A 109,053-nucleotide genomic window follows, 5' to 3' on the forward strand; every position below is an offset into this window, starting at 1 on the left:
ACGGTGATGTAGTAGAAGACGTCCTGTTGCTCTTCGGTCATCTTCTTCATGCCGTCCTGAATGATCACCGCCAGCTCGTAGCCGTAGGTTGGATCGTAGGTGCGGCAGTTCGGGATGGTGGCAGCCAGCAGGTGGCTGTGACCGTCTTCGTGTTGCAGGCCTTCACCGTTCAGGGTGGTACGGCCGGCGGTGCCGCCGATCAGGAAGCCACGGGTACGGCTGTCGCCAGCGGCCCAGGCCAGGTCGCCGATACGCTGGAAGCCGAACATCGAGTAGAAGATGTAGAACGGCAGCATCGGCTGGTTGTGGTTGCTGTACGAGGTACCGGCAGCGATGAACGACGACATGGCGCCGGCTTCGTTGATGCCTTCCTCGAGGATCTGGCCCTTCTTGTCCTCGCGGTAGAACATCACCTGGTCCTTGTCGACTGGCTCGTAGAGCTGACCGACGGACGAGTAGATGCCCAGCTGGCGGAACATGCCTTCCATGCCGAAGGTACGGGCTTCGTCCGGGATGATCGGAACGATGCGCTGGCCGATTTCCTTGTCCTTGACCAGCTGCGCGAGGATGCGCACGAAAGCCATGGTGGTGGAGATTTCGCGGTCGCCCGAGCCGTCCAGGATCGCCTTCAGGGTTTCCAGTGGCGGGGTCGGGATGCTGAAGCTCTTGGCACGGCGCTGCGGCACGAAGCCACCCAGCGCGGCGCGGCGCTCGGCCAGGTAACGGGCCTCGGCGCTGCCTTCTTCAGGCTTGAAGAACGGCAGGTGCTCGAGGTCCGCGTCCTTGACCGGGATGTCGAAGCGGTCACGGAAGTGACGCAGGCTGTCGACGTCGACCTTCTTGGTGTTGTGCGCGGTGTTCTTCGCTTCGCCGGCACCGGTGCCATAACCCTTGATGGTCTTGGCCAGGATGACGGTCGGCTGCTCTTTGTGGTTGACCGCCTGGTGGTAGACCGCATAGACCTTGTACGGGTCGTGGCCGCCACGGTTGAGCTTCCAGATCTCGTCGTCGGACAGGTCGGCGACCATGGCCTTGAGTTCCGGGGTGTTGAAGAAGTGCTCACGGACGAACGCGCCGTCCTTGGCCTTGTAGTTCTGGTACTCGCCGTCGATGACTTCGTCCATGCGGCGCTGCAGGATGCCGTCGACGTCCTTGGCCAGCAGTGGGTCCCAGAAACGGCCCCAGACCACCTTGTTGACGTTCCAGCCACCGCCACGGAACACGCCTTCGAGTTCCTGGATGATCTTGCCGTTGCCGCGAACCGGGCCGTCGAGGCGCTGCAGGTTGCAGTTGATGACGAAGATCAGGTTGTCCAGCTTCTCGCGGCCTGCCAGGGAGATCGCGCCCAGGGATTCCGGCTCGTCGCACTCGCCGTCGCCCATGAAGCACCAGACCTTCTGCTTGCCGGCCGGGATGTAGCCGCGGGCTTCGAGGTACTTCATGAAGCGCGCCTGGTAGATCGCCTGGATCGGGCCAAGGCCCATCGAGACGGTCGGGAACTGCCAGAAGTCAGGCATCAGCCAAGGGTGCGGGTACGAGGACAGGCCGTTGCCGTCCACTTCCTGGCGGAAGTTGTTCATCTGGTCTTCGCTGATGCGGCCTTCCATGAAGGCGCGGGCGTAGACGCCAGGGGATGCGTGACCCTGGAAGAAGATCAGGTCGCCGCCGTGTTCGTCGGTCGGGGCCTGGAAGAAGTAGTTGAAGCCGATGTCGTACAGGGTGGCACTGGAGGCGAAGCTCGAAATGTGTCCGCCCAGGTCCGAGTCTTTCAGGTTGGTGCGCATGACCATGGCCAGGGCGTTCCAACGCACCATCGAGCGAATGCGGCGTTCCATGAACAGGTCGCCAGGCATGCGTGCTTCGTGGGTGACAGGGATGGTGTTGCGGTACGGCGTGGTGATCGCATACGGCAGCTGAGAGCCACTGCGGGTGGCCAGCTCGCCCATGCGGGTCATCAGGTAGTGAGCGCGGTCTTCGCCTTCTTTGTCGAGAACCGACTCCAGGGCGTCCAGCCATTCCTGGGTTTCGACGGGATCGAGGTCTTGCATGGCTTGCTCCAGGGCGGAAAGGCTTCCAGAATCGGTTGCCTGAGTTTGCGACTGGCCTTTTGGGCAGACGTCATGAATTCTTGGATTACCGGAGTGTGATCCGGCGCCGTGTAGTTTTACTACAAATGCACTCGCATTTCATGCTTTTGCATTTTGGGGGTAGTAGTAAAACTACAGGAAAGCGGCGTATTGCCGCTACCCGGGTTGTGGGGAAAAACGATACCGGTGGTGAAGAACGGCTTCTTGGCGGGTGATTATTGATGGTTGATGCCAGTAAATCGCTTTTTCCAGCTATTAATAACTTTTGTATGACAGTCCAACCGTGGTCCGGTCCCCCCGTGGCCGACTCTAACCCTCACCAACTCGCCGATCAAGGATAGACCATGCGCCTGCCTTTGCCGTCCGACCTGCCTGCCGCTCTCCAGCCTCTGCTCACGCGTAACGAGCAATCCTTGCGCGAGGCACTGGGCGCTCATCCGGAGCTCGACCTGGCCAGCGTGGGCGAGGTTCACCGCGCCCAGTTCGATCAGGTTGCCGCGGCCAGTGACTTTGTCCTCGACCAGGCCCTGCGTGAGCCCGGCGTGCTGTTCGAGCTGCTCGCAAGCGGCGAGATGGACCGCGCTTTCGCCCCCGGCCAATTGTGCGCCCAGGTGGCGGCAGCGGCCCAGGCAGCGCAGAGCGACGACGAGCTGGCGCGCAACCTGCGCCGCGAGCGCAATCGCCAGCAGGTGCGCATCATCTGGCGCGACCTGACCCGCCAGGCCGACCTGCGCGAGACCTGCCGCGACCTGTCGGACCTCGCCGACGCCGCCATCGACCAGGCTTATCAGTGGCTGTACCCACGCCATTGCCAGCAGTTCGGCACGCCGATCGGCCACCGCAGCGGCCAGCCGCAGCACCTGGTGGTGCTGGGCATGGGCAAGCTGGGGGCGGTCGAGCTGAACCTTTCGTCGGATATCGACCTGATCTTCGCGTTCCCGGAGGGTGGCGAGACCGAGGGGGTCAAGCGCTCGCTCGACAACCAGGAGTTTTTCACCCGGCTCGGCCAGCGGTTGATCAAGGCGCTGGACCCGGTCACCGTCGATGGCTTCGTGTTCCGCGTTGACATGCGTCTGCGCCCTTATGGCTCCGCGGGTGCCCTGGTGCTCAGCTTCAACGCGCTCGAGCAGTACTACCAGGACCAGGGCCGCGACTGGGAACGCTACGCCATGATCAAGGCCCGGGTGGTCGCCGGCGACCAGGCGGCCGGCGCGCAACTGCAAGACATGCTCAAGCCTTTTGTCTACCGGCGTTACCTGGACTTCTCGGCCATCGAGGCGCTGCGCACCATGAAGCAGCTGATCCAGCAGGAAGTGCGGCGCAAGGGCATGGCCGAGAACATCAAGCTCGGCGCGGGCGGCATCCGCGAGGTCGAGTTCATCGCCCAGGCCTTCCAGCTGATCCATGGCGGCCGCGACCTGAGCCTGCAGCAGCGCCCGCTGCTCAAGGTGCTGGCGACCCTCGAAGGCCAGGGCTACCTGCCGCCCGCGGTGGTGGCCGAACTGCGCGAGGGGTATGCGTTCCTGCGCTACACCGAGCATGCGATCCAGGCCATCGCCGACCGCCAGACGCAGATGCTGCCCGACGGCGACACCGACCGCGCGCGCATCGCCTACATGCTCGGCTTTGCCGACTGGGACAGTTTCCATGCCCAGCTCATGCATTGGCGTGGACGCATCGACTGGCATTTCCGCCAGGTCATCGCCGACCCGGATGAAGACGAAGGCGAGGACAGCGAGCTGGTGGTCGGTGGCGAGTGGTCGCCGCTGTGGGAGCAGGCGCAGGACGAGGAAGCCGCGTGCCGCCAGCTGCAGGAAGCCGGCTTCGCCGATGCCGCCAAGGCCCTGCGCCAGCTTGCCGGGCTGAGAGCGAGCCCGGCGCTGCGTTCGATGCAGCGCATTGGCCGCGAGCGGCTGGATGCGTTCATCCCACGGCTGCTGGCCCAGGCCGTCGAGCACGACGACCCGGACCTGGTGCTCGAGCGCGTCCTGCCGCTGGTCGAGGCCGTGGCTCGGCGCTCGGCCTACCTGGTGCTGCTGACCGAAAACCCGGGCGCGCTGCGCCGGCTCCTGACCCTGTGCGCGGCCAGTCCCTGGATTGCCGAACAGATCACCCGCTTCCCGCTGTTGCTCGACGAACTGCTCAACGAGGGCCGGCTGTTCAGCCCGCCGCTGGCGCCGGAGCTTGCCAGTGAGCTGCGCGAACGCCTGACACGCATTCCCGAGGACGACCTTGAGCAGCAGATGGAAGCCCTGCGTCACTTCAAGCTGGCCCACAGCCTGCGGGTGGCGGCCTCGGAGATCACCGGCAACCTGCCGTTGATGAAGGTCAGCGACTACCTGACCTGGCTGGCCGAGGCGATTCTCGACCAGGTGCTTGCACTCGCCTGGCGCCAGACCGTGGCGCGCCACGGCCAGCCCAGGCGCAGCGATGGCAGCCTGTGCGACCCTGGCTTCGTCATCGTCGGCTATGGCAAGGTTGGCGGCCTCGAGCTGGGCCATGGCTCGGACCTGGACCTTGTGTTCATCCACGACGGCGATCCGCAGGCCGACACAGATGGCGCCAAGCCAATCGACAGCGCGCAGTTCTATACACGCCTCGGGCAGCGCATCATCCACCTGCTGACCACCCAGACCAACTCTGGCCAGCTCTACGATGTGGACATGCGTTTGCGTCCCTCTGGTGCGGCCGGGCTGCTGGTCAGCTCGCTCGGCGCCTTCGAGCGTTACCAGCAGAGCGAGGCCTGGACCTGGGAGCACCAGGCGCTGGTGCGGGCGCGGGTGCTGGTGGGCTGCGCGCAGGTGGCCAGTGCCTTTGAAGGCGTGCGCGCCCGGGTGCTGGGCAAGGCCCGGGATCTGGCCACGTTGCAGGCCGAGGTGAGCGAGATGCGCGCCAAGATGCGCGGCAGCCTGGGCACCCGGATCACCGCTGCGGGCACGGCGGCCAATGCCTTCGACCCTGGCGTGCCGTTCGACATCAAGCAGGATGCCGGCGGCATTGTCGATATCGAGTTCATGGTGCAGTACGCGGCGCTGGCCTGGTCGCACGATCACCCGGCGTTGCTGCGCTGGACCGACAATATCCGCATCCTCGAAGAGCTTGAGCAGGCCGGGCTGATGCCGGCCAGCGATGCCGTGCTGTTGCGCGAGGTGTACAAGGCATTTCGCTCGGCCTCGCACCGCCAGGCCCTGCAGAAACAGGCGGGGGTGATCGATGCGGCGCAGTTTTCCGATGAGCGCAGGGAAGTGCGGCGGATCTGGGCGGAGATGGGGTTGAGCTGACCGGGTTGACTGGGTGGGCCTCTTCGCTGGCAAGCCAGCTCCCACAGATACAGCGCCGTTCTTGATGTCAGCGCTGTACCTGTGGGAGCTGGCTTGCCAGCGAAGAGGTCAGCCACGCCCCAACTGTCACTGCAGGACCCCGTGGTACACTGCCCGCCACATAGCCTGAATATAAAGAGGGGAGGCCAGGTCGTCCTGTCGCCTGCGCCTCCCCGACCGTTTCTGGATGAACCATGAGAATTCTGATCATTGGGCCTAGCTGGGTAGGCGACATGGTGATGGCGCAGACCCTGTTCCAGTGCCTGAAGCAACGTCACCCCGACTGCGTGATCGATGTGCTGGCGCCCGAGTGGAGCCGCCCGATCCTCGAGCGCATGCCCGAAGTGCGCCAGGCCTTGAGCTTTCCGCTCGGCCACGGCGCGCTCGAGCTGGGCACCCGCCGGCGCATCGGCAAGTCGCTGGTCGGCCAGTACGACCAGGCCATCCTGCTGCCCAACTCGCTGAAGTCGGCGCTGGTGCCGTTTTTCGCCGGCATCGCCCGGCGCACCGGCTGGCGCGGCGAAATGCGCTGGGGCCTGCTCAACGACGTGCGCAAGCTCGACAAGGCACGCTACCCGCTGATGATCGAGCGCTTCATGGCGCTGGCCTATCCGGACGGTACCGACCTGCCCACGCCTTACCCACGGCCGCGCCTGCGCATCGAGGGCGAGAGCCGTGATGCCGCCCTGGCCAAGTTCGGCCTGGCACTGGACCGTCCGGTGCTGGCGTTGTGCCCCGGGGCCGAGTTTGGCGAAGCCAAGCGCTGGCCTTCGGAGCACTACGCCCAGGTCGCCGAGGCGAAGATCCGCGAAGGCTGGCAGGTCTGGCTGTTCGGCTCGAAGAAGGATCACCCGGTGGGCGAGTCGATTCGCGAGCGCCTGATCCCGGGCCTGCGCGAGGAGTCGGTCAACCTCAGCGGCGAAACCTCCCTGGCCGAGGCCATCGACCTGATGTCCTGCGCCGCCGCGGTGGTGTCCAACGATTCGGGCCTGATGCACGTGGCCGCTGCCCTGGACCGCCCTCTGGTGGCGGTCTACGGCTCTACCTCGCCAGGCTTCACGCCACCGCTGGCCGACCAGGTCGAGGTGGTGCGCCTGGGCCTGGAATGCAGCCCCTGCTTCGACCGCACCTGCCGCTTCGGCCACTACAACTGCCTGCGCCTGCTCGAGCCCAACGCCGTGATCGCGGCCTTGCAACGCCTCGACGGCCCAGGCCTGATCGATGTCATGGCCGAGGTCGACTGAGTGCGGGTACTGATCATCAAGACCTCGTCCCTGGGCGATGTCATTCACACCCTGCCGGCCATCACCGACGCAGCCCATGCCATCCCTGGCATCCGCTTCGACTGGGTGGTGGAAGAGGGCTTCGCGGAAATCCCCAGCTGGCACCCGGCCGTCGACCAGGTGATCCCGGTGGCGATCCGCCGCTGGCGCAAGAACCTCTGGCAGACCTTCAAGAGCGGAGAGTGGCGCCAGTTCAAGCAGCGCCTGCGCGAGCGCCAGTACGACCTGGTGATCGACGCCCAGGGCCTGGTCAAGTCAGCCTGGCTGACCCGCTACGTGAAGGCGCCGGTGGCCGGCCTGGACCGCTATTCGGCCCGCGAGGGCTGGGCAAGCCGCTTCTACGACCGGCCGCTGTCGGTCGCGGTCGGGCAGCACGCGGTGGAGCGGGTGCGCACGCTGTTCGCCCTGGCGCTGGCCTATGACCTGCCCGAAGGGCTGGGCAACTACGGCCTCGACCTGGACCGCCTGCAACTGCCGCCCGCCGCGCCCTACGTGGTGTTCCTGCATGGCACCACCTGGGCCACCAAGCACTGGCCCGAGGCCTACTGGCGCGAGCTGGCCGAGCGCTTGGGCCGTAAAGGTCTGCAGGTGCGGCTGCCATGGGGCAACCCGGCCGAGCAGGCGCGCGCCGAGCGCATCGCCCACGGCCTGGAGCATTGCCAGGTGCTGCCCAAGCTGAACCTGGCCGGCGTTGCGCGCGTGCTGGCGGGCGCCAAGGCGTGCGTTGCCGTCGACACCGGCCTGGGCCACCTGGCCGCGGCACTGGATGTGCCGACCGTGTCGCTGTATGGCCCGACCAACCCGGGCCTGACCGGCGCCTATGGCAAGTCCCAGGTGCACCAGGCCAGCAGTTTCCCCTGCGCGCCCTGCATGCAGAAGAAATGCACCTACAAACCGAGCGCCGAGGACCTGCGCCGGTACGATCTCAAACGCGAGTGGCCACTGTGCTTCACTCGCCTGAATCCCGAGCATGTGGCGAGCCGCTTGAGCGCGTTGCTGCTGGCTGAGGATGTCCGTTGATGCAACTGGCTTTCGTGCTGTACAAATATTTCCCCTTCGGTGGCCTGCAACGCGATTTCATGCGCATTGCCCTGGAATGCCAGAAACGCGGCCATCGGATCCGCGTCTACACGCTGATCTGGGAAGGCGATATTCCGCCTGGCTTCGAGGTGCTGGTGGCGCCGGTCAAGGCGCTGTTCAACCATCGCCGCAACGAGAAGCTCAGCGCCTGGATGGAGGCCGACCTGGCCAAGCGCCCGGTCGACCGGCTGATCGGCTTCAACAAGATGCCCGGGCTGGACGTCTACTACGCCGCCGACGGCTGTTTCGAGGACAAGGCGCAGAACCTGCGCAACAGCCTGTACCGACGCTGGGGCCGCTACCGGCACTTCGCCGAGTACGAGCGCGCGGTGTTCGCCAAGGACGCCCGCACCGAGATCCTGATGATTTCCGAGGTGCAGCAGCCGCTGTTCATCAAGCACTACGACACGCCGGTCGAGCGTTTCCACCTGCTGCCGCCGGGTATTTCCCACGACCGTCGGGCACCGGCCAATGCCGCGCAGGTCCGCGCCGATTTCCGCAAGGAGTTCGGCCTGGGCGATGACGACCTGCTGCTGGTGCAGATCGGCTCGGGCTTCAAGACCAAGGGCCTCGACCGCAGCCTCAAGGCCTTGGCTGCCTTGCCCGCGGCGCTGCGCAAGCGCACGCGGCTGATGGTCATCGGCCAGGACGATCCCAAGGTGTTCCAGCTGCAAAGCGCGGCCCTGGGCCTGGGCGAGCAGGTGCAGTTTCTCAAGGGCCGCAGCGATATCCCGCGGTTCCTGCTCGGTGCCGACCTGCTGATCCACCCGGCCTACAACGAAAACACCGGCACCGTGCTGCTAGAAGCCCTGGTCGCCGGCCTGCCAGTGCTGGTCTCGGCCGTCTGCGGCTATGCCCATTACATCGCCCAGGCGGACAGCGGCCTGGTGCTCGACGACCCGTTCGAGCAGCAGCAGCTCAACGGCTATCTGCAGCGCATGCTCGAGGATGACCAGGCCCGCGCCGACTGGGGCCGCAATGGCTTGTCGTTCGCCGACAGCGCCGACCTGTACAGCATGCCGCAGCATGCCGCCGACGTTATCCTGGCTCCGGAGCGCGCATGAAACTGATACTGGCCGAACCCTTCAAGCGCCTGTGGGCCAAGCGCGATCCCTTCGAGGCCGTCGAGGCCCTGCAGGGCGAGGTGTACCGCGAGCTCGAAGGCCGCCGTACCCTGCGCACCGAAGTCGAGGGCAAGGGCTATTTCGTCAAGATCCACCGCGGCATCGGCTGGGGCGAGATCTTCAAGAACCTGTTCAGCGCCAAGCTGCCAGTGCTCGGCGCCGGCCAGGAATGGCGCGCCATCGAGCGCCTGCACCAGGCCGGCGTGCCGACCATGACCGCCGTGGCCTATGGCGAGCGCGGCAGCAATCCGGCCGCGCAGCATTCGTTCATCGTCACCGAGGAGCTGGCGCCCACCGTCAGCCTGGAAGACTTCAGCCTCGACTGGGTCCGCCAGCCACCCGAGTCACGGCTCAAGCGGGCCCTGATCGCCGAAGTGGCCAGGATGACCGGCACCATGCACCGCGCCGGCGTCAACCACCGCGACTGCTACATCTGCCACTTCCTGCTGCACACCGACCGTCCGGTGACGGCCGACGGCTTCAGGCTGTCGCTGATCGACCTGCACCGCGCCCAGACCCGCCCGAGCATCTCGCGGCGCTGGCGCGACAAGGACCTGGCGGCGCTGTACTTTTCGGCGCTCGACATCGGCCTCACCCGCCGCGACAAGCTGCGCTTCCTGCGTGGCTACTTCCAGCAGCCGCTGCGCCAGGTGCTGGCCGAGGAGGCCGCCTTGCTCAGCTGGCTCGAAGGCAAGGCGCAGAAGCTCTATGAGCGTAAACAACGCTATGGGGACGCGCTCTGATGGCGGGCTGGACACTGGCGCCTGGCTATGAGGCCCTGGCGACGGAATTCGGCAGCCTCGATGCGGTGTTTGCACTGGAGGGCGAACGCCTGACCCGCGACCTGCTCAGCGAGGTGATCCGGGTACAGCGCGAGGGCATCAACTTCTACGTCAAGCGCTACACCGGTGCCGGCAAAGGCCTGCGCCGATATGTGGGGCGGCCGCGCATCAAGGCCGAGTGGCAAAACCTCAGGCAGTTCGCCAAGTGGGGTATTCCCACCGCCGAGGTGGTCGCCCACGGGCTCGAGCGCAATGGCCTGGGCTTTGGCCGTGGCGCGATGATCACCCGCGAGCTGCCGCGCACCGAGGACCTGTCGGTGCTGGCCGAGCGCAACGATCCGCGCCTGGCCGATCGCCGCTGGGTCGATCACCTGAGCCGCCAGCTGGCCGCGCACACGCGGGTGATGCACGATCATCACTTTGCCCACAACGATCTCAAATGGCGCAACCTGCTGGTCGATGACCGGGGCACGCTATTTTTCATCGATTGCCCGACCGGCGACTTCTGGCGCGGCTTCATGCTGCGCCATCGGGTCATCAAGGACCTGGCCTGCCTGGACAAGGTCGCCAAATATCACCTGTCGGCAACCCAGCGCTTGCGTTTCTACCTGCAATACCGCAGGCAGGCGCGCCTGAACGCGGCGGACAAGACGCGCATCCGGCTCGTGGTGGGTTTCTTCGAGGGACGCGAATGAGCGATTTCCTGGCCAGCACCGATGTGGCGCTGCTGCAGCGTCATGGCCTTGCCGACTTCGATGCCTTGTGGAACGTGCAGCTCGACGCCGTGGACGAACCGAACACCGGCCGCGGCGGCTGGAGCAGCGTCTATCGCCTGGAGCTCGAGGGCAAGGGTTACTACCTCAAGCGCCAGAGCGACTACCTGACCCGCACCCTGCATCATCCGTTCGGCGAGCCGACCTTCGCCCGCGAGTTTCGTAACATCAGCCGCTACGAGCAGCTGCGCATTCCGGCCTTGCAGGCGGTGTTCTACGGTGAACGCAGGGTCGCTGGCGAGCGCCGCGCGATTCTCATGACCCGTGCCCTGGACGGCTGGAGCGACCTGGACAGCCTGCTCGCGCGGTGGCCGCAGCTCGACGCCGTGCAGCGGGTAGGCATCCTGCAGGCCTGCGGGCAGCTGGCGCGAACCCTGCACAGGGCCGGCCAGATGCACGGTTGTTTCTACCCCAAGCACATATTCCTGCGTAAGCGCAGCACCGGCTGGCAAGCGCAACTGATCGACCTGGAAAAGACCCGGCCGCTGCTGTTCGGCAAGCGTGACCGGCTCAAGGACCTGGAGCCGTTGTTGCGCCGGGCGGGTGCCTGGAGCGAGGGCGATGTACGTTGCTTGCTCGCCACCTACCTCCAACAGCCAGCGGACAGTGCCCTGGTCGACAACTGGCTGCAGCGCCTGGTGCAGCGCCGCCGTGAAAAAGAGGCCCACTGATGCGTTTGTCTGAACTCAAGAATGCCGGGCGTGCCCCGGTGTTGCCACTGTCGGTAACCCTGGCCGATGCGGCTGGTCCGGCCGAACTGCAGCTGCTCAGCCTGCTGCGCGTACTGCCGGGCCAGCGTTATGTCGGCGCCGGTATCTGGCGGGGCAGGACGGTGCTGGCCAAGTTGCTGGTCGGCAGCAGCGCACCGCGGCACTTCCAGCGCGAGCGCGATGGCGCCCGCCTGATGGCCGCCCAGGACCTGACCACCCCGCGGCTGCTGGCCGATGGCCTGGAGCAGGGTGAAGGCGGCTGGTTGCTGTTCGAGTTTCTTGAAGAGGCCCAGAGCCTGGGCGACGCCTGGGCCGAGGTCGAGGCCCTGCCGCCCTTGGCAGACGAGCAGCAGCTGGTGCTTGGTGAAGCCCTGACCGCCGTTGCGCAGATGCACGCCAAAGGCCTGTGGCAGGAAGACCTGCACCTGGACAACCTGCTGCGCTGCGATGGCCGCCTGTACCTGATCGACGGCGCAGGCATCAAGGCCGAGCAGCCGGGGCAGCACCTGTCGCGCCAGCGCGTGCTGGAAAACCTCGGGGTGTTCTTCGCCCAGTTGCCCAAGCGCCTGGAGCCCTTCATCGAAGAGCTGCTGGTGCACTACCTGCTGGCCAACGCCGAGCACGCCTTGCCGCTGGAGGCCTTGCAGAAGCAGGTCGACAAGGTCCGCGGCTGGCGCCTGAAGGATTACCTCGACAAGGCCGGGCGCGAGTGCACGCTGTTCAGCGTCGAACGTAGCCTGTCGGGCCTGCGCGCCGTGCGCCGCAAGGAAGCCGCGGCGATGCTGCCCGTGCTGGAACAGGCCGATGCGCTGATCGACCAGGGCCATCTGTACAAGACCGGCGGCGCCGCCAGCGTGGCGCGCGTGGAGGTGGACGGGCGTTCGCTCGTGCTCAAGCGCTACAACATCAAGAACACCGCCCATTGGTTCAAGCGCTTCTGGCGCCCAAGCCGGGCCTGGCATGCGTGGATCGAAGGGCATCGCCTGGAGTTTCTCGGCATTGCCACGCCCAGGCCGCTGGCGGTGCTGGAGCAGCGGGTCATGGGCCTGCGCAGCCGGGCGTACCTGGTGACCGAGTACGCCGATGGCCCCGACCTGGTCGCAAGCTTCGCGCCCTACGTCGACAGCGGCGAGGTGCCCCAGGCGCAGTTGCAGGCCCTGCAGGACTTGTTGCAACAACTGATCCGCGAGCGCATCAGCCATGGCGACATGAAGGGCCACAACCTGTTCTGGCAGGACGGCCAATGGGCGCTGATCGACCTGGATGCCATGACCCAGCATGCCACCGGGCTCAGTTTCGCCCCTGCCTTTGCCCGTGACCGGGCACGGCTGCTGCGCAACTGGCCCGCGGGCAGTGCCCTGCACCAGCGCCTCGATCAGCTGCTGCCGCGTATCACCGGGTAGAGCGCGGGCAGCGCCAGCCATTCGCTGGCGCGGCCGGCCTGGCGCAGGCGGATGCGCCACGTGTCATCCTGCCAGCGCAGCACCGCCCAGGCGGTGCGCTCGCCGCTGGCGGTGGCGGGAAGGCGCAGGTGGTAATGCCCCTCGAGCAAGTGGCGGCGCAGCGGCAGTTGCAGCGCCCCTGCCTGCAGGTACAGCTGGCCATCGGCCGAGTACAGGGCCTGGGGCCCAGGCACGGGATCACCCGCGAGCGGTTCAGCCAGCGCGCAATCGGCGAACAGTTGCTCCAGGTACGGCAGCCCGTCGTACCAGAGCAGCGGTGAATCCACCACCCAGTCGCCATTTTCCAAGCGTTTCACCGGCACCTTGAGGTAGGCATTGGGCTGGCGCGGGTCGACCGCCCGCCAGCGCTGGCCATCGTAGGCAACCTGATAATGCGTGCCGTGCTTGTCCTGGATGTAGTACTGGCGCAGGCCATGGCTCGACGCGCGGTGTTCGAAGATGCCTTCGCCCTGTTGTCCATGGCTGAAATCGCGCAGGTGCCGAAGCTCGGGCTTGGCGGTGTAATGCACCGGGATCGGCGCGGACGGTGGCTTGGGGACCCCGCGCATGGCCTGGCGCATGACGGTCGAGCCGGCAAAGCTGTTGATCGCATCGACCGTGTGGCTGAGCGCGTTGAACGCATGGTCCAGGGCTTCCTCACGGTCCTCTTGCTCCAGCGCCTCCAGGCCGTTGATCACCGAGATGGCCGCCCGCCCGAACGCCAGTGCCGACAGTGGCCGGCTGGGCAGCGCGATGCTCACCAGGTCGAGCAGCAGCCAGAGCGTGTTCAGCGCCGTCTCGCCGAGCAGCTCAAGGTTGCTGCGGGTGCTCTGGTCGACCACCGACATCAGCGCGCGGACCTCGGCCAGGTAGCAGGCCTTGAACAGGTTCCCGTCGATGACCGGGCGGGCCACGTGTGGGCCCAGGCCACCCTTGAGTAGCATGGTTTCGATGCGCGTGGCGTCTGCCAGTGGCATGCGCTGGGCCACATAGCCGCGCAAGGCGGCGCTGCCGCGCAGCGAACGCAGCATGTGCCGGGTATTGCGGTACTCGCGCCAGGGCCGGCGGTCGGGCGCGTCCGGTGCATAGACCACGAACGAGTTGATGCTTCGCACCTCGGCGTTGAGCAGTAGCACGCCCTGGACCGTATGACCCTGGATCACCAGCTGGCGCACGCTGATCCGGTGTTCTTCCACCGTGGCCCGCCAGTTGCTGTCGGGGTAATGCAGGATGGTCTTGACCCAGCGATAGCCCTGCTCGAGCGGGTCGGCCAGAAAGTGCCCGGCATACCTGGCCTTGACGGCCTCGGCCTGCATGCGCGCATGGCTGATACGGCCGTGAGCCTCCTGTCGCCACTGCCCGGCAGGGGAGTCCACAAGGTGCGTGTTCAGGTAACGGATATAGCCACTGCCAGCATCGAGCCCGCGGATCATCTGCCGTACGGCCGCAGGGGACACGCCCTCCACCTCGCTGCCATCTGCCCAGTGCACGCGGGCGGTCAGCCAGTAGTCGACGTCGAACCAGGCAATATTCAGCAGCGCCAGCTCGTCCAGGTTGTAGGTGACGTTGAGCAGCTCCACGGTATCGCCGACTTGCGGTCGGCTGACCGCTGGAATGTAGCCGGTGGGCATCAGCGGATTGATGACGGGCCCGATTTGCCGGGCCAGGGTGACGCTGACCTTGATTTCAGCCGGGTCCAGCGCTTGGCCGCAATCAATGCTCAGGCGTTCGCGCAGGCGCAGGCGGGTCCAGGCGAGCAGGGTATTGCGCTGGCGAAACTGCTCGACGGTGAGGATGCCGGGCGCGCCCGCCCGTTCCACAGCGATCACCAGTGCCTGCATGGCCTGCATGATATGGGTCAGCGTTTGCGGAGTACTGTTGCGCATCCAGCTGGGCAGGTGTTTTTCCAGCAGCAGGGCGTAGCGGGTGGAGAGGGAATGCTTGCTGTCGAGGTCTGGCAGCAGGTCCATCGACTTGGCCAGCACGGCGTCGAATTCCGCGAGACGCAAGCGGGTGTCCTGGTTCCAGGCCTTGATCCACGCCTCGCTCACCCGTGCGGCCTGGGTCTCGAGCAGGTGCGCCAGCTGCTCTTCCAGCAGGTTGTCGGCGAACCAGTCGAAGCGCAGGCGCTCGGCGAGCAAGATGTTGTCCCGGTCGCGCTGGCGCTTGCACAGGCGCAGCATGGGCTCGCGTTGCAGCGGATCGTCCAGGCGTTCGCACACTTCGGTGTGCAGCTCGGCGAGACTGGCGAAGGCTTCGATCCCGTGCGACAGCGTGCAGAGCACGGCGTGGCCGACGCTGGCGTGCTGGTCGAGCATCTGCCCGGTCGGGCCCGTGGCCACGATGACCAACGCGCCGGGCAGGTACGCGCGCCAGTGCGGTGAGCCGATGTCGAGCAGCGGCCGGTACACCTGTGGCCGCTGCGCGGCGGGCAGGTGCTGGCGCTGCCAGGCGTGGGGCAGCTCCAGGCAAAGGCGCAGCGACGTGGCATGCTCGAGGGGCAGGGTGACATCCGCCAGGCGCAGGGCGATCTCGTCGAGCAGCTGTTCGTGGCGAAGGTGCAACAGGCGGTCGCGGCGGCGGGTGCCCTGGGCATCCTGTTCGGACCAGTAGTCGGCCAGGCGGGCGTGGAACCGCGGGCGCAGCTGGCCGTCAGGCAGCAGATCGCGGACGTGTGAGTCGTCTTCCGGCCGCGGTCCGGGCAAGGTATCGTCGAGCACCTGTTTCAGGCTGGGCACTGGGTGCAGGAGTGCTTGCAGCTGTGTGTCACGCGACTTGAAACGTTGCAGGGGTGTCATGCCAGGGCTCCGGTAATAATGGGAGCCAGGCATGTTGGGGGCTTCTGACAAGCGCGGGCGGTAACCCGCTAGTTCATCCCCTGCGCCTTGGCCAGAGGCCGCGCAGGCCAAGCGCCGCGGGCAGGCCAAGGCCGAGCCAGGACAGCGCGTCCCAGGCGCCATCGCCCAGCAATGCCGCGAACAGGCCCACGCCGCCCAGCACGCCGATGGCCAGCGGCCAGGCGAAGATACGCGCGGTCGACTGGGACCTGTGACTCATGCCCGTGCCTCCCTTGTCTGTGGCCGGCGGTGCTTGCCCCACCACAGGTACAGGCCGCTGCCCAGCACGATGATGGTCAGCACATCGAGCACCGCCCAGAGGATCTGCATCGGGCGCCCGCCGTAGTCGCCAAAGTGCAGCGGCTGCGACAGGCCCATGGCGTCCATGTACCACGGCCGCTCGCCCACGGCGGTGACCGCCAGGGTACGGGCGTCGATCAGTACCGGGGTGAGCAGGTGGGAGGTGAGGTGGGTGCTGCCTTTCATGAAGACCGCGTAGTGGTGTTCGCTGGAAAAGCGCGTGCCGGGAAAGGCGATGAAGTCGGGTTGCATGCCGGGCGCGGCCCCGGCGGCGATCTGCAGCACGTGGCTGGCCGGCGCGCGAGCTGTCAGCGGTGGCGCATCGCGGTAGGGCGCGACCATGGCGGCGAGGCTCTCGTTGCGCCAGGCGGCGATGACCAGGTCGGCGCAGGCGCTGATTACCCCGGTGATGCCCACCACCAGGGCCCAGGTCAGGGTGACGATGCCGATCAGGTTGTGCAGGTCGAGCCAGCGCAGGCGCCGTGATTTTTCGTGGCGCACGGTGGCGAATGCCAGGCGGCGCATGAAGGGCGCGTAGAGCACGGTGCCCGAGATGACCGCGATGACGAACAGCAGGCCCATGAATGCCAGCAGCAGCTTGCCGGGCAGGCCGGCGAACATGTCCACGTGCAGGCGCAGCAGGGTCATCATCAGTCCGCTGTTGGCGGACGGCATGGCGACGGCCTCGCCGGTGCGAGCGTCGAGCATGAAAGTGTGCGACGAATTGGGCTCGGTGCCGGCGGTGGCGGCCATGATGGCGACCACGCCGTTGCGCTCGTCCTCGTCGTAGCCGAAGTACTGCATCACCTCGCCAGGGCGATGGGCCTGGGCCTTGAGCACCAGTTGCTCAAGGTCCAGGTGCGGAGTGTCGGCGGGCATTGCGCGCAGTGCTGGTGCGTCGCCGAGCAGGTGCTCCAGCTCGTGGTGGAAGATCAGCGGCAGGCCGGTCAGGGCGAGCAGCAGCAGGAACAGCGTGCAGATCAGGCTGGTCCAGGTGTGGATCGCGGACCAGCGGCGGATGGTTGGGCTTTTCATGGAGGCTCCAGGGGCCGGCGGCGCTGCCCCGATTCACATCAGAACTTGTAGTTCACGCTCGCCACCACGTTGCGTTCGTCGCCGTAGTAGCAGTAGTAGCCATCACACGTCGACAGGTAATCCTTGTTGAAGACATTTTTCGCATCCACGGCAATGGTCACGCCCTCGAGCGTGTTGTTCAGGCGGCCGAGGTCGTAGTGCACCGAGGCGTCGTAGACCGTGTACGAGCCCACATGTCCCCAGTCGGTGTTGGTGGTGTTGCCATAGGTATCACCGACGTAACGCACCCCGACACCCATGCCAAAGCCGTCCAGCACGCCGCTGCGCCATGTGTAGTCGGCCCATGCCGTGGCCTGGTTGCGTGGAACCTGGGCCATGCGCTTGCCTTCCTCGGCGCTGGTGCCTTTGGTGATCTCGCTGTCGTTGTAGGTATAGGAACCCACCAGTTTCAGGTTCTCGTTGACGTCGGAGACGGCTTCCAGCTCCAGGCCGCGCACACGGACTTCGCCGACCTGGCGGGTGACATTCGCCTCGGTCACCGACAGGTTTTCCTGGGTCAGGTCGAAGACCGCCGCCGTCAGCAAGGTGGTGCTGCCAGGTGGCTGGTATTTGATGCCGAGCTCGTATTGCTTGCCTTCGGTTGGCTTGAAGGCCTGGGTACTGTTGACGACCGAACCTGAGGCCGCCTGGAACGACTCGGCGTAGGAAATGTAAGGCGTCAGGCCGTTGTCGAAGACATAGCTCAGCGCAGCGTTGCCGCTGAATTTCTTGTCGCGCTGGGTGTTCGTCGCATCGCCCTGGTTGTGGAAGGTGGTCCCGGTATGGACCCAGTCCTCCCGTCCACCCAGAGTCAGGCGCCAGTTGTCCAGGGCCATCTGGTCCTGGAGGTAAAGACCGGTCTGCTGGGTCTTCTGTGTGTAGTCATACATGTCGAAGTAGCTGACGTTGGAGAAATCCTGGCCGTAGACCGGATTGCGGATGTTGCTGGCCGGCACGCCAGCCGACCCCCAGCGCCAGCGCGCGTCGCTGGTGGAGCGCTGGTGATCGAGGCCCAGCAGCAGCGTGTGACGGATGGCGCCAGTCTCGAGGTCGGCCTGGAAGTTGTTGTCCACGGCGAACTGGCCGATGTCCTCCTCGACGATGCCCGCTGTGCGCTGGACGGTGCCGTCGGCGCTGACGGCCTCGTCCGGGCCGGCAGGCCAGATCGAACCTCCTGCGGTAATGCCCTTGAAGTCGAGTTCGTTGCGGGTGTAACGCAGGTTCTGGCGGAACTGCCAGGTATCGTTCAGACGAGTCTCGAAGGCATAACCCAGCGCGTAGTAGGTGCGGTCATAGGACTCCCAGTCCGGGTCTCCGAGGTTCTTGTGATGCGAGATCTTGCCGGCCGGGCTGCTCAGCTTGGTGCCTTGCAGCGGCAGGAACTGTCCGGTGATGCCGGTATCATCGCGGGTGTACTGCGAAATGAAGGTCAGCCTGGTGTCGTCATTGATGTTCCAGGTCAGGCTGGGGGCGATGTTGTAGCGCTTGTCCGGAACATGATCGATGGGCGAGTTGCTGTCGCGCACGGTACCGCTGACGCGGTAGAGGAACTGGCCCTGGTCGTCGACCTTGCCGGTGCTGTCGAAGTTGATCTGCTTGTGTTCGTTGCTGCCGGCCTGCAGTTCCACTTCGTGGCTGCTTTCGTCCTGCGGGCGGCGCGTGGTCATGTCCAGCATGCCGCCCGGCGGGGTCTGGCCGTAGACGGAGGAGGCGGGGCCGCGCAACACGGCGATGCGTTCCAGGTTCCAGGGTTCGATCTTCGGTGTGGCGTAGTTGCCCTTGGGCAGGGGCAGGCCATCGAGGAACTGTGTCGGCACGAAGCCGCGCACCAGCAACCAGTCGCTGCGCGAGTCCGACCCATAGCCGCTGCTCTGCACGCCTGCGGTGTAGCGCAACGCGTCATTGAGGTTGAGGACGGGACGGTCCTCCATTTGCTGGCGGGTGATGACCGTGACCGAGCGAGGCAGCTCGGCGATGGCGGTATCCGTCTTGGTGCCCGCCGCCGTGCGCGTTGCCACATACCCATCGGCCGCGCCCCAGGCGCTCTCGATGCTGCTGCTGGCATCGATGCTGGTTTCCGGCAGTGCCAGGGTGCCTTCGGCGGCCGCGACCAGGCTGTAACTGCCAACGCTGCTCTGCTGCAATTGCAGGCCGGTGCCGCGCAAGGCGGCCTGCAGCGCGCCAAGGGCGTCATGCGGGCCACTGACTGGCGCCGAGGTGCGGCCACTGACCAGGCTCGGGTCCAGCGCCAGGGCGATGCCGGCCTGACTGGCGATCTGGTTCAGGGTGGTGGCCAGCGGGGCACCGCCAGGCAGGTTGTAATCGCGCATCGCCGACAGCTCGGCAGCCTGCGCGACGGGGCTCATCAGAGGGACGGCCAGGGTGATGGCCAGTGCCATCAGGCTGGGACGCAGAAAGGTTTCAACAGCACGGGACATGCAGCAGCTCCTGGACGGATAAGTGCGAACTGCTTCCTTGCCGGACGAGATTGAGAAAGTGACAGGGGGGGGGCTTACCTTTTTTTAACAGCCCGGGCCTGGTACTGCAGCTTTAGGGCCCATTCGAGCCGGACGGCACAAGTGTCACCCACCAAGGCGTATGCCGCTCGACCTTCACTGGCAACACCGGCAGCAACGAGGCCAGCGCCAGGTCCGTGTCGGTCAGAGGGAAGCTGCCAGTCACGCGCAGGTCGGCAACCTCGTCGGCAACGCTCAGGTGCCCGCTTCGGTACCGCGCCAGCGTGGCGACCAGGTCGGCCAGGCGTGCGTTGTCGACCACCAGCATGCCTTGGGTCCAGGCGTCTGCGCCGGCCGGCACCGGGGCAATGAGGCCGAGGCTGTCGGCGTTCATCAGCACCTGCTGGCCTTCACGCAGCACCCGCTCGTCGCCACTGTTGCGCGGCTGCGCGGCGACGGCGGACTGCAGCACTTCCAGGCGTGTGCCACGGTCTTCACGCTTGACCAGAAAACGCGTGCCCAGGGGGCGCAGGTTGCCATCCTCGGTGCGCACCACCAGCGGACGCGCATCGGCGTGCCCGGTCTCGACCGAGATCTCTCCCTGGTGCAGGACAATCAGCCGCTGCTCGGCATCGAACCGCAGGTCCACCGCCGAATGGGTATTGAGGCTGAGCAGCGTGCCGTCTTCAAGGCGCAGGCTGCGTACCTCGCCCGTCGCGGTGCGTTGGTCGGCGAGCCAGTAATCAGGCGACAGCGACGGGGCGCCGATCCAGGCCAGCATCGCGCCGACCAGCAGCACGCTGGCCAGGCCGCCGCCCAGCGTGCGGGCGCGCTGGCGAAGGGTTGCGCGCGATTGCAGCAGCGTCTTGCGCGCGGGACCGGCGGCGGCGCTGACACGCTGGTCGAGCATGCCCAGCTGTAGCCACGCCCGGGCATGTTCTTCGCTGGCGGCGTGCCAGCGCATGAAGCGTTTGCGCTCCTCGGCCGAGCTGCTGCCCTCCTCAAGGCACAGCTTCCAGGCGATCGCGGCATCCAGCGCCTGGGCCGACACCGGCGCAAAGCTCATGTTGGCTCACCATACAGGGCGATGTAGCACTGGCGCATGCCTTGGGCCAGGTATTGGCGAACGCGGGACACCGACACGCCGAGGCGCTCGGCGATCTCGGCCTGGGCCATGCCGTCGAGGCGGTAATGCAGGAACGCGGCGCGGGCCTTGCTCGACAGCTTGCCCAGGCGGCGGTCGATGGCCTTGAGGTCCTCGAGGACCAGGTGCTGGAGCTCGGGGCAGGGCTGATCGCCACTTGGCAGCAGGGCCAGTTCGGCGAGGTAGGCCTGCTCCAGCGCGGCGCGGCGGAAGTGGTCGAACAACAGGCCGCGGGCAACGGCGACAAGAAAGGCGCGAGGTTCACGCGGAGCGCTGAGCTGATCGCGGCCGAGCAGGCGCACGAAGGTGTCCTGGCTCAAGTCTTCGGCGCGCTGGTGGCAGGCAGTGTTACGCCGCAGCCAGGCCAGCAGCCAGCTGCGATGGTCGCGGTACAGCGCGCCGACCAGCTCGGCGTGTGGACTCTGCACAGACGACACGACGTCCCCCGGAAACAATACGTTAACTAACGATAATTATTCGCGATTGTTACAGAGACAGACCATCGGCTGCAATCGACGCTTATCGGATTGCCATCACAGCCCGTGGCCGTGTGGCCGGCGCCGGCGCCACTGCCGCAGGCGCTGGTCGAGCTGCAGCGGGCTGTCCAGCTGCTGGCGGCGCGCCTGGCTGAACAGGATCAGCGCCAGCTCGGCGGTGACCTGGGCATCTGCGCTGGCATGGTGGCGGGCGGGCACCTGCAGGCCGAAGCGGGCGATCCAGTCGTCCAGCCCGGCCTCGCGCAGTACCACGTCGGGGTTGAGCATCGGCGCCAGTTGCGCAACATCAAGAAACGAATGTTGCAGGCAATAGCCGAGGCTGTCCTTCATGGCGCGGCCCAGCATGTGCTGATCGAAAGCGGCATGGAATGCCAGCAGCGGGCTGTCGCCGATGAAATCGAGCAGGTCGAGCAAGGCTTCGGCCGGATCGCAGCCGGCGGCCAGGGCGCTGGGCCCCAGTCCATGGATCAGCACGCTGGGGTTGGTCTTCTGGGTGGGGCGGTAGAGGGTGCGCTCGAACTGCTGGGCAAAGTCGATCGCGCCGTCCTCGATGGCCACGGCGCCCATCGACAGGACCTGGTCGCGATTGAGGTTCAGGCCGCTGGTTTCCAGGTCCAGCACCACCCAACGCTGTTCGCGCAGGGTTTGCACGCCGAGGGGCTGTGGGGGCGGCAGCTGGGCCAGGCGCTGGCGCAAGGCCTCATTGAGTACAGGGGCGGCGGGCCGCAGCCAGGCAAGCAGGTTCATAGCTGGTACCGCAGGGCCAGGCTGGCTTGCAGGCGCTGGGCCTGGCGCAGCGACTCGCGCAGGATACGCCGGTCGAGCTGGTTGAGGGTGTCCGGGTCCAGGCGATTGGAGCAGGGCTGGTTCTGGCGGATCTGACGCTGGTGCTGCTGCATGCGTGTCTGCTGGATGAAATGATAGGCCTCTTCATAGGCGGCGCCGTCGAGCGGCTCGATGACGCCCTTGTCAACCAGCTGGCGCACGCGCTCGAGGGTGTTGCTGGCGCCGATGCCATTGGCCAGCGCCAGTAGCCGCGCCCCATCGACAAAGGGCGTAAGGCCTTGCACCTTGAGGTCAAGGGTGGCGGCCTTGTCGCTGCCCTGACGCGACAGCACGAACTCGCGCAGGCGTCCCACCGGTGGGCGATGGCGCAAAGCGTTTTCGGCCATCATGCGCTGGAACACGCGGTTGTCGGCCACCTGTTCGAGCAGGCCGCGGCGTAGCTGTTCGCAGGCTTGCTCATCGCCCCAGACCACGCGCAGGTCGAAGTAGATGCTCGAGGCCAGCAGATTCTCGGGCGACGCCTCGCGGACAAACCCGCCAAAGCGCCGTGCCCATTCGGCGCGTGACAGGCACAGCTCGGGGTTGCCGGCCATCACGTTGCCCTTGCACAGGGTGAAGCCGCACTGAGCCAGGCTCTGGTTGATGTGCTGGGCAAGGGGCAGCAGCTGCGCGCGAATCACTTCGGCGTGGGTGGCGTCGCGGGCCTCGAAGAGAATGCCGTTGTCCTGATCGGTGTGCAGCGTCTGCTCGCGGCGCCCTTCGCTGCCAAAGCACAGCCAGCTGAAGGGTATGCCCGGATCGCCCTTGTCCTGCAGCGCCAGCTCGATCACCCGGCACACCGTGTGGTCGTTGAGCAGGGTGATGATCTGGGTGAGCTGGGTGGAGGATGCGCCATGGGCCAGCATGCGCTCGACCAGCTGGCCGATCTCGCGGCGCAGTGACACCAGGGCGTCGAGCCGTGGTGCGTGGCGAATGGTGCGGGCCAGGTGCACCAGGTCGACCCGCTGCAGGGAAAACAGGTCGCGCTCGGACACCACTCCGCATAGCCGCTGGTTTTCCACCAGGCAGACGTGGGCGATGTGACGCTCGGTCATGGCTATCGCGGCATCGAATGCCGTAGCGTCGGGGCTCAGGCAAAAAGGCGTGGGGGTCATGTACAGGCTGATCGGGGCGGTGAACTCGGCGCTGGCATCGGCCACCAGCTGGCGCAAATCGCGCAGGGTGAAGATGCCCACCGCGCAGCGCTGGGCATCGACAACCACGATGCTGCCGACCTGCTGCTCGTGCATCCGCCGCACCGCCTCGCGCACGGGCGTGTGCGGATCGCACACCACGGGATGACGCATGGCCAGTTCGCCCAGGCGTGTGTTGAGCGAATACTGGCTGCCCAAGGTCTCGACGGCGCGGCGCTGCACCTGCTGGTTGACCTGCTCGAGCAGGCTGCTGACGCCGCGCAACGCAAAGTCGCGAAACACCTCGCACAGCGAGAACAGGCGAATGAACGCGGTCTTGTTCAGTTGCAGGCAGAAGCTGTCCTCGCCGGCCACGTGCTCGGTGCGCGTGGCCCGCTCGCCAAGCAGCGCCGCCAGCGGGAAACACTCCCCGGTGGCGATTTCGAAGGTGGTTTCGACTCCCGCGCGCGACACATGCTGGCGCTCGCCGACCACCCGGCCCTGCTTGACGATATAGAAATGCTCGACGGGACCGTCGGCGGGCCTGATGATGCTCTCGCCCGCGGCATAGAAGCGCAGCTGGCACTGCTCGACCAGAAATGCCAGGTGGTTGTGCGGCATCTGGTTGAAAGGCGCGAAGCGTTGCAGGAACTGCATCGTGCCTTGAATGTTCTGAAGGACTGCTGTCTTGCCAGCCCGGTTGTAGGCGTCCATTTTGTTCATGCAACTGACCGCAGTTGTGTCGGCGTGTGTACGCGGACAGTGTTGTTCCAGAGCGCCAATGGTCGGTGGACGGCGCCGCAGTGCCCATTGGACGTAAGTCTAGAGGGCGGGGTGTAGCGGCCGGGCGGGGGCGGGTGTCAAATAGCCGACGAAAACAGTTTGCAAGGTACGGGTTTGCGGTCTGAACTTGATTCAAGGGGTTTTTTCTTTGGGATGGCCATGGGTGAGCACGACGACATACTGACTGACGCTGAACGTGAGGCGTTGGCCATGGTGAATTCACCTGCTGGATCGACACAGCAGGTACTGATAGTGGATGACAACGCGGTGAACCGCGAAGCGCTGTGCCTTTATCTCAAAAGCAAGGGACTTGACTGCATCGGCGCCGATGGCGCCCAGGCGGCCTTGAACCTGCTGCGCCGTGAGCCCCGCATCGGCGTGATGATCACTGACCTGCGCATGGTGCCCAAGGACGGCATCGAGCTGATCCGGCAGATTCGCGAGTCCGAGCGGGCGGCGTTGTCGATCATCGTCGTGTCCGGGGACACCGATGTGAAGGAGGCCGTGAACGTGATGCACCTGGGGGTGGTGGATTTTCTGCTCAAGCCTGTGGATCTGGGGAAATTGCTGGGGCTGGTGAAGAAGGAGCTGGGATTGGCGTAAGGCGCCGCACCCGCGCTCCCACAGAGCCCGGCGATGCCGGGCTGGGAAGGCCCGGCACGCGCCATTGGCGATATCAGCCTTTATTACGTGCCTTGAACTCACGGCGACGACGGTGCAGGACCGGCTCGGTATAGCCGTTCGGCTGCCGGGCTCCTTCCACCACCAGCTCCACGGCCGCCTGGAAGGCGATGTTGCTGTCGAAGTCAGGGGCCAGTGGACGGTACAGCGGGTCGTTGGCGTTCTGCCGGTCGACCACCGCGGCCATGCGCTTCAAGCTCTCCAGCACCTGGTCCTCGCTGACCACGCCATGGCGCAGCCAGTTGGCCAGCAACTGGCTGGAAATCCGCAGGGTGGCGCGGTCTTCCATCAGGCCCACGTCGTTGATGTCCGGCACCTTCGAGCAACCCACGCCCTGGTCGATCCAGCGCACCACGTAGCCAAGAATGCCCTGGGCATTGTTGTCCAGCTCGTTGCGGATCTCTTCATCCGACCAATGGGGGTTGGCCGCCAGCGGAATGCTCAGGATATCGTCCACCGATGCCGGGGAGCGCTTGGCCAGTTCGGCCTGGCGCGCCTGCACATCGACCTTGTGGTAGTGCAGGGCATGCAGGGTCGCGGCGGTCGGCGAGGGGACCCAGGCGGTATTGGCGCCCGCCAGCGGGTGGGCGATCTTCTGTTCGAGCATCGCCGCCATCAGGTCAGGCATGGCCCACATGCCTTTGCCGATCTGCGCACGGCCTTGCAGGCCGGTGGCGAGACCAACGTCGACGTTGTTGTTCTCGTAGGCGCCGATCCACTTCTCGTTCTTCATGACGCCTTTGCGCACCACGGCGCCGGCTTCCATGGAGGTGTGGATCTCGTCGCCGGTACGGTCGAGGAAACCGGTGTTGATGAACACCACGCGCTCGGCGGCGGCCTTGATGCACGCCTTGAGGTTGACCGTGGTGCGGCGCTCCTCGTCCATGATGCCGACCTTCAGCGTGTTGCGCGGCAGCTTGAGCACTTCCTCGACGCGGCCGAACAGCTCGTTGGTGAAGGCCGCTTCTTCGGGGCCGTGCATCTTTGGCTTGACGATGTAGACCGAGCCGGTGCGGCTGTTGCTGCGGCTGTTATTGCCGTTGAGGTTGTGCACCGCGGCCAGGCTGGTCATCAGGGCGTCAAGAATGCCTTCCGGTACTTCGTTTCCGTCCTGGTCGAGGATGGCGTCGATGGTCATCAGGTGGCCGACGTTGCGCACGAACAGCAGCGAACGGCCGTGCAGGCTCACCTGGCTCCCGTTAGGCGTGGTGTATTCGCGATCCGGGTTCATGGTGCGGGTGAAGGTGGTGCCACCCTTGCTGACGCTTTCGGACAGGTCGCCCTTCATCAGGCCCAGCCAGTTGCGGTAGACCACGGTCTTGTCATCGGCATCGACCGCGGCGACCGAGTCTTCGCAGTCCATGATGGTGGTCAGGGCCGACTCCATCAGGATGTCCTTGACGCCAGCGGCATCGGTGCTGCCAACCGGGGTGCTGGCATCGATCTGGATCTCGAAGTGCAGGCCATTGTGCTTGAGCAGGATGGCGGTCGGCGCGCCTGCATCGCCCAGGAAACCGATCAGCTGGGCTTCATCGCGCAGGCCGGCCGCGCTGCCACCCTTGAGCTCGACCAGCAACTTGCCGCCTTCGATGCGATAGGCGCTGGCATCTACGTGGGACCCGTGTTCAAGCGGGGCGGCCTCGTCGAGGAAGGCGCGGGCGAAGGCGATGACCTTGTCCCCCCGCAGCTTGTTATAGCCCTTGCCCTTTTCGGCACCGCCTTCATCGCTGATGGCATCGGTGCCGTACAGGGCATCGTAGAGCGAACCCCAGCGGGCATTCGAGGCGTTGAGGGCGAAGCGGGCGTTCATCACCGGCACCACCAGCTGTGGGCCGGCCATGCGGGCGATTTCTTCGTCGACGTTCTGGGTGGTCACCTGGAAATCGTCGGCGGCTGGGAGCAGGTAGCCGATTTCGCCGAGGAAGCGCTTGTAGCCGGCAGCATCGAAGGCCTGGCCCTGGCCCTGGCGCTGCTGGTGCCATGCGTCGATCTGCGCTTGCAGGGCGTCGCGCTTGGCCAGCAGGGCTTTGTTCTTGGGAGCGAGGTCGTGGATGATCTTTTGCGCACCAGCCCAGAACTGCTCGGCGACGATGCCGGTTCCGGGAATGGCTTCGTCGTTGACGAAGTCGTACAGGACCTTGGCGACCTGAAGGCCACCGACTTGAACGTGTTCAGTCATTGCTTGCCTCACTCTGCTCAGCTATTTCGCTTCATCGTAAAGAGATCGAAACGACGTTTTTGTAGTCCGGCTGGAGGCATACTACATGATGCCCCGCGCTTGTGAATATCAGACCAAAAGCGTCGCGCTGCGACCGGTCGGCCGCTCGACGTCATGCTGGGAATAAGTATGTTCGCAAAAAAACTGTGAATTGTTCCAGATAAATCTTAAAACAGTACACGATTTGTCGAGTAGCCCTCCTGCGGCAGGATGCCGCGCCGTGCCTATACTTTCACAGCGCTTCGACAACCGTCACGACAAAGCCTGATTGAGAGGACCGGCCTGTGGATCATCTTGTACTCACCGTGATTGCCCCTGACAAGGCTGGCCAGGTAGAGCGGATTGCCGAGTGCATCGCCGAGCACAACGGCAACTGGCTGGAGAGCCGCATGTCGCGGATGGCCGGGCAATTCGCCGGGATCCTGCGCGTCGCGGTGCCGGCCGAGTCGTACGACGAACTGGTGGTCAGCCTGCAAGGCCTGCTGCGCTACGACATTCGAGTGCTGATCGCCGAGAGCGGCATCGAGCCGTCCTGTACCTGGAAGCCGATTGCCATGGAGCTGGTTGGCAACGACCGCCCGGGCATCGTGCGCGACATCACCCGGCTGCTGGCCGAGCAGGGCGTGAACCTGGAGCGCTTTACCACCGAGGTGCGTCCGGCGCCGATGAGCAGCGAGCCGTTGTTTCATGCCGATGCCTTGCTGGCGTTGCCGCTGACCTTGTCGCTGGATGACCTGCGGCAGCGGCTCGAGGCCTTGGCCGATGACCTGATGGTGGAATTGAAACTGCGTCCGGAGGAGTAGGAGTTATCCCCGGTTAGGCAGGGACTAGGGTGTGGATAACCTTGGGAGATCGTGCTGCAGGCCACGATTGCCGTGGCCTGCAAGGCTTTGTACGTTTTTTGATCAGCTTCGGCGGCGCAAGCTGAGCCAGGCGTCGACGCTGTAGATCGCCAGGCCTGCCCAGATGAACATGAAGGCGACCAGGGTGCTGGGCGACAGATGCTCGCCGAACAGCAACGTTGCCTGCAGCAGCACCAGGGTCGGCGCCAGGTATTGCAGGAACCCCAGTGTGGTGTAGGGGAGGTGGCGGGCGGCGGCGTTGAAGCACACCAACGGCACCAGCGTCACCGGGCCGGCGGCCATCAGCCACAAGGCCTGGCTGCTGGTATAGAAGTCTGCCTGGGCGCTGCCGACCTCAGGGTGCAGCAGCAGCCAGCCCGCCGCCAGCGGCACCAGCATCCAGGTCTCCACCACCAGCCCGGGCAGCGCGGCGACGGGCGCCTGCTTGCGAATCAGTCCGTAGAAACCAAAGCTCAGGGCCAGCGCCAGCGACACCCACGGCAAGCTGCCGACCTGCCACACCTGCTGGGCCACGCCCGCGGCCGCCAGGCCCACTGCCAGCCATTGCAGGCGGCGCAGGCGCTCGCCCAGAAGCATCATGCCCAGCAGCACATTGACCAGTGGGTTGATGTAGTAGCCCAGGCTCGCTTCGAGCATGCGGCCGTTGTTGACCGCCCACACGTAGGTCAGCCAGTTGCCGGCGATCAGCGCGCCGCTCAGGGCCAGGACCGCCAGGCGGCGCGGGTTGTCGCGCAGCTCGCGCCACCAGCCTGGGTGTTTCCAGAAAGCCAGTACGATCGAGCCGAACAGTGCGGACCAGAGCACCCGGTGGACGATGATCTCGACCGCCGGAACGCTTTGCAGGACCTTGAAGTAAAGGGGAAACAGACCCCAGATGATGTAGGCGCTCAGGCCCAGGATGTACCCGCGGCGCGGGTTTGCGGCGTGCATGCAGATTCCTTGCTTGGCTAGCTAGATACAACGGCGCGTATTGTAGACAGACCGGCCCGGGCGACTAGAACAATTTGAGCGGCGCCTCGTCCAGTGCGGCCATCTGTTCGCGCAGGGCCAGGATCTGGTCGCCCCAATAGCGCTCCTGGCCGAACCAGGGGAAGCTGCGTGGAAACGCCGGATCGTCCCAGCGCCGCGCCAGCCAGGCGCTGTAGTGCAGTTGGCGCAGGGCGCGCAGGGGCTCGATCAAGGCCAGCTGGCGGGGGTCGAAATCATGGAATTCGTTGTAGCCGTCCATCAGTTCCGCCAACTGCCCCAGGCGCTCTTCGCGGCTGCCGGCGAGCATCATCCACAGGTCCTGCACGGCCGGGCCCATGCGGCAGTCGTCGAGGTCGACCAGGTGATAGGCCTCGTCGCGGCACATCATGTTGCCCGGGTGGCAGTCGCCATGCAGGCGGATGTTCTGGTGCGGGGTGCGCGCATAGGCGTCCTCGACCCGCTTGAGCACGTCGCGCGCGACTGACTCGAAGGCGGGCAGCAGGCTGGCAGGGACGAAATTGCCGGCCAGCAGGGTATCCAGCGACGCGTGGCCGAAGTTGTCGATGCCCAGCGCCTCACGGTGCTCGAAGGGGCGCGTGGAACCGACGGCGTGCAGGCGGCCGAGCAACTGTCCCAGGCGATACAGCTGGTCGAGGTTGCCCGGCTCCGGGGCACGGCCGCCACGGCGAGGAAAGAGCGTGAAGCGAAAGCCCTGATGCTCGAACAGCGTCCGGCCCTCGTGCGCGATGGGCGCGACGACGGGCACGTCGCAGTCGGCGAGTTCCGCGGTGAAGCTGTGTTCCTCAAGAATGGCGGCATCGGTCCAGCGTCCTGGGCGGTAGAACTTGGCGATCAGCGGCTGCTCCCCTTCGATGCCGATCTGGTACACCCGGTTCTCATAGCTGTTGAGCGCCAGCACTCGCGCATCGCTGAGCAGGCCCAGGCTCTCCACGGCGTCCAGGACCAGGTCGGGGGTGAGGGTGTCGAAGGGGTGGGACATGGTGGTTCCTGGGTCGTGGGGGTTGGGCCATGGTATCCCAATCCCGGCTTTACGGTTGCCTGTACCGGCCTCTTCGCTGGCAAGCCAGCTCCCACGGATACGGAGCTGAACCTAGGAGCGGCGCTGTACCTGTGGGAGCTGGCTTGCCAGCGAAGAGGCCGACTCAGGCTACACCGGCGTCCCGATCAGTACACAGGACGGATGAAACTGCGCCCGCACTTCATCCCCCACGCCAACCCCGTCGGCAAACGCGCACAACGTCTGCCCGTTCTCCAGCCCCAGCCGCACTTCGCTCGGTCCATCTCCGTCGGCAAGTACTTCCTCGACCTTGGCATTCAGGCAATTGGACCCAGCCAGCGCCATGTCCCCAGGCCCGAGCACCTGCACCCACCCCGCCTTGAGCAACGCCACCACCCGCGCACCCGCCGCCAGCTCCAGCCGCTCGGTGCTGTCGCGGGTAATCAGCGCCTCGACCCGCAGCCCGTGTGGCAAGGCCAGGCGGATGCGGTCATGACGCCCTTCATGCACGACCTCGGTCACCTCTCCCTGCAACTGGTTGCGCGCGCTGGTGCGCAGCATCAACCGCCCGAGCAGGTCCAGGTCACTGTCGTCGATGGCCGCCTCCAGTACCTGCGCCTGCAACGCTTGCAGCCGCTGGTAAAGATGCAACACCCGCAGTCCTTCGGCGGACAGCCGCGCGCCGCCGCCGCCCCGGCCACCGGTGCTGCGCTCCACCAACGGCGTGGCGGCCAGGTTGTTGAGTTCGTCGATGGCATCCCAGGCGCCCTTGTAGCTGATACCCGCCGCCTTGGCGGCGCGGGTGATCGAGCCTTGTTCGGCGATGTGCTGCAACAAGGCGATGCGCTGCGGGCGGCGGGCAATGTGCTGGGTAAGCAGGAGTGGCAATGACATGATCTGCGAGGCTCGATCGGATACAGGATCGACGGTGCCGCCGGCCTGTGGGCAAGTCAAGCCTTGTCCGGCTTGGCGGTGCGCGCCAGGCAATACACGTCGACCCGCCGCGCACCTGCCTGGCGCAGCAGGCTGGCCAGGGCCTGGGCCGTGGCGCCGGTGGTCATAACGTCGTCGACCAGCGCCAGGTGCAGGCCGTCGAGCGGCTCGCCGTGGGCCAGTTCGAATGCCTCGCGCAGGTTGCGTTGCCGGGCCTTGGCGCCGAGCACCTGCTGCGCGGGCGTCTCACGCGGGCGCTGAAGCAACTGCTCGTCGCAGGGAATGCGCAGCTGAGCGCTCAGCCAGCGGGCCAGCATCGCCGCCTGGTTGAAACCGCGCTGGCGCAGTCGCCCGCAGGCCATGGGCACCGGCAATAGCCGGTCGGGGCGTGGCAGGCCCTGCTCGAAGCGGTGCTCCAGGCCGTTGCCTTGCAGTTCCGAGAGAAGGCGGCCCAGCGGCCACTGGCGGTTGTGCTTGAAGCGGGTGATTAGCGCATCGACCGGAAAACCATAGTGCCAGAGCGCCTCGACCCGCTTGAAGGCAGGGCGCCGGCGACGGCACTGGCCGCAGGTCAGGTCGCGCATCGGCAGCGGCAGGGCGCAGATCCGGCATTGTTCATCCAGCCAGGGCAGTTCCAGTTCGCAACAGGTACACAGCGGGTAGGGCTGGTCGGTTGGCGCATCACACAATAAACATGCCTGATTACTTTTCGTACACTTGTAAACCAGTGCTTTCAACCATGGTTGACAGTGCATGATGCTTCCTCGACTATGCGACCTATCCGTGATGCGCTGGCGGGCTTGTCCTTCCTTGCGCCCGACAGAGCCTAGACAAGGAAACGCCGATGAGCGCCAGCACAACTGCAACAACACGTCACGACTGGTCCCTGCACGAGGTCAAGGCGCTGTTCCAGCAGCCTTTCAACGACCTGCTGTTCCAGGCGCAATCCGTGCACCGCGCCCACTTCGATCCTAACCGCGTGCAAGTGTCGACCCTGCTGTCGATCAAGACCGGCGCCTGCCCCGAAGACTGCAAGTACTGTCCGCAGTCCGGCCACTACAACACCGGGCTGGAAAAACAGAAGCTGATGGAAGTGCAGAAGGTCCTCGAAGAAGCGGCCCGCGCCAAGGCGATCGGCTCGACGCGTTTCTGCATGGGCGCGGCCTGGAAGCATCCGTCGGCCAAGGACATGCCCTACGTGCTGCAGATGGTCCAGGGCGTGAAGGCCCTTGGGCTGGAAACCTGCATGACCCTGGGCAAGCTGGACCGCGAGCAGACCGAGGCCCTGGCCGAGGCCGGGCTGGACTACTACAACCACAACCTGGACACCTCGCCGGAGTTCTACGGCAGCATCATCACCACCCGCACCTACGGCGAGCGCCTGCAGACCCTGGCCTACGTGCGTGACGCCGGGATGAAGATCTGCTCGGGCGGGATCCTGGGCATGGGCGAGTCGCTGGACGACCGCGCCGGCCTGCTGATCCAGCTGGCGAACCTGCCAGAGCACCCGGAATCGGTGCCAATCAACATGCTGGTCAAGGTGGCCGGCACGCCGCTGGAAAACGCCGAGGAGGTCGACCCGTTCGACTTCATCCGCATGCTGGCGGTCGCCCGTATCCTGATGCCCATGTCGCACGTGCGCCTTTCGGCCGGCCGCGAGGCCATGAACGAGCAGATGCAGGCGCTGGCCTTCATGGCGGGCGCCAACTCGATCTTCTACGGCGAGAAACTGCTGACCACCGCCAACCCGCAGGCCGACAAGGACATGCAGCTGTTCAAGCGCCTGGGCATTCAGCCCGAAGCGGGCGAAGAGCATGCCGATGAGGTCCACCAGGCCGCCATCGAGCAGGCGGTGGTCGAACAACGCAGCAGCGAGCTGTTCTACAACGCCGCGTCGGCGTGAGCATGGCGTTCGACCTGACGGCCCGGCTGGCCGAGCGGCGCGCCGCTGACCTGTACCGGCAACGGCCACTGCTGCAGAGCCCGCAGGGACCTGAAGTGGTGGTCGACGGCCAGCCGCTGCTGGCATTTTGCAGCAACGATTACCTGGGCCTGGCCAATCACCCCGAGGTGATCGCGGCCTGGCGCGCCGGCGCCGAGCGCTGGGGTGTCGGTGGCGGCGCCTCGCACCTGGTGATCGGCCACAGCACGCCCCATCATCAACTCGAAGAGGCGCTCGCCGAGCTCACGGGGCGGCCGCGAGCCTTGCTGTTCTCCACCGGCTACATGGCCAACCTTGGCGCCCTGACGGCGCTGGTGGGGCAGGGTGACACGGTGCTGCAGGACCGCCTCAACCATGCCTCGCTGCTCGATGGCGGCCTGCTCAGCGGCGCGCGTTTCAGCCGCTACCTGCATAACGACGCCGAAAGCCTCGCAAGCCGCCTGGACAAGGCGGTGGGCAATACCCTGGTGGTCACCGACGGTGTGTTCAGCATGGACGGCGACCTGGCCGACCTGCCGGCGCTGGCCGCAACCGCCCAGGCGCGCGACGCCTGGCTGATGGTGGACGATGCCCATGGCCTGGGCACCCTGGGGCGCAATGGCGGCGGCATCGTCGAACATTTCGGCCTGGGCATCGATCAGGTGCCGGTGCTGATCGGCACGCTGGGCAAGGCTTGTGGCACCGCGGGCGCCTTCGTGGCGGGCAGCGACGAGCTGATCGAAACCCTGGTGCAGTTCGCCCGCCCGTACATCTACACCACCAGCCAGCCGCCGGCGCTGGCCTGTGCCACGCTCAAGAGCCTGGAACTGCTGCGCCGCGAACACTGGCGCCGCGAGCACCTGGCCGCGCTGATCCGTCAGTTCCGTGAGGGTGCGCTGGCGCTGGGCCTTGAGCTGATGGACAGCCAGACGCCGATCCAGCCGATCGTCATCGGCGACAGCGCACGGGCGATGCGCCTGTCGCAGATGCTGCGCGAACGTGGCCTGCTGGTCACCGCTATCCGCCCGCCCACCGTGCCTGCAGGCAGCGCGCGGCTGCGGGTGACCTTGAGCGCCGCGCACAGCGAGGCGCAGGTACAGCTATTGTTGAATGCATTGGCCGAGTGTCACCCACTGCTGGAGCCCGCTGATGCGTAACCGTCTTGTCCTGCTGCCTGGCTGGGGGCTTGGGACTGCTGCCCTGGAACCCCTGGCCGCCAGCCTGCGTGCCCAGGATCCGCGCCTGCAGATCGAACTCATGCCCTTGCCGGAGCTGGCCGAAGCGAACGTCGAGGCGTGGGTGGACCATCTCCATCGCACGCTGCCCACTGATACCTGGCTGGGGGGGTGGTCGCTGGGCGGCATGCTGGCGAGCCTGCTCGCCGAGCGCCGCGGCGATCATTGCTGCGGGCTGTTGACGCTTGCCAGCAACCCGAGCTTCGTGGCCCGGCCTGACTGGCCCCATGGCATGGCGCCCGACACCTTCGCGACATTCCTGGATGGTTGCCGCAGCCATCCCCAGGTCACCCTCAAGCGCTTTCGCAGCCTGTGCAGCGAGGGTGCGCAGATGCCGCGCAGCCTGATGCGCCTGCTTGGCGTCGGGCTGCCCGACACCGACCCGCTCTACCTGGCCAACGGCCTGCGGGTGCTGGAACAGCTGGACACCCGCGCCGCCCTCGAGCGCTACGCGGGGCCGCAACTGCACCTGTTCGCCGGCAGCGACGCCCTGGTGCCGGCCGAAGCGGCGCAGGCACTGAGCGAGCTGTTGCCTGACGTGGAGGTCGGACTGGTCGAAGACAGCGCCCACGCGTTCCTGCTGGAGTATCCCCAGGAGCTGGCCGCGGGTATCAAGGGTTTCTTGCATGAGAGTGGTGATGACTGATCTTTCCCGGCCGACGCTTCCCGGCGGCTTGCCCGACAAGCGCCAGGTGGCGGCCTCGTTTTCCCGTGCCGCCGCCAGCTATGACAGCGTCGCGGCCTTGCAGCGCGCGGTGGGCGAGACGCTGCTTGAGCAGCTGCCTGGCGACCTGCGCCCGGTCGACTGGCTCGACCTTGGCAGTGGCACCGGCTATTTCAGCCGCCAGCTGAACCAGCGCTATGCGCAGGCGACGGGCCTTGCGGTGGACATTGCCGAGGGCATGCTGCGTCACGCGCGCAGCGCTGGTGGTGCCCGCTACCACGTGGTCGGCGACGCCGAGCGCCTGCCGCTGCGTGATGCCAGCGTCGATCTGGTGTTCAGCAGTCTGGCGGTGCAGTGGTGCGAACAGTTTGGCGCGGTGCTCGATGAAGCGCATCGGGTGCTGCGCCCCGGGGGCGTGCTGGCCTTCACCAGTCTCTGCGTGGGGACGCTGCAGGAGCTGCGCGACAGCTGGCAGGCGGTGGACGGACTGGTGCATGTCAACCGGTTCCGGCGTTTCGAGGAGTACCAGCGTCTGTGCGCCGGCAGCGCCCTGCAGGTGCTCGACCTGACGCGCCTCGCCCAGGTGCTGCATTACCCGGACGTGCGCGGCCTGACCCATGAACTCAAGGCCCTCGGCGCCCACAACCTCAATCCCGGGCGTCCCACCGGCCTTACCGGGCGCGCGCGCATGCAGGCATTGCTGCAGGCCTATGAAGGCTTCCGCCAGCCCCACGGACTGCCGGCCACCTACCAGGTGGTCTATGGTGTCTTGCGCAAGCCATTGGCAGGAGGGAAATGAGATGAGCCGGGGTTACTTCATCGCAGGCACGGACACCGATGTAGGCAAGACCACGATCGCCGCGGGCCTGTTGCATGCCGCGCGGCTTGGCGGGCTGAGCACGCTCGGTGCCAAGCCGGTCGCCTCGGGCTGCACGCTGACCGGCAAGGGGCTGCGCAATGCCGATGCCCAGGCGCTGATCGCCGAGAGTTCGCTGAAACTGCCCTACGAACAGATCAACCCCTTTGCCTTCGAGCCCGCGATCGCCCCGCACCTGGCCGCGCGCGAAGCGGGGGTGCCCTTGAGCGTGCCGGCGCTGCTCGCACCGATGCGCGAGGTGCTCGCCCAAGGCGCCGACTTTACCTTGATCGAAGGCGCGGGCGGCTGGCGTGTGCCGCTGTCGGGGCAGGCCAACCTCTCGGACCTCGCCATCGCCCTGAGGTTGCCCGTGATCCTGGTGGTCGGGGTACGCCTGGGCTGCATCAGCCATGCCTTGCTCAGCGCCGAAGCCATTGCCCGTGATGGCCTGCAACTGGCCGGCTGGGTTGCCAATATCATCGAGCCGCGTACCTCGCGCCTGGAAGAAAACCTCGCCACCCTCGCCGAGCGCCTCCCCGCCCCATGCCTGGGGCGTGTGCCGAAGTTACGACCGGCAACTGCCGAAGCTGTAGCTGCGCACCTGCAGCTGGACTTGCTGGACTAGTGCCGGTCTATCGACTGGCACAACGCCATTAGTCTTTTCAACCGTCCCTGCGCTCCATCGCTGCTTTACTGAAGGCAGGCTTTCCTGTGGAAAGGAACAAGGACCTGGTGGCGTGATCGCCATTTTCTGTGGCGCAAACACCCTGCTGCCTGTGTTGACTTACCTCTGTCCAAAACGTAAGTTTCAAACAACTGTTTGACCCAGAACACATGGTCTTCCAAAACGGACTCATCAGCTGAGGTTCATCGCTATGCCTGATTACAAAGCCCCCTTGCGAGATATCCGCTTCGTGCGCGACGAGCTGCTCGGCTACGAAGCGCATTATCAGAGCTTGCCGGGTTGCGAGGACGCCACGCCCGACATGGTCGACGCGATCCTTGAAGAAGGTGCGAAATTCTGTGAGCAGGTGCTGGCCCCGCTGAACCGCGTGGGTGATCTCGAGGGCTGCACCTGGAGCGAGTCGGGGGTGAAGACGCCAACCGGTTTCAAACAGGCCTATCAGCAGTTCGTCGAGGGCGGCTGGCCGAGCCTGGCGCACGATGCAGGCCACGGCGGCCAGGGCCTGCCCGAGTCGCTGGGCCTGGCGATCAGCGAAATGGTGGGGGAGGCGAACTGGTCGTGGGGCATGTACCCAGGCTTGTCCCATGGCGCGATGAACACTCTGTCGGCCCATGGCACCGACGAGCAGCAGCACACCTACCTGAGCAAACTGGTGACCGGCGAATGGACCGGCACCATGTGCCTCACCGAGCCTCATTGCGGCACCGACCTGGGCATGCTGCGCACCCGGGCCGAACCTCAGGCGGACGGGTCCTACAAGGTCAGCGGCACGAAGATCTTCATCTCGGCCGGTGAGCACGACATGGCCGACAACATCGTGCATATCGTCCTGGCTCGCCTGCCCGACGCACCGGCCGGCACCAAGGGTATTTCGCTGTTCATCGTGCCCAAGTTCCTGCCCACCGCCGACGGCGGCGTGGGCGAGCGCAACGGCGTCAGCTGCGGCTCGCTCGAACACAAGATGGGCATCCACGGCAACGCCACCTGCGTGATGAACTTCGACGCTGCCACCGGTTACCTGATCGGCCCCGCCAACAAGGGCCTCAACTGCATGTTCACCTTCATGAACACCGCTCGCCTGGGCACCGCGCTGCAGGGCCTGGCCCACGCCGAGGTGGCCTTCCAGGGTGGCTTGAAATATGCCCGCGACCGCTTGCAGATGCGTTCGCTGACTGGCCCGAAAGCCCCGGACAAGGCCGCCGACCCGATCATCGTGCATCCGGATGTGCGGCGCATGCTGCTGACCATGAAGGCGTTCGCCGAAGGCAACCGCGCCATGGTCTATTTCACCGCCAAGCAGGTGGACATCCTCAAGTACAGCCAGGATGAGGACGCGCGCAAGAAAGCCGACGCCTTGCTGGCCTTCATGACCCCGATCGCCAAGGCATTCATGACCGAAGTCGGTTTCGAGTCCGCCAACCACGGTGTGCAGATCTACGGCGGCCACGGCTTCATCGCCGAGTGGGGCATGGAGCAGAACGTGCGCGACAGCCGGATCTCCATGCTGTACGAAGGCACCACCGGCATCCAGGCCCTCGACCTGCTCGGGCGCAAGGTATTGATGACCCAGGGCGAGGCGCTCAAGGGCTTTACCCGGATAGTGCACAAGTTCTGCCAGGCACAGGAAGGCAATGAAGCCGTTCGCGAGTTTGTCGAGCCGCTGGCCCAGCTGAACAAGGAATGGGGCGAGCTGACCATGAAGGTGGGCATGGCCGCCATGAAGGACCGCGAGGAGGTTGGGGCCGCGTCGGTGGACTACCTGATGTATTCCGGTTACGCGTGCCTTGCGTACTTCTGGGCCGACATTGCCCGCCTGGCCGCCGAAAAACTGGCTGCCGGCACCAGCGAGCAGGCGTTCTACACCGCCAAGCTGCAGACCGCGCGCTTCTACTTCCAGCGCATCCTGCCGCGCACCCGCACGCACGTGGCGACGATGTTGTCGGGCGCGGGAAATCTGATGGCGATGGATGAGGAGCATTTCGGGTTGTCTTACTGAGGCGTAAGCGCTGCCGGGAGCGCTTGTTTTCCCATTCATCATTTCCAACCCGCGGCCGACATATTATGGGCACAATGCCATCATTGGTCTGCCGGGTTGGAGATTCCCTTGTTCCGTTTATCCGCTGTACGCCCGAGCCACTTCCTGCCGTCGCTGCTGTTGCTGACGTCGGGCCTTGCGGCCGCGTATGTGAAAGACCTCAGTGTCTTCTTCACTTCCCTGTTCAACGTCCTGCCCACGCTGGTGCTGCTGCTTGGCGGCGCCTACTGCGCGGTGTACCGCCGTCAGCGCGAGTTGTTCCTGATGGTCACGGTGTACATCGCCTACTACCTGCTCGACACCCAGACCGACTTCTACCGGGACTACGGCCAGGTGCGCGCGGATGCCGCGGTGATCTTCCACCTCGTGTGCCTGCTGCTGCCTGCCCTGTTTGGCCTGTACGCCGCCTGGCAGGAGCGTACCCACCTGTTCCAGGACATGATCGCCCGCTTTGCCGTGCTGTTCGCCGTCGGCGGCGTGGCCGTGGCGCTGGAGCAGAGTTATCCACATGCCTTGCAGATGTGGCTGGCGGAGATTCGCTGGCCGATCCTGCATGGCCAGTGGATGAGCCTGATCCAGCTGGTCTACCCGCTGTTCCTCGGCGTTTTCATCCTGCTGCTGGTGCAGTACCTGCGAGCGCCTCGGCCTTTGCACGCGGCGCAGCTCATCGGGCTTGTCGGCATCTTCTGGATGCTGCCCCAGACGTTCATCCTGCCCTTTACCCTGAACATCATGTGCAGCCAGGTGATGCTGATGATCGCCGCGGCGGTGGCCCATGAGGCCTACCAGATGGCCTTCCGCGATGAACTGACCGGCCTGCCCGGGCGCCGAGCGCTGAACGAGCGCATGCAGCGCCTTGGCCGCAACTATGTGCTGGCGATGAGCGACGTCGATCACTTCAAGAAATTCAACGACACCCATGGCCATGACGTGGGTGACCAGGTGCTGCGGCTGGTGGCCGCCAAGTTGTCGAAGATCACCGGCGGGGGAAGGGCCTATCGTTACGGCGGCGAGGAATTCGCGGTGGTGTTCGCCGGCAAGACTGCCGAGCAATGTTTGCCTCACCTTGAGGCGGTGCGCGAGGTAATTGCCAACTACGCTATGCATCTGCGCAACCAGGATCGCCCGCTGGATGACCAGGCCGGTCGCCTGCGACGAGGAAGCGCTGCCGCGAGCACGGTGTCGGTGACCATCAGCATCGGCGTCGCCGAGCGGCAAGTTGAACATCGCAATCCCGAACAAGTGCTCAAGTCAGCGGACGAGGCGCTCTACAGGGCCAAGACCGCAGGACGAAATTGCGTGATGACATGGGGTCGGCAGGCGCGCAGAGGAGCAGTCCGAACGGTGTGACCATGGCTGACTATTTGGTCGCTTGATGACCCTATGTCTCGCAAAAGTTGTTCAGTTACACTCCCTGAACCAACAGTGCCGCGGTCCTCCACGACCGCTCCCGCCCTACTAGCGAGAGGTAGCCATGGCTGAATACAAAGCGCCCCTGCGCGATATGCGCTTCGTTCTCACGGAAGTCTTCGAGGTCGCCCGGCTATGGGCGCAGATGCCTGCCCTGGCCGAACAGGTCGATGAAGACACGGCCATGGCCGTGCTCGAGGAAGCTGGCAAGGTCACCGGCAAGAGCATCGCACCCTTGAGCCGGGCGGCTGACGAAGAAGGCTGCCATTGGGACAACGGCACGGTGCGCACGCCAGCGGGCTTCGTCGAGGCCTACAAGACTTACGCCGAAGGCGGCTGGGTCGGCGTGGGTGGCGATCCGTCCTACGGCGGCATGGGCATGCCCAAGGTGATTTCCGCCCAGGTGGAAGAGATGGTCAACGCTTCCAGCCTGTCATTCGGCCTGTACCCGATGCTCACTGCCGGCGCCTGCCTGTCAATCAACGCCCATGCCAGCGAGGCGCTCAAACAAGCGTACCTGCCCACCCTGTACGCGGGCACCTGGGCCGGCTCGATGTGCCTGACCGAACCCCACGCCGGGACCGACCTGGGCATCATCCGTACCCGTGCGGAGCCTCAGGCGGACGGCAGCTACAAGGTCACTGGCACCAAGATCTTCATCACCGGCGGGGAGCACGACCTGACCGAGAACATCATTCACCTGGTGCTCGCCAAGCTGCCCGATGCGCCGGCGGGGCCCAAAGGCATCTCGCTGTTGCTGGTGCCCAAGTTCCTGGTGAATGCCGATGGCAGCCTGGGTGAGCGCAACGCGGCCTACTGCGGTTCGATCGAACACAAGATGGGCATCCAGGCCTCGGCCACTTGCGTGATGAACTTCGACGGCGCGGTGGGCTACCTGGTCGGCGAGGCGAACAAGGGCCTGGCGGCCATGTTCACCATGATGAACTACGAGCGTCTGGGCGTGGGCATCCAGGGCCTGGCGTCGGGCGAGCGCTCGTACCAGAACGCTGTCGCCTACGCCCGCGACCGCCTGCAAAGCCGCGCGCCGACCGGCGCACAGGCAAAGGACAAGGCGGCCGACCCGATCATCGTCCACCCCGACGTACGCCGCATGCTGCTGACCATGAAGGCGCTGAACGAGGGCGGACGCGCGTTCTCAAGCTACGTGGCGCTGCAGCTGGACACCGCCAAATACAGCGAGGACCCGACCGAACGCAAGCGTGGTGAAGACCTGGTCGCCCTGCTGACGCCCGTGGCCAAGGCCTTCCTTACCGATGTCGGCCTGGAAGCCACGGTGCATGGCCAGCAGGTCTTCGGTGGGCACGGCTACATCCGCGAGTGGGGCCAGGAGCAACTGGTGCGTGATGTGCGCATCACCCAGATCTACGAAGGCACCAACGGTATCCAGGCCCTCGACCTGATGGGCCGCAAGGTGGTCGGCAGTGGCGGGGCGTTGTATCAGCTGTTCGCCGATGAGATCCGCCAGTTCATCGCCAGCAGTGATAGCGCCCTGGGCGAGTTCGTCCGCCCCCTGGGGGCCGCGCTCGACCAGCTTGACGACCTGACCGCCTGGGTCCTGGACCGCGCCAAGGCCAACCCCAACGAGATCGGCGCCGCTTCGGTGGAGTACCTGCATGCGTTCGGCTATACCGCCTATGCCTACATGTGGGCGCTGATGGCCCGGGCCGCGCTGCCGCGCCAAGGCACCGACGACTTCTACACCGCCAAGCTCGGCACTGCGCGCTTCTATTTCGCCCGCCTGCTGCCGCGCATTCATTCCCTGGCAGCTTCGGTGAAAGCCGGTAGCGAGTCGCTGTACCTGCTGGATGAGGGGCAGTTCTGAGTGGATTGGGTGCCGTGTAAGCTTTTTCCTACACGACGTGGTGACATTTCGCCCCTATCTTCAGATTGGATCCACAGGTAATCTTTCTCACATGGACGTAGCGCAGGACGCGCAAGGACAGGACAAGGATTGTAGGATTCCCACCAGGATGGTGGGCGATAAGGATGTCAGGGAAACAGTCTGGGAAACCCCGCTTCGGCGGGGTTTTCTGTTTGCGCGTGTTTTAGCTGCCCAGCGCGTCCAGCGGTAGGACGTTGAGAGAGCGGGTGTCGGACTCTTCCTCAAGCAGAGTGCGAAGCAATTCCACCGAGGTCTGCTGACGCTGTGCGTCACGAAACACCAGGCCCACCTTGAGCGGCACCCTTGGCTCGCTCAGCGGCTTCCACAGCAACTCCTGATCGTCCTCGGCCGCTTCCTTCGCGCGCCCAGGCAAGATCGTCGCCAGCGACGTGTGCGCCAGGCTGTCGAGAATCCCACCCATGTTGTTCATTTCCGCCTGCACCTGCGGCCGACGGCCCAGCGCGGCCAGCTGTGCCTGCCAGATCTGGCGGATCTGGAACTCCTCGCCGAGCATCAGCAAGGGCAGTTCGGCGGCTTGCCTGATCGAGACTTTCTTGAATTCCTTCAAGGGATGGGTGTTAGGAATGACCAGCTGCAACTCGTCCTCGTACAGCAGCAGCCCATGCAATCCAGGCTGGCGCGGCGGCAGGTAGCTGATGCCGATGTCCAGGCTGCCGTTGAGCAGGCGCCGCTCGATCTCGATACCCGAAAGCTCGTAGATCTGCACCACAAGGTGCGGCTGCGCCTTGCGCACCCGTTCGAGCAGCCTGGGCACTAGGCTTGGGCGAACGGTCTGCAGCACACCGATGGCCAAGGTCCGCAGCGACTGGCCCTTGAAGTTGCCCAGGGCTTCGCGGGCCCGCTGCAGGCCGTCGAGCAGGGGAAGGGCGTGGTTGTACAGCGTGTGCGCGGCCAGGGTCGGCAGCAGGCGTTTGTTGCTCCGCTCGAACAGGCTGACGTCCAGGCTATGCTCGAGCTGGCGGATCTGTTGCGACAGTGCTGGCTGGGACAACGAGAGGCGCTCGGCCGCCCGTCCCACATGCCCTTCTTCATACACCGCGACGAAATAACGCAGTTGGCGGAAATCCATAAGCAACACTTATCGAAAAAGCTGGAAAAACCGAATGGCCCCGAGGCCTGTCAGAGGCCTAGTCTATCCCGGTTTACGGCGCCTGACAGGACTCGCACAGACGATCCGGGCGTCGTCCAGCAATGGATTTTAGATAGGCAAGGCAAAAAACCGGTTTAGAGCCGGTTGGCTGTATTTCCTGGCGCATGACCAGGGCCTTGGCGCCTGATAGCGTGATTCGTTGGAGCCTGCATGAACCTGTTCAACCTGCGCCGGCAGACGCCTGCTGTTGCCGAGCGCAAGCCCGTGGCTGTCCCCGAGGCCTTGCCGCTGTCCAAGGATTGCCTGATGCCCGGCACCGAGCGCGCCGCGCAGGTGTTTGTGCGTGGCCAGGGTTCATGGTTGTGGGACAGCGAAGGCCAGGTCTACCTGGACTTCACCCAGGGCTGCGCGGTCAACAGCCTGGGGCATAGCCCCAGCGTTCTGGTCGAGGCGTTGAGCGGGCAGGCGCAGGCGCTGATCAACCCAGGCGCCGGGTTTCACAGCCGCGGCTTGCTGACGCTGGTCAACCGCTTGTGCCAGAGCACGGGCAGCGACCAGGCCTACCTGCTCAACAGCGGCGCCGAGGCCTGCGAAGGGGCAATCAAGCTGGCGCGCAAGTGGGGCCAGCTCCACCGTGGCGGTGCGTATCACATCATCACCGCCAGCCAGGGCTGCCATGGGCGTAGCCTGGGCGCCTTGTCGGCGTCGGACCCCTTGCCCTGCAACCGCTGCGAACCCGGCCTGCCAGGCTTCAGCAAGGTGCCGTTCAACGACCTCGAAGCGCTGCACGCGGCGGTCGACTCGCGCACCGTGGCGATCATGCTCGAGCCTGTCCAGGGCGAGGCCGGCGTCATTCCGGCCACGCGGGACTACCTGCTGGGGGTCGAGCGGCTGTGCCGTGAGCTGGGCATCCTGCTGATCCTCGACGAGGTGCAGACGGGTGTGGGCCGGTGTGGCGCACTGCTGGCCGAGCAGACCTATGGCGTGCGCGCCGACATCATCACCCTAGGCAAGGGCCTCGGTGGCGGCGTGCCACTGGCGGCGCTGCTGGCGCGTGGCACCGCCTGCTGCGCCGGGCCCGGCGAGCTCGAAGGCAGCCACCATGGCAATGCGCTGATGAGTGTTGCGGGCCTTGCCGTGCTGGAGGCCGTGCTCGAGCCCGGTTTCCTTGAGCAGGTTCAGGACAGCGGCCGCCATATGCGCGATGGCCTGGCCCGCCTGGCGGCCCGTTATGGCCAGGGCGAAGTGCGCGGGAAGGGGTTGCTCTGGGGCATGCAGATGCGTGACGACATCGCCCAGGCGCTGGTCCAGGCCGCGCTCGAGGAAGGATTGCTGCTTAACGCCCCGCAGCCTGACGTGGTGCGCTTGTCGCCCGCGCTGACCGTCAGCAGGGGCGTGATCGACGAGATGCTGCTGCGCTTGGCGCGGGCGTTTGCCCGGCTGCATGGCCAGCAGCAGAAACGCCGGGTGGTGCCGGCGTGAGATAAGGCACTCCAGATTTCTACAGAACCGTCTCGCGTTTCTGCGCATCGCCCCTGGCCTGTAGTGTTTGGCCCGGGGCGTTTTTTTTGGGGGATGGGGTTGAGCATTGGATCTGGCTAGCTTGAGGGCTGCAGCGCCGCACAAACCGAGCGCCGCCCGCGCGGCGCATCGCGGGCGGTCCGGCGCCCCGGCTAGCCCGCTTCCACAGGGCCCGACCACACTCTAGCCTCCGTGCCGGGGGAGCGGCGGCGTGCAAACATCCCTCCCGCCCCCTCGGGGAACCTCTCATCTCCCTTGGCAGTCATTATCACTACTCATCTTCAGGAGCCTTTGTCATGGACTTCATCCGCATCATCATCGCCATCCTCCTGCCCCCATTGGGCGTGTTTCTGCAGGTGGGCTTCGCGGGCGCCTTCTGGCTGAACATCCTCCTGACCTTGCTCGGCTACATCCCAGGCATCGTGCACGCGGTCTATATCATCGCCAAACGCTAGGTCAGCCGGCCAACACCCGGCAATAGAACCGCCACTCTTCTTCCAGCGCATGGGCCAGGTTTTCAGCCTTCCTGAACCCATGCCGTTCGCCAGCGTAGAAATGCCCCTCGGCCTCGATGCCATTGGCCTTCAGCGCTTCGAGCATGCTCCGGGTCTGCTCGGGCACCACGACGGCGTCGAGCTCCCCCTGGAAGAAGATCACCGGCGCCGTGATGCGGGCGGCATGCAGCAGGGGCGTACGCTGGCGGTAACGCTCGGCGTCACGCGCGGGATCGCCGATCAGCCAGTCGAGGTAGTCCCCTTCGAACTTGTGCGTGGCGCGGGCCAGGGCCACTGGGTCGCTGACCCCGTAGAGACTGGCGCCTGCACGGAACACATCCTGGAAGGCCAGGGCACAGAGCGTGGTATAGCCACCCGCGCTGCCGCCCCGGATAAACGCCTTGCCAGGATCGATCAGGCCTTGTCCGGCAAGGTAATCCACCACCGCGCATGCATCCTCGACGTCGACCTCGCCCCAGCGCAGGTGCAGGGCCTGACGGTAGGCGCGGCCATAGCCGGTGCTGCCGCGGTAGTTGAGGTCGGCCACCGCGAAGCCGCGCTGGGTCCAGTACTGGATGCGCGGATCCAGAACCGGATAGCAAGCCGAGGTGGGGCCCCCGTGAATGAACACCACCAGGGGTGAGGGTATTTCACCTTTCTTCGACAGGTAAAAGAAACCATGGGCAATGCCGTCGCCACTGGGATAGCGGATTGGCAGCGGGCGGCTGATGCGTTCGGTGGGCAAGACCAGACTGCCGCCGGCGAGCACGGTTACCTTGTGACTTGTATGCGCGATGGCGATGACAGCCGGCGGCCGCACGGGCGAGGCGGCGATCGCATAGTAATGCTCATCGTCCTCCGCCAGGCTGCGAAAGCGCGTGTAGTCGACCGCGTAACGTTGCACGCTGCCGTCTGCGTGGTGCAAGCCGAGCAGGCCAAGACCGTCTTCGAACCAGCTGGCCATGTACTCACGGCTGCTGTAGGGCATCCAGGTGCTGGCGCCCAGCTGCCAGGGCGCGGCGGCATGGTCAGCCTTGGCAGCTGGCAGGGCTCGCCACTGCCCGTCGATTTCGCCCCAGGGCTGCCAGAAGCCATTGCGGTCCGACAGGCAGTACAGCCTGCCCTCGCTGTCGAAACGTGGCTGTTGCAAGGATTGCTCCTTGTCGCCGTCCCCAGCGATGCAGCGCACCGGTCCCCAGCCGCCGTCTGCGCCGCGTTCGCGGCACAGCAGCCGGGTGACGGTCCAAGGCTGCGCTGGCCGGTCCCACTCGATCCAGGCCAGACGGCGGCCGTCGTCGCTGAGCGTCGGCGAGGCATAGAAATCGGCGCCTTCGGCCAGCACCACGCGCGTGTCGGCGCCGACGGCCACAAGACGGTGTTCCACACCATGTTCGGCGTGGGTTTCCTCGACTGCCAGGACCTGGCCTTCATGCCACAGCAAGTCGCCGTAGCGCGCCTCGCCCTGGGTCAGCGGACGTGGCAGGCTGCCGTGGAGGTCCTGGGTATAGAGCTGCTGGTCAGCTTCGTTGACGAAGACCACGCCGTCACCGCCCAGGCAGAAGCTGCCGCCGCCGTATTCGTACACACGGCTGCGCACGCTGAAACCATCGGGAGTCAGGCAGCGCGGCTGTTGCCGATGCCAGTGCCAGATACGGCAGGCGCCGTCGGCAGGACGGAATTCGTTCCAGAACACGCCGGTTTCCCCGACCTTGAGTTCGGCGAAGTCGGTACTGGCCGCGACGGCCTGGGCGGCGCTGAAGGTTTCAGCCGCGGACGATGACGCGTGAGTTTCGGTCATTTCGGAAGGTCAGCTCTTCGATGGCGAGGTGGGCATGCTCGGCCTCCTCGCGCGCCTTGAGAATGATGCCGTGGTCGGCTGACTTGGCGCACACCGGGTCCGCCTTGCTGGCGTCGCCTGTGAGCATGAAGGCCTGGCAGCGGCAGCCGCCGAAGTCCTTTTCCTTTTCGTCGCACGAGCGGCAGGGCTCGGGCATCCAGTCGTAGCCACGGAAACGGTTGAAGCCGAACGAGTCGTACCAGATGTGCTGCATGCTGTGCTCGCGCACGTTGGGAAACTCCACCGGCAGCTGGCGGGCACCGTGGCACGGCAGGGCGGTGCCGTCGGGCGTGACGGTGAGAAACACGCTGCCCCAGCCATTCATGCAGCCCTTGGGGCGTTCTTCGTAGTAGTCCGGGGTGACGAAGATCAGCTTGCACGGGTTGCCCGCGGCCTTGAGCTTTTCACGGTACTCGTTGGTGATGCGCTCGGCGCGCTCCAGTTGCGCGCGGGTTGGCAGCAGGCCGGCGCGGTTCAGGTGCGCCCAGCCATAGAACTGGCAGGTGGCGAGCTCGACGAAATCCGCCTCGAGGGCAACACACAGCTCGATGATGCGGTCGATCTTGTCGATGTTGTGCCGGTGGGTGACGAAGTTGAGCACCATCGGATAGCCGTGGGCCTTGACCGCGCGGGCCATCTCCAGCTTCTGCGCGAAGGCCTTCTTCGAGCCGGCCAGCAGGTTGTTGACCTGCTCGTCGCTGGCCTGGAAGCTGATCTGGATATGGTCCAGCCCGGCTTTTTTGAACGCGGCGATCTTCTGCTCGGTGAGGCCGATGCCGGAGGTGATCAGGTTGGTGTAGTAGCCCAGCCGGCGGCCCTCACCGATCAGTTCGGCGAGGTCCTGGCGCACCAGCGGCTCGCCGCCGGAAAAGCCCAGCTGCGCCGCGCCCATCTCGCGTGCCTCGGCCATGACCTTGAACCATTGCTCGGTCGTCAGCTCCTTGCCCTGGGCAGCGAAATCCAGAGGGTTGGAGCAGTACGGGCACTGCAGCGGGCAGCGGTAGGTCAGCTCGGCCAGCAGCCACAGCGGCAAGCCGACCGGCGGCTTGGCGGGCACCTCAGGCGAGGACGATCCAGTGTTCGGCACGGGCCACCTCCATGAACTGCTCGATGTCGCCGCCGATCTCGGGCACGTCGGAAAACTGCTGCGCGAGCTCGGCGATGATGGCCGCGACACTGCGCTGCCCATCGATGAGGCCGCCGATCAAGGCTGCGCTTTCATTGAGCTTGATCATGCCCTCGGGGTACAGCAGCACATGGCCTTTCTGCGCCGGTTCGTACTGGAAACGGTAGCCAGGGCGCCAGCTCGGCACCTGTTGACGGTCGAAACTCATAAGGCAATCCCCTTGTGCCAGACCCGCTCGGGCGTGACGCTGTGGTAGGGCGGACGGTTCAGCTCGTAGGCCATGCTCATGGCATCGAGCATGCTCCAGAGGATATCCAGCTTGAACTGCAGGATCTCGAGCATGCGCTCCTGGCCGTCACGCGTGGTGTAGTGCTGCAGGGTGATCGCCAGGCCGTGCTCGACATCACGCCGCGCCTGGCCCAGACGGGTGCGGAAGTACTCGTAGCCGGCCGGGTCGATCCAGGGGTAGTGCTGCGGCCAGCTGTCCAGGCGCGACTGGTGGATCTGCGGGGCGAACAGCTCGGTCAGCGAGCTGCTGGCCGCCTCCTGCCAGCTGGCGCGGCGGGCGAAGTTGACGTAGGCGTCGACGGCGAAGCGCACGCCGGGCAGCACCAGCTCTTGCGAGCGTAGCTGATCCGGGTCGAGGCCCACGGCCTGGCCCAGGCGCAGCCAGGCCTCGATGCCACCGTCCTCGCCCGGGGCGCCGTCATGGTCGAGCAGGCGCTGGATCCACTCGCGGCGCACTTCGCGGTCGGGACAGTTGGCCAGGATCGCCGCATCCTTCATCGGGATGTTGACCTGGTAGTAGAAGCGGTTGGCCACCCAACCCTGGATCTGCTCGCGGGTGGCACGGCCCTGGTACATCGCCACATGGTAGGGGTGATGGATGTGGTAGTACGCGCCCTTGGCGCGCAAGGCCTGCTCGAACTCGGCAGGGGACATCGGAGTGGCGTCGCTCATCAGGTCTCCTACAGCTCGATGCTCATGCCGTCGAAGGCGACTTCGACGCCCCGGCGGTTGACCTCGGCCCGTTCGGGCGAGTCTTCATCGAGAATCGGGTTGGTGTTGTTGATGTGGATAAGCACCTTGCGCTGGCGCTCGAAGCCGTCCAGCACCTCGAGCATGCCGCCCGGGCCGTTCTGTGCCAGGTGGCCCATCTCGCGGCCGGTGCGGGTACCGACGCCACGCTGCTGCATTTCATCATCCTCCCAGAGCGTGCCGTCGACCAGCAGGCAATCGGCGTCGTGCATCTTCTGCAACAGCGCGTCGTCGAACTGGCCCAGGCCTGGGGCGTAGAACAGCTTGCCGCCGGTGCGCAGGTCCTCGACCATCAAACCCAGGTTGTCGCCCGGGTGCGGGTCGAAGCGGTGCGGCGAATAGGGCGGCGCGGCGCTGCGCAGCGGGAAGGGGCTGAACCGCAGGTTCGGGCAGGCGTCGATGACGAAGCTGCCTTCCAGTTCGATGCGGTTCCAGTCCAGCCCGCCGTTCCAGTGGCTGAGCATGGTGAACAGCGGAAAGCCGGTGGACAGGTCCTGGTGGACCATGTCGGTGCACCACACCTGGTGCGGGCAGCCTTCGCGCAGGCTGAGCAGGCCGGTGGTGTGGTCGATCTGGCTGTCGAGCAGGATGATCGCGTTGATGCCGGTATCGCGCAGGGCCCGGGCCGGCTGCATCGGCGCGAAGGCCTGCAGCTGGGCGCGGATGTCGGGCGATGCGTTGCACAGGATCCAGTGCTCGCCGTCATCGGACAGGGCAATCGATGACTGGGTGCGCGCGGTGGCCCGCAGGCTGCCGTCGCGATAGCCCTTGCAGTTGACGCAGTTGCAGTTCCACTGGGGGAAGCCACCGCCGGCGGCCGAGCCGAGAATCTGGATGTACATGACCACTCCGTATCCAAAAATGAAAACGCCCCGGCAAGCCGAGGCGTCGTACCGCAAGCAGGCTTAGCGGCTTGCGAAGTACATGGTCACTTCGAAGCCGATACGCAGGTCAGTGTAAGCAGGTTTGGTCCACATGAGATGACTCCTTCCGGGCAGGTTTTGGGGTTGTCAGCTACGGATTAGTGCATCGATCGTAGCCAAGGGTTCCACAACAGGGATTGCGCTATCTTACAAGAAATTCTTGTACCAAAAGGTTAATAATTCGATAAGCGCTGTTACCCCTTTCGTAACAATTCTACGGGCATTCATGCCAGCTGACATCGGGCGCGGGGCCGTTGGCAAGGCACAGCCAACCCCATTCGGCCTGTAGCAAACGCTGCAGCAGCGCCGTCAGGTCCTGCTGTCCTGTAGCCAAGATAGACTCGCCCACGCCAGCGAGATCGCCCGTTTGTGTCGCAAGGTATGTCTGCCATGCCCATTCCGCGACCTCGGGATTGGGCATGGCCGCCTCGTTGAACTGAGCCGCCAGAGCCTCGCGCATCGCCGGGTCCAGACGTACCCCGGCGTGCAGCAGCGTGTCCAGGTGGGCGAGGATTTCGCCATGGCTCGCCGCGGGTGATTGCACGCCAAATAGCAGGCCACCGCGCCCTTCTATCTGACGAAAGGCACTGAATACCGCGTAGCCCAGCTGCAGCTCGACCCGCAGGCGCTGGTACACAGGGCCTTGCAGCAAGTGCGCGAGCAGACGTCCGGCCGCCTGGTGCGAAGGTGGCACCGGGCAGAATAGCAGCAGCGCCTGCTCGCTGCCGGGCACTGGGCAGGCGCGCCAGCGTCGACCAGGTATCAAGGCCGGGGATGCTGGCGGAGCCGGCTGCCCTGGATGTTCACCGAGCGCCGCACCCAGGGCGTGCTGTTCGGCGTCAGCAAAACCGACTGCCAGGCCTTGCCAGCACGCGTGCTGCCAGGCCTGGTCGAGCAGCGACTGGTTGAGTGTGCAGGCAGGCTGTGGCCCTTCCCCGACCTCGAGAATCGCGTCGGGCAGACGCTTGAGCAGCTCGCGGATGGGGATCAGCGGCGGGTCCGCGGCCTGTATCTCCCGCCAGCACGCCGCTCGCGGACGGCGCAACAGCGTCAGGGCGGCTTCGGTGACTTGCACCACCGCGCTCGGCAAGCCCGCGCAGCGCAGCTGCCAGGTATCGCCAAAGGTGCTGAACTGAAGTTGCACCGAGGCGCGCCGGGCCTGTTCGGTCAGGGGCCGCAGCGCGCGTTCCAGAACCCCGTGCAGACGCAGGCGCAGCGGGGTTACGACCTGCCAGCGCAGGTAGAGCGCGCCATACTGGCGCGACGGCGGTAGCAGGTCACTGGTGGCCAGGCCTGCAAGCAAGGGCGCGCCGTTCTGGTCTGTACCTCCGGCAGCGAGCAGGGGATCATCGGCGGGCAGCTCCCAGTGTTCACCGTGGCTCGCGGGCAGGTCGTCAAGCAACGCCCGCAGAGCTTCGAGCCCCGACCTGTCCAGGGCCTGGAAAGGCTGGCCGCTGCTGTCCCGGCGCGCCAGCTCGAGCGCACTGGCCGCCTGCTCGCGGCTGTACTGGAGGCGGGCAAACTCAGGGTTCAGCTGTGCGGCATCGGCCTGGCGCAAGGCCCCAAACCAGCCATGCAGCAGGTCGCGCACTTCATCCCGGGGCGCACGGGCATCCAGCTTGACCTGCACATGCCACAGCAGTTGCCCGGCAAAGGCATACAGCACTTTGGTGCTGTGCCCGAGCAACCAGCCACGCTCGCGCAGGGTGGCGACCCAGCCGCCCGGGCGGCTGTCATCAAGCCAGGCGGTCAACAGTTCAAGGGCGGCCTCCGCGCCTTGCGGCAGACGCTCGTGGGCGAACAGCAGGTCCAGTTCGCCGGGCTGCTGAGCGATGTCCATGGGCCGTTCCAGCAATGCAGGCGGCTCGCTTTGCGGAACTTTACCCCCGATGGCGAACAGACCACCGTACTGGCGTCCCAATGCTTCAAGCTCATCCGCCGGCTGGGGCCCGCACAGGCTCAGGGTCAGCTGCCCGCCGTGGTAGAACCGCCGGTGGAAACCTTCGAGTGCCTGCTGGAATGCAGGGTCCTGCAATGCCAGGCTATGCCGGTTGCCCGCGTGGAAGCCGCCGAGGGGGTGGAGGGGCGACACTGCCTGCAACAAGGCGAACTCGCGCTGGGCTTGTGGATTGCGTGCCCAGGCAATGAATTCGGCATGGATGACCTCGCGTTCACGGCGCTGGCGGTCAATGCCAAGGTCCGGCTCGGCGAGCATCTGGCACAAGCGCTCAAGCCCTCCCGCCAGCGCGCCAGGCGGGACTTCGAAGAAGAAATCGGTGCAGCGCTCGCGGGTGCTTGCATTGACCTGCCCGCCCTGGTTCTGGACGAAGCGCATCAAGCCGTCTTCGAGGGGGAAGCGCGCCGTGCCAAGAAAGAACAGGTGTTCGAGAAAATGTGCCAGGCCCGGCCAGGCGGCGGGCGCATCATGGCTACCGGCACTGACCCGCACTGCGGCGGCGCAGCGCTTGAGCCGCGGGGCATGGCGCAGGGTGAGGCGCAGGCCATTGTCCAGGGTCAGGTGGCGCAGGGTGTCGGGCATGGTGCTGGGTCAGTCCTTGCGTGCCAGGCCATGCAGCTCTCGGCGCAAGTCCATGAGGTAGGGAAAGGCCTGGCGGCCCCGCACCACATGCTGGCGGTCGAGGTCGGCGAGCAGCAGGCATTCATCGCGCCCGGCCATGGCCAGCAAGCTGCCGTCCGGACCGACAATGCTGCTCTGGCCGCAATAGTGGATCTCCTGCTCGGCCCCGCAGTAGTTGGCATAGACCAGGTAGCACTGGTTTTCCTGGGCGCGGGCGCGCACGGTCACCTGGCAGATGAAGTCGTACGGCGTCATGTTGGCCGTCGGTACCAGGATCAGCTCGGCGCCGTCGAGGGCCAGGCGCCGGGCGTTCTCCGGAAACTCGATGTCGTAGCAGATCAGCAGGCCCAGCTTCCAGTCGCCCAGTTCGACCACGGGAAAGTGATCGGCGCCAGGACTGAACATCGAACGGTCGAGGTCACCGAACAGGTGGGTCTTGCGGTAGTTGCACAGGCTGCTCCCATGCGCGTCGATCAGTTGCACGCTGTTGTACACCTGGCCGTCGTCGGCACGCTCAGGGTAGCCGTAGACGATGGCGATGTGGTGCGCTTGGGCGATCTCGACCACTGCCATCGCCGACGGTCCATCCTCGGCTTCGGCCAGTCGCTCCACCGCATCGCTGCCGATGTTGTAGCCGGTCAGGTACATCTCCGGGCACACCAGCAAGGTCGCGCCGCGTTCGGCTGCCAGCTGCGCCTGCTGGTGCAGGCGCTCAAGGTTGCCCGGCACGTCCAGCGGGCGGGGCGTGCCCTGGAAAACCGCGATGCGCATCGGCGCTCTCCTGTTTCAGTCGGGCAGAGGAATCGGGCCGATGTCGGGAAACACATCGCCCGGGCCCGGATTATCGGGGTGGGTCTGTCCACCCAGGTGATTGATGATACCCCACACCGCGTTGAGCGATGTCTGCACCGCGCCCTCGACCCAGGCGGGCGTCCACGACACGTCATCGCCGGCGATGAAGATACCGCGTTGTTCGGGCGGCATGTCCTGCTGCATGAAGTGCGCGTACATGCGCTGGTTATAGCGGTAATGCCCCGGCAGCGCGCCCTTGAAGGCCCCCAGGAAGTACGGGTCGGCCTCCCACGACACGGTGATCGGATCGCCGATGATATGCCCGGCGATGTCCAGCTTCGGGTAGATCTTCTTCAGGGCATCAAGGGCCAGCTTCACCCGCTTTTCGACCGGATGCGGAAGCATCTTCAGGGCGTCGCTCATCCATGAGTACGACAGGCAGATCACCCCCGGCTTGTCGTCACCGTTGTCGAACAGGTAGGTGCCACGGGTCAGCCGGTCGGTGAGGGTCATGCTCATCAGGTCGCGGCCGGTCTGCGGGTCCTTGTCCTTCCAGAACGGCCGGTCGACCATGACGAAGGTCTTCGAGGACTGCATGTAGCGGGTGCGGTCCAGGGCCATCCACAACTTTTGCGAGAACAGCGACTCCTCGCACTCGATCTGGGTGGTCAGCAGCCAGCTCTGGCAGGTGGTGAGCACGGCGGCGTACTGGCGGCTGTCGCCCCAGTTGTCGGTGACGGTCAGGCGGCCATCGGCGGCGCGGGCGATGCCCTTCACCCCAGGGCGCGGCGCGCCGTTGTGCAGCGAGCTGAGGCTGGTGCCTGCCGGCCAGTGAGCGCAGCGCTCCGGGGCGTGACGCCAGAGTCCCTGGGGGACCTGCTCGACACCGCCGACGATCAGATGCTGGTGATCGTCGCAGTTGGTCAGCACCACCCGCAGGATCTCCAGCATCGAATTGGGGAAGTCCGAGTCCCAGCCGCCGGTGCCGAAGCCCACCTGCCCGAACACCTCGCGGTGCAGGAAGCTCAGCTTGGCGAAGGCCTTGGACGTCGCGACAAAGTCGTAGAAGGTGCGGTCGTCCCACAGTGGCACCAGGGTGTTCCAGAGGGCCTTGAGCCGTGGCACGTCGCGCTCGCGGATGGCCTGCTGGATATCGCTGAACTGCGCGCGGTCCTCCAATGCATCGGCCCAGGCGTCGGCGACCTCGGCAAACAGCGCGGGCAGGTCGCCCGGGGTCTCGGCGTACCAGGTCTGGCCCTCCAGGTCGATCACCGTGCTGGGCGAGGCGGGCGTCAGCGGATTGGGAAACGGCCTGGTTTCCAGGCCCAGTTTGTCGACGTAGTGGTAGAAGGCGGTAGAGGAGACCGGAAAGCGCATCCCGCCCAGCTCCGCCACGATACCGTCGGTGCCGTTGAAGGCTTGCGAGCGCAAGCGCCCGCCGAGCTTCGAGGCCTCGTACACGACCGGTTTCAACCCAAGCTTCATCAGCTCGTAGGCCGCCACCAGCCCGGCGATCCCGGCACCCACGATCGCCACTTCCTCGCCAAGGCGTTCGGTGGGCAGGGTACCCAGCCCAGCGGGGTGCTCGAGCCAGTCGTCGAAGGCGAAAGGGAAGTCCGGGCCGAAGATGGTGACGGGTGCCTTGCCGTCAGCGGGGTGGCGATTGTTCTTGTTGTTCATGGAGGGCCTTGGTCAAGGGCTGCGCGGAGGCGGAGCCTTAGTGTCGGGGAGCCTCAGGCCACTTTAAGCACTGCGGTCGGCCAGGACAACCGTCGCGGGGTGGTCAGATGCGCCAGGTTTGATGGTTAACAGTAGACATGTTTGGTGTGTATTATGTGTATAGAATTCTTGCGGCCGCGCCTCTTGGTGTGCACCATTGCGCATAAAAACAAGCCGGAGTGGACATGCGCAGTCGGGAGGTAATCACGTTGATTGAGGCGGACGGTTGGTACCTGATAGGGATAAGAGGGAGCCACCACCACTACAAGCACATTCGCAAACCGGGTCGGGTTACGGTCCCCCATCCCAAGACTCAGATACCCATCGGGACCCTCAATAGCATCCTAAGGACTGCAGGACTCAAGTGAGGCTAGCCCACCATGCTCTCTCAGGAGGATTCAATGAAATTCCCAGTTGTTATCCATAAGGATCCAGACTCTGACTATGGCGTGACGGTACCTGACGTCGCTGGGTGCTTCAGCGGTGGAGAGACTGTCGAGCAAGCGCTGGACAACGTCCTGGAAGCTTTGTCATTGCATTTCGAGGCGCTTGTGGCGGATGGCGAGCTGCTACCACACGGTCAGTCCATTGATGCCCATATGAGCAACCCCGACTACGCGCACGGTGTCTGGGCCGTGGTTGATTTCGATGTGACGCCGTACCTTGGGAAGTCAGTACGCTTCAACGCCACGCTTCCAGAGCACTTGTTGCAGCGCATCGATGACTACGTAAAGCGTCATCCTGAACAGAAGAGCCGCTCCGGATTCCTGGCTTCAGCCGCATTGCGTGTGCTGGCGAGCGCGTAGGCAACCGCTAGCCGCTATAAGCAGAGGGATACAAAAAAGCCGCGCTAATGCGCGGCTTTTGAATTGGTGGGCCCACACGGACTCGAACCGTGGACCAAAGGATTATGAGTCCTCTGCTCTAACCGACTGAGCTATAGGCCCCAGAAGGAGGCCGGATTATAACGAGGGTTTCAGCGCGGTGCTATCCGAAAGATCGGAAAGTGCTATGCGCAAAAACGTTGATGCGAATTCCTCGGGCCGTAGGGGCAGGCTGACGATGTACCCCTGGATCTGCTCGCACCCCTCGGTTGCCAGGAACTGCTGCTGCGCATGGTTCTCCACCCCTTCGGCAATGATGGTCAGTTGCATGCTGCGGCCCAGGGCGATGATCGCGCGGGCGATGGCGGCGTCATTGGGGTCGTCGGGCAGGCCGCGGATGAACGATTGATCGATCTTGAGAATATCCAGCGGCAGGCGCTTGAGGTAGCTCAGCGAGGAGTAGCCGGTGCCGAAGTCGTCGATGGCCAGTTGCACGCCCAGTTGCTTTAGCTGGTGCAGGATCGCCAGGGCTTCCTCGGCCTGGCTCATGATGAAGTTCTCGGTGATCTCCAGCTGCAGGTCGCCTGGGTTGAGCTGGTAGGCCTTGAGCAGGTGCTCGATGCGCTTGGCCAGGTTCGGCTGGCGCAACTGGGCGCCAGCCAGGTTGATCGACAGTGGGCCGAACGGCTCGTAGGTTTTCTGCCAGCTGTACATCTGTCGACAGGCCTGCTCGAGTACCCAGTCGCCTAGCTGCAGGATGGTGCCGTTCTCTTCGGCAAGATGGATGAAGTGCTCTGGGGGGACTTCGCCGAAGGTCGGGTGGGTCCAGCGGATCAGGGCTTCGGCGCCGACCAGGCTCTGGGTCTTGAGGCTGAACTTGGGCTGGTAGCACAAGCTCAGCTCGTTGCGTTCGATGGCGCGGCGCAGTTCATGTTCCAGCGCCACGCGCTCGCTCGCCTGGGCCGTGAGGTCGCGGGTATAGGCCTCGACGCGGTTGCGTCCCTTGGCCTTGGAGCGGTACATGGCGGCGTCGGCATTGCGGATCAGCGACGCAACGTCGCTGCCGTCCTGGGGATACAGGCTGATGCCGATGCTCGCGCTGGTGAAGAACTCGTGCTCGCCCGCCTGGAAAGGCGCGCTGAAGCAGGCCAGCAGTTTGTTGGCGATGGCGTCGGCATCGCTGGACTTGTGCAGCCCGGGCAGCAGGATGATGAATTCGTCACCGCCGAGACGGGCCACCGTGTCGACGTCGCGCACCTGATCCTTCAGGCGTTGGGCGATGCCTTTGAGCAACAGGTCGCCCACCGGATGGCCAAGGCTGTCGTTGATATGCTTGAAGCGGTCCAGGTCGAGGAACAGCACGGCGCCCTGGCGATTGGAGACCTGCGCGCAGGCTAGCGCGGCTTGCAGGCGGTTTTCGAAGAGGGTGCGGTTGGGCAGGGCGGTCAACGGGTCGTGGTGGGCCTGGTAGTCGAGCTTGGCCTGGGCATGCTTGAGGCTGGAGATGTCTGCGAAAACTGCGACGAAGTGGGTGATTTCCCGCTCGAGGTTGCGCACGGCGCTGATAGTCAGCCAGCCGGGATAGAGTTCCCCGTTCTTTCGGCGGTTGTAGATCTCGCCCTGCCAGTGGCCTTCGGCGGTCAGCTGATGCCACAGGGACGCGTAGAAGGCGCTGTCGTGCTGGCCGGAGGCAAGCAGGCGTGGGGTTTGCCCCAGTGCTTCAGCCTCGCTGTAGCCGGTGATCTCGGTGAAGGCGCGGTTGACCGCGCTGATGCGCTGATCGGTGTCGGTGATCAGCACGCCCTCGGCAGTGTTTTCGAAAACAGTGGCGGCGAGCTGCAGCTTTTCCTGCATGAGGTGGCGTTCGGTGATGTCGCGGGCGATGGTCAGCATGCAGTCGTCGCCGCCGATCGGCAGGGGCCGTGCTGACAGCTCGCACAGTCGGATCTGACCGTCGCTGCGGCGGATGTGACAGGTGAAGTCACGCACGAAACCATCGCGCTGGAGCAGGTCGAGCAAGCGCTTGCGCTCGTTGAGGTCCACCCAGATGCCCAGGTCCATGGAAGTCTGGTCAAGCACAGGGCTGAGCTCGTAACCGGTCAGACGGCAGAAACCTTCGTTGACCTCGATCAGCAAGCCATCGCTCTGGCGTGACAGCAGCAGGCCATCGGGCGACGCATGGAACGCCTTGGCGAACTTCTCCTCTGAGGTCTGCAGCTGTTCCTGGGTTTCCTTGAGCTGGCTGATGTCTCGCACTGCCACGACGAAGGCCAGGCTGTTGTCGAGCTCGAAGGTTTCGGCGGATGTCAGCCCGGTGAAGATCTGGCCGGTACTTCGCCTGAAGGTCATTTCAAGGTTGCGGATGCCGCCCTGCTGCAGACGTTCCAGCAAGACCGGGCCGGTACCTGCCGCGCCCCAGAGATCGAGTTCGCTGGCGGTTCGGCCGATGACCTGGGACGGGCTGAAGCCGATCTGCTCCTCGAAGGCTTCGTTGACTTCCAGCAGGCAGCCGTCACTGTGACGGGCGATCACCAGGATATCGGGACACTGCTGGAACACCGAGGCGAACTTCTGCTCCGACAGGCGCAGGGCATCCTCGGTGCGCTTGGTTTCGCTGATGTCGATCATCAGTCCGCGCATCACCGGCTTGTGGCCATGCTCGATCAGGCTGACGATGTTGCGCACCCACAGGCTGTGGCCGTCGGCGCCAATCACCCGGTAATCGAGGCTGTGGTCGCGCCCGGCTGCCGTTTCGCTGTCGCAGTAGGCCTGGGCCCACAATGCGTCCTCGGGGTGCAGAATGCTGCGCCAGAACCCAGGCTTGAGCCACTCGCTCAACTGATAGCCGAGCAGGTCTTCGGCATGGGGGGAGACGTAGCTGTAGGTGAAGTCGTTGGCGTCCGCCTCCCAGGCAATGGCCGACAGGCTCTCGACCAGGCTGCGGTAATGGTATTCGCTGCTGCGCAGTTCCTGTTCGAGGGCGATACGCCGGGAAATCTCCGAGCTCAGGCGCCGGTTGATGCGGACCATGGCCGCCAGAATCGCCACCAGCAGCAAGGCACCCGGCAAGCTATAGGCCAGCATGGTTTGCCACGGGAAGGGATGTTCGCGCGGCTCGACTGGATGGCCGGAAGATTCCTGGATCAAGGCGATGTGAATGGCGGCCAGTCCCTGGTAACCGACAGCCGGCTCCTGATCATCGAGAGGGGGGCGGGCAGCAGCATCGGCCAGACGCAGCGCAGGATAAGCACCGGGGCCGGCTTCTTCGTCATGGGTCAGGGCAAGCGCGCCGGCAGTTGTGTTCCAGGCCATCAGGAGCGACAACAGAAGGGCCGGCATCAGGGGCATAGCGGCCTCTCGATCAGTTGGACTGATTCGAGTGTAGACGGCCATTTTGCAGCGGGAAGGGCAATCAGGGCACTAGTGGCACTTTTTCATCACGCAAGAAAAACCCCGGCCTGGGCCGGGGTTTGTCATCACTCGTCGAGGAAGGAACGCAGGTGTTCGCTTCTCGTCGGGTGGCGCAGCTTGCGCAGCGCCTTGGCTTCGATCTGACGGATCCGCTCGCGGGTCACGTCAAACTGCTTGCCGACCTCTTCGAGGGTGTGGTCGGTGTTCATGTCGATGCCGAAACGCATGCGCAACACCTTGGCTTCGCGGGCGGTCAGGCCCGAGAGCACGTCACGGGTCGCTTCCTTGAGGCTCTCGACCGTGGCCACATCGATTGGCGACTGCATGGTCGAGTCTTCGATGAAGTCACCCAGGTGCGAGTCTTCGTCGTCACCGATCGGGGTTTCCATGGAGATCGGCTCTTTGGCGATCTTCAATACCTTGCGGATCTTGTCCTCAGGCATCTCCATGCGCTCGCCCAGCTCTTCCGGGGTCGGTTCGCGGCCCATTTCCTGCAGCATCTGCCGGGAAATACGGTTGAGCTTGTTGATCGTCTCGATCATGTGCACCGGGATACGGATGGTGCGCGCCTGGTCGGCGATCGAGCGGGTGATCGCCTGGCGAATCCACCACGTGGCGTAGGTCGAGAACTTGTAGCCGCGACGGTATTCGAACTTGTCCACCGCCTTCATCAGGCCGATGTTGCCTTCCTGGATCAGGTCGAGGAATTGCAGGCCACGGTTGGTGTACTTCTTGGCGATGGAAATCACCAGACGCAGGTTGGCCTCGACCATTTCCTTTTTCGCGCGGCGGGCCTTGGCCTCGCCGATCGACATGCGACGGTTGATGTCCTTGATTTCAGCGACGGTCAGGCCGGTCTCGGTCTCGAGGTCGACCAGCTTCTGCTGGCAGGCGACGATGGCCGCGTCTTTCTCGCCCAGGGCCGCAGCCCACTTGGTGCTGCGCTTGGAGAGGTCACCGCTCCAGGTCTGGTCGACTTCGTTGCCTGGGAACAGGCGCAGGAAGTCGGCACGCGGCATGCGGGCATCACGCACGCACAGTTGCATGATCGCGCGTTCCTGGGCGCGCAGGCGGTCCAGGGCGTTGCGCACGCGCTCGACCAGCACCTCGAACTGCTTGGGCACCAGCTTGATCGGCATGAACAGCTCTGCCAGGACCAGCAGCTCGGCGATGCTTTCCTTGTTGCTGCGGCCGTGCTTCTTCAGCGCCTTGTTGGCGACCAGGAGCTGGTCGGCAACCGCGCCGAAGCGCTGGCGAGCGATTTCCGGATCAGGACCGCTTTCGGTCTCTTCCTCGTCTTCGCTGTCGTCGCCGTCTTCTTCATCGTCGTCATCGCCCTTGGCCGCTGCGGCTTTGGCATCGACAGGCGGTGGCACTTCGGCGGGCGGGGCAATGCCGTCGTCCGGATCGATGTAGCCGCTGAGAACGTCGGACAGGCGGCCAGCTTCGCTGGTGACGCGGTCGTATTCGCTGAGAATGTAGTCGACAGTACCCGGGAAGTGAGCGATGGCGCCCATGACTTCACGGATGCCTTCCTCGATGCGCTTGGCGATTTCGATCTCGCCTTCGCGGGTCAGCAGCTCGACGGTACCCATTTCGCGCATGTACATGCGCACCGGGTCGGTCGTGCGGCCGATGTCGGTTTCCACCGCCGCCAACGCAGCGGCGGCTTCTTCAGCGGCGGCTTCGTCGGTGTCGGCTTCGGCCAACAAAAGGGCATCCGCATCCGGAGCACTCTCGAATACGTTGATCCCCATGTCGTTGATCATGCGGATGATGTCTTCCACCTGCTCCGGATCTGAAATATCCTCTGGCAGATGGTCGTTGACCTCCGCGTAAGTCAGGTAGCCCTGCTCACGACCGCGGGTGATCAACTCTTTGATGCGAGACTGCTGTTGCGCTTTTCCGGACATAACACCCTATCCACTGAAGGTCTTGGCGGGCAAAAAACAAGCCGAGGATTATACCCGAGCATTGACCTCACGCGCCAGTTGAGGTCGGGGTTTGTGCGGGAACATTCCGGCTCAGCAATTCACGCAGCTCGTTTTTCTCGTCTGCGCTCAATTCACTTTGACGTGCTTTCCTGAGCAGATGTTCCAGGCTTCGCTCGCGTTGGCGAGCTGACAAACTAGTAATGGTGTCGAAAAACTGTTGTTCAAGGTTGTCGGCGTCTATCAACCATTCCTTCTCGGCCAGCGCCCGCAGCAGGCGACCTTGTTCAGTGCCGTGCCAGCGCGCGATGAGCTGTAGAGAGCGTAGCTCAGGATTCTTCTGCAAGGCCTCGAGCAGGGCCACCAGCAGCTGGGCATAGACGTGTTCTTCTGCCGCGAAATGGCTCGCGTCCTCGACCTTGCGGGCCAGTTGCGGGTGATGCAGCAGGGTGCGCAAGGCGCTCAAGGTAGGGGGTTCCACGGGGGCCGGCACTCGCGGTGGGGCCTCTTCGCGCTGCCAGGGCTTGCCGCCCTTCCTGTCCCAGGGTTTACCGTCCCAGGGCTTCTTGCCGCCCCCTTTGTTCGGCGTCCAAGGGCGCTGTTGCGGGGTCGGCGCAGGGTCGACGTGCGCGTAGTCGCCGTAGTCAGGCGTGTAGCCGGCCATGGCATCGTAATCGAAGCCCGGGTCGTAGTCCGGCACGCTGTCGGCGGGCGCGCTGTGCGCCAGCTGCTCCATCTGCTGATGGTCCAGCCCGGTGATTTCCTTCAGGCGGTTGCGCATCAGCGCACGCAGGTTGACCCCTGGAATCTTTTCGATCAACGGCGCCGCCAGCGTCGCCATGTGCGCCTTGCCTTCGAGCGAGCGCGGATCAGCCTCGTTGCTCAATTGCTCGAAGAAATAGTCCGCCAGCGGCTGCGCGTGCTGGTTGATGCGCGCGCGGAAGGCGTCGGTGCCCTCGGCGCGGACCAGGCTGTCCGGGTCTTCACCTTCGGGGACGAACAGAAAACGTGCCTTGCGCCCGTCCTGCAGGCAGGGCAGGGCCGCTTCAAGGGCGCGCCAGGCGGCCTTGCGGCCTGCCTGGTCGCCATCAAAGCAGAACAGCACGCTCGGCACCACGCGGAACAGGCGCTTGAGGTGCTCTTCGCTGGTGGACGTGCCCAAGGTCGCCACCGCGTTGCGCAGGCCTTGCTGAGCCAGGGCGATGACGTCCATGTAGCCCTCGACGACGATGATTTCGTCGAGGTTGCGGTTGAACTTGCGCGCCTCGAACAGGCCGTAGAGCTCCTGCCCCTTGTGGAAGACCGGGGTCTCTGGCGAGTTCAGGTACTTGGGCTTGTCGTCGCCCAGTACACGGCCGCCAAACGCGATGATGCGCCCGCGGCTGTCGCGGATCGGAAACATCACCCGGTCGCGGAAGCGGTCATAGCGCTTGCCGGACTCGGCATTCTCGATCAGCAGGCCGGCGTCGATCATGGCCTTTTGCTGCAAGGTATCGCTGGCCAGGTGCTTGAACAGGTTGTCCCAGCCCGGTGGCGCGAAGCCCAGGCCGAAGTCCCGGGCTATCTCGCCCGTCAGGCCGCGACCCTTCAGGTACTCCACCGCCGCCTTGCGGCTGGGGTGGCTGCGCAGCGACGTACGGTAGAACTCGGCGGCTGCATCCAGCAGCGGATACAGTGGCGAGTCGGTCGGTTGGCGAGGCTTCTGCCCGCGTCGGCCTTCCTCGCGCGGCACTTCCATGCCTGCGGCCTTGGCCAGTTCCTCGACGGCCTGGGGGAAATCCAGGTTGTCGTGGTCCATGATGAAGCCAAGGGCATTGCCGCCAGCGCCGCAGCCAAAGCAGTAGTAGAACTGCTTGTCGGGGCTGACGCTGAAGGAGGGGGTCTTTTCCTTGTGGAACGGACAGCATGCCGTGAGATTCTTGCCGGCCCGTTTCAGCTGGACGCGCGAACTCACCACGTCGACAATGTCGGTGCGGTTGAGAAGGTCGTCGATGAAGCTCTGGGGAATCAGCCCGGCCATGGCATTCTCGTCATCAGGCAAAAGCCAAGTCTAATCGCTAATGCTGCGGGTCGAGGCGTGTAGCGGCACCCGGAACGGGTAGGGAGCGTGCTCGTCGCCAGCCACAAGGGCTCGTCAGACAGGACGTGCACAGCTGGCGATGAAGCCAGTTCTGACGTGTTCGTGCAGGTTGCCCACATGCTGGTGCATGGAGCGCCTCTGGCGAGGAGCCAAAGGATTCAGGCCACTTGCTGCCGGCAGCCCGGCTTGAGGCCGGGCGGGCAGAAGCTTGCGATGAACGTCTGTATCAGTACAGACGAACGGCGCGGCGCTGTTCGCGCTGTACTTTCTTGGCGTGACGCTTTACGGCAGCAGCAGCCTTGCGCTTGCGCTCGGACGTTGGCTTTTCGTAAAACTCGCGGCTACGAACTTCAGCCAGTACACCGGCTTTTTCGCAGGAGCGCTTGAAACGACGCAGAGCTACGTCGAAGGGTTCGTTCTCTTTAACTTTGACGGCTGGCATCCAGGGCTACCTTCATTCATGACCGGGGTAGACGACTCCTACAAAACAAAGGTGTGCTGGAGAACGTCGGTTTTTAAGGGTTGCGGATGTTAACCCTTACCTAGCCGGAATGCAAAGCCTCTGATCGAAAACCGCTGGTCGGCACTGGACACGGCGACTATCATGCGCGCCTTCGAATTCAGCCTATACAAGGCACGGACCCATGCTAGTACTGGGATTGGAAACATCCTGCGACGAAACTGGCGTCGCATTATACGACAGTGAGCGGGGCCTGCTGGCCGACGCGCTGTTCAGCCAGATCGACCTGCACCGCGCCTATGGCGGCGTGGTGCCCGAGCTCGCCTCGCGCGACCACGTCAAGCGCATGCTGCCGCTGATCCGCCAGGTGCTGGCCGAGGCCGACTGCGTCGCCACCGAGATCGACGCCATCGCCTACACCGCGGGCCCTGGCCTGGTGGGTGCCTTGCTGGTCGGCGCTTCCTGCGCGCAGGCGCTGGCCTTTGCCTGGGGTATCCCGGCGCTGGGCGTGCACCATATGGAAGGTCACCTGCTGGCACCGATGCTCGAGGAGCAACCACCGGAGTTTCCGTTCGTCGCCTTGCTGGTGTCCGGCGGTCATACGCAGCTTGTACGCGTCGATGGCATCGGCCAGTACGAGCTGCTTGGCGAAAGCCTGGATGACGCGGCGGGGGAGGCTTTCGATAAGACGGCCAAGATGATCGGCCTGAACTACCCGGGCGGGCCCGAGATCGCACGCCTGGCAGAGCAGGGCGTGCCTGGGCGCTTCGTGTTCCCGCGGCCGATGACCGACCGTCCGGGACTCGAATTCAGCTTCAGCGGCCTGAAGACGTTTGCCCTCAACACCTGGCAACAATGCCGCGCTGCCGGGGATGATGGCGAGCAGACCCGTTGCGACGTCTCGCTGGCCTTCCAGCAGGCAGTGGTCGACACCCTGACCATCAAGTGCAAGCGCGCGCTGAAGCAGACTGGCCTCAAGCGCCTGGTGATCGCCGGCGGCGTCAGTGCCAACAAGGCCCTGCGCGTTTCCCTGGAAGACATGCTGGGCAGCCTGGGGGGCAATGTGTACTACGCCCGTCCGCAGTTCTGCACCGACAACGGCGCGATGATCGCCTACGCCGGTTGCCAGCGCCTGCTGGCGGGGCAACGGCAGGACCTGGCGATCAGTGTGCAGGCACGCTGGCCGATGGAGCAGCTGCCAGCGGTGTAGCGGCTGGCCAGGCTGGGGGAGTCGGCATCAGAAATGCCGTTCGCGCCCGGCAAACAGGTCGCGTAGATTGCTGCGGTGACGCCAGACGATCATCGCCGTCAGCACGGTCATCGGCAACAGGGCTTCGGGCTCGCGCCAGGCCAGCAGGGGCAGTATCAATGGGGTCGCGATCAAGGCGGCCAGCGAGCTGGTACGGGTCAGGCAGAAGGTCAGCAGCCAGGCGATGATCGCCAGCATGGCAGCGGGAAGGTAAAGTCCCATGAGCATGCCGGCCGCCGTCGCCACGCCCTTTCCACCCTGGAAGCGGAAATACAGCGGAAACAGGTGGCCGACCACCGCGCAGACGCCTATCCAGGCCTGTTGCTGCAGGCCCAGGCCTGCCAGCCCCGCGACCAGGACGGGCAACAGGCCCTTGCACACGTCGCCAAGCAGGGTCAGGATCGCCATCTTGCGCCCTGCCAGGCGCAGCATGTTGGTGGCCCCGGCGTTGCCCGAGCCACAGGAGCGTGGATCCGGACTGCCGGTGAGGCGGCTCAGGACAATGGCGAAGGACAGCGAGCCAAGCAGGTAGGCGAGCAGCGCCAGTAACCAAAACATGCTTACTATTCCGGGCGAGGACGCCCTGATTCTAACGGCGCCAGTCGCCCTTGTCGTGCTGTGGAGAAAAGTGCTTGGACAGAGTGTTCATCGAAGGCCTGGAAGTCGATACCGTCATCGGTGCCTATGACTGGGAGCGGGATATTCGCCAATGCCTGCGCCTGGACCTGAGTTTCGCCTGGGACAATCGCCCGGCGGCGGCTGGTGACGACCTGAACCTGGCGCTTGATTACGCCAGCGTGAGCGCGCGCATCCAGGCGTTTGCCGAGCAGGCGCGTTTCGAGCTGGTCGAAACCTTTGCCGAGCGCCTCGCGGCCGTCCTGATGGCCGAGTTCAATATTCCCTGGCTGCGGCTGAAGCTCACCAAGCCCGGTGCGGTGCCGGCGGCTCGCGGTGGTGTTGGCGTGGAGATCGAGCGCGGATGTCTCTGAGCACGGTGTACCTGGGCCTTGGCAGCAATATCGACCGTGAACCGCACCTGCGCGCGGGGCTCGATGCCTTGGCGGGCATTCTCGAGGACATGCGCTGTTCGGCGGTGTTCGAGAGCCAGCCAGTGGGGATCAGGAGCGGGCCGTTCTACAACCTGGTGGTGACCGGCCAGACGCGCCTGCCCCTGATGGAGCTGGACCGCCGGCTCAAGTTCATCGAGGCTGACAACGGGCGCTATGCCCCGGACCGCAAGGGCCTGCCGCTGGACATCGATGTGCTGATGTATGACGGCCTGCATGGCGTCTTCGATGGGCTGACCTTGCCGCGGGCCGAGATTCTGAGGAATGCCTTCGTGTTGTGGCCGTTGTCCCTGATCGCGCCGGAACTGGTGCATCCGGGGGAGGGGAAGAGCATGGGGCAGTTGTGGCAGGAGGCGCAGATCGATCAGGTCCTGGCGCCGGTGCCGTTCGAGTGGCGTGGGGTGCAGTTGACCCAACTCTGAGATCGTTGTTGGCTGTTCCGGCCTCTTCGCGGGCTTGCCCGCGAAGAGGCCGGAACAGGGGCTACACACCTTTCCTGAAAACCTCCAAGGCCTTCAACCGCTCGGCTTTTATCGCCTCACCCAACGCCTGCCCCGTCAGGCCCTGCTGCACCAGGTCCTGCACCTGCACCGCCTTGGCCGCAGCGACCGCGCCGCGCAACAGGTCAGCCTGTGGGAAACTTCGCTGGGCCGCCCTGGCGTCCATCTCGCACGCCGCGATGAAATCCTCCAGTCGCTGCGCACGCCGGTACACATCGAAGCGCTGCAGCATGTCCAGCAGCGCCGAGGCCGGCAGCTCCGCCGCTCGATGGCAATCCGCCCGGTACTCACCCACCAGCGCAGCCAGCTCCTGGCACTCGCGCGGCGCCTTGAAACGCTTGCTCACCGCATCGATGCCTTGGTCCAGGCCCATCAGCAGGCAAGCCCAGCGCACGTTCAAGGGTTGTTCGGACAGGGCCGCCTGCTCCAGTACCGCGAGCGTATGGGCGCCGCCGTCGCCGGTTTCGAACAGCGCGTCCACCTCGGGCATCAGTTCCTTCAGCGCACCGCACTCGCGCAGTACCTGGATGAACACCTGCGGCCGGGGCTCCATCAGCGCACGCTCGATTTCCTTCCAGCTGCGCTCGGCGGTCAGCGCCTGCAGCTCGCCCGATTCGCTGATCTGGCGCATCAATGCCAGGGTTTCATCCGCCACCCGGAAGCCCAGGGGCGCATAGCGTGCCGCGAAACGCGCCACGCGCAGCACCCGTAGCGGGTCTTCGGCGAAGGCCGGCGATACATGCCGCAGCAGCCGGTCTTCGAGGTCCTGTTGGCCGTTGTAGGGGTCGCAGATGGCACCGTGGTCGTCCTCGGCCATGGCATTGATGGTCAGGTCGCGGCGGGTCAGGTCTTCTTCAAGGGTTACTTCAGGGCTTGCGTGGAAGGTGAATCCGCCGTAGCCGCGCCCGCTCTTGCGTTCGGTGCGCGCGAGAGCGTACTCCTCGCCACTTTTGGGATGGATGAATACCGGGAAATCCGCGCCGACCGGGCGATAGCCCAAGGCCTGCATCTGCTCGACGCTGGCGCCGACCACCAGCCAGTCGATGTCGTTGACCGGGCGGCCGAGCAGGCGGTCGCGCACGGCACCGCCAACTTTGTAGATCTTCATGAAATGCCTCCGTTGTTGCCCACAGGATAACCCGTGGGCAGCAACGCAGGGCCGCTACAGGTGAACCACGGCCAGGTCCATGCGCCCGTAGTCGCCACCTTCGCCATGCTCGCCACGGGGAGGCATGTGGTGGGTCTTCATGATCTGGTCACCCTGGACGGTGTCCAGGTGGATATCGAAGCCCCACAGGCGATGCAAGTGCTTGAGCACCTCATCGGTGGAGTCGCCCAAGGGCTTGCGGTTGTGCTGCTGGTGGCGCAGGGTCAGGGAGCGGTCGCCACGGCGGTCGATGCTCCAGATCTGCACGTTGGGTTCGCGGTTGCCCAGGTTGTACTGGGCGGCCAGGGTCTCGCGGATGATGCGGTAGCCGTCGTCATCATGGATCGCTGGCACCAGCAGGTCATCGCGCTGGTCGTCATCGAGGATGCTGAACAGCTTGAGGTCGCGGATGACGGTCGGTGACAGGTACTGCAGGATGAAGCTCTCGTCCTTGAAGCTGCTCATGGCGAACTTGATGGTGGAAAGCCAGTCACTGCCGGCAATGTCGGGGAACCAGCGGCGATCTTCATCGGTAGGATGTTCGCAGATTCGCCGGATGTCGCGGTACATGGCAAAGCCCAGGGCATACGGATTGATGCCGCTGTAGTAGGGGCTGTCGAAGCCCGGCTGGAACACCACGCTGGTATGGGACTGAAGGAACTCCATCATGAAACCGTCGGTGACCAGGCCCTCGTCGTAGAGGTCGTTCATGAGCGTGTAATGCCAGAACGTGGCCCAGCCCTCGTTCATGACCTGAGTCTGGCGCTGCGGGTAGAAGTACTGGGCAATCTTGCGCACAATACGCACGATCTCGCGCTGCCAGGGCTCAAGCAGCGGCGCATGCTTTTCGATGAAATAGAGGATGTTTTCCTGGGGTTCGGCGGGGAAGCGCGCACCATCGTGCTCGCTGGCCTTGTCCGCGCCCTTGGGGATGGTGCGCCACAGGTCATTGATCTGGCGTTGCAGGTGCTCTTCGCGCTCTTTCTGCCGGCGGCGTTCTTCCTCGGCGGAAATCGGATAAGGACGCTTGTAGCGGTCGACGCCGTAGTTCATCAAGGCGTGGCAGGAGTCGATCAGGTCCTCGACCGCGTCGATGCCGTGACGCTCTTCGCACTGGCTGATGTACTGCTTGGCGAACACCAGGTAATCGATGATCGAGCTGGCGTCGGTCCACGTGCGAAACAGGTAGTTGCCCTTGAAGAAGCTGTTGTGCCCATAGCATGCGTGGGCGATCACCAGTGCCTGCATGCACATGGTGTTTTCTTCCATCAGGTAGGCGATGCAGGGATCGGAGTTGATCACGATCTCGTAGGCCAGGCCCATTTGCCCCCGGGTGTAGGACTTCTCGGTGCTGAGGAACTGCTTGCCGTAGGACCAATGGTGATAACCCAGCGGCATGCCGACGGAGGCGTAGGCATCCATCATCTGCTCGGCGGTGATCACCTCGATCTGGTTGGGGTAGGTGTCGAGGGCATAACGTGCGGCCAGGCGGCTGATCTCGCGGTCGTAGGACTGGATCAGCTCGAATGTCCACTCGGAACCGGTGGAGAGGTGTTGGCGTTTCTGCTCTCTGGAGGTCATGTGGCTAACCTGCGCTGGAAGAGTTCACGGAAGACCGGATAGATATCGCCGGCCGATACCAACTGCTGCTGGGCAAAGGTGTCGGCGAAGCTTTCACCTATACGCTCGTATTCGTACCACAACGCCTGGTGTTCGCGGGGAGTGATTTCGACATAGGTGTAATACTGGACGAACGGCATGATCTGCTTGGTGAGGATTTCGCGGCAGATGGGCGAGTCGTCATTCCAGTTGTCGCCATCCGAGGCCTGGGCCGCGTAGATGTTCCATTCGCTGGCCTGATAGCGTTCAGCCATGATCTCCTGCATCAGCTTGAGCGCGCTGGAGACAATGGTGCCGCCGGTTTCACGGGAGTAGAAGAATTCTTCCTCATCGACTTCGCGGGCGCTGGTGTGATGGCGGATGAACACCACCTCGATGCGCTCGTAGTTACGCTTGAGAAACAGGTACAACAGGATGAAGAAACGCTTGGCGATATCCTTGGTCGCCTGGGTCATCGAGCCGGACACGTCCATCAGGCAGAACATCACCGCCTTCGAGCTGGGGTTGGGTTGCTTGACCAGGAGGTTGTACTTGAGGTCGAAGGTATCGAGGAAGGGCAGGCGGTTGATCCGCGCGCTCAGGCGGGCGATCTCGACTTCGACTTCCTGGATGTCGGTGAAGTTGTCGGGTTCCTCAACCTTGAGGCGGGCGAGTTCGGCCTGGGCCTCGCGCAGCTTGGCGCGGCTGCTGCCGGTGAGGGCGATGCGCCGGGCGTGGGCCGAGCGCAGGGTACGGATGATGTTGATGCGCGACGGGTTGCCTTCGTTGGCGATACCGGCACGCACGGTCTTGAAGGTGTCGGTTCCGGTCAGGTGGCGCTTGACCAGGTTGGGCAGCTCCAGGTCCTCGAACATGAACTCGAGAAACTCTTCCTGGGTGATCTGGAAGACGAACTCGTCCATGCCCTCGCCGGAATTGCCCGCCTTGCCGCGGCCGCCACCGCCGCCGCCACCTTGCGGCCGCGGAATATGCTCACCAGCGGTGAATTCCTTGTTGCCCGGGTGAACGACGGTCTGCTTGCCCCCACGCCCGTGGTGTAGCACGGGCTCGTCGATGTCGCGTCCCGGAATGCTGATCTGCTCGCCATGCTCCATGTCCGTGATGGAGCGGCGGCTCACGGCCTCTTCGACGGCCTTCTTGATGTGATCACGGTACCGCCGCAAAAAGCGCTGGCGGTTGACCGTGCTCTTGTTCTTGCCATTCAGGCGTCGGTCGATAACGTAACTCATAGGCTCTCCGGTGCTCGGCAGCGGCACGCTGCAAGCTACAAGCTGCAAGACAAGACAACCGCAAAGGCCGCAAGCCGGGCCTGAATCCAGGATTCGCGGCGCTCGGCGTGCAGCTTGAGGCTGGTCGCTTGCCGCTTACTGCGATTTCCTGACCCGCAGGTACCATTCCGACAACAGGCGAACCTGCTTGTCGGTGTAGCCACGTTCCACCATCCGGGTGACAAAGTCGTTGTGCTTCTGCTGGTCCTCCTTGCTCGCCTTGGCGTTGAAGCTGATGACCGGCAGCAGGTCCTCGGTGTTGGAGAACATTTTCTTCTCGATCACCACCCGCAGTTTTTCATAGCTCAGCCAGGTCGGGTTCTTGCCGTTGTTGTTGGCCCGCGCCCGCAATACAAAGTTGACGATCTCGTTGCGGAAGTCTTTCGGGTTGCTGATACCCGCCGGCTTCTCGATCTTCTCCAGCTCTTCGTTGAGGGCGATGCGGTTGAGGATCTCGCCGGTTTCGGGATCGCGGTACTCCTGGTCCTGAATCCAGAAGTCGGCGTACAGCACATAGCGGTCGAAGATGTTCTGGCCGTATTCGCTGTAGGATTCGAGGTAGGCCGTCTGGATTTCCTTGCCGATGAATTCGATGTAGCGCGGCGCCAGGTATTCCTTGAGATAGCGCAGGTACCGCTCGCGCACCTCGGCCGGGAATTGCTCCTGTTCGATCTGCTGCTCCAGGACATACAGCAGGTGCACCGGGTTGGCGGCGATTTCATGCGGGTCGAAGTTGAACACCTTGGACAGGATCTTGAAGGCAAAGCGGGTCGACAGACCGTTCATCCCTTCGTCGACGCCAGCCGTATCGCGGTACTCCTGGATCGACTTGGCCTTGGGATCGGTGTCTTTCAGGTTCTCGCCGTCATAGACGCGCATCTTCGAGTAGATGTTGGAGTTCTCAGGCTCCTTCAGGCGCGAGAGCACGGTGAACTGGGCCAGCATCTTGAGCGTGTCCGGCGCGCAGTGCGCCTTGGACAGCGAACTGTTGAACAGCAACTTGTCGTAGATCTTGATCTCGTCGCTGACTCGCAGGCAGTACGGCACCTTGACGATGTAGATACGGTCGATGAAGGCTTCGTTGTTCTTGTTGTTACGGAAGCTGTGCCATTCCGATTCGTTGGAGTGGGCCAGCAGGATGCCGGAGTAGGGGATCGCCCCCAGGCCTTCGGTACTGTTGTAGTTGCCTTCCTGGGTGGCGGTGAGCAACGGGTGCAGGACCTTGATTGGCGCCTTGAACATCTCCACGAATTCCATCAGGCCCTGGTTGGCCCGGCACAGCGCGCCCGAGTAGCTGTAGGCATCGGCGTCGTTCTGCGGGAATTCCTCGAGCTTGCGGATATCCACCTTGCCCACGAGGGCCGAGATGTCCTGGTTGTTCTCGTCACCGGGCTCGGTCTTGGCCACGGCGATCTGGTTGAGGATCGAAGGGTAGAGCTTGACCACCTTGAACTGGCTGATGTCGCCCCCGAACTCGGCCAGTCGCTTGGTCGCCCAGGGCGACATGATGGTGTTGAGGTAGCGTCTCGGAATGCCGAAGTCTTCCTCGAGGATCGCCCCGTCTTCGGTGGCGTTGAACAGCCCCAGTGGTGACTCGAAGACTGGTGAGCCCTTGATCGCGTAGAAAGGCACCTTCTCCATGAGCTGCTTGAGCTTTTCGGCCAGCGATGATTTGCCGCCGCCCACCGGGCCCAGCAGGTAGAGGATCTGTTTCTTCTCTTCCAGACCCTGCGCCGCATGGCGGAAGTAGGAAACGATCTGGTCGATGCATTCTTCCATGCCGTGGAAGTCGGCGAATGCCGGGTAGCGGCGTATCACCTTGTTGGAGAAGATCCGCGACAAGCGTGAGTTCGTGGAGGTGTCGATCAGTTCCGGTTCCCCGATCGCCAGCAACAGGCGCTCGGCTGCCGAAGCATAGGCACTGCGATCCGATTTGCAGAGCTCGAGGTACTCCTGCAGCGGGATTTCTTCCTGGCGTGTGGACTCGAAACGTTGTTGGAAGTGGCTAAAAATACTCATGACGTCACCTCGCTCGATACGTGGAGCCGACGCCGGATCAGTCAGCTTGATGCTGGCATGCAACCGGGTTGCCGGTTGCTGTTTACCCCCCAGAACACCTGTGAAACGCTACCGATGACCCGCACGCCGGTGTACCGGCTCTCCCCTTTTTGGATGGCCTGGGCTTAAGGATAGTTGGTTCTGCGCAAGGTCAAGGTCATGGCGCCGAGAAGTTGCCTATGACCGTTCGTCAGGTGTGCTGCCAGCCCGCACAGGACGCGGGCTGCAGGAATTTGAAAAATTTATTCGGCAGTGCCTTGGGCGGTCTGCGCGGGGTAGGTGCTGCGCCACAGTTCAAAGCCGCCATCGATGCTGTAGACGTCCGAGAAACCCTGGCCAACCAGGTACGCCGCGGCGCTCTGGCTGGAGTTGCCGTGGTAGCAGACCACCAGGGTGGGGGCGTCGAGGTCGGCGTTGCGGATGAACTCGGCAACCGAATGATTATCCAGATGCTGGGCGCCGGTGATATGGCCGGCGGCATAGGCTTGCGCATCACGGATGTCGACCACGACCGCGCCTTGCTCACGCAGGGCCAGGGCCTGCTCGGGAGGGATACGTTTGAATTCGTTCATGGGGCATTACCTTCAGGACTGGTCATTGATTCCAGTGGATGGGTGGGAGCCGCGCGGCATGCCGTCGTCCGTGCATTCGCAGCGGTGATACGCGCCGGTATCGACGTTGTACAAGGTCATCGCTCCGCCCCAGACGCAACCGGTGTCCAGCGCGATGATGCCCGGCTCGCTGACGCGGCCTTCCAGGGCGGCCCAGTGACCGAAGATGATATCCACATGGCGCGAACGCCGCCCCTTGTGGGCATACCATGGCTTGTAGCCCTTGGGCGCGCTGTCCAGGCCTTCCTTGCTCTTGAGGTCCAGCTTGCCTTCAGCGGTGCAGAAGCGCATCCGCGTGAAGTAGTTGGTGATCACTCGCAGCCGCTCGACGCCGCTGAGCTGCTTGCTCCACTTGTTCGGCTCGTTGCCGTACATGCCGTCCAGGAAGAGCTTGAGGCGGGTATCGTCGCGCAACACCTCTTCCACTTCACCCGCCAGCTCCAGCGCCGTGCCCAGGGTCCATTGAGGAGGGATGCCGGCATGCACCAGGGCAACACTGCGCGCTTCATCGTAATGCAGCAGCTTTTGCCGGCGCAGCCAGTCGAGCAACTGGTCGGCATCTGGCGCCTCGATGATCTCGCGCAGGGTGTCGCTTTTCTTCAGGCGTTCGACGTCATGCCAGGCGGCCAGCAGGTGCAGGTCGTGATTGCCGAGCACGCACACCAGCGAATCGCGCATCGCGTAGAGGTAGCGCAAGGTGTCAAGCGACTGCGGCCCGCGGTTGACCAGATCTCCCACGAGCCACAGACGGTCGACGGCGGGGTTGAAGGCGACCCGTTCGAGCAGGCACTTGAGGGGCTGCAGGCAGCCCTGCAAGTCGCCAACGGCATACACCGCCATCAGTGCAGGGCTCCGGGAACGGCCAGGCGAAACGGCGCAATGGGTGCCTCGAAGCGTTTGCCGTCTTCGGCGAACATCTGGTAACTGCCCTGCATGGCGCCGACGCGCGTACTGATGACCGCGCCACTGCTGTAGGTATGGCTGTGGCCGGGTTCGATCAGCGGTTGCTGGCCGATCACGCCGGCCCCCCGGACTTCTTCGACCTGGCCGTCGCCGTTGGTGATGAGCCAGTGCCGCGACATCAGCTTGGCCGACACGCTGCCGTTGTTTTGCACGGTAATCGTGTAGGCAAAGGCGAAGCGCTCGTTCTCGGGATCGGATTGCTCTTGGAGGTAGCGGGTCACGACGCTGACGTCGATCTGGTAGCGGGGATCAGACATGCAAGGGGCCTTGGACAAACAGACGCGGATACGGCTATGGCTGCAGTCTAGGACATTGGCAGGGGAGGAGGCCAGTCGTGACGGGTCTCCTCCCACCGGTAGAGCGTTGTCGAGCAGGGATCAGGCGTGCGGGCCCTGCTCCGCCAGCTGGTCCGCCAGGCGCACGAAGGCGGCCAGGTCGAGCTGCTCGGGACGCAGGCTGCCGTCGACGCCCGCAGCTTCGATGGCGGCGCTGTCGAGCAGGGCCTTGAGGGTATTGCGCAGGGTCTTGCGGCGCTGGTTGAAGGCTTCGCGAACGACGCGCTCGAGCAGGCGAGGGTCCTTGGCCGGGTGCGGCAGGGTCTCGTGCGGGACCAGGCGAACGATGGCCGAGTCGACCTTCGGCGGCGGGTTGAACGCGCCAGGGCCGACGTTGAAGAGGTGCTCCACGCGGCAGTGGTACTGGACCATGATCGACAGACGGCCCCAGTCGCCGCCGCCGGGGCCTGCGGCCAGGCGCTCGACCACTTCCTTCTGCAGCATGAAGTGCATGTCGCGGATCAGTCCTGCGTGCTGCAGCAGGTGGAAGATCAGCGGTGTCGAAATGTTGTACGGCAGGTTGCCGACCACTTTCAGGCTGCGTGGCGGCACGCCGAGCTGGTTGAAGTCGAACTTCAGCGCGTCGCCCTGGTGCAGACGGAAATTGTCGTTACCGGCGAACTTGTTTTGCAGGATCGGCACCAGGTCCTTGTCCAGCTCGACCACGTCAAGCTGCGCGCCGCTGTTCAGCAGCCCCTCGGTGAGGGCGCCCTGGCCCGGGCCGATTTCCAGCAGGTGCTCGCCGGGCTTGGCATGGATCGCGCGCAGGATGCGGTCGATGACGCCAGCGTCGTGCAGGAAGTTCTGGCCGAAGCGCTTGCGCGCCCGGTGTTGGTATTGCTCGGTCATAGTCGGGTCTCGGCCATCTGGTAGGCGGTTTCCAGCGCGACCTGCAGGCTGCCGGTGTCGACCTTGCCGGTACCGGCAAGGTCCAGGGCGGTGCCGTGGTCAACCGAGGTGCGGATGATCGGCAGGCCCAGGGTGACGTTGAGCGCCGCGCCAAAGCCCTTGAACTTGAGCACGGGCAGGCCCTGGTCGTGGTACATCGCCAGCACTGCGTCGCAGTGCTCCAGATATTTGGGGGTAAACAGGGTGTCGGCCGGCAGCGGGCCGCGCAGGTCAATGCCTTCGCCGCGCAGGCGCTCGAGCGCAGGCTCGATGATGTCGATTTCTTCGCGGCCCAGGTGGCCGCTTTCCCCGGCGTGCGGGTTGAGTCCGCAAACCAGGATGCGAGGATTGGCGATGCCGAACTTGTCGCGCAGGTCGGCATGCAGGATCCGCGTGACGCGCTCCAGCCGCTCGGCGGTGATGGCATCGGCAACCTCGCGCAACGGCAGGTGCGTGGTCACCAGGGCCACGCGCAGGCCACGCGTGGCGAGCATCATCACCACCTGGGCGGTGTGGGTCAGCTCGGCCAGGAATTCGGTGTGGCCAGAGAAGGCAATGCCGCTCTCGTTGATCACGCCCTTGTGCACCGGGGCGGTGATCATGCCCGCGAAGTGCCCGTCCAGGCAGCCTTGGCCGGCGCGGGTGAGGGTTTCCAGGACAAACGCGGCGTTGGCCTTGTCCAGTTGCCCTGGCACCACACGGGCGGCCAGCGGGGTGTCCCAGACGTACAGGCTGCCAGCAGGCGCCGGCAGGTCGGGCCAGGCGCCGGGGGATACCGGGACCAGACTGACAGCCAGCCCCAGCTGCGCGGCCCGCTCGGCGAGCAGGTCACGGCTGGTGATGGCGATCAGGGGGTAGGGCTGGGCCTGTGCGGCGAGCAGCAGGGACAGGTCGGGACCTATGCCTGCCGGCTCGCCCGGCGTCAGGGCGAAGCGCGGGCGCTTCACTGCGCGGCCTGGTCAGCGCCAGGCAGCTTGATTTCAACGTAGGCTTCGTCGCGGATCTGGCGCAGCCAGGTCTGCAGCTCTTCGTCGTACTTGCGGTTGCGCAGCACGTTCATGGCCTGCTGTTCGCGGGCCTGTTCGGTGCTGTCGGTCGCGCGGCGGCCCAGGACTTCAAGCACGTGCCAGCCGTACTGGGTCTTGAAAGGACGGGTGACCTCGCCTTGCTGGGCGTTGGCCATTGCTTCGCGGAACTCTGGCACCAGGCTGTTCGGGTCGACCCAGTTCAGGTCGCCGCCGTTGAGCGCCGAGCCAGGATCTTCCGAGAAGCTCTTCGCCAGTTCGGCGAAGTCTTCACCGTTGCGGATACGCTCGTACAGACGATCGGCCAACTGCTTGGTGGCGGCCTCGCTGCGGACTTCGGTCGGCTTGATCAGGATATGACGCACGTGCACTTCGTCACGCAGCATCTGCCCACCGCCGCGCTTTTCCTGCAGCTTGAGGATGATGAAACCGCCCGGGGTGCGTACCGGTTCGGTGACGTCGCCCTCGGCCATGGAGCTGAGCAGGCGATCGAACGGCGGTGGCAGCTGGGCTGCCTTGCGCCAGCCCATTTCGCCGCCTTCAAGGGCGTTTTCGCTGGCCGAACGGGCAATGGCCACCTGACCGAAGTCGGCGCCCTGCTTGAGCTGCTGGTAGATCTCGACGGCTTGCTTGCCCGCGGCCTGGATCGCTTCCGAATTTGCGCTTTCCGGGGTGGGGATCAGGATGTTGGCCAGGCGGAACTCTTCGGAGAGCTGGGCCTTGCCCAGGTCGGAGGCGAGAAAGTTCTTCACTTCCTGCTCGGACACCTGGATGCGCTCGGCGACCCGGCGCTGACGCACGCGGCTGATGACCATCTCGCGCTTGACCTGCTCGCGGGCGTCGTCGAACGACAGACCGTCATGGGCCAGCGCGGCGCGGAACTGGTCCACGCTCATGCCATTGCGCTGGGCAATGGTGCCGATGGCCTGGTTCAGTTCCTCGTCGGTGATGCGGATGCCGGAGCGCTCGCCGATCTGCAACTGCAGGTTCTCGACGATCAGGCGCTCGAGCACCTGCTGCTCCAGAGCGCTGGCGGGCGGCACGCCACCGCCACGCTTGGCGATGGTTTGCTGCACTTCGTGGGTACGCTGGTTGAGCTGGCTCTGCATGACCACATCGTTGTCGACGATGGCCACGACACGGTCCAGAGGTTGCACCGCGGCATGCACCGCGCCACTCAGCATTGCGGCGCCCAGCATCAGCGGGCGCAGACGATCAATAAGCTTGGTCTTCACGTGTACGGTAACCTTGAATGCCTTGGTCGAGGAACGTTTCGACCTTGTTGCCCACTACACCACCGAGGCCTTTCAGCACGATCTGCAGGAAGACACCGTGGTCGCCTTTTTCGTTTTGCGGCGTAGCCTGACTGAAGTCGTCGTAGTCGAGCCAGTAACGGTTGATCACGCGCAACTTCCAGCAGCAGTTGTCGTACTCGAAGCCGCCGAAGGCTTCCAGGGTACGGTTGCGGTTGTAGTCGTGCTGCCAGCGGGCGATGACCGACCACTGCGGGACGATCGGCCACATGACGGAGAAGTCATGCTGCTGGATCTTGTAGTAGTCCTTGACGTAGTTCGGGTCGCCCGGCGTGCCGTAGTCGCCACCGCCGGTTTTCCAGGTACCGGTCACAGAGTCGTAGGTGATCTGGTCGTTGCGGTAGCGGTAGCCCAAGTTGACGACCTTGTTCGGGTTGTCCTCAGGCTGGTAGTGGAACATCGCGCTGCCCGAACGGGTGCTGCGGCTGTCCGGATCCCAGTTGAAGTCGGAATTGAAGCGCCAGTCGCGGTTGAAGTTGTATTCGTACTCCAGCGCGTACGGCGAGACATCGGACTTGGACTCGTCGCGGGTGTTGGCGTCGATGCCTGGCAACTGGACCTTGCGGTCCTTGAAGTAATAGGCCTGGCCGACGCTCAGGCGCTGGCGCTCGAAGCCGTTTTCCTCGATCCAGCGGTTGGTCAGGCCCAGCGACAGCTTGTTCTCGTCGCCGATGCGATCGGTGCCGCTGAAGCGGTTGTCGCGGAACAGCGAGGAGTAGCTGAAGGTGGATTCGCTGGTGTCGAACAGCGGGATGTCTTTCTGGTCCTTGTAAGGGACGTAGAGGTAGAACAGTCGCGGTTCGAGGGTCTGGCGGTACTTCTTGCCGAACCACTGGGTGTTGCGGTCGAAGTACAGGCCGCTGTCGACGCTGAACACCGGGATGCTGCGGCTTATGCTGCTGCTGTAGCTACCATAGCCAGGCTGAGTGGACTGCGTGACTGCGCCCGCTTTACCCTGGCTGTCCAGGTCGAGGTCGTAGTTGGTGTAGACGTACTTCAATTTCGGCGTGACGAAGCCGTAGCTGGCTTGCATCGGTAGGCTGATGGCTGGGGCCGCGTTCAGGCGCGTGCCGTTGGCGCGAGCAATGCCGGTGACACTTTCGTCCAGACGGCGTCCCGGCTCGAGTCCCAGACTGGTATCGAGTTGACCGTCTTCGTTGTAGACCAGATCATCTTTCAGGTTCCGGTCGAAGCGCACCGCCTCGGTCTCGTAGCTGAAGTCCACGCCACCCGGGTGATACGGCAGCGTCCCGTTGAAGGTAATCTGCGGCAGACGGTCATACGGGGTGATCTGCGAGATGGTCGCGAGCTCGAAGGCCTGCACGTTCAGACGCGCGGTATAGCTATCGCCCCGATACGTCAACGCACCCTGCTGGTTCAGGAAGTCCTTGCTCTCGACGCCGATCTGCTCCGATTCCAGGTCCTGGAAGTAGAACGGATCGCTGATGTCGGTGTAGTCAACCTCGGTCAGCAGGCGCGAGTCCAGCCCGCCCTTGTGCTGCCAGTTGATCATCCAGCGCTGGTCTTTGTAGTCGGTCTGTTCCTTGCGCTCGTCTTCCTTGTCGTTCAGGTACGCGCCGCCGAACTGGCCTTCGCTCGACCGGGTCAGGTAACGGAACTCGCCTTCCATCAACAGGCCGCGCTTGGCCATGTAGCGTGGGTACAACGTGGCGTCGTAGTTCGGCGCCAGGTTGAAGTAGTACGGCGTGACCAGCATGAAGCCGGTGTCGCTGCTGGTGCTGAACGAGGGCGGCAGGAAGCCGGACTGGCGACGGTCGTCGATCGGGAAGTAGATGTACGGTGTGTAGAACACCGGAATATCCTTGACCCGCAGGGTGACGTTGGTCGCGGTGCCGAAGCCGGTGGCCGGGTTCAGCGTGATGTTGTTGCCTTTGAGCTGCCAGGCGTTGCTGTTCGGCTCACAGGTGGTGTAGGTACCGTCCTTGAGGCGAATGATGGCGTTTTCGGCGCGCTTGGCGTACAGGGCGCTGCCGCGCACGCGCGACTTGTGCATCACGTACTCGGCGTTGTCGACCTGGGCCTCGCCCGTGTCGAGCTGGATCTCGGCGCGGTCACCCACCACCAGCGAGCCCTTGTCGCGGATCTTGACGTTGCCCTTGAGCTCGCCGCGGTTCTCGGCCTGGTAGAGGTTGGCCTCTTCGGCCTCGGCCTGCATGCTGCCCTGGCGCATGACCACGTCACCGGCGAGCGTCGCGATCTGCTGCTCCTGCTGGTACTTGGACACCTTGGCGTTGAGGTAGGTCGGCGACTCGTCCTTGGGCGTGGTGTCGTCCATGCCAGGACGGACGGGCTCGACGTAGGCGCCCCCGCAGTACGGGCCGGTCTCGGCCAGCTGGGCGGGGGTGAGCTTGTCGCGCGGGACCCAGTCAAGGTGACTGTAGTCGGCGCTGCGCGCCTTCAGGCCACGGCCCTTGCTCTCGGTGACCAGCACCGGCCTGGGCTCGCTGCCCGAGACGTCGGCGGTTTCACCGCCTTCGGCCGCGGCCTCGCCAGCGGCACTGGCGGCTGCGCCTTCGTGCACCGGGCGTGGCGGCAGGGAAGTGGTGGAGGTCTTGGGCTTGCAGTCCCAGCCACCGGCGGCGGACACTTGGCAGTCGAACTGCTCGGCCGCCACGACGTATGAGGTGGCAAAGGGTTGCAGGGCCAGCAGACTGCCGGTCACCAGCAACGGAAATTTTCTACGAAACGCGGGGGATTTCAATGCCATCTTATTAGTCCGGGCTTCCTGCGTGCCATCTGCCCGCGTGTGGGGCCGCACGCCTCTCGATGGTCTGAAAAAGATGCTGGATAATAAAGCATGACCCGCTTGACGGCTAGGGCCGTCGGAGACCCTTGTAATGCCCGATCATGATGCACGCCTGCAACAACTGACTGTCTGGCTCGATGAACAGCTGCAATCCCTCTATCGGAAACAAGGCTGGGGCACGGTTCCCGAAGGCCAGCTGACGGCCGCCAGCAGCGACGCGAGTTTCCGTCGTTACTTCCGCTGGCAGGCCGCCGGTCGCAGCTTCGTGGTCATGGACGCGCCGCCGCCACAGGAGAACTGCCGCCCCTTCGTCGACATCGACCACCTGCTCGCCAGCGCCGCGGTGAATGTCCCGCAAATCCATGCCCAGGACCTGGAGCGTGGCTTCCTGCTGCTGGGCGATCTGGGCCACCAGACCTACCTGGACGTGATCGACCCGCACAATGCTGACGCCCTGTTCGCCGATGCCATCCAGGCCCTGCTGGCCTTCCAGCGCCTGCCGATGGACGCACCGCTGCCCAGCTATGACGTCGCGCTGCTGCGCCGCGAGCTCGAGCTGTTCCCCGAGTGGTACGTCGGCCGTGAGTTGGGCCTTTCCCTGAGTGACGCGCAGCAAGCCGTGTGGCAGCGAATCAGCGCGCTGCTGATCGACAGCGCCCTGGCCCAGCCCAAGGTGCTGGTGCACCGCGACTACATGCCCCGCAACCTGATGCGCAGCACGCCCAACCCCGGCGTGCTCGACTTTCAGGATGCGGTCTACGGCCCGGTCACCTATGACGTCACCTGCCTGTTCAAGGACGCGTTTCTCAGCTGGCCGCAGGCCCGCGTCGAGGGCTGGCTGCGCAGCTACTGGGAGCAGGCCCTGGACGCAGGCGTACCGGTGCATGCCGGCTTCGAGGACTTCCAGCGTGCCAGCGACCTGATGGGCGTCCAGCGCCACCTCAAGGTGATCGGCATCTTCGCGCGCATCTGTCATCGCGACGGCAAGCCGCGGTACCTGGAGGACGTGCCACGCTTCTTTGCCTATATAGATGAAGTGATCGGCCGCCGTGCCGAGCTGGCCGAGCTGCGCCAGTTGATCGCCGAGCTGCAGGCCGCTGCGGGAGCGCGCGCATGAAGGCGATGATCCTGGCCGCGGGCAAAGGCGAGCGCATGCGTCCCTTGACCCTGCACACGCCCAAACCGCTGGTGCCCGTCGCTGGCGTTCCGTTGATCGAGTATCACCTGCGCGCCCTGGCCGAGGCGGGGTTCACCGAGGTGGTGATCAACCATGCCTGGCTCGGCCAGCAGATCGAGGATCACTTGGGCGATGGCAGCCGTTTTGGCCTGGACATCCGCTACTCGGCCGAGGCCGAGCCGCTGGAAACCGGTGGTGGCATCTTCAAGGCCCTGCCGCTGCTGGGCGAGGATCCGTTCCTGCTGGTCAACGGCGATGTCTGGACCGACTACGCGTTTGCCCGGCTGCGGGCCCCGCTGGCGGGCCTGGCGCACCTGGTGCTCGTGGACAACCCTGGCCACCATGGCAAAGGCGATTTCCGCCTGGATGGGGCGCAGGTGCACGACGCCGATGGCAGCGGCGAGACCTGGACCTACAGCGGTATTTCGGTGCTTGATCCGGCGCTGTTCGCCGGGTGCCAGGCCGGTGCGTTCAAACTGGCCCCCTTGCTGCGCCAGGCCATGGCCAGCGGTCAGGTGACCGGGGAGCATCATGCTGGCCAGTGGATCGATGTCGGCACCCTCGAGCGCCTGGCTGAAGTCGAGCGTCTGCTCGGCGAGCGCGGCTGACATGTGGTGGCCGGGTACAGTCATCGGCGCCGGCGCGGGCTTTGCCGTGGCGAGCATCCCCGGGGCCTTGCTCGGCGCCTTGCTCGGCCAGGCGATGGACCGCCGCCTGCGCCTGCAAGGCTGGGAGGACATGCGCGAGAAGCTCGGCGGCAAACCGGCCCTGGGTGATGACGAGGTGTTGTTCGTCCTGCTTGGGCGGCTGGCCAAGAGCGACGGGCGGGTACTCGACAGTCACATCCAGCAGGCACGCCAGGAGATGCGCCAACTGGGCATGAGCGAGTCCGCGCGGCTGCGCGCCATCTCGGCGTTCAATCGCGGCAAGTCTGGCAAGGGCGGGCTTGGGCACTACCTTCGGCGGCTCAGGCAGCAGCCCCATGCGGCCGAAGGAACCCTGCGCGCCTGCTGGCGGATGGTCTGGGCGGATGGCAGGGCAGGTCAGCACGAGCGCGATCTGCTGCTGGGATGGGGGCAACAACTGGGGCTGACCCGGCCGCAGGTCCAGGCGCTGGCCCATGAGTACGAGCCGCGCAAGGCGCCACAGGCGGGTGCCGCGCTGACCTATGCGGCCGCCTTGCGCCTGCTCGGCGTCGAGGTCGATACCGACGCCCAGCGGGTCAAGCAGGCATACCGGCGACTGGTCAGCCGGCATCATCCCGACAAGCTGGCGGGCAGCGGTGCCAGCGAAGCGCGAGTACGCGAGGCCACCGAGCGCACGCGCGAACTGCACCTGGCCTACGCGCTAGTGCGCAAGCGCCGCGGGTTCTAGCAAGCCAGCGCCCAGATACGGTCAGGGCATGATCAGTTCGCGCTCGGGCTCAGCCAGCCGCGCACACGCCTGAACAACTGCTCCTGGTCGGCCGAGGGGTTGCCTGGCATGGCGATCAGCAGCATCTGCCGGTACTGGCTGTCTTTCTGCCGTTTGCTGGCCTGCAAACGCAGCTCAGCGGCGTGGCGGTCGCGGGTGCGGGTGGCGTAGTAGATGTCAGCGGTCGGCACCTTGAGCGTCGGCGCCAGGCTCTCGAGGTCATGCTCGACCCGTGCCGGGGTCTGCGCCGATACCATCACCAGCTTCTGCACCTGGGGCGGTTGGCGTTCACTGATGAAGCGTGCCGCCCAATAGGCGCCGCTGCCATGGCCCAGCAGCACGATGCTGCGAGCATTCTGTTGCTGGGCATACGCCACCGCCGCATCCAGACGCGCAAAGATACGTTCGGCATCGGCAGGATCATTATTGTCGCTGGCCTCCACGGCGTCGGTGCCCTGAGCGGCATCGGGCTCGGCGGCAGTGGCCTGGGCGACGTTGGCGTTGGCATCGGCCGGGGTGTCCTTGGCCGGGGCGCTTTGGCCTTCACCCTTGTCAGGGGTGGCCGCCGGCTTGGGATCGACGCGCGCCTGCGGGCTGTCGGCCAGAAGATCGGGCAGGCTGACGCTAAGGGTGTGCCAGCCGACATCGGGAAACTTGCGCCGCAACGGGCCGACAGCGTTTGGCCAATCGGCGGTTTCCCCCGCGCCCGGGACAATGATCACCGCGCCCTGGGGGTCGCTGTTATTGGCCGGCTTCCATAAGGCCAGGAAGCTCTCGCTGCCGGCCTGCAAGGTCTGCTGCTCAGACTTGGGCACCTGACGCTCCAGCGCCTGGGCATCCTCCTGGCTACGTTCGGCCAGGGGCGCGCGGGGCGTGGGGGCTTGCGCAGCCGCAGCCGCCGCCGCGGGTGCCTCGGCGTCCGCGGCGGCGGCTGCGGTGACGGTGACAGGTAATATCGAAGCCAGGCAGAACGCTGCCAGCGTCGTGCGATAGAGTAGGAACATGGATCGACCCAAGCCAGAATGATACCGGCAGCCTAATAGTATTTGTCCGTGACGGCCACGCATGGCCGTCCTTGCCAGACGAGAGTGTCAATGAAGCGAGCGCGTCGCCTGTGGGTTATCGGCTGGTTGTGCATGCCCTTGATGGCGTGGGCGGACCCGCCCGCACCCTCGTCGGTAACGTTGCAACCCGCACAGCAGCAATGGCTCGATGCGCATCGCAGCCTGCGGGTCGGCCTGGTGTTGCAGGCGCCGTACGCCGAATTCGACCGTCGCCTGCAGCAGCTGTATGGCGTCAACGTCGAATTGATGAACTGGCTGGGCAGGGGCCTTGGACTGGACCTGACCTGGCGCAACTTTCCTGATCAGGCCGCCCTTGAGAATGCCTTGCAGGCCGGGGAGGTCGACCTGGCCCCAGGCCTGACGCAGACGCCGGCGGGCCTGCGCCTGTGGCTGTTCAGCGATCCCTACATGCGTGTCCCGCAGCGGGTGGTCGGCCCGCGCAATGGCGCGGTCGCCGTCGACCTGGAAACCCTCGCCGGCAACCAGCGCGTGGCGGTGCGCATGCCCAGCGCCCTGGCGGAGTACTTGCGGGCCAACTACCCCGGCCTCAACCTGCAGGGGGTGCCCGAGGAGCGCCAGGCCCTGCAACTGGTGCTCAGCGACCAGGCAAGCTTTGCGGTGGTTGACGAGGCGCAGCTCAGCCGGCTCTCGCGGGAGGATGAGTTCTCCGAGCTGGCCGTGGTGGGTGATATCGGCCTGCCGCAATTGTTGCGCGTCGGCTCACGGCGCGACTGGCCCGTGCTGGGCGATATCATCCAGCGTGGCCTGCAAGCGATCCCGGCCAAGGACCTGGAGCAGCTGCACCAGCGTTGGCTGCAACCGCGCTACCCGCACCTGAGCGACTCGACCGGCTTCTGGCGCAATTTCTCCATGGTGCTCGCGCTGCTGCTGCTCTGCGCCCTCGCCACCCTGGCCTGGCAACGCCGCCAGCAGCGGCGCCTGGAGCGCAGCCTGCTGGCCGCACGGGAGGTGCTCAACGAGCGGCAATTGCGCGAAGAGGCGCTGCGCCTGAGCCAGTTCTCCATCGACCAGAGCACCGTCGGCATCCTCTGGGTCAACTGGGACAGCCACGTGCGCTACGCCAACCACGCCGCCGAGCGCATGCTTGGCTATGCCGAGGGGCAGTTGCTCGAGCGCCCCCTGATCGACTTCGAGCCCAGCCTGCACATGGACCGCTGGCTCGACGTGTGGAACCGCGCCCGGGCCGCCGGTGGCGAGGCCGAGCATTTCGAAACCCACTGCCTGCGCAGCGATGGCATCTTGCTGCCCGTGGACCTGTCGCTGAGTTTTCTGCGGTTTCGTGATGCCGAATACCTGGTGGTGTTCCTCACCGATGTCACCGAGCGGCGCCGCGCCATGGCGGCGCAGCGCGAACTGTCGGCGCACCTTGAAAGCGTGCGCGAAGAGGAAAAGGCGCGCATCGCCCGCGAGGTGCACGACGAGCTGGGCCAGATGCTCACCGTGCTCAAGCTCGAAGTGTCGATGTGTGAACTGGCCTATGCCGAGCTCGACCCCGGCCTCGACCAGCGCCTGGGCAGCATGAAGCGCCTGATCGCGCAGTTGTTCCAGCAGGTGCGTGATGTGGCCAGTGCCTTGCGCCCGCCGATCCTTGATGCGGGCATCGCCTCGGCGGTCGAATGGCAGGCCCGGCGCTTCGAGGCGCGCACGCAGATCCCTTGCCTGGTGCGGGTTCCGGATCACCTGCCAGCCTTGAGCGATGCCAAGGCGACCGGGCTGTTCCGTATCCTGCAGGAGGCGCTGACCAACGTCATGCGCCATGCTCAGGCGCACACGGTGCAAGTCGAGCTGGTGGTGCTAGGGTCATGCCTGCAACTGACGGTCATCGACGACGGCCTGGGTTTCGATCTGCAGCAGAGGCGGCCGACGTCCTTCGGCCTGGTGGGCCTGCGCGAGCGGGTCCTGATGCTGGGCGGCAGCATGGCCCTGGACAGCGAGCCAGGGGAGGGCACCAGCCTGAGCGTGGCGATTCCGTTGGATGAGACAGGAGTGAGAGCGTGATTCGAGTGCTGGTGGCCGAAGACCACACCATTGTCCGCGAAGGCATCAAGCAGTTGATCGGCCTGGCCAAGGACATGCAGGTCGTGGGGGAGGCGGGCAATGGTGAGCAGTTGCTGGAGAAACTGCGTCATACCCCGTGCGAAGTGGTGTTGCTGGACATCTCCATGCCCGGGGTCAGTGGCCTGGAGGCGATCCCGCGGATCCGGGCGCTCAACAGCCCGCCCGCCATCCTGGTGCTGTCGATGCATGACGAGGCGCAAATGGCGGCGCGCGCCCTGAAGATCGGGGCAGCGGGGTACGCCACCAAGGACAGCGACCCGGCACTGCTGCTGACCGCCATTCGGCGGGTGGCCGGTGGTGGCCGCTATATCGACCCGGTGCTGGCGGACCGCATGGTCTTCGAGGTGGGCCTGACCGAAACCCGGCCGCTGCACTCGCTGCTGTCCGAGCGCGAGTTCTCGGTGTTCGAGCGCCTGGCCCAGGGCGCCAACGTCAACGACATCGCCCAGCAGCTGGCGCTGAGCAGCAAGACCATCAGCACCCACAAGGCGCGGCTGATGCAGAAACTCAAGGTCAGCTCTCTGGCGGAACTGGTGAAATATGCGATGGAGCACAAGCTGGTGTGAGTGTTCCGTAAACGACATGCCTGCCGTCGCCATGCTCCCCAGGGCAAGGTGATCCCGGCAGGGACAGCGTTTTTGATGTCTAAAACCGTCATCGCTGTAGGGCAATCCCTACAACATTCTCTCAGCACCCCCGATTTCCGGTCTCTCGTCCCTTCACTACGCTTCGCCCACAGCAGTCATCCAACAAGAAGGTACGGGTATGAGCGAGGCGAATTCGAATGCTGCGACCGGTGAGGTGCTGGTCAGCTTCCGTGGTGTGCAGAAGAGCTACGACGGCGAATCGCTGATCGTCAAGGACCTCAACCTGGATATCCGCAAGGGCGAATTCCTGACGTTGCTCGGCCCGTCCGGCTCGGGCAAGACCACCAGCCTGATGATGCTGGCCGGCTTCGAGACGCCCACCGCTGGCGAGATCCAGCTGGCCGGGCGCTCGATCAACCATGTGCCGCCCCACAAGCGTGACATCGGCATGGTGTTCCAGAACTACGCGCTGTTTCCGCACATGACGGTGGCCGAGAACCTGGCCTTCCCGTTGAGCGTGCGAGGCCTGGGCAAGACCGACATCAGCGAGCGGGTCAAGCGCGTGCTCGGCATGGTGCAGCTCGACACCTTTGCCAAACGCTATCCCGGCCAGCTGTCCGGTGGCCAGCAGCAGCGTGTGGCCCTGGCCCGCGCGCTGGTATTCGAACCCCAGCTGGTGCTGATGGACGAGCCGCTCGGGGCGCTGGACAAACAGCTGCGCGAACACATGCAGATGGAGATCAAGCATATCCACCAGCGCCTGGGCGTGACCGTGGTGTATGTGACGCACGACCAGGGCGAGGCGCTGACCATGTCCGACCGCGTGGCGGTGTTCCACCAGGGCGAGATCCAGCAGATCGCCGATCCGCGCACCCTCTACGAAGAGCCGAAAAACACCTTCGTCGCCAATTTCATCGGTGAGAACAATCGCCTCAACGGCATCCTGCTGGGCCGCAGTGGCGATCGCTGTCAGGTCCAGCTACCCCGTGGCGAGCGGGTCGAGGCGCTGGCGGTCAATGTGGGCGAGGCCGGTGAGCCGGTGACCCTGTCGATCCGCCCGGAGCGCGTGCGCCTCAACGGGCACAGCGAAAGCTGCATCAACCGCTTTTCGGGCCGGGTGGCCGAGTTCATCTACCTGGGTGACCACGTGCGGGTACGCCTGGAGGTCTGCGGCAAGGCCGATTTCTTCGTCAAACAGCCCATCGCCGAGCTCGACCCCGCGCTGGCGGTGGGCGATGTGGTACCGCTTGGCTGGGAGGTGGAGCACGCCCGCGCGCTCGATCCGCTTGGCGAAGCCCACTGATCGATCGCTTCACCAACCCTGTACTGTGGAGAAAATAATAATGCGCAAGCAGTTGAAACTGACCGCCCTGGCCCTGGGTCTGTTCGCCGCAGGCCAAGCCCTGGCCGCCGACCTCACGGTGATCTCGTTCGGCGGCGCCAACAAGGCCGCCCAGGTCAAGGCGTTCTACGAGCCTTGGGAAAAGGCCGGCAAGGGCAAGATCGTCGCCGGCGAATACAACGGTGAGATGGCCAAGGTCAAGGCCATGGTCGACACCAAAAGCGTGTCCTGGAACCTGGTCGAGGTGGAGTCGCCGGAGCTGGCCCGTGGCTGCGACGAAGGCATGTTCGAGGAGCTCGACCCGGCCCTGTTCGGCAACGAGGCCGACTACGTGCCCGGCGCGATCCAGCCGTGCGGCGTAGGCTTCTTCGTCTGGTCCACCGTACTGGCCTACAACGCCGACAAGCTCAAGACCGCGCCCACCAGCTGGGCCGATTTCTGGGACACCAAGCAGTTCCCCGGCAAGCGCGGCCTGCGCAAGGGCGCCAAGTACACCCTGGAATTCGCCCTGATGGCCGACGGCGTGGCGCCCAAGGAGGTGTACAAGGTGCTGGGCACCAAGGAAGGCCAGGACCGCGCCTTCAAGAAACTCGACGAGCTCAAGCCAAGCATCCAGTGGTGGGAAGCCGGCGCCCAGCCGCCGCAATACCTGGCCTCGGGTGACGTGGTGATGAGCTCGGCCTACAACGGCCGCATCGCCGCGGTGCAGAAGGAGAGCAACCTCAAGGTGGTGTGGAACGGCGGCATCTACGACTTCGACGCCTGGGCCATCCCGAAAGGCGCCAAGGATGCCGAGCAGGCCAGGCAGTTCATCGCGTACAGCGTGCAGCCCGAGCAGCAGAAGATCTACTCGCAGAACATCGCCTACGGCCCGGCCAACACCAAGGCCGTGAGCCTGCTCTCGGACGAGGTGAAGAAAGACATGCCGACCACCCCGGAAAACATCGCCAACCAGGTGCAGATCGACGTGGCGTTCTGGGCTGACAACAGCGAGCAGCTGGAGCAGCGCTTCAACGCCTGGGCCGCCCGCAAGTAAGCCGCACCTTCGGGGCGCCAGCCGCTGGGATGGCGCTCCCTGTTTCCCCGATTTCCGGAGTTCGCTATGGCCATCGCAGTGCCCCTCAAAGAAGGCGCAGGTCCAAACCTCAAGCAGCGCCTGGCGCGTGCCGAGCGGGTCAACCGCTGGAAGGCGCAAGCGTTGATCGCACCGCTGGCGCTGTTTCTGTTGCTGGTGTTTCTCGTCCCGATCGCCGCGCTGCTGTACAAGAGCGTTGGCAACCCCGAGGTGGTGGCGGGCCTGCCGCGTACCGTCGAGGCCGTGGCCCAGTGGGACGGCAAGAGCCTGCCGGGCGAGGACGTCTACAAGGCGCTGGGCCAGGACCTGGCCGAGTCGCGCAAGAACCAGACCCTGGGCGACCTGTCCAAGCGCCTGAACATGGAGCTGGCCGGCTACCGCAGCCTGCTGTCCAAGACCGCCCGCGCCTTGCCGTTCAAGACCGAGCCGGCCTCCTATAAAGAAGCCCTGCAGACCCTCGACGAGCGCTGGGGCGATCCCGCCTATTGGCAGGCCATCCGCCGCAATACCAGTACCGTCACCCCCTATTACCTGCTGGCCTCGGTCGACCATCGCATCGACGACCTGGGCGAGCTGGCCAAAGCGACGCCCGACCAGGCCATCTACCTCGATATCTTTGCCCGCACCCTGTGGATGGGGGTGGTGATCACCGTGATCTGCCTGCTGCTGGCCTATCCGCTGGCGTACCTGCTGGCCAACCTGCCGACGCGCCAGAGCAACCTGTTGATGATCCTGGTCCTGTTGCCGTTCTGGACCTCGATCCTGGTGCGGGTGGCGGCCTGGATCGTGCTGCTGCAATCCGGCGGGCTGATCAACAGCGCGCTGATGGCGCTGGGCATCGTCGACCAGCCACTGGAGCTGGTGTTCAACCGTACCGGGGTCTACATCTCGATGGTGCACATCCTGTTGCCGTTCATGATCCTGCCCCTGTACAGCGTGATGAAGGGCATCTCGCCAAGCTACATGCGCGCAGCGATTTCGCTCGGTTGCCATCCGTTCGCCAGCTTCTGGCGGGTGTACTTCCCGCAGACCTATGCCGGGGTTGGCGCAGGCTGCCTGCTGGTGTTCATCCTGGCGATCGGCTACTACATCACCCCGGCGCTGCTCGGCAGCCCTAACGACCAGATGGTCAGCTATTTCGTCGCCTTCTATACCAACACCAGCATCAACTGGGGCATGGCCACCGCCCTGGGCGGGCTGTTGCTGCTGGCGACCGTGGTGCTGTACCTGATCTATAGCTGGCTGGTCGGCGCCAGCCGCCTGCGCCTGAGCTGAGGAGCCTTGCCATGCTGAGTCCGTACATGTCGCCCGTCGAGCGGGTCTGGTTCTACACCCTGCGTATTCTCTGCGGCCTGGTCCTGCTGTTCCTGGTGCTGCCGGTGCTGGTGATCATCCCCTTGTCGTTCAACAGCGGCAGCTTCCTGGTGTATCCCCTGCAGGGCTTCTCGCTGCAGTGGTACCAGGACTTCTTCGCCTCGGCCGAGTGGATGCGCGCCCTGAAGAACAGCATCATCGTCGCGCCGGCGGCGACCGTGCTGGCGATGGTCTTTGGCACGCTGGCCTCGATCGGCCTGACCCGTGGCGAGTTTCCCGGCAAATCACTGGTCATGGCCCTGGTCATCTCGCCAATGGTGGTGCCGGTGGTGATCATCGGCGTCGCCAGCTACCTGTTCTTCGCGCCGCTGGGGATGGGCAACAGCTTCACTTCGTTGATCCTGGTGCATGCGGTGCTGGGCGTGCCGTTCGTGATCATCACCGTGTCGGCGACCCTGCAGGGCTTCAACCAGAACCTGGTGCGGGCGGCGGCCAGCCTGGGCGCCTCGCCGTTGACCGCGTTCCGGCGGGTGACCTTGCCGTTGATCGCCCCCGGGGTGATCTCGGGGGCGCTGTTTGCCTTTGCCACCTCGTTCGATGAAGTGGTGGTGACGCTGTTCCTGGCCGGTCCCGAGCAGGCGACCCTGCCGCGGCAGATGTTCAGCGGGATCCGCGAGAACCTCAGCCCGACGATTGCCGCGGCCGCGACATTGCTGATCGCGTTTTCGGTGGTGTTGCTGCTGACGCTGGAGTGGCTGCGCGGGCGCAGCGAGAAGCTCAGGACGCAGCAGCCTGCCTGACCGGCGCTGGCCTTTTCGCGGGCAAGCCCGCTCCCACGGGCTGGCACCGCTCTTCTGGCAAGCGGGATACCTGTGGGAGCGGGCTTGCCCGCGAAGAGGTCATTGGCAACGATGAACAGGCAGGGTCGACGCCATTCAGCGCTACCCCCCGCGCCTGGGTTACAATGCGCGCCACCGTGATTTCTGCCCTAAGGTGCGCCATGCAGCCCTACGCTATTGCCCCCTCCATTCTCTCCGCCGACTTTGCCCGCCTGGGCGAGGAAGTCGACAAGGTGCTGGCCGACGGCGCCGACATCGTCCACTTCGACGTGATGGACAACCACTACGTGCCCAACCTGACCATCGGCCCGATGGTCTGCACCGCCCTGCGCAAGTACGGCGTGACCGCGCCGATCGACGTGCACCTGATGGTCAGCCCGGTCGACCGCATCATCGGCGACTTCATCGAAGCCGGCGCGACCTACATCACCTTCCACCCCGAAGCCTCCCAGCACATCGATCGCTCGCTGCAGCTGATCCGCGATGGCGGCTGCAAGGCGGGCCTGGTGTTCAATCCGGCCACCAGCCTGGATGCGCTCAAGTACGTGATGGACAAGGTCGACATGGTCCTGCTGATGAGCGTCAACCCAGGCTTTGGCGGGCAGAAGTTCATCCCTGGCACCCTCGACAAGCTGCGTGAAGCCCGTGCGCTGATCGACGCCAGCGGCCGTGATATCCGCCTGGAGATCGACGGCGGGGTCAACGTCAACAACATTCGCGAAATCGCCGCTGCCGGTGCCGACACCTTTGTCGCGGGCTCGGCGATCTTCAATGCACCGGACTACCGCGAAGTGATCGAGCGGATGCGCGCCGAACTGGCCCAGGCCCGCCCATGAGCGGCTTCGAGCAGCTGTTTCCCGGAACGCTGCCAAGGCTCGTGATGTTCGATCTGGACGGTACCCTGATCGACTCCGTGCCTGACCTGGCCGCCGCCGTGGACCGCATGCTGCTCGAACTGGGACGCCCGCCGGCAGGTCTCGCGGCGGTGCGCCAGTGGGTCGGCAACGGCGCGCCGGTGCTGGTTCGCCGGGCACTGGCCGGTGGCCAGGAGCACGACGCTGTGGATGACGGGGAGGCCGAGCGCGGTCTCGAGCTGTTCATGCAGGCCTATGCCGACAATCATGAACTGACCGTGGTCTACCCCGGCGTGCGCGATACCCTCAAGTGGCTGAGCAAGCAGGGGGTGGAGATGGCGCTGATCACCAACAAGCCCGAGCGTTTCGTCGCGCCCTTGCTGGACCAGATGAAGATCGGCCGGCATTTCCGCTGGATCATCGGTGGCGATACCCTGCCACAGAAGAAGCCCGACCCTGCGGCCCTGCTGTTCGTCATGCAGATGGCCGGCGTCTCGGCCGAGCAGTCGCTGTTCGTGGGCGATTCGCGCAGCGATGTGCAGGCGGCCAAGGCGGCGGGGGTCAAGTGCGTCGGCCTGACCTATGGCTACAACCATGGCCGCCCGATCACCGACGAGTCGCCCAGTCTGGTCATCGATGATTTGCGCGCGCTCCTGCCTGGTTGCATAGGCTCGGCCACTGGGATAACGTTGACGGATCTTCAAGCCTCAGCAGACAGAGAGTCCCCCGTGGCGGCTACCGGCAAATTCTGGATGAAAGTCATCAAGGCCCTGGCCCGCTGGCGCTGGCGAGCCTGACACCTGCCCGCCGGCCCCTGCCGGCCCGTCCGCTTGCCCGACCCTACTGCTGCTTGCCACGAGGCTACCCATGACCCGCGAAGAATTCCTGCGCCTGGCCACTGCCGGCTACAACCGCATTCCCCTGGCCTGCGAAACCCTGGCCGACTTCGATACCCCGCTCTCGATCTACCTGAAGCTTGCCGACCAGGCCAACACCTACCTGCTCGAGTCCGTCCAGGGCGGCGAGAAATGGGGCCGCTACTCGATGATCGGCCTGCCCTCGCGCACGGTGCTGCGGGTGCACGATCACCAGGTCAGCATCACCCACGACGGCGAAGAGATCGAACGCCTCGACGTGGACGATCCGCTGGCCTTCGTCGAGACCTTCAAGGACCGCTACAAGGTCGCGGATATTCCGGGACTGCCTCGTTTCAACGGCGGCCTGGTCGGCTACTTCGGTTACGACTGTGTGCGCTATGTCGAAAAACGCCTGGGCAAGTGCCCCAACCCGGATCCGCTGGGCGTGCCGGATATCCTGCTGATGGTGTCGGATGCGGTGGTGGTGTTCGACAACCTGGCGGGCAAGATGCACGCCATCGTCCTGGTCGACCCCGCTGACGAGCAGGCCTTCGAGCAGGGCCAGGCTCGCCTGCTGCAGTTGCTGGCCAAGCTGCGCGAGCCGATCACCCCGCGCCCCGGCCTCGACCTGAGCGGCCCGCTGGCGGCCGAACCGGCCTTCCGCTCAAGCTTCACCCAGCAGGACTACGAGCGCGCGGTCGACACCGTGAAAGAGTACATCCTGGCCGGCGACTGCATGCAGGTGGTGCCGTCGCAGCGCATGTCCATCGACTTCAAGGCCGCGCCCATCGACCTGTACCGGGCGCTGCGCTGCTTCAACCCGACGCCGTACATGTACTTCTTCAACTTCGGTGACTTCCATGTGGTCGGCAGCTCGCCCGAGGTGCTGGTGCGGGTCGAGGACAAGATGGTCACCGTGCGCCCGATCGCCGGCACCCGGCCACGCGGCGCAACCGAGGAAGCCGACCGGGCGCTGGAAGAGGACCTGCTCTCGGACGAGAAGGAAATCGCCGAGCACCTGATGCTGATCGACCTGGGCCGCAACGACACCGGCCGGGTGTCCGAGACCGGCTCGGTGCGCCTGACCGAGAAGATGGTCATCGAGCGCTATTCCAACGTGATGCACATCGTTTCCAACGTCACTGGTCAGTTGCGCCAGGGCCTGACGGCGATGGACGCACTGCGGGCCATCCTGCCGGCGGGCACGCTGTCGGGCGCCCCGAAGATCCGCGCGATGGAGATCATCGACGAACTGGAGCCGGTGAAGCGTGGCGTCTATGGCGGCGCGGTGGGGTACCTGGCGTGGAACGGCAACATGGACACGGCCATTGCCATCCGCACCGCGGTGATCAAGGACGGCGAGCTGCATGTCCAGGCCGGTGGCGGCATCGTCGCCGATTCGGTGCCGGCGCTTGAGTGGGAAGAAACCATCAACAAGCGCCGCGCCATGTTCCGCGCGGTCGCGCTGGCTGAACAGCCCCCCAGGGCCTGAAGCCCTCACGCGAAAACGGCGCTCCAGTGAGCGCCGTTTGTGTTTCCGGCGTGCTCAGAAGTCCAGGCTGAGCGCCAGGCTCGCGCCTTGCTGGGTCAGCTCGTCGCTCTTGCGCCAGTTGTAGTTGCCACGCAGGGTGAGGCCGGGTGCGAGTGCCTGGCTCAGGCCCAGGCTCGCGCGGGTCAGATTGCCGTGGGGGGTGTAGCCGGCCAGGGTGAAGTCATTGTCCGGCACCGTGGCCAGGTGCATCGTCAGGTCCTGGCGGTCATCCTCGAACTCGTGCTCGTACGCTGCTTCGGCGTAGAGCTTGGTGCCCTGGCCGAACATCACGCTGCCCAGCAGGCCGGCGCCGGCGCGGCGCGACGTGCGCTCCTGTTCATCGAATACCAGGGCGGTGGAGCGGTCCCCTTCTTCTGCATAGCCATCGACCTTCACCCGTGCATAATCGGCACTGATGAAAGGCGAGAGCTGCCAGGCGCTGCCGCTGGCGGCGAGGTTGAAACCCAGGCGCCCGGACGCGGCCCAGGCTTCGCCGTCGGTATCACCCCGCTCGGTACGGTCGTTGATGCCCAGGGCGAAGGTCCGCTTGAGGTCGTCGTAGTCCAGGTGGCCGCCGGTCAGCGCCGCGTCGGCCCACCAGCGGCTGTACTGGAACTGGGCGAAGACGGTGGCCAGGTAGCTGTCGAGCCTGTAGTCCGAATCCGAAGGTCCCGCTTCCAGCTTCTGCCGGTAGGCGCCCGCCACCAGGCCGACCCGCCAGGCCTCGGTCAGGCGGTAGCTGGTGCCGATGGTCAGGTTGTAGCCACGGCCGTCACCGCTGGCAGCACTGTTCTGGCTGTCGAAATCGAGGTCCTGGGCACCGGCGGCAACAATGGCCTGCCATTCACCGACCTGCTGCCACGGGCTTTGCCACTGGTTGCGCAGTTCATCCTGTTGCGCGCGCAGGCTGGCGTGGGCCATTTCCGGCAGCAGGGTCAGCTCCCACGGGGCCGAGAGGATCGAGTAGCCGTAGTCGGCGATCAACTGCTGGCCAGCGATGGTCGGGTGGACGGCATCGTTGAACAGCAGCTTGGTCGGGTCGGGAGTAGCGCCGCCAATGCCGTAGACCGGGTTCTCGACGCAGTCGTCGCCGCTGTAGCAGGTGCCTATCAGGTTCTGTCCCACTGCCAGTCCGTACTGAGCGGGGTCAGCGACCGCCTCGTTGAGCAGCGCCGGGATATTCAGCGGGATGATCTGGGCATCGATCTGCCCCAGCTGGCTGAGCAGCGACTGATTGAAGGCCTGGGACAGTTGCGAGATCGCGCCTTGGTTGGGGGTACCACTGAAGCTCGGCGTCAGGCCCAGGTCGGGCAACATCCACACCATGATGTAGCGCGCGCCGCCCTGCTGCAGCGCTTGTGCGCTGGCCGCCAGGCGTGCACCGGCTGCCGCGGCGTCGGCGGGGCTGTTGACCAGGCCCTGGAGGAAGTCGTTGCCGCCGCCGGTGAGGTAATAGAGAGCGTTGGGATCAGCCTGCAGGCCATTGGCGAGATAACCGGGACGATCGCGCAAGGTGCCGAACGGGGGCAAGTCGACGACGGAAGTGTCGGTTATCGACTCCAGGATCTGGTCGGTTCGATACCCCCCCACCGCCCAGTTGTTGCCGTCCGGCAACTGCAAGCGCCCCCGGACGGGAGATGTTGAGGGGCCCAGCTCAGTGCTCGAGTACCCCAGGCGCGCTCCCAGGATCATCGGCGACACCGGCGCATACCGGCCGTCGGCGCCGCGGTTGGTGAAGCGTGTTCCGTCAAGCAGGTTCTGAGGATCCGGGAACTGCCCCGCATCACTCAGGCTATCGCCGAACACGATCAAGGTGGAGTAGGGCGATGGCGCGGCCATCGCCTGGCTGCAGGCCAAGGTGAGCAGGCCGAGCAGAGAACGCAAGTAGGGAGGTTTGCGCATGCGGCGGATCCTTTTCATTGTTGTTGTTTGGCGTGAACCGATTAAACATAGCAAAGCCGTGGGCTTCGCAAGCCTGTCCAAGGGTTTGGGCGCATCGCCCGCCATATTGCGCCCGCCGCGCCGGTAGGCTACTGTGCGGTCACGTATGAGCGAGAACTTCCCCGTGTTGATCGTCAGCAAACTCTTGATGCGCGTAATCAAGGCCCACGCCCGTTGGCGTTGGCGCGCCTGACTTTATCTTTTGCCGGTCTGTCCGGCCCGTCCTCCCTTGCCTTCCTGATTTCACCCACCGCCCAGTGCGGGCTGTCCACGGTCGTGGCCGGTAGCGGAAGGTGCGAATTCAAAGTCAGTAGATTCAAGAGGTAGATCCCAGATGTTACTGATGATCGACAACTACGATTCCTTCACCTACAACGTCGTGCAATACCTCGGCGAGCTGGGTGCCGAGGTCAAGGTCATTCGCAATGACGAAATGACCGTCGCCCAGATCGAAGCCCTCAATCCGGAGCGCATCGTGGTCTCCCCAGGCCCCTGCACGCCAAGCGAGGCGGGCGTCTCCATCGAGGCCATCCTGCACTTCGCCGGCAAGCTGCCGATTCTGGGTGTGTGCCTGGGCCACCAGTCCATCGGCCAGGCATTTGGCGGTGATGTGGTGCGCGCGCGCCAGGTGATGCACGGCAAGACCAGTCCGGTGCACCACCGCGACCTGGGTGTGTTCGCCGAGCTGAACAACCCGTTGACGGTGACCCGCTACCACTCCCTGGTGGTCAAGCGCGACACCTTGCCCGAGTGCCTTGAGGTGACCGCCTGGACGGCCCTGGACGACGGCTCGGTCGACGAGATCATGGGCCTGCGCCACAAGACCCTGAACATCGAAGGGGTGCAGTTCCACCCCGAATCCATCCTGACCGAGCAGGGCCACGAACTGTTCGCCAATTTCCTCAAGCAGACCGGCGGCCGCCGCTAAGGACCGATCATGGATATCAAGAGCGCGCTGGGTCGTGTTGTCGCCCAGCTTGACCTGACCACCGAGGAAATGCGCGACGTCATGCGGCAGATCATGACCGGACAGTGCACCGAGGCGCAGATCAGCGCCTTCCTGATGGGCATGCGCATGAAGAGCGAAACCATCGATGAGATCGTCGGTGCTGTCTCGGTGATGCGTGAGCTGGCGGAGAAGGTCGAACTGCAGAGCCTGGATGGGGTGGTGGATATCGTCGGCACTGGCGGCGATGGCGCCAACATCTTCAACGTGTCGACCGCGTCCTCCTTTGTGCTGGCGGCCGCAGGTTGCAAGGTGGCCAAGCACGGCAACCGCGCCGTATCCGGCAAGAGCGGCAGCGCCGACCTGCTGGAGGCCGCGGGCATCTACCTGAACCTCACGCCGGTGCAGGTCGCGCGCTGCATCGACAGCCTGGGGATCGGCTTCATGTTCGCCCAGACCCACCATTCGGCCATGAAGCACGCTGCCGGCCCGCGTCGTGACCTGGGGCTGCGCACCCTGTTCAACATGCTGGGCCCGCTTACGAATCCGGCCGGCGTCAGGCACCAGGTAGTGGGAGTCTTCAACCAGGCGCTGTGCCGCCCCTTGGCCGAAGTCCTGCAACGGCTGGGCAGCAAGCATGTGCTGGTGGTCCACTCCAAGGACGGCCTGGACGAGTTCAGCCTTGCCGCCCCGACCTTTGTCGCCGAACTGAAGCATGACCAGATCACCGAATACTGGGTCGAGCCCGAGGACTTGGGCATGAAGAGCCAGAGTCTGCATGGCCTTGCCGTGGAAAGTCCGCAGGCCTCCTTCGAGCTGATTCGCGATGCCCTTGGCCGGCGCAAGACCGAGACCGGCCAGAAGGCCGCCGAGATGATCGTGCTAAACGCTGGCGCTGCCTTGTATGCGGCCGACCAGGCCATGAGCCTCAAGGCGGGCGTCGAGCTGGCCCATGATGTGCTGCACACTGGCCTTGCCTGGGAAAAGCTGCAGGAGCTGGGCGCCTTCACCGCGGTATTCAAGCAGGAGAACGAAGCATGAGCGTACCGACGGTGCTGGAAAAGATCCTTGCCCGCAAGGCCCAGGAGGTTGCCGAGCGCAGCGCGCGGGTCAGCCTCGCGGAGCTCGAACGCCTGGCCAAGGTGGCCGATGCGCCCCGTGGCTTCGCCAACGCCCTGATCGAGCAGGCCGCGCGCAAGCAACCCGCGGTGATCGCGGAAATCAAGAAGGCCTCGCCGAGCAAGGGCGTGATCCGCGAGCACTTCGTGCCTGCCGAGATCGCGGTCAGCTATGAAAAGGGCGGGGCTACCTGCCTGTCGGTGCTGACCGATGTCGACTACTTCCAGGGTGCCGACGCCTACCTGCAACAGGCGCGCGCCGCTTGCCAGCTGCCGGTGATCCGCAAGGATTTCATGGTCGACCCCTACCAGATCGTCGAGGCGCGTGCCTTGGGCACTGACTGCGTTCTGCTGATCGTCTCGGCGCTGGACGACGTGAAGATGGCCGAGCTGGCCGCGACCGCCAAGGCCGTTGGCCTCGACGTGCTGGTCGAGGTCCACGATGGCGACGAGCTGGAGCGTGCCCTGAAGACCCTCGACACGCCGTTGGTCGGCGTCAACAACCGCAACCTGCACACATTCGAAGTCAGCCTGGAAACCACCCTTGACCTGCTGCCGCGTATCCCGCGTGATCGCCTGGCGATCACTGAAAGCGGCATCCTCAACCGTGCCGATGTCGAGCTGATGCAGATCAACGAGGTTCACTCGTTCCTGGTTGGCGAGGCATTCATGCGCGCCGAGCAGCCGGGGCTTGAGCTGCAGCGTCTGTTCTTCCCGGAGCGGGTGGCGCACAAGGTCCAGGAGCTGGATTGATCGATGCGAAGCCGGCGGATGCCGGCTTTTTTGTGTCCACAAGGTGATAACCATGACTGATCAACCCCTTGCCCTGACTGTCGACGCGGGACTGCACGCTGAGCAGGACCTGCTGGCTGCCGTGTGCCGCGGCGAGCAGGCGTCCGGCGTGCTGATATGGCGGCCGACGGACCGCGCCCTGGTGATGCCGCGCCGCATGAGCCGCCTGGCGCATTTCGAGGAGGCGTGCGCCGAGCTTGCCATCGCCGGCTGGCCGGTGCTGCTGCGCGAGACGGGGGGCGAGCCGGTGCCGCAGTCTTCATCGGTGGTCAACGTGGCCCTGGTGTATGTGGCGCCCCGCAGCGAGGGCGATCACGGGCGTATCGAACACGCCTACCGGCGCTTGTGCGACCCGCTGTGCGAAGTGCTGCGCGAATGGGGCGGGCTCGCCTCGGTCGGTGAGATCGATGGCGCGTTTTGTGATGGGCGGTACAACGTCAATCTCAATGGCCGCAAGCTGGTCGGCACTGCCCAGCGCTGGCGCCAGGGGCTGGGAGGCAAGCGTCCGGTCGTGCTGGTGCATGGGGCGCTGCTGCTCGATAACGAGCGGGAGTCCATGGTGGCGGCGGTCAATCGGTTCAACGAATGCTGCGCACTCGACCAGCGCTGCCGCGCCGATAGTCATATAGCCTTGCACGAAGTGGTGCCCCACGCGCCACTGCACGAGCGCCTGGAGCGGGCCTACGCCGGTGTGATCGCGGCGCTCCCCAAGGACTAGCGGGTGCCGTGGACCACCATGGTCTTGCCTTTCACATTGACCAGGCTGCGCTCTTCGAGGTCCTTGAGCACACGGCCGACCATCTCGCGCGAACAGCCAACGATGCGGCCGATCTCCTGGCGGGTGATCTTGATCTGCATGCCGTCGGGGTGGGTCATTGCGTCGGGTTGCTTGCACAGCTCGAGCAGGCAGCGGGCGACGCGCCCTGTGACGTCGAAAAACGCCAGGTCGCCGACCTTGCGGGTGGTGTTGCGCAGGCGCTGGGCCATCTGGCCGCCAAGGGCGTAAAGCATGTCCGGGTCCTGGCGAGCCACTTCGCGAAACTTGTCGTAGCTGATCTCCGCGACCTCGCACTCGGTCTTCGCCCGCACCCAGGCGCTGCGCGGCGGCACCTGGCCTATCGGTTCGAACAGCCCCAGTTCGCCGAAGAAGTCGCCGTTGTTCAGGTAGGCGATGATCATCTCATGGCCGTCGTCATCCTCGATCAGGATGGTCACCGACCCCTTGATGATGAAGGACAGCGTCTCGGCCCTGTCACCGGCGCAGATGATATTGCTCTTGGCGGCATAGCGGCGGCGCTGGCAATGAACCAGCAGCTTGTCGATGTTCTTGATCTTGGCAGGTAAGGCAGAGGCAACCATGACGGGATCCGGTAGAAGCAACGCTTTGGGCTTTTTTATAGGTGGCCTGGCCGCAGGTGCCAGGGATTTGGCGCCAGCTTATCAGACACTGTCCGCGGTATCGGCAAAAAGCTGGGCGTCTTGAGCTTTTCCAGCAGCCTTCCAGGGTCTAAGCTGGCAACCTTTTTGATATGCAAGGGAGTCGGGACAGATGAAGGCACGTATCCAATGGGCCGGTGAAGCCATGTTCCTGGGTGAGTCGGGGAGCGGCCACGTCGTGGTCATGGACGGCCCGCCCGAGGCCGGTGGCCGCAACCTGGGCGTGCGCCCGATGGAAATGCTCCTGCTGGGCCTGGGCGGCTGCAGCAACTTCGATGTGGTGAGCATTCTGAAGAAATCGCGCCAGGCCGTGGAAAGCTGCGAAGCCTTTCTGGAAGCCGAGCGCGCTGACGAAGATCCCAAGGTCTTCACCAGGATCCACCTGAACTTCGTGGTCAAGGGCCGCGGGTTGAAAGAAGCCCAGGTCAAGCGCGCCGTGGAGCTGTCGGCGGAGAAATACTGCTCGGCGTCCATCATGCTGGGCCGCGCGGGCGTGGAAATCACCCATGGCTACGAGATCGTCGAGCTGGGGTGAGTCCTGGCCCGCGCCGTGCCTGCAGGAGACGGCGCCGCTTCAGATGCGGTAGGTGCTCTTGGTCATCACCTTGGCCATCAGGCTCATGCCAAACCGAACCGGCGCCGGGAAGCGGAAACCCCCGGCCTCCAGCGCCGAATCCGCATGCTGTTCCTCATCGATGCGCATCTGCTCGAGAATGGCGCGTGACTTCTCGTCCTCGTGGGGAATCTGCTCGAGGTGCTCGTCAAGGTGCTTGCACACCTGATGCTCGGTCGCGGCGACGAAGCCCAGGCTGACCTTGTCGCTGACCAGCCCGGCAAGCGCCCCGATACCAAACGACATGCCGTAGAACAGCGGGTTGAGCACGCTTGGGTGGCTGCCTAGCTGGCGAATGCGCTGCTCGCACCAGGCCAGGTGATCGACCTCTTCCTCGGCGGCATGCTCCATGGCCTTGCGCACCTGGGGCAGCTTGGCGGTCAGGGCTTGGCCCTGGTACAGCGCCTGGGCGCAGACTTCACCGGTGTGGTTGATGCGCATCAGGCCGGCGACGTGGCGGGTCTGGGTTTCGTCCAGTGCGGCATCCGGCTGGATGATGGCCGGGGATGGGCGGGACGGTTGGCCGCTGAAGGGCAGCAAGGTGCGCATGGCGGTATCGGCCTGCAGCAACAAGCGGTCGAGCGGCGAGTAGTGACGTTCGGTAGCCATCGGGCACCTCCGCAAGAGTGTGCCCGACAGTCTAACCCAATCGGCGGATGGCGGCTTGCCCCGGATCAGCCCGGCGGCCAGTGCATCTGGCGCTGGCCAAGCACGTGCATGTGAATGTGATAGACAGTCTGGCCGCCGAGTTCGTTGCAGTTCATGACCACGCGGAAACCTTCCTCGCAGCCAAGCTCCTTGGCCAGGCGCTGGGCGGTGAACAGGATGTGGCCCGCCAGGCCCTTGTCCTCTTCGGTCAGGTCGTTGAGGGTACGGATCTGTTTCTTCGGGATGACCAGGAAGTGTACCGGTGCCTGGGGGGCGATATCGTGGAAGGCCAGGACCTGGTCGTCCTCGTAGATGATCTTCGCCGGAATCTCCCGGTTGATGATCTTGGTGAAAAGTGTGTCCACAGCGCGTGCTCCATGGTGGTGGTCGGGCCTGAGTGTACCCAGCACGGCCGCGCTCGCCCAGAGGCGGTTACGCGTCGACCGGCCGGTAGGCGCGGTTGATCAGGCCGGCCAGCTTGCGCGTCAGCCAGCGCGGCAGAACACGCGGGAGGCGCGCCAGCCAGCGATTGCGCCGGCCGGGCAGGATCAGCGCACGCTGCTTGTCCAGCGCGCGTACCGTGTACAGCGCCACTTCCTCGGCGCTCAGGCAGCGGCTGCTGGTGTCCAGCCGGGGGATGCGCCGCCTGGCTGAGCGGACCGGCCCAGGGCACAGCACCGAGACCTTGATGCCCGTATGCCTGAGCTCTTCGCGCAGGGCCTCGGAAAAACTCACCACGTAGGCCTTGCTGGCGGCATAGCTGGCCATCCAGGGACCGGGAGCAAAGGCCGCAACGCCCGCGACATTGAGGATCTGCCCACCGCCCTGCACCGCCATGACGTTGCCCACAGCGTGGCACAGGCGGGTGAGGGCGATGATGTTGACCTCGAGCAGGTCCTGTTCGTCGGCCCATTCCTGGGCCATGAAGGGGCCGTAGGACCGCAGCCCCGCGCAGTTGACCAGCAGGTCTATCTGCCGCTCGCCTTCCTCGAGCTCGAAGATGAAGCCTGACAGGCGCAGGGGCTCGCTGAGGTCGCAGGCCCTGAACAGCACCTCCACGCCAAAGCGCTGGGTCAGCTCCATGGCCACCGGCTCCAGCACCTCACGCTGTCGTGCCACCAGGATCAGGTTGCGCCCGCGCCGTGCCAGGGCTTCCGCCAAGGCCAGGCCCAGGCCGCTGGAAGCACCGGTGATCATGGCGTAACGGGACATGCAGTGCTCCTGGGGCGGCAAAGGGGCGGCTAGTGTACAGCGTGGCTTGTGTCCGTGTGGACTTGCCATGCAGGGCAACGCTCACCTGCCTGTCCAGCCGCCCGGCTGGGCGGTCTCGCTAGAACGGCTTGACCACCACGAGAATCACGATGGCCAGGAGGATGACCACTGGCACCTCGTTGAACCACCGGTAGAAGACATGGCTGCGGGTGTTCTCGCCACGGGCGAAGCGCTTGAGTTGCGCGCCGCACATGTGATGGTAGCCGGTGAGCAGGATCACCAGCGTCAGCTTGGCGTGCATCCAGCCCTGGCCAAGGAAGCCTGGCGCGAGGCTTGCCAGCCAGATGCCGAAGACAAAGGTGGCGATCATCGCCGGGCCCATGATGCCGCGGTACAGCTTGCGTTCCATGGTGATGAAGCGTTCCTGGCTGATGCTGTCCTTGCTCTGGGCGTGGTAGACGAACAGGCGGGGCAGGTAGAACAGGCCGGCGAACCAGCAGACCACGCTGACGATGTGCAGCGCCTTGATCCAGAGATAAAGCATGGAGGGTGTTCCTTCAGGTTTTCACGGTCGTCAGATAGTAGAGGCGAAGCGGCCCAGGGGCTATCTCAAGAGTTGTTACAGAGGCTGTGCGCCCCTATCATCGTCCCTTTTCCAATCGGTTCGTTGATAAGGGGCAAGCGTTATGATCAAGGTCGGTATCGTTGGCGGCACGGGTTACACCGGGGTCGAGCTGTTGCGTCTTCTGGCACAGCACCCGCAGGCCGAAGTGGCGGTGATCACCTCGCGCTCCGAAGCCGGCGTGGCGGTTGCCGACATGTACCCGAACCTGCGCGGTCACTACGACGGGCTGGCCTTCAGCGTTCCCGACAGCAAGGCCCTGGCTGCCTGCGACGTGGTCTTCTTCGCCACCCCGCATGGCGTTGCCCACGCCCTGGCCGGCGAGCTGCTGGCCGCCGGGACCAAGGTCATCGATCTGTCCGCCGACTTCCGCCTGCAGGACGCCGACGAATGGGCCAAGTGGTACGGCCAGCCGCACGGCGCGCCGGGCCTGCTGACCGACGCGGTCTACGGACTGCCCGAGGTCAACCGCGAAAAGATCCGTCAGGCCCGTCTGATCGCCGTGCCGGGCTGCTACCCGACCGCTACCCAGCTGGGCTTCCTGCCGCTGCTTGAAGCCGGTGTCGTCGACCCGCTGCGCCTGATCGCCGATTGCAAGTCGGGTGTCAGCGGCGCCGGTCGCGGCGCTGCGGTGGGTTCGCTGTTCTGCGAAGCAGGCGAGAGCATGAAGGCTTACGCGGTGAAGGGCCATCGTCACCTGCCCGAGATCAGCCAGGGCCTGCGCCTTGCGGCCGGCCAGGATATCGGCCTGACTTTCGTGCCTCACCTGACTCCGATGATCCGCGGTATCCACTCGACCCTGTACGCAACCGTCACCGACACGTCGGTCGACCTGCAGGCGTTGTACGAGAAACGCTATGCCGATGAGCCGTTCGTCGACGTGATGCCAGCCGGTAGCCATCCGGAAACCCGCAGCGTACGCGGCGCCAACGTCTGCCGTATCGCGGTGCACCGGCCGCAGGATGGTGATCTGGTGGTCGTGCTGTCGGTGATCGACAACCTGGTCAAGGGGGCTTCGGGCCAGGCGGTGCAGAACCTGAACATCCTGTTCGGCCTTGACGAGCGGATGGGGCTGTCCCACGCAGGCCTGCTGCCGTAAGGTGGTTGCAAGCGGCACGCCAGGTCGGCCTGCCGCTTTTGTATTGTTGACCGATTTTCTCGGAGAAGCGGATAATGCGCGTCATCAGGTTTTATGGCGGCACAGCGCCGGGAGAGTCAGCATGAGCGTCGAATCCTTCACCCCTGTAGCCTTGCAGTTCACTCAAGGTGCAGCGCACAAGGTGAAGACCCTGGTCGATGAAGAGGGCAATGAGCGCCTGAAGTTGCGTGTGTTTGTGACGGGTGGCGGTTGTTCGGGTTTCCAGTACGGCTTCACCTTCGATGAAGATGTGGCCGAGGACGATACCGTGGTCGAGCGCGAAGGCGTGGCCCTGGTTGTCGACCCGATGAGCTTCCAGTACCTGGCGGGCGCCGAGGTGGACTACCAGGAAGGCCTGGAAGGCTCGCGCTTCGTGATCAAGAACCCGAATGCCACCACCACCTGCGGGTGTGGCTCGTCGTTCTCGATCTGAATCCGGGGTTGGCTTTACGCAAAACGCCGCGCATTCGCGCGGCGTTTTGCGTTGTGGGCCAGGGTCAGGCCGGGTAGATCGCGCCCAGCAGCCGCAAGCCCTTGGCTCCGGTAACGCTGGGGCGGTTGGCAGGAATCTGCTCCAGGCAGCAATGGGCGAGCCAGGCGAACGCCATTGCCTCGACCCAGTCCGGATCCACGCCATGGGCAGCCGTGCTGTCTACCTTGGCCTGAGGCAACAGGCTGGACAGCCGCTGCATGAGTGCGCCATTGCGCGCACCGCCGCCACACACCAGCAACGCCTGGGTGTCTTGCTGGGCGCTGCGCAACGATTCGACGATGCTGCGCGCGGTCAGTTCGAGCAGGGTGGCCTGCACGTCTTCATCGCGATAACCGGACAGCGCGCTCAAGTGGCTTTGGAGCCAGGGCAGGTTGAACACCTCGCGGCCGGTGCTTTTTGGCCCGGTGCCGGCGAAGAACGGATCGGCCAGCAGTGAGGCAAGCAGTTGCCCGTTGACCGTGCCGCTGGCCGCCCATGCGCCGTTGGCGTCGTACGGCTGGCCGCGCTTGAGGTCGATCCAGGCGTCAAGCAGCACATTGCCCGGGCCACAGTCGAAGCCGTGCACCGGGCGGTCCTGCTCGATCAGGCTAAGGTTGCTGAAACCACCGACGTTGAGCACGGCCAGGCGCTGGCCCAGATGGGCGAACAAGGTCTCGTGAAAAGCAGGCACCAGAGGCGCGCCCTGGCCGCCCGCGGCGACATCGCGGCGGCGGAAGTCGCCCACCACGCTGATCCCTGTCAGCTCGGCCAGCAAGGCCGGGTTGCCGATCTGTACCGTAAAGCCGCGGGCAGGCTCATGCCGGATGGTCTGGCCGTGACTGCCAATGGCGCGAATGGAACCGGGGGTCAGCTGTTGGTCAGCCAACAGCTGGGCAATGCCCTCGGCGGCCAGCGTCGCCCAACGGTTCTCGGCCAATGCGGCACGCGCGATTTCATCCGGGCCACTGGCGCACAAGGCGAGCAGGTCCTGACGCAGGTCCGCGGGCATGGGCAGGTAATGGGTGGCGAGCAGCCGTAGCTGCCCGGCCTGTTCGATCAGGGCGATGTCCAGGCCGTCGAGGCTGGTACCGGACATCACTCCCAGGTAGAGCGCCATGGCCTAGCGCTTCGCCGACGCGAGCATGGTGGCCTTTTCCTGATCCATGCGTGCGATCAGCGGCTGGCTCTGTTGCAGGAAGCGCTGGCGCTCGGCCTTGGCGATTGGGTCGGCCATTGGCAGTTTCTGCCCCAGCGGGTCGACGTGCACACCGTTGACCTGGAACTCGTAGTGCAGGTGCGGCCCGGTGGACAGGCCAGTGGTACCGATATAACCGATGATCTGCCCCTGCTTGACCGTGCCACCGGTCTTCACGCCCTTGGCAAAGCCCTGCATGTGACCGTACAGGGTCTTGTAGGTATTGCCGTGCTGGATGATCACGGTGTTGCCGTAGCCGCCACGGCGCCCGGCAAGCAGCACCTTGCCGTCGCCGGCGGCCTTGATTGGCGTGCCGCGCGGAGCGGCATAGTCGACGCCCTTGTGAGCGCGGATCTTGTTCAGGATCGGATGCTTGCGGCCGTTCGAGAAGCGCGAGCTGATACGGGCGAAGTCCACCGGGGTACGGATGAATGCCTTGCGCATGCTGTTGCCGTCGGCGGTGTAGTAGTTGGTGTTGCCTTGTTTGTTGGTGTAGCGCACCGCCGTGTAGGTCTTGCCGCGGTTGGTGAAGCGGGCCGAGAGGATATTGCCGGTGCCCACGACCTTGCCGTCCATGACCTTCTGCTCGTAGACCACGTCGAATTCATCGCCCTGGCGAATGTCCTGGGCAAAGTCGATGTCGTAGCCAAACACCCGTGCCATGTCCATGGTCAGGCTGTGGGACATGCCCGCGCGTTGGGCCGAGGCCGAGAGCGAGCTCTTGATGGTGCCATGGACATACGCGGTATTCACGACCGGTTTGCTGATATCGCGATTGAAGGCATAGCCCTTCGCGCCGCGCGTCAGACGAATGGTCTCGAGGCTGCTGACCTTGCTGTGCAGGCTGGTCAGCTGGCCGTCCTTGTCGAGTTCGAATTGCAGCACCTGGCCGTGCTTGAGCTGGCTGAACTGTTTCGCCTGCTTGTTGCTCGCGAGCACGTCGTGGACCGCGTTGGCTGGCAGGCCCACCTTGGCGAAGAGCGTGGAGAGGGTGTCACCCCGGGCGACGGTCACTTCACGATGGCCTGGCAGCGCGGCCTCGGCCTTGTCGGCGGTGGCGGGCGGGACTTCGCTGACCTGCTCGGTGGCAGGCTTGGGTGTTTCGACCTGGGCGAAGGGCGATCCGGCACTGTCCTGCGACTGCACCAGCGGGGCATCCAGTGCCTCGTCCTTGAGCTGCTCGCCCGGGGTTTCGAGCTCGAGGCTCAGGGTAGTCTTCTTGGCTTCGACGTCGCTGGACGGAAATACCAGCAAGGCCAGGCTGAGGAGCGCGGCGATGCCGCTCGCGGCCAGCAGATGACTCTTCGGATAAAGCGGTGGCGCTTTAGTCGGTACGTTGGTCATAGGTGAGATAACTTTGAAAAAGGTGAATTGGAAAAGATGAATGACATGATGAAGATGAAATAACTGTATAAAATATAACCAAATCCCTTCTCGTGCAAGGGCGGCAGACGTCATCAGGTAGGCATCGGGTCACACCCTGGGCAAAAACTTGTATTTGATGGCTGATCTTGTATGGTTGGGTCCCTTTGAATCTGAGCCTTGCGGGTCTGTGTATGAAGTCGGTTGAAGAGCAGCTGGCGCTTATCAAGCGCGGTGCAGAAGAGGTACTGGTCGAGTCGGAGCTGGTCGAGAAACTCAAGCGTGGTCAGCCGCTGCGTATCAAGGCGGGCTTCGACCCGACCGCGCCTGACCTGCACCTGGGGCACACGGTGCTGATCAACAAGCTGCGCCAGTTCCAGGACCTGGGGCATCAGGTGATTTTCCTGATTGGTGATTTCACCGGGATGATTGGTGATCCGAGCGGGAAGAGCGCCACCCGTCCACCGTTGACCCGCGAGCAGGTGCTGGACAACGCCGAGACGTATAAACAGCAGGTGTTCAAGATTCTCGACCCGGCCAAGACCGAAGTCGCGTTCAACTCCACATGGATGGATACCCTGACCCCGGCTGACTTCATCCGCCTGGCGTCCCAGTACACCGTGGCGCGCATGCTCGAGCGGGACGATTTCGACAAGCGCTATACCTCCAGCCAGCCGATCGCCATCCATGAGTTTCTCTACCCGCTGGTGCAAGGCTACGACTCGGTGGCGCTCAAGGCCGATGTCGAGCTGGGTGGTACCGACCAGAAGTTCAACCTGCTGATGGGGCGCGAGCTGCAGCGCGCCTACGGTCAGGAGGCGCAGAACATCGTCACCATGCCGCTGCTCGAAGGGCTCGACGGCGTGAAGAAGATGTCCAAATCGCTGGGCAACTACGTCGGCATCCAGGAAGCGCCTGGGGTGATGTACAGCAAGCTGGTGTCGATTCCCGACACGCTGATGTGGCGTTACTTCGAGTTGCTGAGCTTCCGCTCGATGGATGAGATCGATGCCCTGCGTGCCGATGTCGAGAAAGGCGCCAATCCGCGTGATATCAAGATCAAGCTGGCCGAGGAGATCGTTGCGCGCTTCCATGGTGAAGAAGCGGCGGCCAATGCGCACCGTGCTGCTGGCAACCGCATGAAGGAAGGCGAGCTTCCAGAGGACCTGCCCGAGATCGAGCTGAGTGCCGCCGAAGAAATGCCGATCGCGGCGGTCCTTAATAAGGCCGCCTTGGTGAAGAACTCGGCGGCGGCGCGTGACCTGCTGGCTGCGGGTAGTGTGAAAGTTGATGGTGTGGTCGTGGATCGGGGGTTCATGTTCGCCCTTGGTTCGACCCACGTTTGCCAGGCGGGCAAGAAAGCCTTTGCGCGGATTACCCTGAAGGCTGAGTAAGCCTCTCTATATAGAGAAGCGAAGCGGGGAGGCCGAAAGGCCTCCCCGCGTTGTTTTTAACTAATATCGAACTTTATTGAAATCAGGGGTTGACGGGGTTTTGAATCCCCTTATAATGCGCCCCACTTCCAGCGTAGTTGGAACGCGAAACTCCTTGAGAATCAACGAGTTGAACGTTTCAGGCAGCACTGGAGGGGCTTCGGTCGAAAGATCGGCAGCGGTGAAAAAGGTGGTTGACAGCGAGTTGAAACGCTGTAGAATTCGCCTCCCGCTAACGAGAGATCGCAGCGAGTCAAGTGTTTGAAGTTAAACAGGTTTCTGGTTAAAAACTTCA

94 protein-coding genes and 1 tRNA gene are annotated in these 109,053 nt (G+C 64.7%); 45 read left to right on the forward strand and 50 right to left on the reverse strand.

Annotated elements, in window-relative coordinates; genetic code table 11:
* Positions 1–2,048 (reverse strand): pyruvate dehydrogenase (acetyl-transferring), homodimeric type (aceE, locus tag VJS90_RS01450; protein WP_324118351.1); only part of this gene is annotated, 2,048 nt, incomplete at its 3' end.
* A gap of 383 nt (positions 2,049–2,431) precedes the next feature.
* On the opposite strand from aceE, the gene glnE reads away from it, so the two are divergent.
* The 8 genes from glnE (at position 2,432) to VJS90_RS01490 (ending at position 12,562) form a co-directional block, all read left to right on the forward strand.
* Complete coding sequence (gene glnE / locus VJS90_RS01455; protein WP_324118353.1) at positions 2,432–5,368, forward strand: bifunctional [glutamate--ammonia ligase]-adenylyl-L-tyrosine phosphorylase/[glutamate--ammonia-ligase] adenylyltransferase; 2,937 nt, start codon at positions 2,432–2,434, stop codon at positions 5,366–5,368.
* A 233-nt stretch (positions 5,369–5,601) separates the two neighbouring features.
* Entirely contained in the window at positions 5,602–6,651 is a 1,050-nt protein-coding gene (waaF, locus tag VJS90_RS01460) for a lipopolysaccharide heptosyltransferase II (RefSeq protein ID WP_324118355.1), read from the forward strand.
* Complete coding sequence (waaC, locus tag VJS90_RS01465) at positions 6,652–7,710, forward strand: lipopolysaccharide heptosyltransferase I (RefSeq protein ID WP_324118357.1); 1,059 nt, start codon at positions 6,652–6,654, stop codon at positions 7,708–7,710.
* The gene (locus tag VJS90_RS01470) at positions 7,710–8,834 is read left to right on the forward strand and encodes a glycosyltransferase family 4 protein (RefSeq protein WP_324118359.1); all 1,125 of its coding nucleotides are present in this window, start codon (positions 7,710–7,712) and stop codon (positions 8,832–8,834) included. Before waaC ends, VJS90_RS01470 begins: the two co-directional genes overlap by 1 nt.
* Positions 8,831–9,637: a lipopolysaccharide core heptose(I) kinase RfaP gene (gene rfaP / locus VJS90_RS01475; protein WP_324118361.1), complete on the forward strand. Its 807-nt coding sequence runs from the start codon at positions 8,831–8,833 to the stop codon at positions 9,635–9,637. The genes VJS90_RS01470 and rfaP overlap by 4 nt, the downstream gene beginning before the upstream one ends.
* Positions 9,637–10,371: a lipopolysaccharide kinase InaA family protein gene (locus tag VJS90_RS01480; RefSeq protein WP_324118363.1), complete on the forward strand. Its 735-nt coding sequence runs from the start codon at positions 9,637–9,639 to the stop codon at positions 10,369–10,371. Before rfaP ends, VJS90_RS01480 begins: the two co-directional genes overlap by 1 nt.
* The gene (locus tag VJS90_RS01485; RefSeq protein ID WP_324118365.1) at positions 10,368–11,120 is read left to right on the forward strand and encodes a lipopolysaccharide kinase InaA family protein; all 753 of its coding nucleotides are present in this window, start codon (positions 10,368–10,370) and stop codon (positions 11,118–11,120) included. Before VJS90_RS01480 ends, VJS90_RS01485 begins: the two co-directional genes overlap by 4 nt.
* Positions 11,120–12,562: a lipopolysaccharide kinase InaA family protein gene (locus VJS90_RS01490; RefSeq protein ID WP_324118366.1), complete on the forward strand. Its 1,443-nt coding sequence runs from the start codon at positions 11,120–11,122 to the stop codon at positions 12,560–12,562. Before VJS90_RS01485 ends, VJS90_RS01490 begins: the two co-directional genes overlap by 1 nt.
* Here the strand turns inward: VJS90_RS01490 and VJS90_RS01495 are convergent.
* From VJS90_RS01495 to VJS90_RS01530, 8 genes are all read right to left on the reverse strand, one after another.
* Positions 12,535–15,399 (reverse strand): dermonecrotic toxin domain-containing protein, encoded by a 2,865-nt coding sequence (locus tag VJS90_RS01495; RefSeq protein ID WP_324118369.1) that lies wholly within the window; start codon positions 15,397–15,399, stop codon positions 12,535–12,537. The two genes, VJS90_RS01490 and VJS90_RS01495, sit on opposite strands and share 28 nt — an antisense overlap.
* 73 nt (positions 15,400–15,472) lie before the next feature.
* On the reverse strand, positions 15,473–15,658 hold the full coding sequence (locus VJS90_RS01500) for a hypothetical protein (protein WP_324118371.1): 186 nt from the start codon (positions 15,656–15,658) through the stop codon (positions 15,473–15,475).
* Positions 15,655–16,773: a PepSY-associated TM helix domain-containing protein gene (locus VJS90_RS01505; RefSeq protein WP_324118373.1), complete on the reverse strand. Its 1,119-nt coding sequence runs from the start codon at positions 16,771–16,773 to the stop codon at positions 15,655–15,657. The genes VJS90_RS01500 and VJS90_RS01505 overlap by 4 nt, the downstream gene beginning before the upstream one ends.
* Positions 16,774–16,811: 38 nt before the next feature.
* On the reverse strand, positions 16,812–19,250 hold the full coding sequence (locus tag VJS90_RS01510; protein ID WP_324118375.1) for a TonB-dependent siderophore receptor: 2,439 nt from the start codon (positions 19,248–19,250) through the stop codon (positions 16,812–16,814).
* 112 nt (positions 19,251–19,362) lie between these two features.
* Positions 19,363–20,334 carry a FecR domain-containing protein gene (locus VJS90_RS01515; RefSeq protein ID WP_324118378.1) on the reverse strand — a complete coding sequence of 324 codons (972 nt, stop codon included), beginning with the start codon at positions 20,332–20,334 and terminating at the stop codon, positions 19,363–19,365.
* Positions 20,331–20,849 (reverse strand): RNA polymerase sigma factor, encoded by a 519-nt coding sequence (locus VJS90_RS01520; RefSeq protein WP_324118380.1) that lies wholly within the window; start codon positions 20,847–20,849, stop codon positions 20,331–20,333. Before VJS90_RS01520 ends, VJS90_RS01515 begins: the two co-directional genes overlap by 4 nt.
* A gap of 96 nt (positions 20,850–20,945) precedes the next feature.
* Positions 20,946–21,656: a 3'-5' exonuclease gene (locus VJS90_RS01525; RefSeq protein WP_324118382.1), complete on the reverse strand. Its 711-nt coding sequence runs from the start codon at positions 21,654–21,656 to the stop codon at positions 20,946–20,948.
* The gene (locus VJS90_RS01530; RefSeq protein WP_324118384.1) at positions 21,653–23,590 is read right to left on the reverse strand and encodes a putative nucleotidyltransferase substrate binding domain-containing protein; all 1,938 of its coding nucleotides are present in this window, start codon (positions 23,588–23,590) and stop codon (positions 21,653–21,655) included. Before VJS90_RS01530 ends, VJS90_RS01525 begins: the two co-directional genes overlap by 4 nt.
* A 219-nt stretch (positions 23,591–23,809) precedes the next feature.
* On the opposite strand from VJS90_RS01530, the gene VJS90_RS01535 reads away from it, so the two are divergent.
* Positions 23,810–24,253 carry a response regulator gene (locus VJS90_RS01535; protein WP_324118386.1) on the forward strand — a complete coding sequence of 148 codons (444 nt, stop codon included), beginning with the start codon at positions 23,810–23,812 and terminating at the stop codon, positions 24,251–24,253.
* Positions 24,254–24,326: 73 nt separating this feature from the next.
* Here VJS90_RS01535 and VJS90_RS01540 read toward each other — a convergent pair whose 3' ends face one another.
* A complete protein-coding gene (locus tag VJS90_RS01540; RefSeq protein ID WP_324118388.1) occupies positions 24,327–26,510 on the reverse strand; it encodes a malate synthase G in 2,184 nt (727 codons plus the stop codon).
* A gap of 323 nt (positions 26,511–26,833) precedes the next feature.
* Here VJS90_RS01540 and VJS90_RS01545 point away from each other — a divergent pair, with 323 nt between their 5' ends.
* Entirely contained in the window at positions 26,834–27,352 is a 519-nt protein-coding gene (locus tag VJS90_RS01545; RefSeq protein ID WP_324118390.1) for a glycine cleavage system protein R, read from the forward strand.
* A gap of 102 nt (positions 27,353–27,454) precedes the next feature.
* Here VJS90_RS01545 and rarD read toward each other — a convergent pair whose 3' ends face one another.
* The 4 genes from rarD to VJS90_RS01565 all read right to left on the reverse strand — a co-directional run bounded on the left by rarD (position 27,455) and on the right by VJS90_RS01565 (position 31,087).
* Complete coding sequence (gene rarD / locus VJS90_RS01550) at positions 27,455–28,342, reverse strand: EamA family transporter RarD (RefSeq protein ID WP_324118392.1); 888 nt, start codon at positions 28,340–28,342, stop codon at positions 27,455–27,457.
* 64 nt (positions 28,343–28,406) lie between these two features.
* A complete protein-coding gene (locus VJS90_RS01555; protein ID WP_324118394.1) occupies positions 28,407–29,381 on the reverse strand; it encodes a serine/threonine protein kinase in 975 nt (324 codons plus the stop codon).
* A gap of 168 nt (positions 29,382–29,549) precedes the next feature.
* Complete coding sequence (locus VJS90_RS01560) at positions 29,550–30,293, reverse strand: TOBE domain-containing protein (protein WP_324118396.1); 744 nt, start codon at positions 30,291–30,293, stop codon at positions 29,550–29,552.
* Positions 30,294–30,349: 56 nt separating this feature from the next.
* The gene (locus VJS90_RS01565) at positions 30,350–31,087 is read right to left on the reverse strand and encodes a ComF family protein (protein ID WP_324118398.1); all 738 of its coding nucleotides are present in this window, start codon (positions 31,085–31,087) and stop codon (positions 30,350–30,352) included.
* Between the two features lie 89 nt (positions 31,088–31,176).
* Between VJS90_RS01565 and bioB the strand changes: the two genes are divergently transcribed.
* The 8 genes from bioB (at position 31,177) to VJS90_RS01605 (ending at position 40,981) form a co-directional block, all read left to right on the forward strand.
* Positions 31,177–32,235, forward strand: a complete 1,059-nt coding sequence (gene bioB, locus VJS90_RS01570; protein ID WP_324118400.1) for a biotin synthase BioB — start codon at positions 31,177–31,179, stop codon at positions 32,233–32,235.
* A gap of 2 nt (positions 32,236–32,237) precedes the next feature.
* Positions 32,238–33,410, forward strand: a complete 1,173-nt coding sequence (gene bioF / locus VJS90_RS01575; protein ID WP_324118402.1) for an 8-amino-7-oxononanoate synthase — start codon at positions 32,238–32,240, stop codon at positions 33,408–33,410.
* Positions 33,403–34,134: an alpha/beta fold hydrolase gene (locus VJS90_RS01580; protein WP_324118404.1), complete on the forward strand. Its 732-nt coding sequence runs from the start codon at positions 33,403–33,405 to the stop codon at positions 34,132–34,134. The genes bioF and VJS90_RS01580 overlap by 8 nt, the downstream gene beginning before the upstream one ends.
* Positions 34,127–34,951, forward strand: a complete 825-nt coding sequence (gene bioC, locus VJS90_RS01585) for a malonyl-ACP O-methyltransferase BioC (protein WP_324118406.1) — start codon at positions 34,127–34,129, stop codon at positions 34,949–34,951. The genes VJS90_RS01580 and bioC overlap by 8 nt, the downstream gene beginning before the upstream one ends.
* Position 34,952: 1 nt before the next feature.
* Positions 34,953–35,633: a dethiobiotin synthase gene (bioD, locus tag VJS90_RS01590; protein WP_324118409.1), complete on the forward strand. Its 681-nt coding sequence runs from the start codon at positions 34,953–34,955 to the stop codon at positions 35,631–35,633.
* Between the two features lie 250 nt (positions 35,634–35,883).
* The gene (locus VJS90_RS01595) at positions 35,884–37,689 is read left to right on the forward strand and encodes a phenylacyl-CoA dehydrogenase (protein WP_324118411.1); all 1,806 of its coding nucleotides are present in this window, start codon (positions 35,884–35,886) and stop codon (positions 37,687–37,689) included.
* A 108-nt stretch (positions 37,690–37,797) separates the two neighbouring features.
* Positions 37,798–39,078 carry a GGDEF domain-containing protein gene (locus VJS90_RS01600; RefSeq protein WP_324118414.1) on the forward strand — a complete coding sequence of 427 codons (1,281 nt, stop codon included), beginning with the start codon at positions 37,798–37,800 and terminating at the stop codon, positions 39,076–39,078.
* A gap of 124 nt (positions 39,079–39,202) precedes the next feature.
* Positions 39,203–40,981, forward strand: coding sequence for an acyl-CoA dehydrogenase C-terminal domain-containing protein (locus VJS90_RS01605; protein WP_324118416.1), 1,779 nt, complete (start codon positions 39,203–39,205; stop codon positions 40,979–40,981).
* A gap of 223 nt (positions 40,982–41,204) precedes the next feature.
* Here the strand turns inward: VJS90_RS01605 and VJS90_RS01610 are convergent, their stop codons facing one another.
* A complete protein-coding gene (locus VJS90_RS01610; RefSeq protein WP_324118418.1) occupies positions 41,205–42,131 on the reverse strand; it encodes a LysR family transcriptional regulator in 927 nt (308 codons plus the stop codon).
* Between the two features lie 231 nt (positions 42,132–42,362).
* Between VJS90_RS01610 and VJS90_RS01615 the strand changes: the two genes are divergently transcribed.
* Together VJS90_RS01615 and VJS90_RS01620 are read left to right on the forward strand one after the other, a co-directional pair.
* Positions 42,363–43,634, forward strand: a complete 1,272-nt coding sequence (locus tag VJS90_RS01615; RefSeq protein ID WP_324118420.1) for an aspartate aminotransferase family protein — start codon at positions 42,363–42,365, stop codon at positions 43,632–43,634.
* A gap of 335 nt (positions 43,635–43,969) precedes the next feature.
* Positions 43,970–44,128: a YqaE/Pmp3 family membrane protein gene (locus tag VJS90_RS01620; RefSeq protein ID WP_033727371.1), complete on the forward strand. Its 159-nt coding sequence runs from the start codon at positions 43,970–43,972 to the stop codon at positions 44,126–44,128.
* Between the two features lies 1 nt (position 44,129).
* On the opposite strand, the gene VJS90_RS01625 is transcribed toward VJS90_RS01620, so the two are convergent.
* From VJS90_RS01625 to VJS90_RS01665, 9 genes are all read right to left on the reverse strand, one after another.
* On the reverse strand, positions 44,130–45,965 hold the full coding sequence (locus VJS90_RS01625) for a S9 family peptidase (protein WP_324118423.1): 1,836 nt from the start codon (positions 45,963–45,965) through the stop codon (positions 44,130–44,132).
* The gene (pqqE, locus tag VJS90_RS01630) at positions 45,931–47,091 is read right to left on the reverse strand and encodes a pyrroloquinoline quinone biosynthesis protein PqqE (RefSeq protein WP_324118425.1); all 1,161 of its coding nucleotides are present in this window, start codon (positions 47,089–47,091) and stop codon (positions 45,931–45,933) included. The genes VJS90_RS01625 and pqqE overlap by 35 nt, the downstream gene beginning before the upstream one ends.
* Positions 47,063–47,338 carry a pyrroloquinoline quinone biosynthesis peptide chaperone PqqD gene (gene pqqD, locus VJS90_RS01635; protein WP_324118427.1) on the reverse strand — a complete coding sequence of 92 codons (276 nt, stop codon included), beginning with the start codon at positions 47,336–47,338 and terminating at the stop codon, positions 47,063–47,065. Before pqqD ends, pqqE begins: the two co-directional genes overlap by 29 nt.
* Positions 47,335–48,090, reverse strand: coding sequence for a pyrroloquinoline-quinone synthase PqqC (gene pqqC / locus VJS90_RS01640; RefSeq protein ID WP_324118429.1), 756 nt, complete (start codon positions 48,088–48,090; stop codon positions 47,335–47,337). Before pqqC ends, pqqD begins: the two co-directional genes overlap by 4 nt.
* Before the next feature lie 8 nt (positions 48,091–48,098).
* On the reverse strand, positions 48,099–49,010 hold the full coding sequence (gene pqqB, locus VJS90_RS01645) for a pyrroloquinoline quinone biosynthesis protein PqqB (RefSeq protein WP_324118430.1): 912 nt from the start codon (positions 49,008–49,010) through the stop codon (positions 48,099–48,101).
* Positions 49,011–49,073: 63 nt separating this feature from the next.
* Entirely contained in the window at positions 49,074–49,145 is a 72-nt protein-coding gene (pqqA, locus tag VJS90_RS01650) for a pyrroloquinoline quinone precursor peptide PqqA (RefSeq protein WP_008365141.1), read from the reverse strand.
* A gap of 160 nt (positions 49,146–49,305) precedes the next feature.
* Positions 49,306–51,630 (reverse strand): pyrroloquinoline quinone biosynthesis protein PqqF, encoded by a 2,325-nt coding sequence (gene pqqF / locus VJS90_RS01655; RefSeq protein WP_324118432.1) that lies wholly within the window; start codon positions 51,628–51,630, stop codon positions 49,306–49,308.
* 9 nt (positions 51,631–51,639) lie between these two features.
* The gene (locus VJS90_RS01660) at positions 51,640–52,440 is read right to left on the reverse strand and encodes a carbon-nitrogen hydrolase family protein (protein ID WP_324118434.1); all 801 of its coding nucleotides are present in this window, start codon (positions 52,438–52,440) and stop codon (positions 51,640–51,642) included.
* Positions 52,441–52,455: 15 nt separating this feature from the next.
* A complete protein-coding gene (locus VJS90_RS01665; protein ID WP_324118436.1) occupies positions 52,456–54,141 on the reverse strand; it encodes an NAD(P)/FAD-dependent oxidoreductase in 1,686 nt (561 codons plus the stop codon).
* Positions 54,142–54,365: 224 nt separating this feature from the next.
* Between VJS90_RS01665 and VJS90_RS01670 the strand changes: the two genes are divergently transcribed.
* Both VJS90_RS01670 and VJS90_RS01675 read left to right on the forward strand, forming a co-directional pair.
* The gene (locus VJS90_RS01670; RefSeq protein WP_324118438.1) at positions 54,366–54,548 is read left to right on the forward strand and encodes a type II toxin-antitoxin system HicA family toxin; all 183 of its coding nucleotides are present in this window, start codon (positions 54,366–54,368) and stop codon (positions 54,546–54,548) included.
* Positions 54,549–54,581: 33 nt separating this feature from the next.
* Positions 54,582–54,986, forward strand: coding sequence for a type II toxin-antitoxin system HicB family antitoxin (locus tag VJS90_RS01675; protein ID WP_324118439.1), 405 nt, complete (start codon positions 54,582–54,584; stop codon positions 54,984–54,986).
* Between the two features lie 64 nt (positions 54,987–55,050).
* Here VJS90_RS01675 and VJS90_RS01680 read toward each other — a convergent pair.
* The 5 genes from VJS90_RS01680 to rpsU all read right to left on the reverse strand — a co-directional run bounded on the left by VJS90_RS01680 (position 55,051) and on the right by rpsU (position 62,868).
* Positions 55,051–55,127, reverse strand: a tRNA-Ile gene (locus VJS90_RS01680).
* A gap of 15 nt (positions 55,128–55,142) precedes the next feature.
* Positions 55,143–58,352, reverse strand: a complete 3,210-nt coding sequence (locus tag VJS90_RS01685) for a sensor domain-containing protein (protein ID WP_414704884.1) — start codon at positions 58,350–58,352, stop codon at positions 55,143–55,145.
* Between the two features lie 128 nt (positions 58,353–58,480).
* A complete protein-coding gene (gene rpoD, locus VJS90_RS01690) occupies positions 58,481–60,328 on the reverse strand; it encodes an RNA polymerase sigma factor RpoD (protein ID WP_324118442.1) in 1,848 nt (615 codons plus the stop codon).
* Between the two features lie 67 nt (positions 60,329–60,395).
* Positions 60,396–62,366: a DNA primase gene (gene dnaG / locus VJS90_RS01695; protein ID WP_324118444.1), complete on the reverse strand. Its 1,971-nt coding sequence runs from the start codon at positions 62,364–62,366 to the stop codon at positions 60,396–60,398.
* A gap of 286 nt (positions 62,367–62,652) precedes the next feature.
* On the reverse strand, positions 62,653–62,868 hold the full coding sequence (gene rpsU / locus VJS90_RS01700; protein WP_002551877.1) for a 30S ribosomal protein S21: 216 nt from the start codon (positions 62,866–62,868) through the stop codon (positions 62,653–62,655).
* Positions 62,869–63,070: 202 nt separating this feature from the next.
* Here rpsU and tsaD point away from each other — a divergent pair, with 202 nt between their 5' ends.
* Entirely contained in the window at positions 63,071–64,096 is a 1,026-nt protein-coding gene (tsaD, locus tag VJS90_RS01705) for a tRNA (adenosine(37)-N6)-threonylcarbamoyltransferase complex transferase subunit TsaD (protein ID WP_324118447.1), read from the forward strand.
* Positions 64,097–64,123: 27 nt separating this feature from the next.
* Here the strand turns inward: tsaD and plsY are convergent, their stop codons facing one another.
* Positions 64,124–64,693 carry a glycerol-3-phosphate 1-O-acyltransferase PlsY gene (plsY, locus tag VJS90_RS01710; protein WP_324118449.1) on the reverse strand — a complete coding sequence of 190 codons (570 nt, stop codon included), beginning with the start codon at positions 64,691–64,693 and terminating at the stop codon, positions 64,124–64,126.
* Between the two features lie 74 nt (positions 64,694–64,767).
* On the opposite strand from plsY, the gene folB reads away from it, so the two are divergent.
* On the forward strand, positions 64,768–65,124 hold the full coding sequence (folB, locus tag VJS90_RS01715; RefSeq protein WP_324118451.1) for a dihydroneopterin aldolase: 357 nt from the start codon (positions 64,768–64,770) through the stop codon (positions 65,122–65,124).
* A complete protein-coding gene (gene folK / locus VJS90_RS01720) occupies positions 65,115–65,624 on the forward strand; it encodes a 2-amino-4-hydroxy-6-hydroxymethyldihydropteridine diphosphokinase (protein WP_324118453.1) in 510 nt (169 codons plus the stop codon). The genes folB and folK overlap by 10 nt, the downstream gene beginning before the upstream one ends.
* 61 nt (positions 65,625–65,685) lie before the next feature.
* Here the strand turns inward: folK and VJS90_RS01725 are convergent, their stop codons facing one another.
* The 11 genes from VJS90_RS01725 to VJS90_RS01775 all read right to left on the reverse strand — a co-directional run bounded on the left by VJS90_RS01725 (position 65,686) and on the right by VJS90_RS01775 (position 79,658).
* Positions 65,686–66,810, reverse strand: coding sequence for a multifunctional CCA addition/repair protein (locus tag VJS90_RS01725; protein WP_324118455.1), 1,125 nt, complete (start codon positions 66,808–66,810; stop codon positions 65,686–65,688).
* 54 nt (positions 66,811–66,864) lie between these two features.
* Entirely contained in the window at positions 66,865–68,430 is a 1,566-nt protein-coding gene (locus tag VJS90_RS01730; RefSeq protein WP_324118457.1) for a SpoVR family protein, read from the reverse strand.
* On the reverse strand, positions 68,427–69,698 hold the full coding sequence (locus tag VJS90_RS01735; protein WP_324118460.1) for a YeaH/YhbH family protein: 1,272 nt from the start codon (positions 69,696–69,698) through the stop codon (positions 68,427–68,429). The genes VJS90_RS01730 and VJS90_RS01735 overlap by 4 nt, the downstream gene beginning before the upstream one ends.
* 135 nt (positions 69,699–69,833) lie before the next feature.
* Positions 69,834–71,756 (reverse strand): PrkA family serine protein kinase, encoded by a 1,923-nt coding sequence (locus VJS90_RS01740; RefSeq protein WP_324118462.1) that lies wholly within the window; start codon positions 71,754–71,756, stop codon positions 69,834–69,836.
* A gap of 281 nt (positions 71,757–72,037) precedes the next feature.
* Entirely contained in the window at positions 72,038–72,367 is a 330-nt protein-coding gene (gene glpE, locus VJS90_RS01745) for a thiosulfate sulfurtransferase GlpE (protein WP_324118464.1), read from the reverse strand.
* Between the two features lie 12 nt (positions 72,368–72,379).
* The gene (locus tag VJS90_RS01750) at positions 72,380–73,246 is read right to left on the reverse strand and encodes a symmetrical bis(5'-nucleosyl)-tetraphosphatase (protein WP_324118466.1); all 867 of its coding nucleotides are present in this window, start codon (positions 73,244–73,246) and stop codon (positions 72,380–72,382) included.
* Positions 73,246–73,626, reverse strand: a complete 381-nt coding sequence (gene apaG / locus VJS90_RS01755; RefSeq protein ID WP_324118467.1) for a Co2+/Mg2+ efflux protein ApaG — start codon at positions 73,624–73,626, stop codon at positions 73,246–73,248. The genes VJS90_RS01750 and apaG overlap by 1 nt, the downstream gene beginning before the upstream one ends.
* Before the next feature lie 120 nt (positions 73,627–73,746).
* Entirely contained in the window at positions 73,747–74,553 is an 807-nt protein-coding gene (rsmA, locus tag VJS90_RS01760; protein WP_324118469.1) for a 16S rRNA (adenine(1518)-N(6)/adenine(1519)-N(6))-dimethyltransferase RsmA, read from the reverse strand.
* Positions 74,550–75,539, reverse strand: a complete 990-nt coding sequence (pdxA, locus tag VJS90_RS01765; RefSeq protein ID WP_324118471.1) for a 4-hydroxythreonine-4-phosphate dehydrogenase PdxA — start codon at positions 75,537–75,539, stop codon at positions 74,550–74,552. The genes rsmA and pdxA overlap by 4 nt, the downstream gene beginning before the upstream one ends.
* Complete coding sequence (locus VJS90_RS01770; protein WP_324118473.1) at positions 75,536–76,852, reverse strand: peptidylprolyl isomerase; 1,317 nt, start codon at positions 76,850–76,852, stop codon at positions 75,536–75,538. The genes pdxA and VJS90_RS01770 overlap by 4 nt, the downstream gene beginning before the upstream one ends.
* Entirely contained in the window at positions 76,833–79,658 is a 2,826-nt protein-coding gene (locus VJS90_RS01775; protein ID WP_324118475.1) for an LPS-assembly protein LptD, read from the reverse strand. The genes VJS90_RS01770 and VJS90_RS01775 overlap by 20 nt, the downstream gene beginning before the upstream one ends.
* A gap of 130 nt (positions 79,659–79,788) precedes the next feature.
* Between VJS90_RS01775 and VJS90_RS01780 the strand changes: the two genes are divergently transcribed.
* Genes VJS90_RS01780 through VJS90_RS01790 form a run of 3 tightly spaced genes read left to right on the forward strand, consistent with a single transcriptional unit; the run spans position 79,789 to position 82,248 of the window.
* On the forward strand, positions 79,789–80,814 hold the full coding sequence (locus VJS90_RS01780; RefSeq protein WP_324118477.1) for an aminoglycoside phosphotransferase family protein: 1,026 nt from the start codon (positions 79,789–79,791) through the stop codon (positions 80,812–80,814).
* Positions 80,811–81,482 carry an N-acetylmuramate alpha-1-phosphate uridylyltransferase MurU gene (murU, locus tag VJS90_RS01785; RefSeq protein ID WP_324118479.1) on the forward strand — a complete coding sequence of 224 codons (672 nt, stop codon included), beginning with the start codon at positions 80,811–80,813 and terminating at the stop codon, positions 81,480–81,482. The genes VJS90_RS01780 and murU overlap by 4 nt, the downstream gene beginning before the upstream one ends.
* A gap of 1 nt (position 81,483) precedes the next feature.
* Positions 81,484–82,248: a TerB family tellurite resistance protein gene (locus VJS90_RS01790; protein ID WP_324118545.1), complete on the forward strand. Its 765-nt coding sequence runs from the start codon at positions 81,484–81,486 to the stop codon at positions 82,246–82,248.
* A gap of 32 nt (positions 82,249–82,280) precedes the next feature.
* Here the strand turns inward: VJS90_RS01790 and VJS90_RS01795 are convergent, their stop codons facing one another.
* Positions 82,281–83,291, reverse strand: a complete 1,011-nt coding sequence (locus tag VJS90_RS01795; RefSeq protein ID WP_324118481.1) for an alpha/beta hydrolase family protein — start codon at positions 83,289–83,291, stop codon at positions 82,281–82,283.
* A 90-nt stretch (positions 83,292–83,381) separates the two neighbouring features.
* Between VJS90_RS01795 and VJS90_RS01800 the strand changes: the two genes are divergently transcribed.
* The 9 genes from VJS90_RS01800 to trpE all read left to right on the forward strand — a co-directional run bounded on the left by VJS90_RS01800 (position 83,382) and on the right by trpE (position 93,790).
* Positions 83,382–85,370: a PAS domain-containing sensor histidine kinase gene (locus VJS90_RS01800; RefSeq protein WP_414704885.1), complete on the forward strand. Its 1,989-nt coding sequence runs from the start codon at positions 83,382–83,384 to the stop codon at positions 85,368–85,370.
* Positions 85,367–85,996 carry a response regulator transcription factor gene (locus VJS90_RS01805; protein ID WP_324118483.1) on the forward strand — a complete coding sequence of 210 codons (630 nt, stop codon included), beginning with the start codon at positions 85,367–85,369 and terminating at the stop codon, positions 85,994–85,996. The genes VJS90_RS01800 and VJS90_RS01805 overlap by 4 nt, the downstream gene beginning before the upstream one ends.
* 199 nt (positions 85,997–86,195) lie before the next feature.
* Positions 86,196–87,320 (forward strand): ABC transporter ATP-binding protein, encoded by a 1,125-nt coding sequence (locus VJS90_RS01810; protein ID WP_324118485.1) that lies wholly within the window; start codon positions 86,196–86,198, stop codon positions 87,318–87,320.
* Positions 87,321–87,360: 40 nt separating this feature from the next.
* Positions 87,361–88,395, forward strand: coding sequence for an ABC transporter substrate-binding protein (locus VJS90_RS01815; RefSeq protein ID WP_324118487.1), 1,035 nt, complete (start codon positions 87,361–87,363; stop codon positions 88,393–88,395).
* Between the two features lie 66 nt (positions 88,396–88,461).
* Positions 88,462–89,709, forward strand: a complete 1,248-nt coding sequence (locus VJS90_RS01820; protein WP_324118489.1) for an ABC transporter permease — start codon at positions 88,462–88,464, stop codon at positions 89,707–89,709.
* A gap of 11 nt (positions 89,710–89,720) precedes the next feature.
* Positions 89,721–90,548 (forward strand): ABC transporter permease, encoded by an 828-nt coding sequence (locus VJS90_RS01825; protein ID WP_324118491.1) that lies wholly within the window; start codon positions 89,721–89,723, stop codon positions 90,546–90,548.
* Between the two features lie 200 nt (positions 90,549–90,748).
* The gene (gene rpe / locus VJS90_RS01830) at positions 90,749–91,423 is read left to right on the forward strand and encodes a ribulose-phosphate 3-epimerase (protein ID WP_324118493.1); all 675 of its coding nucleotides are present in this window, start codon (positions 90,749–90,751) and stop codon (positions 91,421–91,423) included.
* The gene (locus VJS90_RS01835; protein WP_324118495.1) at positions 91,420–92,238 is read left to right on the forward strand and encodes a phosphoglycolate phosphatase; all 819 of its coding nucleotides are present in this window, start codon (positions 91,420–91,422) and stop codon (positions 92,236–92,238) included. The genes rpe and VJS90_RS01835 overlap by 4 nt, the downstream gene beginning before the upstream one ends.
* A gap of 70 nt (positions 92,239–92,308) precedes the next feature.
* Positions 92,309–93,790 (forward strand): anthranilate synthase component I, encoded by a 1,482-nt coding sequence (trpE, locus tag VJS90_RS01840; protein ID WP_324118497.1) that lies wholly within the window; start codon positions 92,309–92,311, stop codon positions 93,788–93,790.
* 54 nt (positions 93,791–93,844) lie between these two features.
* On the opposite strand, the gene estP is transcribed toward trpE, so the two are convergent.
* Positions 93,845–95,731, reverse strand: a complete 1,887-nt coding sequence (gene estP, locus VJS90_RS01845; RefSeq protein ID WP_324118499.1) for an esterase EstP — start codon at positions 95,729–95,731, stop codon at positions 93,845–93,847.
* A gap of 373 nt (positions 95,732–96,104) precedes the next feature.
* On the opposite strand from estP, the gene VJS90_RS01850 reads away from it, so the two are divergent.
* Genes VJS90_RS01850 through VJS90_RS01865 form a run of 4 tightly spaced genes read left to right on the forward strand, consistent with a single transcriptional unit; the run spans position 96,105 to position 99,344 of the window.
* Positions 96,105–96,698 (forward strand): aminodeoxychorismate/anthranilate synthase component II, encoded by a 594-nt coding sequence (locus tag VJS90_RS01850; protein WP_324118501.1) that lies wholly within the window; start codon positions 96,105–96,107, stop codon positions 96,696–96,698.
* A gap of 9 nt (positions 96,699–96,707) precedes the next feature.
* Positions 96,708–97,757 (forward strand): anthranilate phosphoribosyltransferase, encoded by a 1,050-nt coding sequence (gene trpD, locus VJS90_RS01855; RefSeq protein WP_324118503.1) that lies wholly within the window; start codon positions 96,708–96,710, stop codon positions 97,755–97,757.
* Positions 97,754–98,587: an indole-3-glycerol phosphate synthase TrpC gene (trpC, locus tag VJS90_RS01860; RefSeq protein WP_324118505.1), complete on the forward strand. Its 834-nt coding sequence runs from the start codon at positions 97,754–97,756 to the stop codon at positions 98,585–98,587. The genes trpD and trpC overlap by 4 nt, the downstream gene beginning before the upstream one ends.
* Positions 98,588–98,639: 52 nt before the next feature.
* Entirely contained in the window at positions 98,640–99,344 is a 705-nt protein-coding gene (locus VJS90_RS01865) for a lipoate--protein ligase family protein (RefSeq protein WP_324118507.1), read from the forward strand.
* Here the strand turns inward: VJS90_RS01865 and crp are convergent.
* Entirely contained in the window at positions 99,341–99,985 is a 645-nt protein-coding gene (gene crp, locus VJS90_RS01870) for a cAMP-activated global transcriptional regulator CRP (RefSeq protein ID WP_324118509.1), read from the reverse strand. The two genes, VJS90_RS01865 and crp, sit on opposite strands and share 4 nt — an antisense overlap.
* Before the next feature lie 190 nt (positions 99,986–100,175).
* Between crp and VJS90_RS01875 the strand changes: the two genes are divergently transcribed.
* Positions 100,176–100,598: an OsmC family protein gene (locus tag VJS90_RS01875; protein ID WP_324118511.1), complete on the forward strand. Its 423-nt coding sequence runs from the start codon at positions 100,176–100,178 to the stop codon at positions 100,596–100,598.
* A gap of 39 nt (positions 100,599–100,637) precedes the next feature.
* Here VJS90_RS01875 and coq7 read toward each other — a convergent pair whose 3' ends face one another.
* From coq7 to hemJ, 4 genes are all read right to left on the reverse strand, one after another.
* Entirely contained in the window at positions 100,638–101,285 is a 648-nt protein-coding gene (gene coq7 / locus VJS90_RS01880; protein ID WP_324118513.1) for a 2-polyprenyl-3-methyl-6-methoxy-1,4-benzoquinone monooxygenase, read from the reverse strand.
* 65 nt (positions 101,286–101,350) lie between these two features.
* Complete coding sequence (locus VJS90_RS01885; protein WP_324118516.1) at positions 101,351–101,689, reverse strand: histidine triad nucleotide-binding protein; 339 nt, start codon at positions 101,687–101,689, stop codon at positions 101,351–101,353.
* 67 nt (positions 101,690–101,756) lie between these two features.
* Positions 101,757–102,536, reverse strand: coding sequence for an SDR family oxidoreductase (locus tag VJS90_RS01890; RefSeq protein WP_324118518.1), 780 nt, complete (start codon positions 102,534–102,536; stop codon positions 101,757–101,759).
* Between the two features lie 118 nt (positions 102,537–102,654).
* Entirely contained in the window at positions 102,655–103,080 is a 426-nt protein-coding gene (gene hemJ, locus VJS90_RS01895; protein ID WP_324118520.1) for a protoporphyrinogen oxidase HemJ, read from the reverse strand.
* Positions 103,081–103,222: 142 nt separating this feature from the next.
* Here hemJ and argC point away from each other — a divergent pair, with 142 nt between their 5' ends.
* Both argC and erpA read left to right on the forward strand, forming a co-directional pair.
* Entirely contained in the window at positions 103,223–104,257 is a 1,035-nt protein-coding gene (gene argC, locus VJS90_RS01900) for an N-acetyl-gamma-glutamyl-phosphate reductase (protein WP_324118522.1), read from the forward strand.
* A gap of 121 nt (positions 104,258–104,378) precedes the next feature.
* Positions 104,379–104,729 carry an iron-sulfur cluster insertion protein ErpA gene (gene erpA, locus VJS90_RS01905; RefSeq protein WP_158461321.1) on the forward strand — a complete coding sequence of 117 codons (351 nt, stop codon included), beginning with the start codon at positions 104,379–104,381 and terminating at the stop codon, positions 104,727–104,729.
* A 64-nt stretch (positions 104,730–104,793) separates the two neighbouring features.
* Here erpA and VJS90_RS01910 read toward each other — a convergent pair whose 3' ends face one another.
* Together VJS90_RS01910 and VJS90_RS01915 are read right to left on the reverse strand one after the other, a co-directional pair.
* Positions 104,794–105,885 carry an anhydro-N-acetylmuramic acid kinase gene (locus VJS90_RS01910; RefSeq protein WP_324118525.1) on the reverse strand — a complete coding sequence of 364 codons (1,092 nt, stop codon included), beginning with the start codon at positions 105,883–105,885 and terminating at the stop codon, positions 104,794–104,796.
* 3 nt (positions 105,886–105,888) lie between these two features.
* Positions 105,889–107,307, reverse strand: a complete 1,419-nt coding sequence (locus VJS90_RS01915; RefSeq protein ID WP_324118527.1) for a peptidoglycan DD-metalloendopeptidase family protein — start codon at positions 107,305–107,307, stop codon at positions 105,889–105,891.
* A gap of 212 nt (positions 107,308–107,519) precedes the next feature.
* On the opposite strand from VJS90_RS01915, the gene tyrS reads away from it, so the two are divergent.
* Positions 107,520–108,719 (forward strand): tyrosine--tRNA ligase, encoded by a 1,200-nt coding sequence (gene tyrS / locus VJS90_RS01920; protein ID WP_324118529.1) that lies wholly within the window; start codon positions 107,520–107,522, stop codon positions 108,717–108,719.
* Positions 108,720–109,053: the final 334 nt, after the last annotated feature.

Origin of the sequence: Pseudomonas sp. (genome assembly GCF_035277045.1) — a bacterium.
Classification (GTDB): domain Bacteria; phylum Pseudomonadota; class Gammaproteobacteria; order Pseudomonadales; family Pseudomonadaceae; genus Aquipseudomonas.

Excerpts from the sequence above, each read along its gene's own strand:
- VJS90_RS01675 (WP_324118439.1), top strand. The coding sequence starts at position 54,582 with ATGAAATTCCCAGTTGTTATCCATAAGGATCCAGACTCTGACTATGGC.
- VJS90_RS01500 (WP_324118371.1), bottom strand. The coding sequence starts at position 15,658 with ATGAGTCACAGGTCCCAGTCGACCGCGCGTATCTTCGCCTGGCCGCTG.
- VJS90_RS01470 (WP_324118359.1), top strand. The coding sequence starts at position 7,710 with ATGCAACTGGCTTTCGTGCTGTACAAATATTTCCCCTTCGGTGGCCTG.
- pqqD (WP_324118427.1), bottom strand. The coding sequence starts at position 47,338 with ATGAGTTTCGACCGTCAACAGGTGCCGAGCTGGCGCCCTGGCTACCGT.
- VJS90_RS01505 (WP_324118373.1), bottom strand. The coding sequence starts at position 16,773 with ATGAAAAGCCCAACCATCCGCCGCTGGTCCGCGATCCACACCTGGACC.
- VJS90_RS01850 (WP_324118501.1), top strand. The coding sequence starts at position 96,105 with ATGTTACTGATGATCGACAACTACGATTCCTTCACCTACAACGTCGTG.
- rpsU (WP_002551877.1), bottom strand. The coding sequence starts at position 62,868 with ATGCCAGCCGTCAAAGTTAAAGAGAACGAACCCTTCGACGTAGCTCTG.
- VJS90_RS01515 (WP_324118378.1), bottom strand. The coding sequence starts at position 20,334 with ATGAGCTTTGCGCCGGTGTCGGCCCAGGCGCTGGATGCCGCGATCGCC.
- trpD (WP_324118503.1), top strand. The coding sequence starts at position 96,708 with ATGGATATCAAGAGCGCGCTGGGTCGTGTTGTCGCCCAGCTTGACCTG.
- VJS90_RS01875 (WP_324118511.1), top strand. The coding sequence starts at position 100,176 with ATGAAGGCACGTATCCAATGGGCCGGTGAAGCCATGTTCCTGGGTGAG.
- VJS90_RS01560 (WP_324118396.1), bottom strand. The coding sequence starts at position 30,293 with ATGTCATTGCCACTCCTGCTTACCCAGCACATTGCCCGCCGCCCGCAG.
- crp (WP_324118509.1), bottom strand. The coding sequence starts at position 99,985 with ATGGTTGCCTCTGCCTTACCTGCCAAGATCAAGAACATCGACAAGCTG.
- VJS90_RS01625 (WP_324118423.1), bottom strand. The coding sequence starts at position 45,965 with ATGACCGAAACTCACGCGTCATCGTCCGCGGCTGAAACCTTCAGCGCC.
- murU (WP_324118479.1), top strand. The coding sequence starts at position 80,811 with ATGAAGGCGATGATCCTGGCCGCGGGCAAAGGCGAGCGCATGCGTCCC.
- VJS90_RS01735 (WP_324118460.1), bottom strand. The coding sequence starts at position 69,698 with ATGAGTTACGTTATCGACCGACGCCTGAATGGCAAGAACAAGAGCACG.
- VJS90_RS01795 (WP_324118481.1), bottom strand. The coding sequence starts at position 83,291 with ATGTTCCTACTCTATCGCACGACGCTGGCAGCGTTCTGCCTGGCTTCG.
- VJS90_RS01510 (WP_324118375.1), bottom strand. The coding sequence starts at position 19,250 with ATGTCCCGTGCTGTTGAAACCTTTCTGCGTCCCAGCCTGATGGCACTG.
- VJS90_RS01580 (WP_324118404.1), top strand. The coding sequence starts at position 33,403 with ATGCGTAACCGTCTTGTCCTGCTGCCTGGCTGGGGGCTTGGGACTGCT.
- VJS90_RS01740 (WP_324118462.1), bottom strand. The coding sequence starts at position 71,756 with ATGAGTATTTTTAGCCACTTCCAACAACGTTTCGAGTCCACACGCCAG.
- folK (WP_324118453.1), top strand. The coding sequence starts at position 65,115 with ATGTCTCTGAGCACGGTGTACCTGGGCCTTGGCAGCAATATCGACCGT.
- VJS90_RS01730 (WP_324118457.1), bottom strand. The coding sequence starts at position 68,430 with ATGACCTCCAGAGAGCAGAAACGCCAACACCTCTCCACCGGTTCCGAG.
- VJS90_RS01685 (WP_414704884.1), bottom strand. The coding sequence starts at position 58,352 with ATGCCCCTGATGCCGGCCCTTCTGTTGTCGCTCCTGATGGCCTGGAAC.
- erpA (WP_158461321.1), top strand. The coding sequence starts at position 104,379 with ATGAGCGTCGAATCCTTCACCCCTGTAGCCTTGCAGTTCACTCAAGGT.
- trpC (WP_324118505.1), top strand. The coding sequence starts at position 97,754 with ATGAGCGTACCGACGGTGCTGGAAAAGATCCTTGCCCGCAAGGCCCAG.
- coq7 (WP_324118513.1), bottom strand. The coding sequence starts at position 101,285 with ATGGCTACCGAACGTCACTACTCGCCGCTCGACCGCTTGTTGCTGCAG.
- dnaG (WP_324118444.1), bottom strand. The coding sequence starts at position 62,366 with ATGGCCGGGCTGATTCCCCAGAGCTTCATCGACGACCTTCTCAACCGC.
- rarD (WP_324118392.1), bottom strand. The coding sequence starts at position 28,342 with ATGCACGCCGCAAACCCGCGCCGCGGGTACATCCTGGGCCTGAGCGCC.
- VJS90_RS01775 (WP_324118475.1), bottom strand. The coding sequence starts at position 79,658 with ATGGCATTGAAATCCCCCGCGTTTCGTAGAAAATTTCCGTTGCTGGTG.
- VJS90_RS01780 (WP_324118477.1), top strand. The coding sequence starts at position 79,789 with ATGCCCGATCATGATGCACGCCTGCAACAACTGACTGTCTGGCTCGAT.
- VJS90_RS01665 (WP_324118436.1), bottom strand. The coding sequence starts at position 54,141 with ATGAACAACAAGAACAATCGCCACCCCGCTGACGGCAAGGCACCCGTC.
- VJS90_RS01820 (WP_324118489.1), top strand. The coding sequence starts at position 88,462 with ATGGCCATCGCAGTGCCCCTCAAAGAAGGCGCAGGTCCAAACCTCAAG.
- tsaD (WP_324118447.1), top strand. The coding sequence starts at position 63,071 with ATGCTAGTACTGGGATTGGAAACATCCTGCGACGAAACTGGCGTCGCA.
- pqqB (WP_324118430.1), bottom strand. The coding sequence starts at position 49,010 with ATGTACATCCAGATTCTCGGCTCGGCCGCCGGCGGTGGCTTCCCCCAG.
- VJS90_RS01750 (WP_324118466.1), bottom strand. The coding sequence starts at position 73,246 with ATGGCGGTGTATGCCGTTGGCGACTTGCAGGGCTGCCTGCAGCCCCTC.
- VJS90_RS01615 (WP_324118420.1), top strand. The coding sequence starts at position 42,363 with ATGAACCTGTTCAACCTGCGCCGGCAGACGCCTGCTGTTGCCGAGCGC.
- VJS90_RS01535 (WP_324118386.1), top strand. The coding sequence starts at position 23,810 with ATGGGTGAGCACGACGACATACTGACTGACGCTGAACGTGAGGCGTTG.
- VJS90_RS01525 (WP_324118382.1), bottom strand. The coding sequence starts at position 21,656 with ATGAACCTGCTTGCCTGGCTGCGGCCCGCCGCCCCTGTACTCAATGAG.
- VJS90_RS01530 (WP_324118384.1), bottom strand. The coding sequence starts at position 23,590 with ATGAACAAAATGGACGCCTACAACCGGGCTGGCAAGACAGCAGTCCTT.
- VJS90_RS01605 (WP_324118416.1), top strand. The coding sequence starts at position 39,203 with ATGGCTGAATACAAAGCGCCCCTGCGCGATATGCGCTTCGTTCTCACG.
- VJS90_RS01490 (WP_324118366.1), top strand. The coding sequence starts at position 11,120 with ATGCGTTTGTCTGAACTCAAGAATGCCGGGCGTGCCCCGGTGTTGCCA.
- bioF (WP_324118402.1), top strand. The coding sequence starts at position 32,238 with ATGGCGTTCGACCTGACGGCCCGGCTGGCCGAGCGGCGCGCCGCTGAC.
- VJS90_RS01660 (WP_324118434.1), bottom strand. The coding sequence starts at position 52,440 with ATGCGCATCGCGGTTTTCCAGGGCACGCCCCGCCCGCTGGACGTGCCG.
- hemJ (WP_324118520.1), bottom strand. The coding sequence starts at position 103,080 with ATGCTTTATCTCTGGATCAAGGCGCTGCACATCGTCAGCGTGGTCTGC.
- rfaP (WP_324118361.1), top strand. The coding sequence starts at position 8,831 with ATGAAACTGATACTGGCCGAACCCTTCAAGCGCCTGTGGGCCAAGCGC.
- bioB (WP_324118400.1), top strand. The coding sequence starts at position 31,177 with ATGAGCGCCAGCACAACTGCAACAACACGTCACGACTGGTCCCTGCAC.
- VJS90_RS01815 (WP_324118487.1), top strand. The coding sequence starts at position 87,361 with ATGCGCAAGCAGTTGAAACTGACCGCCCTGGCCCTGGGTCTGTTCGCC.
- VJS90_RS01480 (WP_324118363.1), top strand. The coding sequence starts at position 9,637 with ATGGCGGGCTGGACACTGGCGCCTGGCTATGAGGCCCTGGCGACGGAA.
- waaF (WP_324118355.1), top strand. The coding sequence starts at position 5,602 with ATGAGAATTCTGATCATTGGGCCTAGCTGGGTAGGCGACATGGTGATG.
- pqqF (WP_324118432.1), bottom strand. The coding sequence starts at position 51,630 with ATGCCCGACACCCTGCGCCACCTGACCCTGGACAATGGCCTGCGCCTC.
- VJS90_RS01725 (WP_324118455.1), bottom strand. The coding sequence starts at position 66,810 with ATGAAGATCTACAAAGTTGGCGGTGCCGTGCGCGACCGCCTGCTCGGC.
- VJS90_RS01610 (WP_324118418.1), bottom strand. The coding sequence starts at position 42,131 with ATGGATTTCCGCCAACTGCGTTATTTCGTCGCGGTGTATGAAGAAGGG.
- VJS90_RS01890 (WP_324118518.1), bottom strand. The coding sequence starts at position 102,536 with ATGTCCCGTTACGCCATGATCACCGGTGCTTCCAGCGGCCTGGGCCTG.
- VJS90_RS01915 (WP_324118527.1), bottom strand. The coding sequence starts at position 107,307 with ATGACCAACGTACCGACTAAAGCGCCACCGCTTTATCCGAAGAGTCAT.
- bioD (WP_324118409.1), top strand. The coding sequence starts at position 34,953 with ATGAGCCGGGGTTACTTCATCGCAGGCACGGACACCGATGTAGGCAAG.
- VJS90_RS01825 (WP_324118491.1), top strand. The coding sequence starts at position 89,721 with ATGCTGAGTCCGTACATGTCGCCCGTCGAGCGGGTCTGGTTCTACACC.
- plsY (WP_324118449.1), bottom strand. The coding sequence starts at position 64,693 with ATGTTTTGGTTACTGGCGCTGCTCGCCTACCTGCTTGGCTCGCTGTCC.
- VJS90_RS01485 (WP_324118365.1), top strand. The coding sequence starts at position 10,368 with ATGAGCGATTTCCTGGCCAGCACCGATGTGGCGCTGCTGCAGCGTCAT.
- VJS90_RS01540 (WP_324118388.1), bottom strand. The coding sequence starts at position 26,510 with ATGACTGAACACGTTCAAGTCGGTGGCCTTCAGGTCGCCAAGGTCCTG.
- apaG (WP_324118467.1), bottom strand. The coding sequence starts at position 73,626 with ATGTCTGATCCCCGCTACCAGATCGACGTCAGCGTCGTGACCCGCTAC.
- VJS90_RS01910 (WP_324118525.1), bottom strand. The coding sequence starts at position 105,885 with ATGGCGCTCTACCTGGGAGTGATGTCCGGTACCAGCCTCGACGGCCTG.
- VJS90_RS01865 (WP_324118507.1), top strand. The coding sequence starts at position 98,640 with ATGACTGATCAACCCCTTGCCCTGACTGTCGACGCGGGACTGCACGCT.
- rsmA (WP_324118469.1), bottom strand. The coding sequence starts at position 74,553 with ATGACCGAGCAATACCAACACCGGGCGCGCAAGCGCTTCGGCCAGAAC.
- tyrS (WP_324118529.1), top strand. The coding sequence starts at position 107,520 with ATGAAGTCGGTTGAAGAGCAGCTGGCGCTTATCAAGCGCGGTGCAGAA.
- VJS90_RS01670 (WP_324118438.1), top strand. The coding sequence starts at position 54,366 with ATGCGCAGTCGGGAGGTAATCACGTTGATTGAGGCGGACGGTTGGTAC.
- rpoD (WP_324118442.1), bottom strand. The coding sequence starts at position 60,328 with ATGTCCGGAAAAGCGCAACAGCAGTCTCGCATCAAAGAGTTGATCACC.
- VJS90_RS01565 (WP_324118398.1), bottom strand. The coding sequence starts at position 31,087 with ATGCACTGTCAACCATGGTTGAAAGCACTGGTTTACAAGTGTACGAAA.
- VJS90_RS01620 (WP_033727371.1), top strand. The coding sequence starts at position 43,970 with ATGGACTTCATCCGCATCATCATCGCCATCCTCCTGCCCCCATTGGGC.
- pqqC (WP_324118429.1), bottom strand. The coding sequence starts at position 48,090 with ATGAGCGACGCCACTCCGATGTCCCCTGCCGAGTTCGAGCAGGCCTTG.
- VJS90_RS01790 (WP_324118545.1), top strand. The coding sequence starts at position 81,484 with ATGTGGTGGCCGGGTACAGTCATCGGCGCCGGCGCGGGCTTTGCCGTG.
- VJS90_RS01595 (WP_324118411.1), top strand. The coding sequence starts at position 35,884 with ATGCCTGATTACAAAGCCCCCTTGCGAGATATCCGCTTCGTGCGCGAC.
- trpE (WP_324118497.1), top strand. The coding sequence starts at position 92,309 with ATGACCCGCGAAGAATTCCTGCGCCTGGCCACTGCCGGCTACAACCGC.
- bioC (WP_324118406.1), top strand. The coding sequence starts at position 34,127 with ATGACTGATCTTTCCCGGCCGACGCTTCCCGGCGGCTTGCCCGACAAG.
- VJS90_RS01495 (WP_324118369.1), bottom strand. The coding sequence starts at position 15,399 with ATGACACCCCTGCAACGTTTCAAGTCGCGTGACACACAGCTGCAAGCA.
- VJS90_RS01555 (WP_324118394.1), bottom strand. The coding sequence starts at position 29,381 with ATGTCCCACCCCTTCGACACCCTCACCCCCGACCTGGTCCTGGACGCC.
- estP (WP_324118499.1), bottom strand. The coding sequence starts at position 95,731 with ATGCGCAAACCTCCCTACTTGCGTTCTCTGCTCGGCCTGCTCACCTTG.
- VJS90_RS01800 (WP_414704885.1), top strand. The coding sequence starts at position 83,382 with ATGAAGCGAGCGCGTCGCCTGTGGGTTATCGGCTGGTTGTGCATGCCC.
- VJS90_RS01810 (WP_324118485.1), top strand. The coding sequence starts at position 86,196 with ATGAGCGAGGCGAATTCGAATGCTGCGACCGGTGAGGTGCTGGTCAGC.
- glnE (WP_324118353.1), top strand. The coding sequence starts at position 2,432 with ATGCGCCTGCCTTTGCCGTCCGACCTGCCTGCCGCTCTCCAGCCTCTG.
- glpE (WP_324118464.1), bottom strand. The coding sequence starts at position 72,367 with ATGAACGAATTCAAACGTATCCCTCCCGAGCAGGCCCTGGCCCTGCGT.
- argC (WP_324118522.1), top strand. The coding sequence starts at position 103,223 with ATGATCAAGGTCGGTATCGTTGGCGGCACGGGTTACACCGGGGTCGAG.
- VJS90_RS01835 (WP_324118495.1), top strand. The coding sequence starts at position 91,420 with ATGAGCGGCTTCGAGCAGCTGTTTCCCGGAACGCTGCCAAGGCTCGTG.
- rpe (WP_324118493.1), top strand. The coding sequence starts at position 90,749 with ATGCAGCCCTACGCTATTGCCCCCTCCATTCTCTCCGCCGACTTTGCC.